A 115,343-nucleotide genomic window follows, 5' to 3' on the forward strand; every position below is an offset into this window, starting at 1 on the left:
AGGTAGCTGGTAATAGAAAAGCTAATGCTAATGGTTTAATGAATTTCATAGAAAAAATTTCTTTTTTTTCAGTTATTTTTATCAATTGTTTGCTATTAGGGTAAAACGGAACTGGAGATCAATGTTCCGATAAATCATAAAATATAGATTACTACGATTATTCTCCAACACCTTATTGAACAGTATGCCGCTGCCGCTTTTACTGGATGTGGTTCACGCTGTAGAAACCGTTTTAAAAATACTGAATATCTTTCAAAAAGAACGACAGTTAATTGTAATTTTGCTGCAAATGGATTTTAGAAACTGGAACGTCATCAAAAAACAATTCGAACAATTCTTAAAGTTTGAAAGAGGCTTAAGTGCAAATTCTATTGATGCTTACTTAAATGATGTATCCAAATTTCAGATTTATTGCGAAGACAATCAATTGGTTTTAAACACCATAGCGAGAAAAAATATTCAGGAATTTTTGGTTTGGCTGCAGCAATTCAATGTTTCACCTTTCACGCAGTCGAGATTGATATCTGGACTCAAAACCTTTTTTAGCTTTTTGATGATTGAGCATGAATTCAGCAACAATCCGACAGACCTCATTCAGGCACCGCGATTGGCACGCAAGCTGCCCAGCGTTTTAAGTATACAGGAGGTCGATCAATTGATTTCTGCAATCGATCTCTCTTCATCTGAGGGCCAACGAAATAAAACAATCATCGAAATCTTATACGGATGTGGCCTTCGTGTTTCTGAACTTATCACACTCAAACTATCCAATCTATTTTTAGATGTAGAATTTATCAAAGTCGAAGGGAAGGGAAGCAAAGAGCGTCTCATACCAATTGGTCAACATGCCATTAAACACCTTCGCATCTACCTGGAAACCATCAGGCCTCACATCAAGATTAAACCGGGAAATGAAGATATCTTATTCCTCAACAGACGAGGAGCTGCATTATCCCGGGTCATGATCTTTTTGATCATCAAGGAACTTGCCCTAAAAACAGGGTTACAGAAAAATATTAGCCCACATACCTTCCGCCATAGTTTTGCCTCTCATTTAGTGGAGGGCGGGGCCGATCTGCGGGCTGTACAGGACATGCTCGGGCACGAAAGTATTACCACTACCGAAATATATACGCATATAGACAGGGATTACCTGCATTCCGTAATCACGCAATACCACCCACGGTCATAACCAACCTGCTGTCAACTGTCACCTTTTTCCGATCCGAAGTATGCATAAACAAATCATTAGCACCGACTTAAAAAAATGAGGAACTGCTGAAATCAAGAAGCAAAAAAACGGCGCTAATTATCGCTAAAAATTGCCTGCTAAAAGTTTCAATTTTATCGTAAAGATATTTGTTAGATCTAGAAAATAGTATATCTTTGCGGGACGTTCCCGTAGTTCAATGGATAGAATTTCAGATTCCGGTTCTGACGATGTGGGTTCGACCCCCGCCGGGAACACAAAAGGAGACATTTCAAAGAAATTGCCTCCTTTTTTTATATACCTAATCCAGCGCCATGTTGACTTCGCCATTTTAATATTCCTCAGGATTCCTTAACGGCAAAAATTCCGCCATGCGTGCGAATCAGTTGGCTATGTCATGGCAAAAAATAGCTAAGATACCAATTAGAAAGAAGATATCCTAACACTAATTTACCCCTAAGCACAGCCTTAGAACAATTGTTAACCAGTAGTGATTCAGTGCTTGTTCACTCGTCACTGAATCACCACTGAGTAAGCACTGAACGAGCACTGAGCAAGCACTGCAAAAAGGGTCAAGTTGGTTACCAATTGGTTTTCTTTTGGCACATCAAAAATTAGCAGCGGAAAATCTGTAGATAACCCAGCATTTGTAACAAAAAATTCTTTAAAAAAGCTTTTCTTTATATACTTTTTTGCAACAACTTATGCTGTGAAGCAGTAAAAATATTTCGGAAGATGATATTGATCTCTTGGTCAACGGCCGCCCCCAAAATCCCTGCCTGAGGATAGAGTTTAACGGTATTCGTTAAAATGGAAGACACAAGATCACGGCTTTGCGTGGCTATTTGCGTATAAATTGTGGTATTATCGATTCCATTACCGAGGTTATCCCAAGAATGATGAGCCAAATTCAAGATAGCATCCTTTCGTATTATGTAATCCTGTTGAAGTTCATCGAGCATGCCGAAAGCAGCTTTACTAGCCGCCTGTTCCCATTTGGAGGCTTTACTTTTTAACACAAACAGTTTTTCAATCAAATCCAGAAATCGCTTATACATCCCGATAAAATTGGCCAGCAAGGTCAACTCAGCAAAAGGCATAAAGGGATATTGATAGCGTAGATCACTGCGTGTGCTTTTTGCCGCATTGATTTCGAAACACTGTTTACCATCAACCAGAACGTCCTGCAGCGAAAAAGAGTGCGAGGCAGTCACCTCTAATCCGAAGGTATCCCAATCATAATGAACCAGCGCATGTTCCCTATCGACAAAAAATGATTTTATAATTGGATCTCCCTTATCATCCAATACGGGTTTGCCCGCTTCCTGAATCGTTGCATTCAACGTAAAATGGGTTAAATGGGGAGCTCCAGTGGCGTATTTCCAAAATCCTGTGAGTCGATAATGTTCACCATCGCGCGTTGCTGTGCCAGATGCCTGACCGCTACCACCGAAACAAACGCGTTCCGCTTTAAAAATTTGATCACCTAAAACGGGGTCAATAAAACCCACAAAAAGATTTGCTCCCGAACATAATGTAACTGTCCAGGCCAGCCCGCCGTCCCAATACGCTAAATCAGCCAATACATTGAGACCTTCGGGCACCGTTAAACCTAATCCCCCCAATTCAACGGGAATCCAGATTTTGAACCATTTTCTGCGATAGATTAGCTCCAACTGTTCATCCGACAAGGATTTCTGCTGAATACCTTTTGCCTGACTGTCTTTCAGAATGGCAATATCCGCGCTATTGAGTTGCATATCTCTCTTCACGTATGATTTTCCTCCAATTTAAATATCCACTAAATGCCATCACAAATAAAAACAAAGTCAGTCCGGAATAAAGAAACAATCCTTTATGGATCAATAACGGAATAGCCATTAGATTGCTAATATTCAACAGTATCCAATTTTCTATTTTACGTTTTGCCAACAACCACATTCCTGCCCAAGCGGTACAAGAAACGGCAGAATCCCATAGTGGAACATCCGAGTCGGTTAAGTGCACCAATCCAAAATAGAACAACAGAAAACCAGCGGTGCAGATAAAGCTTACTATCCACCAATCTTTCTTTTCACAATGCGTTATCGGCGTAGCGGCATCACTGCTATATTTCCAATAGATCCAGCCATAAATGCTCATGACTAAATAATACAGGTGCAGCAATATTTCAGCATACAGTTTTGCGTGAAATAATACATATACGGATATCAGTATGCCTATAATTCCAAAAATATAATGGATTGATTTATTTTGCCGCGAAAACCAGACTTGCAGAATGCCGAAAGAAGCTCCTAGCCATTCTGCCAGTGTAGCTTGTTGCATCTGTTTTATAAAAGCTTCGATAATAGATTCGGGATTCATTCGAATTGTTTATTAGTGCGTATGAGCTTATAATAAACCTTCGGGGAAAAAAGCTGTTTTTATTGAAATTAAATCCCTACGCCAGCATTACCTGGATCAGGTATATAAAAGCGATTGTACAAAGAGGAACAATCGCTTTTATTGGGTATAATCTCAGCCCAGAACGGCCAAAGCCGTTCGAAGCACCCCTCAAGTATATTGGCGGTCGAACTGATTAATCGATATCGATTAATTTCAACGCCTTATGTGTGCGTATACGTGTTTCTTTACAAAGCTGTGCATCATCGTTCAATGATTTACCGTGTGATGGTATCATCTCACGTAACTTCTTGCGGTATTCATCTGATTTAGCACGCTCAGGGAAACATTTCTTCAGCAAACTAATCATAATAGCAACAGAGGTAGAAGCGCCAGGAGAAGCGCCCAATAACGCGGCAATAGAGCCATCTGAACTAGAAACGACCTCGGTTCCAAATTCCAAAATTCCACCTCTCTTCTCATCTTTCTTGATCACCTGAACCCGTTGTCCCGCCTTCTCGATAACCCAGTCCTCCAATTTTGCTGTGGGCATAAATTGTTTCAATGATTCCAGTTTATCTTTCGGAGATTTCATGACTTCTGTGATCAAATACTTGGTCAAGGGCAAATTATCAAGTCCGGCAGATAGCATCGGTCGGATATTCGACAACTTGATCGAAGCCGGTAGATCGAAATAAGACCCCTGTTTGAGGAATTTTGTTGAAAAGCCCGCATAAGGCCCAAATAACAAAGCTTGTTTGCCATCGATATAACGCGTATCTAAATGCGGCACAGACATCGGTGGAGCACCTACAGAGGCTTTGCCGTACACTTTGGCGTGGTGGGCATTAATAATCTCCTCATTCACGCAACGAAGCCATTGGCCTCCTACCGGAAAGCCACCATACCCTTTTGCTTCTGGTATTCCAGATTTTTCCAACAACAGCAAGGAGTGTCCACCAGCACCAATAAATACAAATTTCGCTTTGATTTCTCTCTTTACTCCTGTTTTTAAATCTTTAACCTCCACTTCCCAACGGCCATCATCTTCACGTTCGATGTCAATGACTTCATGGTTTAGCGAAATGGATATATTTTCTTTATTTGCAAGATTAGCGATCAAATCACGTGTCAATGAGCCAAAATTGACATCTGTACCAAGATCCATTTTCGTTGCAGCAATCTTTTCGTTTTTAGCACGCCCCTCCATCATCAATGGAATCCATGATTTCAGCAATTCAGCATCTTCGGTATACTCCATCCCCTTAAACAAGTTTTGGGTCGTTAACGTTTCCCATCTTGTTTTTAGAAATTTAGCATCTTTTTCACCAAAAACCGCACTCAGGTGTGGAATACTACGGATAAAATTTTCAGGCTGGGTAATGATGCCTTTATCAACAAGGTAGGACCAAAACTGCTTAGATACCTCAAATTGCTCAGCAATTTTCACTGCTTTATCAATCTTTACAGAACCATCTTTCTGTTCGGGCGTATAATTTAACTCGCATAAGGCAGAGTGACCCGTGCCAGCATTATTCCAAGCGTCTGAACTTTCAGCAGCCACAACATCCAAACGCTCAAGAATTTCAATATTAACGTCTGGGCTTAATTCATTGATTAGAGTACCCAAAGTAGCACTCATAATACCGGCGCCGATTAGAACAACGTCAACTTCTTTATTTGATTTTTTGCTCATGTTTTTGTGATTGATGCAAATTTAATATAGTTTTTGATAAACGTCCAAGTCTTTTGTCAAAAAACTGTACTTTTTAGAAGCACTTATTCAAAAATACCATGGATTTATTAAAATTATATAAAGTGAGTAAACGCTTACTGTTAAACACTAAATCCGTTCGCTAAAAAAATAGCAAGCAACGCTTTTGTAAACATCAGCTGAAGGCATAATGTTCTGCTAATTTAGACCGTTATTTATCGAAAGATTTTGTGTTATAATATAGTTTTAACATTTTTGCAAAATGTCTATAAGCGACAGGGATAAAAAATAAAAAAAAGAATCGCTGTGGCATAGCTAGATAGCGACCGAAGGAAAGCGCCCGTGTCGTATTGATCTCCATAATGTGTAGGAAGCGCAACGCGGGAGGAAGTCGGAACGATGGATCTATGTCGTATCGTAAATAATTAAAGATAAATAACTTATACAGATGAAAATACTCGAAGGAAAAATTGCTTTAATAACAGGAGCATCGAAAGGAATCGGAAGGAAAATTGCAGAAGTTTTTGCACAACATGGTGCTAACGTCGCTTTCACCTATCTGTCTTCTGTCGAAAAAGGACAGGCGTTAGAACAGGAGCTTCAGGCTTTCGGTACGAAAGTAATCGGCTATCGTTCTGATGCTTCAAAATTTGAAGAAGCGGAACAATTAATCAATTCCATTGTTACCGATTTCGGTGGACTGGATATTGTTGTAAACAATGCGGGTATCACAAAAGACGGCTTATTGATGCGTATGACTGAAGAAAATTGGGACGATGTCTTAAATGTCAACCTCAAGTCGGTGTTTAACGTCACCAAGGCAGCTTCAAAAATTATGATGAAAAACCGCAAAGGTTCATTTATTAATATGTCTTCGGTAGTGGGTGTTCAGGGAAATGCTGGTCAGGCGAATTACGCTGCCTCAAAAGCAGGTATTATCGGGTTCACAAAATCTGTGGCAAAAGAATTAGGTTCGCGTAATATCCGTGCTAACGTTGTTGCTCCAGGTTTTATACGGACGGAAATGACGGATGTATTGGATCCGAAAGTTGTTGCCGGATGGGAAGCAGGAATTCCGTTGAAACGCGCGGGACAGCCGGAAGATGTTGCTCATGCCTGTCTTTATTTAGCATCCGACTTATCGGCGTACGTAACCGGCCAGGTTCTTCCTGTTGACGGCGGTATGCTATAAACATAAACAAGCTCAGATGCTTTTTTATATTGGATCTGAGCTTGTTACACGATATGTATGGCATGCGCTTTCCTAGCAGCTTCAATACATACCTATCGTACACAATTGAGCACGCGCGCTGCAGCTCAGCCGCAAGAATTCTTGCCTGCACCTGCTTATCGGCTATGCTATCGTTCAACTTCACTACGCATCCGATAAAACTGAAACAATAAGACCTGTTAATGTTTCCAAATTTTAGTTAATTTTGTCTATCAAATTTTTAAATGCTATGACGAATTGGAAGGACTTTTTTGAGATTAAAACCGAGTATGATTTTAATCAGCAGTGTTTAGAGACCTACCAATTCCAAAGCCAGCATTGCAAAATTTATCGGGACTATATCCGCATCTTGGGAAAGGATAAAGCCGTTATTGAACACTATACCGAGATTCCTTTCCTACCTATTGAATTTTTCAAAACCCAACAGGTTATCACCGAAGGAATGGAGGCTGAAATGGTCTTTTCCAGCTCCGGAACGACGGGAATGCTGACCTCGAAACATTTTGTGGCCGACCTGAATATTTATGAACATACCTTTCGTCGGATCTTCGAAGATTTCTATGGCCCTTTGAGCAATATTGCCGTACTCGCACTTCTCCCTTCTTACCTCGAGAGAAGTGGATCTTCTTTGATATATATGGTTGACGATCTTATGAAACAAAGTGATCAGCCTGAAAACAATTACTTTCTGTATAACCATCAAGAGCTATACGAAACACTTGTCCGGCTCAAAAATAAAGGAACGAAGACGATACTCTTCGGAGTGACGTATGCCCTTCTCGATTTTATTGAACAATATGCCTTCGATTTTCCAGAATTAATCATTATGGAAACAGGAGGAATGAAAGGAAAGCGCAAGGAAATGGTCAAACAAGAAATCCATCAGCTTCTTGAAAAAGCGTTCGGTGTGGTCGGAATTCATTCTGAATATGGGATGACGGAACTACTATCTCAGGGCTATTCCTCTGGTCAAGGAATTTTTCAGCTACCCAAATGGATGAAAATACTGATCCGGGATACCAATGATCCATTGAGTTTGATTCCTTCGAATAAATCTGGAGGAATTAATGTTATCGATCTAGCGAATCGCTATTCCTGTTCGTTTATCGCAACACAGGATCTAGGAAAAGTACACGCGGATGGATCGTTTGAAATATTGGGTCGGTTTGACCAAAGTGATATACGGGGTTGCAACTTGCTGGTTCAATAGGGATTTGAAAAAGCGTATATGGCAGCATTGTTGCGCTTTACCGGTACTGAACTAAAAAAACACTTGACCATGGTGTGATCAAGTGTTCTCATTGAAATCGACGCTTATTTCAGGCTTGGATCCTCAAAGGTATTACCCGATCGCATATCCCCAGAATCATATCCTTTTTTAAACCAGGCCATACGCTGTGCAGATGTCCCATGGGTGAATGATTCTGGTACAGCATAACCCTGTGCTTCTGTTTGCAGCTTATCATCGCCGACCGCTTCAGCCGCTTTCATGCCATCCATAATATCGTTATAATCAATTTTTATATCGGTATACTCGTTGAGATAATGTGCCCATACGCCCGCATAAAAATCCGCCTGTAGTTCGGTCATGACAGAGATTTTATTATTTTCCCGCTCACTGAGCTTACCGCGTGCTGCATTGGTTTGGGGTAATAGTCCAACCAGTTGCTGAATATGATGTCCAACCTCATGTGCTATCACATAAGCCATCGCAAATTCTCCTTTTGCTCCAAATTTATCTGACAACTCTTTACTGAAGCTTAAATCGAGATAAATTTTTTGATCACCAGGACAATAGAAAGGGCCATAAGACGCCTGCCCCATACCACAACCGTCTGTTTGCGTGCCACCATCGTAAAACACAAGTGTTGTTGGTGTATAGTTTTTCTGCATTTGCTCTTTAAATAGCTTTGTCCAAACGTCTTCGGTACTTTGGAGCACAGTCAATGAAAACTCTGTTAGTCTTTTCTCTTCAGGATTTAGCTCACGTGGCTGCCCCGACTGTTCGGTCTGCGCCCCCATATTCTGGGCTTGTTGTAAAAGTTGCGTCGGATCTCCTCCCATCAGAAATCCTATGACTAAAACAATAATCCCCCCTATTCCACCTAATGCTATTTTTCCACCACCCGACATCCCCCTGCGGTCTTCAAAATTACCACTTTGTTTTCCTCCTTGCCATTTCATAGTATCGCTAAATTATAGTTAATAATCGTTTCCAAAGCTGGACTAATACAAATTCAATACCAATGTTTTACATACAAAGGTTTTATTTTAAGAAAAAAATTGTAATGCTTTTTGCATGCCAACATTTTTTTGGCCCGTCAATTCTACGGTATCGAAAGATTTTCATCATCCAAAACAATGCACTAAAATAGGAACAGAAGCGCCAAAATTAGTAAAGTTGTGATATTGGTCATTGTTCATCAGAACAAATTTGGCTAAGTTTGGACTTTCAAAAATAAGATATGAAGTTAGAAGAACAATTACAGGGGAGAGCTGGTGGAAAATGTGAATTAACGGGCAATGAATCGACATTAGTTGCCTATACACTACCTCCAGAAATAACGGCAAATTTTGACAATACCTTACTGATTTCAGAAAAATTAGTCAACCAGCTTAATAAGACAGAACAATTAAATCCCGAAGACTGGAAATTTCTTCCAAATGCGATGTGGTCTGAAAATCCGGCTGTACAAATTGTATGCTGGCGGATGTTAAGCCGGTTAAAAAATGAAGGCTGGGCATCGGAAGCATTGGATATTTTATATTTGGACGATGAAACGTTGGCTGAAGCCAAAAAAACCGGCGACCACGAAAATGATGGCTATGTTTCTTTTCATGAAGATAGCATTGGTCAAAGACTCTTTGAAGGTGACACGGTTGTATTAACAAAAACACTCGACGTCAAGGGCTCTTCTCTTAAAGCCACGTTAGGTACAATTGTGAAGAATATCAGATTGGTAGCTAACAACATTGAGCAGATTGAAGGAAAGATTGAAGGTCAGACGATCGTTATTTTAACCAAATACCTGCGTAAGCAAAACTAAGTATCGCCTCTTTCAAAAGTGAAAGGCTTAAAAAGAGACGGTCACTCCACTCTTTTTAAGCCTTTCGCTTTTATACCTTTTTATTTGTTTTAACTATTCTCACTATCTGGGATAATTTCGCACAAACTCAAAGTGATAGTTTGGATGTTGTTTTAGGCTATCGATTAAATCTGATAAAAGTCGCTGTCCTTTTTTAGTCTGGTACATATTATCATGTGTCAACAGTACCACATTGTTTTTCGTATACGACGTTCCTTTACGAAGTAGATTCTTCATTTGGGTATATAACTGATTTACCGACAAGTCTGGTTTTCCCGTCACACCATTAATTTTCCATTCACAATCCCAACCAATGACCTTATAACCATTTTGATGCAGTAACTCGGCCGTTGTTCCCCCTGTTTTCAAATCAACTTTCTTACGGTCTCCGATATACCAAATATTTCTTCCCGGCAATCGCACGATTTTATGCTCGAGCCCCAAGGATTGCTCAGCATGTTCAAAATCCTCAAAAGCAGCCTGCGGATTGGAATAAAATACAGTATACTTGTCGTGCGCATGCCAAAAACTATGGTTATAACAATCAACTAAAGGATTATTCTTGTAACGTTCGGTATAGCTGTGCAGCTTTTTACTCATTTTATCATGATGTCCAATCAGAAAAGTATTGATTTTAATACCCTTGGCAGTTGCAATGGAATCAAGATACTGACTTCCATTCAGAGGGCCATCGTCAAAAGTAAGATATATATAGCGCGGAGAAACAGTATCGGTCAATAATACGGTTGTATCTTTAGCGCTTTTAAAGGGCTTATCTTCTTCCGTTTTAGCAATGGTATCTTTTTGTAAGGAATCCACGTTAGTGATCGAGTCCTGCACCGTAACTAAACTATCTTTTATGGCTGGGATGGAATCATCCGTAGTATCACTATTTTGAACCTTGCTCTTCCCACCTTGATCACAGGCATATAATCCTAAACTAACTATCCCCAAACCTATCCATACAGCACCTAAACGAATCCCTTTTCTCATTACAAAAATTAACTTACGCATTACTATTGTTTCAAAAACCTATCGTGAAGACTACATGTAGCTCCTATAGGTTTATTGTAGCGCAAAATTAAGATAATTTTTATGAATCAAGGTATTATGTTTCTTAATTTATTTGGGCGTAAAAAAAGAAGAATCTATGGCCTTATAGATTCTTCTTTTTACTTCAATTGAACTTGTATTTCAATTGAACGATTGTATTTCAATGTAACAAATTAGTGCCTGTGCTTTCCAGGTCCATGCCCCTTACCGCGTCCATGATGACCAGGTCCTCTATCGTGTCGACGGCCTTCATTCCATGAATGTCCGCGGCTCACTTTGCGGCGCTCGCTCGCAAAGGAATACCCACCGCCATGATGGCTGTCGCGAATTGCTACCTGTCTTCCGCGGTAGCCCCCGTAACGACTTCTATATCGGTCGTGATGATGCCATGGTGTACGGTCGTTGATAACCACCTTGTGTACTCGGTAAAAATCATAGTGTCTATATCTTCTAGGAAGGTTAGCTCTCCTTACCCAGCCGCCATTGTCGTAATAAATATAACATCTCGTGGGCACATCGTAATACATATTATACTCTGGAATATAATAATAGCGGGCATAATCATAGCCTACTGGGCCCCAATTAGGCTGACTTCCGATGTTGACGCGAATACTGACTTGCGCCTGGGCAGCATCTGCCGTAAAAAGGCCTGCAATGATAGCAGCTGCATAAAGCAATTTTTTCATAAGTAACTCCTCCCTTAGTTTGTAATTTCTTCTTTACAATACGACAACAAACTGTATGCAAAAGATTAAAATCGAAATGTTAATTTTTGTTAACCAATCAATAAAAAACTCATTATTAACAGGTTGAACACCTGCATTATTTGCAATAAAGTAAAAACATTATTGGATACTATGTTGTTCAAATAAATAGATAACAGAAACTTTAATAATAAATACGATGAGCATATATAACGTAGGTATATTGGTTGGTAGCTTAAGAAAAAACTCGTTTAACAAAAAGATTGCAGAGTATATCGTTGATCAGGAGGAATCTAAATTTCGCTATAGCCTGATCGATATTGGCGATCTCCCTTTGTATAATCAGGATTTCGATGATGAAGGCACTCCGCCGGCTAGCTATACAAGATTTCGTCAGGAGATTAATGCATTGGACGCAGTGCTCTTTATCACGGCAGAATATAACCGTTCAGTTCCTGCTGTGTTGAAAAATGCAATTGATGTAGGATCAAGACCTTATGGTAAGAACAGTTGGGATGGCAAACCTGCTGCAGTAATATCTTCTTCAATTGGGGCGTTGGGCGGTTTTGGTGCCAATCATCATCTCCGGCAATCCCTTGTATTCGTTAATCTCTTGACAATGCAACAACCCGAAGCATATATTGGTGATATTGAGTCAAGTATCGGATCTGACGGCAAAATTGAATCCGGAGAAACCAAGGATTTTCTACACAGCTTTAAACAAGCATTTGAGCAATGGGCTGAGCAGTTTATAACTAACAAAGGGCAGGATTAATTCCCGCCCTTTCTTAATTCTCGCCTCTTTTGGCACTACTACTCTACCGTGTTAGTCTTGCTCATCACTGATATCATAGTTCCAGGCAAGCAGTTTTTCCTGTAGAATACGGGATATTTTATTGAAGTAGCGCTTTTGCTTATACCCCATCACCCATTGCACACCCTGTACAGCATTGGTACAGAAAATCTCATCGGCCCGTTTCATAATCTCGGGGCTTATTTGGGCTTCAACGACCTCGATACCTTCATCTTGTGCCATGTCCATTACTACCCTACGCATAACTCCCTCGATACATCCTTCGGACAGCGCAGGGGTATAAAGTACTTTCTCATAAAAGACAAAAATATTGGATGTCAGTGATTCACATAAGTAGCCCTCCTGATTTAGGATCAATACATCGTCAAAGGCCATTTTCTTTTTATAAATACCGGCCAGCACATAAATCTGCGCATTTAAAGACTTAATTTTTGACAGATCGCTATACGGTTTTTTAAATTCATTGTACAAGCCTACGATCAGTCCCACCTTCTTATCACGCAGATTGGGTTCTAGCCGTTGTACCTGCAAAACAAAACCGGGCTTATTACTTGTCGGACTATACAGCCCGCCCCCTGATCTAAATACGATCAATCGGATACGGACCTGTTGCCCCAACATATTATTTTTACGGATTAATTCTTCGGACCGCGAACGAATAAAAAATTCGTCGAAAAGATTTGCATCGTCCAGATGAATCAATTCCATGCCTTTCTGTAAGCGTTCAACATGAAAATTTAGAAAACGGATATCACCATCCTTATAGAGCATGGTTTCGAACAATCCATCCCCGTAACGAAAACCTCTATTCTCAATGCTAAATATTTCCTGATTTTCCGGCACTACATTGCCATTGAAATTAATATAGTTTGTTGGCATCTTAATTCTGTTCTAAATTTTAACCATTTTCTACAGCCATTGAATTTGCTGCGTATCCACGCCATTTTTCTAAAGCTAAACGAAAATCTTCTGGGTATGGTACTTCAAAGTACATATTTTCTTTTGTAGCAGGATGAATAAATCCCAATACTTGCGCATGCAGTGCTTGACGAGGAAGCAAAGAAAAACAATTATCGACAAACTGCTTATACTTTGAAAACACGGTACCTTTTAAAATCTTGTCTCCGCCATACATAGCATCGTTAAATAGCGGATGCCCGATAGACTGCATATGCGTACGGATCTGATGTGTTCTTCCCGTTTCTAGCTGGCATTCGATTAAAGTGACATAACCTAAGCGTTCCAAAACTTTATAGTGTGTTACCGACCAACGCCCCTTCTCTTCACTATCATACATCGCCATGATGCGTCTGTCTTTTAGGTGACGTCCAATATAACCTGTTATCGTTCCATCTTCTTTTAAATCACCCCATACCATGGCGATATACTTGCGTGTGATACTGTGGTCGAAAAACTGTTTCGCCAAAAAGGCCATGGACTTTTCATTTTTGGCGATAACCAATAGCCCAGAAGTATCTTTATCAATTCGGTGTACTAATCCCGGACGATCAGAATTTCCTGGTAGCTGTGGCAGCTGCTGAATATGATAAGTGAGCGCATTCACCAAAGTTCCTGTATAATTATTATATCCTGGGTGTACAACCATTCCAGCTTCTTTGTTCACAATCAGCACGTCATCATCTTCATATTTGATATCCAAAGGAATATTTTCTGGATAGACTTCGTTATCACGCGGGGGATCAGGCAACACCAATGTAATTACATCATCGGGTCTAACTTTATAGCTCGCCTTGATTTCCTTACCGTTGACCATGACAGAACCTGCTTCTATCGCATGCTGAATTTTACTCCGTGTAGCATTTTCGACTCTGTTCATCAGATATTTATCAATGCGGAGTAAGGCCTGCCCCTTGTCCACCTCTATCCGTAGATGTTCAAATAATTCGTGTTCTTCCTGATCTTGCAATCCAATTTGTTCTGTCATGCTACAAAAATAAACCAAATGAAACAATTTTCGTTAAATTTGTTTTCATTTAATGTTATGTTGCCGTTCAAAATCCACAGTCCCGAAACTGAATTGTATCTCCCCGCTTGGGAGAAAAAGCATGTAAAAGTAACGCTCAAGCGGGATGACCTCATACATCCTTTTATTTCAGGCAATAAATGGCGTAAATTAAAATACAATCTAGCGGAAGCAATACGGCTTCAGAAGAATCATCTTGTTACATTTGGTGGTGCCTGGAGCAATCATCTTTTAGCTACAGCCTGCGCCGGAGCGACCTTTAAGTTTAGAACAACCGCTTTTGTCAGAGGGGAAGAAGGAGTCAACAACCCTGTTTTAGCCATGTGTCGACTCTTTGGTATGCAGCTTATTTATGTCGAACGCGAATCTTACCGAAATAAAGAGAATCTGTACAAAACATATTTCGGTCAGGATCCAACCACTTTCTATATTCATGAAGGGGGCTATGGTATTTTAGGCGCTAAGGGATGCGCAGAACTGGTTGATGAACTCCAACAAGAATACCAGCATATCTTTACTGCTTGTGGCACCGGAACAACATTGGCCGGAATAGCCAACGCCATAGATAAACGAGATGCTCTTACACGTGTGCATGGTATACCCGTTTTAAAGAATGGTGGCTTTATTCAAGAGGAAGTCGATCAACTTTACCCCAACATAGCTCCCCCTATTTTACATCTCAATTATCATTTTGGAGGATATGCAAAAACAACTGCCGACTTACTATCTTTTGTTCAAAATTTTGTAACAAATACCGGGATAATGATCGAACCTACATATACCGGCAAATTGCTCTATGCCCTAGATGATCTGATTAAAAATGATTACTTCACTCCAGCAGACAAAATACTTGTGGTTCATACCGGCGGATTAACAGGCATTCTTGGGATGTATGAACGGTTCAATTTTATTGATGTACATCAATAAATACACTTGCATACCGCACAACGACATTTGATTGACTTTTTTTTAGCGATTATATTGTAAGTTTGACCATCTTTTAAACTAAGAGAGATCGAAAATAAAAGCAATAAAGATTAAATTAATGATATAACGATGAAAATATTAGCATTTGCAGGCACAAGCAATAAAAATTCTATTAACAAAATGTTCGTTACAAGTACGTCCAAATACTACAAAGAAGCAGAAGACACCATCGAGTTGCTGGACCTAAACCATTTTGAAATGCCTATCTATTCTTACGATAAAGAAGCCGAGCTAGGCATTCCGCAATTGGCCTATGACTTTGCTGCTAAAATGGATGCGGCAGATTTTCTTTTGATTTCTTTGGCAGAACACAATGGGTCGTATACGTCAGCCTACAAAAATATCGTTGACTGGGTTTCGCGTATTCCTAATCGTAAATTATTCAACGGCAAACCTGTTTTCTTGTTGGCTACGGCTCCTGGTCCAATGGGTGGTGCAACGGTATTGAACACTGCTGTCAACCGAATTACCTGGGATGGTGCGGATATCTTAGATTCTTTCTCTCTTCCTGAATTTCACAAAAATTTTGAAGAAGGTAAAGGGATTATAGATCCAACCTTAAGAAGTCAATTGGAGGCTAAAGTAAGAAAGACAAAACGTATTCTTGCGGAAAAATTAACGATACAAGGTTGACAAAAGATTAACAAATAATCATTGTGAAAACCTCTTTTAATATGTAAATTGAAAACCTATTAAAAGAGGTTTTTGATATGGCAAAAAAAATATTATTACTGGTAGGAGACTTTGTAGAAGATTACGAAGCGATGGTTCCATTTCAGGCAATGGGTTCCATAGGAATAACTGTAGATGCAATTGCACCAGACCGAAAAAGCGGTGATGTGGTGCCAACAGCGGTCCATGATTTTACGGGTGACCAGACCTACAAAGAATTGCGCGGACATAATTTCGCTATCAATAAGGATTTTGATGAGGTAAATGTTGAAGATTATGATGGTCTATATATTGCTGGTGGCCGATCGGCAGAATATATCCGACTCAACAAACGTGTTTTGGAGATTACAAGACACTTCTTTGAGCACAATAAACCTGTCGCGGCAATATGTCATGGCATTCAAGTGTTAACGGCAGCAAAGGTTCTTGAAGGACGTACGCTCACCGCCTATGTTGCTGTAGGTCCGGATATCGAATTGGCTGGCGGCACATGGAAAAATATTCCTGCGGATCAGGCAGTCGTGGATGGAAATTTGGTCACTTCTCCCGCCTGGCCAGGACATCAGGCAATTTTGAAAGAGTTTTACAAATTATTAGGCATAACAATTACAATTTAAGGGTATTTTAATGAAGAAGAATAAAAGGTTATGGCTTTTGGTCATACCAATTTTGATGTTGTTGGGATTTATTTTAAAAGATAGCTTCAATCAAAAAAGTATTGAAGACTTACCGGGAGGTTTTAAGGAAGTTGCGTTTGTCAGAAATGAACAAAATAAAGGTGGTATTATCCGTATCTATGCCGTGACCGTGGGTGACGTTTTAAATGCAGACTATACAGGTTGTCTTGAGCTCATGCCTGTTAATGATTACGGAAGTATCACAACCGTGTACTTCTTCGATCGAACGGCTCCTTATCCAACAAGTCTATCGATCGATACACCGCATTTCGACACCACAAAATTCAAAGCAATTCAAATCTCAAAGAAATACGGAAAAAAGGACTAGACCTTGCCAAACGGAAAGACACATCCCCAAAGTTTGTATAAAACTTTGGGGATTTTTTTTGGAATAACTTAATAATTCGTTAACACAAAAAAGTTCGATTATCCCCGCTAGAGCTATAGTTTTGCTTTTTAAATTTACGTATATTTAGTTATGGCGAAGAAATTTATTCCTAGAGATGTTAGTTGGTTGAGCTTTAATGGAAGAGTGCTCCAAGAAGCTGCGGATGAGACGGTTCCTTTACCCTTAAGAATCAAATTTTTAGGTATTTTTTCAAATAACCTTGATGAATTTTTCCGTGTACGTGTCGCTGGACTAAAGCGAGCTATCGACCTGAAAGACAAAAGTGCCAACCAGTCATTTTATGAAGACCCACAGCTCATCCTCGAAGAACTCAACATCAGGGTAATCAAACAGCAAAAGAAATTTGACAGTACCTGGAATCGTATTCAAAAAGATATGGCCAAACAGCATGTCTATATTAAAACCAGCGAAGAACTGAATGTCGAACAGCAAAAATTTGTCAGTGACTATTACCAGGATGACGTCGAATCGAACGTTATCCCCTTAATATTAGATGACGTACGACCAATGCCCTATATTCGCGACAAGAGTCTTTATCTGGGTATTGCGATGGGCAAAAAGGAATGGCAATATGAAACGAAATTTGCTCTCATTGAGATTCCTACAAGTTCAAATGGGCGCTTCGTACAGTTACCGTCGCCAAAGGATGAAAAGCACATAATACTTTTAGAGGATGTTATCAAGTTTAATCTCCCATTAATATTTTCCTATTTTGGTTTCGATGTATTCCATGCTCATGTCTTTAAAGTGACGAAAGACGCCGAATTTGACATTGACAACGACATCAATACAAGCCTTGTTGAGAAAATTAGCAAAGGGGTAAAAAATAGGCGAAAAGGTAAACCCACACGCTTTATATTTGACCAGGAAATGAACACCAAGTTGGTGGAATTCTTGATCAAAAAACTTAACCTATCCAAAAAAGACAGCATCATTCCAGGGCAGAAAATACACAACTTTAAACACTTTATGGACTTTCCAAACGTATTTAAATCCTACAATCAACCACTGGAAAGAACGTCGTTTCCGCATCCTAATTTTCAAAATTACGAGCGGGTAACGGATACTGTATTAAAAAAGGATGTGCTTCTCTCCTTTCCATATCATGAGTTTAGACCGATTATTGACCTTCTTCGTGAGGCAGCAATGGATCCGGATGTAAAGACCATCCAGATTACAGCATACCGCTTAGCTTCAAATTCAAAAATTGCAAATGCCTTGATCAATGCAGCCCGCAATGGAAAAGAAGTCACCGTGATGCTCGAACTCCGTGCAAGATTTGATGAGGAAAATAACTTGGACTGGAAGGAAAAACTCGAATTGGAGGGCATTAAAGTATTAACTGGTATCCCAAATAAAAAAGTACATGCAAAACTATGTGTGATAAAAAAACGTGCTGGCATGAAAACCATCCAATATGGGTTTGTCAGTACAGGAAATATCAATGAAAAAACAGCAAAATTATATGGAGACTATTGCCTCTTAACAAGTAACAGAGATGTGATTGCCGATATCAATAAGATTTTCAATTACCTTCGACGTCCTAAATCAAACCCCGCTGAAATTATCAAAAATTGTAAAAGCCTTTTGGTATGCCCAACGGATATGCGCAAAGAGCTGCTCCATTACATCGACCAAGAAATTACAGAAGCCAAAGCTGGCCGAAAAGCATACCTCATTGTGAAGGTAAATTCATTGAGCGACAAGGAAATGATTAAAAAGCTCTACGATGCGGCAACGGCTGGTGTTAAAATAGACCTTATTATCAGGGGAATCTACTGCGCAACAAACCAGAAGAATTTTAAACTGCAGATGAATGCCATTTCAATAGTAGACGAATATCTAGAACATGCACGTGTGATGTATTTTTACAACGCTGGCCGGGAGCAGCTATTTATTTCGTCAGCAGACTGGATGACAAGAAATCTGGATCATCGTATTGAAGCGGCCGTAAAAATAACAAGCAAAAAAATAAAGGAGGATTTAAAAGAAATGCTTCAAATTCAGCTTAATGATAATGTCAAAGCACGGATACTAAACAATTCGCTGAGTAATCATTATGTCGAGAATAACAAGGCGCCATGCCGGTCACAAATTGAAATATACAATTACCTAAAAAAAAAAATAGCTGATCATTAAGCGGGTTTTCTATCTAACAGCAAACGGATCAATACACTGAAATTGGCGGATGCTTTCGCTACGGACGAGAATCAACGTTTTATTATATTAATTCAGGCACAAGTTGTATCTTCATTCCATGAAAATCAACTTGTGTCTTGCCCTTGGTTTAAGCTTTTTCAGTTCATTCATCTGTGCACAGGAAAAAAGCATACCATCAGATTTTGTATACGTCAAGGACATTATTCCTAATGTTAGCTTGGAAATGCGTTATTTAGGCAGTCACAACTTTACAGGAAGGCCAATACGGGGTTATGAGAAGCCTGTTGCGATTTTAACTAAGCGGGCAGCCTTCGCACTGCAGCAGGTCGAAAACCATTTAAATAAAAAAGGTTTGGGATTGAAAATATTTGATGCCTACCGTCCACAGCGCGCTGTTGACAACTTCAAGTCATGGTCATTAAAAACTGGCGACACCATTGCAAAAAGAGAGTTTTATCCACATCTGGATAAGAAGAATTTGTTCAAGCTAGGGTTTATTGCCTCCAAATCAGGCCATAGCCGTGGCAGTACAGTAGATCTTACGATTATTCGGCTGAAAGATAAAAAAGAGATTGATATGGGCGGGCCGTTCGATTTTTTCGGAGCTGTGTCACACCATCAATATGCAAATCTAACGGCACAACAGAAAGAAAACAGAAAAATTCTAAAAGAAGCTATGGCTAAATTTGGGTTTAAAGCTTACGATAAAGAATGGTGGCATTATACGTTGCAAAATGAACCTTATCGTAAAACTTATTTTGATTTTATCGTGAAGTAAAGATGTCTGTGAAGGAAATACCATTTGAAAATAAGGGCTTTTATGTTTTTCATTTTAAAGGCAACAAATCAAAACCTGTGTTCAGCTCCGAGCAGCAGCACATCCTAAAAAAGGGTGAACTCTATTCGCTCTGTTTAATAAAAAAGGGTGAAACGTCTTTTATAATTAATAATGAACGCATACAGGTGGCACAAAATCACCTATTGTTAACCAGTCCATCATCGAGAGTCAATAGCTCTTCTGTCGCCAAATCTTGGGATTGTGAAGTGTATTTGCTTTTCTTTACATTGGATTTCACCTTCAAATTGGACTTTCAGCAGGATTTTTTTGATGTAACGAAAAAATCGCTGGCCATCAACGATAGTTACATCTGGTCGCTATCCAATCAAGATGCGATCAACCTGTCTAACTTATTCAAGCAGTTTATTCACTACGATCGGCAAGCATCTACCTACCTATTCAAAAATCAAATTGTGAAGTCTTTAACAGAAATACTATTTTGTGAAATTGCTCGATTAGGAAGCCAAAATCTCCGAAATACTCCTGCTATTCCTTCGCGGAAACGAGAAATACTGGCAAATTTTTACTTGCTACTCAAAAAGTCATTTCATAAAGAACACATGGTACAGTTTTATGCCGTGCAACTCGGTATCACGGCGAAGCATCTTTCGGTAATTACCAAGGAGCTTACTGGAAAATCAGCAATAGAACTTATTCAGAATGTCTTAGTGGAAGAAGCAAAGTCTTTACTTTGCCAGGGGCTTCCGATGCGCGAAATTGCAATGAAATTACACTTCTCGGATCAGTCTTTTTTCGGTAAATTCTTTAAGCGAAATGTTGGTATCTCGCCTAAAGAATTTCGTCAGAACCTCTATTTAAACAAAGTCGATTAAATCGAAGATACTTGTAAACTGCTGATCTGCGGCAGAAGTATCCTGCAGTTTATCTTCGCCCCAAGTCTGTCCTTTCAACCATAAGGTTTGACATCCAACGGCTTTAGCCGGGACCATATCTTTACTATACGAATCACCTACGACAACGATTTCTTGGGCAGGAAGTCCTAATTTGTCGACACCTAATGCATAGATTGCAGGATCAGGTTTGCGTACACCGACAACGGCAGATTCCACAACGGACTGAAAATAAGGTAAAATACCAAAATCGGCGAGGACAGATTTCAGATTGCCATAAAAGTTGGAAACCATGACAATTGGATATTTTTCACGCAGTGAAATTAGAAGCGGCTTCACCTGATTAACTGTATTCTTCGCGAGGGAGTAGCCATCAAATGCAATTTTATCAGCTAATGTTTTATCCAGTTCGTACCCCGCAGCAATAAGGTATTCAAATTGTACATTAAGCTTTGCCTTCAGTACCGCTAAAAAATCAAAATCCGGCTTAATAATCGGCTGTAAAGCCATTTGACGTTCTGCGTAACTATAGGCTTCCTGAAAAGCGTTCAAATTTACAGGAACCTCGTACTTCTCATAACCCGACCAGATAACAGCTCCCCAATGACCACCATTCGTATCCAAGGTTCCACCATAATCAAAAATAATTCCCTTAACGTTAAACTTATTCATTTTATTTCTTTTTTACTAAACTCATCCAGCCCAAGCCGATCATAATCCATACAATTTCTCTAATTCGCGTGACAACGCCCATAAAAATACCGACTTTAGCGGGCAATCCTATACTCATCACAGCCATGGCTAATCCGCCCTCGCGAGTCCCCAATTGCATGGGGAAGAAAAACACCAGATTGGCAAATAATGAAGAACCTGAGCTAATGATCATGGCATCAACAAAATCAATATTGATATCTAGTGCTAAACCAATGAAATAAATCTCAAAACACCCCACTACCCGTGCTACAAACTCCCAAAAAAGAGCTTTGTAGAAACGGTCGCGGCGATTTTGAAAAAGGTTTTTCACCTGCTGATCCACATCATTTAAGGTTTCATACTTGGTTTCCAACAAATGATTGACTTTTTTACCGACCAAAGGTAATTTAGACAATGCTTTCAAAAGAGAAACTGTAATTCCCTTCTTATAAAATTTTGTAAATAGCCAAGTACAAATAATAGCCATTACAAAAATCGCAGCACAGGCCACATTCACCATCGTACTGGCCGGTACAAACCAAAGGATGAGGAAAACAGAAGCTACCCAAAATAAAATATGGGACAAGATGTGCATGACGCCATACAACAGTACCGAAGAACCAGCCTTCGAGCCTCCCACATATTTTTTGAGTTCAATAATACGATATGGCTCTCCCCCTAAGGCGACAAATGGCGTGATATAATTGATTGCATAACCAGATATCGTCAGTTGTAACACCTTCCAAAAAGGCACGTCCGTCTGAGGTAATTCGGGCTCTTCAATAATGGCCTTAAATGCCATTGCATTCATCCAGTAGAGTACAGCCCAACTGCCCAGTACAGGCAAAAACCACCATCCTATATTTTCGAGGTTGTTCCAAATCTCATCAATGCCCATTGCCTGAATCATATAGGCAAGTGTACCTATACCAATCAGCATAAAGAGTACTTTATAGATCTTACTCCCCATAGGTTGGATCATTTGTTAATTTATCCACAAAATAACCACTTACTTTCTCCTGCCGGTTACACATATAGATTAATATTGGATTTAAGACAAACATATCAAAGAAAAAATAAATCCAAGGCTGACCGATAAACAACCAAACAAATAGGAAGATCACCCGGGTATTGAACTGTACAATATTGGTATATTTCATCAATGGCTTGTTACGCGCTCTAAAATCTACCATCAATTGTTGTGGCAGCTCATCTTTATAGCGACTCTTCACAATATGCAATAGTTTCTGCAATTTGGGAGAAAGCTTTTCTTGGTTTCGCGTATAGCCTATATAGCCATTCAACACAAATTTGCTAAAGAAATTCTTACGCCAAGACAAGGCTTCATAGTCCGCTTTTAAATCACGGGTATTGTCCAGCTCACTTTCCGGCTTTACCTTTTATAAAATACAAGTGAACATTGCGGTAATAATCGGCCATTGCTGACTGAATCATATGCGATACACCTGCAAGCACACAAAAAACCCATAACCATTGTGACCACCCCTCATTGATACTGCGCAGACAGATTGCTATATGAATGGAAGCAAACCAAAAATCACCGGCAAAACCATCCAAGATACGGCCAAAACGACTTTTGTTGTCTGTCATTCTTGCAAGCTGCCCATCGGCACTGTCTAAAGAGTTGGCAAAAACCAATAAAAGCATACCAATCACATTAATCCACAGCGCTGGGTAATAGAATAAAATACCCGCAGCAACACCAAAAAAGATACTAATAATCGTCACTGCATTAGGCGTAATACCTATTTTAGCACAGACTTTTGCGATGCGATAACCAATAGGTCGATAAAACCAGATGTCAATTTGCTCTTCGGTATCATTAGATTTTAAAGATTGTTCGAATGCACTCAAATTTGCTTCTTCGATTACATTAACTTGTTCTTTCTGCATTGTGGTTCTTTTCAGTAAATTTATGGTAAACCATTTGAGCAATAGCCTCTGCGGCCTCGGCCCGGCATGGCGCAAAACTTGGCCAGTCATTTAAATCTATAATATGGAAGTCTCCATTGGCATCAATAATCACATCGCCGCCGTAGATATGTACATCAAGGACTTCAGCAGCACGATTAGCGACTTCTTTTAAATTTTCTAGGTCAAAAGGAAAATGTACCACCTCATCATTAATTTGCTCGTACAAATCATATTTATGATGATTGTGTTCATACGGGTAGAAATAATAAAAGAACGCTGTTCCGCGTACAGCATAAAACTTCAATAAGTCTCCGGCAAGATGTTCAGAAATTACAGCTTCTTTAATTCCACGGAGCGCATATTCATTCAATATGTGTTGCGCTTCCTTCAGGCTACCGGCAAACGTAACATCTTCTTTATGAATAGCATGAAAATCGCCACGCTTAATCCATACCCCTTTCCCTTTCAATTTCTCAAAAATAGATTGAATGTCTGCTACAGTAGATATCACAATGCTCTTGGGATAAGGAACTCCGCCTTCCAAAAGTTTAAGTGTCATATTCTTACGATAGCAATTTTCAATTCCAAAACCCGAATTCAAAACATAGGTACCGGTGCTTTGAAGCGATTGCAACTTTTTGACTAAAGTCTTTGTTCTCCCCATCGTTAAGATATTGTCTTGCTTTATGGTTGACAAAGACAAAAATTCATCTTCATTACAAATTTCGACCGAAGCACCTTTTTCGTTCAGTTTTAAAATTACTTCATTGAATATAGCGGCGTCATTTCCCACATGATTGGGTGAAAAGCGATTTTTTCGAGTTACGCCTAAAATAGAAATCATATCGCTCATTTTTCTAACTAACTTCCTCACTCAAAAATTGTTCTGCGACTTCTCGATCTTTTAGGTGATCAATATCGACGACTTTTTCAAACACAAATGCTTCAACTTTCAAACTATTTTCCAGTAAAGCACGCTGAAAATTACGCATTCTGGAATTTCCAGCAGCAACGGAACTTAATGCACAATCCATGGCGGCTTTACGAAAACAATATATTCCGCCGGAAACATATCTCGTTTCTGGTGTCGCCCTATCTAAGAAAGCTTCCACCTCAAGTTGTTGGTTGGTATTGACATACAAAGGGCTCTCGTCATCAATAAAAGGGGTAACAGCCATAAAAGCATCTGCAGTTTTATGGTGATGAAAATCATCTAAATAGGCATGAAATTCATGTGGCTTAAAAACCGTATCGGTTGTCGTAAGACAACAGGAAGACCAATCAGGATTGTTTTTAACAAGCAAAGCAAAACTGTGCAAGGAACTTTCAGTATCTTCCTCTAGCAGCACAATAGGTAACTCAAAAGTCGTTTTTTCCAAAAACAATTTCAATTCCGGAGATTGTTTATTGATGATGACATGAACTTTTTGTGCTCCTTCTTTGGCAAATATGCGAATCAATCGTTCAATTAATGGAACTCCATGTAATGGTAGCAAGGGTTTCGGTAAATTGAATCCCTCCTTTCGCAATCGAGAACCTTCTCCCGCTGCTATAATAGCAAATTCCATCTCTTCTAATTGCAAAATAAAATCATTTATTAAAAAAAGCAAAACCCCCGTCACTCGCTCAGCGTTGATAAACACAAAAGCCTACAGAGGGTTATATCAAATCTTCAACCGCAACAATGGTGTTGAAGAAAAAGGGGAAAAACTGTCTTTAACAATTGTTTCCCCCAATCTTATTAAGGTCGCTTATTGAATGCTATCTACGAGCTCTTGGTAATAATCCAATCCCAAGTGCGTGATTAAATCTTCACCCATAATGTGACGCAATGTATTTTGCAATTTCATCAATTGTTTGAAGATATCATGTTCTGGCGGTAAACCTGGAGCCGTTTGAGGCGATTTCAAGTAAAATGACAACCACTCTTGAATACCTGACATACCTGCACGTTGAGCCAAATCGATAAAAAGTGCTAAATCCAACGCAACTGGAGCTGCTAAAATTGAATCACGGCACAAGAAATTGATCTTAATCTGCATCTTGTAGCCCAACCAACCGAAGATATCAATGTTGTCCCAAGACTCTTTATTATCACCATGAGGAGGATAATAATTGATGCGCACTTTGTGATAAAGGTCACCGTACAACTCCGGATTCTTTTTCGCATCTAATATCTCTTCCAATACCGATAATTTAGAGACTTCTTTTGTTTTGAAATTTTCAGGATCATCTAATACCAATCCATCGCGGTTGCCCAAGATGTTGGTTGAGAACCAACCTTCAACACCTAAAGCTCTTGCCTGAAGACCTGGTGCTACGATTGTTTTCATTAATGTCTGACCTGTTTTAAAGTCTTTACCTGCAATAGCTACCCCGTTTTCGTGCGCGAGCTCGACGATTGCCGGAACATCACACGTTAAATTTGGTGCACCATTGACATAAGGAGCACCTTCCTTTAAAGCCGCATAACAGTAAATCATGCTTGGCGGAATGCGCTGATCGTCATTATCCAAAGCCTCTTCCAATTTAGCTAAAGTTGAAAAAGCTTCGTTCGTTTCAATATAACGTTCTGTAGAGCCACACCATACCAATACGACGCGGTCTAATCCATTTTTCTCTTTAAATTCACGAATATCTCGTTGTACGGCATCTGCCAATTCACGACGAGTTTTTTCAGATTTGATGTGTGTTCCATCTAAATTTTTAACAAAATTACGATCAAACACAGCCTTCATTGGTTGGATAGCCTCCAATTCCGCTTTAACAGCATCCAATTGACCTTGCTCCAATACCTGTGCTTTTGACGCAGCCTCGTATACGTTATCTTCATATACGTCCCATCCGCCAAAAACTACATCTTCCAATTTTGCTAAAGGGACGAAATCTTTAATTAATGGATTTCTGTTCTCAGTGCGTTTACCCAGACGAATTCTGCTCAATTGAGAAACAGATCCGATTGGTTTTGAAAAACCTTTGTTTATAGATGCCACACCAGCGATCAATGTTGTAGCCACAGCACCTAATCCCGGAATAAGAATACCCAATTTCCCATTGGCATCTTTCACTTGTTGTCCCATATTAATTCTATATACTTAAATTGTTATTTAATTAATGTATTATGATAAAATAATTCTTAAAATTAGCTTAAAAAAACATAATTCATACCACTTGGCATTATATTTATAAAAATCGTAAAAAGTATCGATAATAATGCGATTTGAAACCGAAATAAATAACCTGAAAAACAATTATTACTCGTATTAAATCACACCATCTCGCTGAGATTTAATGATTTTGGCTATACGTGTCAATCGAAAAATAACCTCCTACTAATCCTACTCAATATATCAACATTCGAAATCTAATCCAAATTCAAAACAAAAAAAGCTTTTATTTCTAAAAAACTGGTCAATTTTTCCTTTTCTATTTCTCACAAATATGACAATAAAATTGGAAAATGCCGTTACTAGCACTACCTTTAGTTTTAAAATCTAATACCCGCAATAATTCCACAACATTATTAGTAACAAATGGAGTGTGAAATACGGTTACACCGTGTAAGCACCGAACAAATAATTATCTGAATGAAAAATACGATTTCGTACCTCACTTTAACGTTTTTATGTGCCAGCCATTTACATGCTCAAACAGCTGCCGACTCTGCTTACGTTAGAGATTTTTATGAAAAAACTGAAGTAACAATACCAATGAGAGATGGAAAAAAATTGTTTACTGCGATCTATAGTCCAAAAGATAAATCCAAGAAGTATCCAGTTTTGCTCAACAGAACGCCTTATACTGTTGCTCCCTATGGGCAAAATGAATATAAGAAAAGTCTCGGAAACTTTCCGGCAATGATGCGTGACGGTTATATTTTCGTCTATCAGGATGTGCGCGGTAAGTGGATGAGTGAAGGCGATTTTGAGGATATACGTCCAACGACATACAGCAAAGATAAAAAAGCAATTGATGAAAGTACAGACACCTACGATGCACTGGAATGGTTGCGGAAGAATCTTAAAAACTACAATGGTAACGCGGGGCTTTACGGAATCTCCTACCCGGGCTTCTATTCTACTGTAGGGCTTGTCAAAACACATCCAAGCTTAAAAGCAGTCTCGCCCCAGGCTCCGGTAACAGATTGGTATATCGGCGATGACTTCCATCATAACGGCGTCTTGTTTCTGCAGGATGCGTTTACCTTTATGTCAACCTTTGGCGTCCCGCGTCCCAAGCCCATCACGCCAGATCAATTTAAAAGCAAAATTCAGATCAAAGAAGCGGATAAATACAACTTCTTTTTAGAAGCTGGAACAGCACGAGAACTTAAAGAAAAATATTTTGGCGATTCTGTTCAATTCTGGAATAACCTGTTTAAACATCCCGATTATGACGATTTTTGGAAATCGCGTGTAATTACCAACGCTTTACAGGAGGTGAAACCAGCAGTGATGGTCGTAGGGGGCTTCTTCGATGCTGAAGATGCCTATGGAACATTTAAGACCTATCAATCGATTGAAGACAAAAGTAAAAAAAACAATTCGATTTTAGTGGCTGGGCCTTGGTATCATGGCGGCTGGGTACGATCAGAGGGAAACTTTCTGGGGGATATTCAATTTGATAAAAAAACCAGCATTACGTATCAGGAACAATTTGAGCAACCATTTTTCAAATATTACCTGAAAGATGAAGGGAGTTTCACTCCTTCCGAAGCTACTATTTTTGTATCGGGCGCCAACGAATGGAAATATTTTGAGCAATGGCCTCCGAAAAATGTAGAGACAAAAAAACTCTACTTCCATCCTCAGGGAAAACTGGCATTTGACAAAGTGCAACGTACAGATTCCTGGGATGAATATGTAACTGACCCCAATAAACCCGTCCCACATCAAGGTGGCTTAATTCAAAACCGAACACGGGAATATATGGTTGATGACCAGCGATTTGCAGCCAGCCGTCCTGACGTAATGGTATATCAAACAGAGCCTTTGACCGAGGATATTACGATTGTAGGTCCCATCAAAAACCATCTTAAAGTGTCCTCAACGGGTACAGATGCAGACTATGTCGTTAAACTGATTGATGTTTATCCGAATGATGCACCGAGCTATCAAGGAAAAACAATGGCCGGATACCAAATGATGGTTCGCGGAGAAATTATGGCCGGAAAATATCGAAATGGTTTTGAAAAAGCAGAGGCACTAACGCCAGGAATGGTCGAAAAGGTGAATTTTGAAATGCCAGATGTGGCACATACGTTCAAAAAAGGGCATCGGATAATGGTTCAGGTACAAAACTCCTGGTTTCCCCTAGCAGAACGAAATCCACAGGTATTCTTGGCACCATATACCGCTACCAAAGCTGATTTTCAGAAAGCTACCCAACGGATCTTTCATGATGTGAATAATGCGACATATATTGAATTTTACATGCTTAAGGATTGATAACTCAAAATTAGACGGCCTATCCGTAGCTTTTTAGCCACAAATATCAAGCGCAATTAAAAAAAATGAAATAAGATTTGCAGAGGTGTAACATTTACACTATCTTTGTATCATCATAATTTAGGTTTATAATTGGTTATTTAAGGTTTTCATTCTCCCCGTTTGAAAACCTTTTTTTTATTACTTTTAAGTTCTATCAACCGTTTTTCAACAACGCTCATTACAAAACAAAAATTTGCTGATCGCCTCTTCTTAAAGAATGGTGCTTAAATTAATTCTCAAAAAATGAGAGAAGTTCTTCAACAATACTGTATTTTTAACGGATATATTGGGCGAAAGTACGCAGATGTATAAAGAAGAAATTTAAATAGTGAAAATATAATCGAAATATATGGCAGAACATGGGGATTTGCAAATCGCAATACTAATCGATGCGGACAATGTATCTTATCGAAAGATCGAAGAGATTTTGAATGAAGTCAAAAGATATGGAATTCCAACCATCAAACGCATCTACGGAGACTGGACCAATCCTTACGTTGAAAAATGGAAGGACAAACTTCTTACCCATGCCATTACTCCAATCCAACAATACAGTTATACACAAGGCAAAAATTCGACCGATTCGGCATTAATTATTGACGCCATGGATATTCTGCATTCGGACAGAGTGGATGGATTTTGTATCGTTTCAAGCGATAGTGACTTCACCCGTTTAGCCACACGTTTACGGGAGTCGGGTAAACTTGTTATTGGTATTGGTGAAAAAAAGACTCCCAAGCCTTTTATCGCCTCCTGTGATAAATTCATTTACGTCGAAATATTTGAAAAAAATCAAAAGAAAGAAACGGTAGTAAAGAAAAAGCAACAAACGCAGCCTAAACCAAATCCTGTTGAAAATGTAACGAGCATAGCAGTACTGGATGAGGAAACCCTAGAACTTTTGAAAGACACTGTGGATGATACAGCGGATGAAAATGGCTGGGCATTCCTGGGAGAGATTGGAAGTCTTTTTAATAAAAGGAAGCCTGACTTTGATGCGCGCAATTATGGATACGATAAGATGTCCCACCTTTTCAAAGCGTATAGAGAAGATTTTGAAATTGAGGAAAGGAACACAGACAAATCGCGTATTAAACACTATTACATCCGCAACATCATTAAGCGTCCTTTGTCCGCTGTAATACCTACAGCGACGCTTGATAGTGAACCAAAAATAGTTTCAAACAGTACAACTACAACGGAACATACAGACAAACCAGCAAATCAAAACGGTAGAAAAAAAGGAAGGCCCGGGAAAGGGCAAGATAAAGTACTTGCTGAAATAACGCAAAAAGAGATGGTGCAAAGCTCTGCGGCGCCGGAACAGAAAATAGAAGTCACTACTCCAACATCAGGCGATTTGCCCAGCAGTATGTTATTCCCTTCGGAAGGCAATAAGATCACTGCGGATGATGTTAAAAAGACACAGATCCGGATCACAAAGGAATTTAAACCTTTGTTTCCAACCAAATCCCAAAAATTGAGGATTATGATCAACGCTGGTGAGTATGAATGTAATTTCACCTATCGGGGCAGAGGCTTTCACGTCCTTAAATTAGGAAAGGAAGCGGCAACGCAACTTGCTCTCACTGAGGGAATCCAAATACAAATTGTTAGACTGAACGAAGTAAGCTTTAGCCTTCAAAATAAATCGGTATAGATCGGTGGTACTCAATCTGATTTTTTTTAGTCGATAAAACAATACGGTTTGTTTTATCGACTAATTAAAGTGTTGCGGTATTCTGCCAATGGAATATGATCTTCGACTGCTTTCGAATTGATAGTGCAATGGCATTAAACGGCTTAATTCCTGCTATTCACAACATAACGGATTAACGTCCGCCTGCAAATTCCATGGTAAAGTGGTAGTTCTCGTCAATAGCCACAGGCTTACGGTCCACTTTTCGAAAGTCCCGCGCTTCATCCGTCCATAGAAACGGGTAAAACGAAAATACCTGATTACCATTTAGGGATTTCACATCGTCATTCCAGCCTTTCCATTTGAACGTTTCATAAAACTGTGCAACATCCCCTTTTAATGCCCAAAAGATAAAGTCCGAATAGCCACATTCCAAACTCTCCCATTCTAAAGTATCTTGCGCAAAATAGTAAACCTGTCCAATAGCATCACCTAGAGCCCCTGCATTGATGGCAAAGTAGCCACCCAAAACGTCATCAGCTATGAGTAGAAAACCACCTTTTTCACCTTCCTTAACAAAGCTTTTTCCTTTATTCCATTCCATAATTCCGCGGTTGAGCTTTGGCGAACCTGAACCTAAAATTCGTAGCCAGCCTCCATCGATTAAAATGCCACCAGTCTGGTGGATAATGGCTCCCATTGGAGATTTCGTGGTGATCTGTGCACGTAGAAGTTCTTCATCAGCTCTCTTTGGATCGCGGGTAAGCACTTCATATGAATTTGTCGCTTCTTTCATCCAACTCTGCACGAGCTTCCATCCAGAATTACCTGTATCTATCAATTCTTTTAGACTTTTCATTTTTTGCATCTTATTGCATGGTCAGTCGCATACCAACCGAATGGAATTTCCATGACCTGATCAATTTGCCGAAATTACCACAATTCTTTATCGCATCCAAATTACACGAGCATAAGTGCAAATACCAGAAAATATTTACTAAACCATCGCTATAAATATTAGGAATCTAGCTTTTATTTTAATTAATTTTAGACTATGCAACATGAATTAGAAAAACTCAGATATCCTATCGGTCGCTTCGCCATACCAGATGCTATTGACCACACACTATTGAATGACTGGATTAAAACAATTACAGATTTTCCGGCTAGATTAAAGTCCGAAGTCGGGGATCTAACGGACGATATGTTGGAGAAACGCTACCGCCCCGAAGGGTGGACCATTCGTCAGGTTGTTCATCACTGTGCCGACAGCCATATGAACAGCTTCATCCGATTCAAATTGGCCTTGACAGAAGAAGACCCTACCATCAAATTATATGAAGAAAAATTGTGGGCCGAACTTCCAGACGCCAAGATAATTCCCATCGAAAGTTCGGTAAAATTGCTTGAAGGCCTACATGAACGTTGGGGGATTCTGCTCAAAAGCCTAACCACTGAACAGCTAGAAAGAGGATTTATTCATCCGGCTACCAAAAGGTTAATTTCTTTAAAGGTAAACATTGGCTTATATGCCTGGCATTGCAACCATCACCTCATGCACATTGCCAATGCCAAAAACTATTAATAGCGTTGGCTTTGTCGCAATGATCATTTCACTGATAAAAGATTATTGCAATAAAGCCAATGACACCATCACGCTTTATTAGAGTGACAATACCCATAGTAAGGCCATTAATCCTGCAATAGCCACCCCAATAAGGCCCGAAAGTAGAAACGACAGCAAATAATACCCTATGGTTCGTGTTTTCTTCTTCACAATATGAATCATACCCACCGCTAGCGTGTAAACTGTTCCTAATCCAAAAAAAACAATCGTGATCAAATCGATTAGAATGCCGCTGAAATCTATATTTGCTGATGACAACATGATGTTACTTATTATGTTTAACTAATTTATTAAAAATGTTTTTTCTTATCCGTATCATAGCGATATTTGTCATTATTCCTCATCGATATACTGTTCATATCCATCCCCCTTACGTTTCATCCAAGCTTGATAAAACTGTACAAAATAGCTTTGATCGCGTCCCTGTAGCTGATGGCGCTCAGTATATAAATATCCGAATGCCGTCTCAGGTATTTCTATCACATTTCGGTTTAAGTCGACATAAAACAGCCTCTCTCCCTTAAAAAGCAACAGGAGTTCGCCTGAGATAGCCTTGGGCGCTGGATAGTGAAAAGGCGAACAGATATAATCGTAAAGCTCACTACAAAACTTAAGCTTCGTATCGAAATAGCACATTCCCTGAGGGCAGTGTATGCGCATAAAATCCAAAAAGCAATGTTCGATTTTCTGATAGACATCGGCAGGTTCAAGTAACCACTCTCCGCGATGCGCATCATAAATCCCCTGGGTGTGGGAGCAGCCTACGACAAAAATATCTTTACGGTACTGCTGTATACTATCTACTGCGACTTTTTCTATCAGACTATCCTCCAGTCGGAATATCTCTTGTTCAAGCGAATAAATCTGCCATTTCTTCTTCTTGAGATAGGCGATACTCCGGTAGCCTTCTAACACAATAATCCGGTCGATTCCTTCATCCAAGATATTACCATTGGGTTGAATGACAGTGATTTTTTGCTGTAGCTTATTAGGTTTAATCCAAAAATATCGATTGGCCAACGGCTGGAGGCTACCTTCCAAAAAACTCCCCAAGTACTGACCGTCCATGAGATAATATTTCCGTTTTATCGTTCCTTTTTGCCGGCTATAGAACAGCTTGTTATAGTCATACATAAACGGCTCAGCCGCAGGATCTGAAATAATCACTTCTCTTTCAACCGAAAGGAGAATGTTGCCCTCCCCTTGTTTCGCATTTAAAAAGCCATACGCAATCCAGTCAAGCTCATCGTATAAGGCAGGTACACTCAGCTGGTTGGTATCAATATGTAGTACTCCGCGTTTTCCCGCCACTTCCACTTCTGCGTAGTTGTTTCCGTTGATATACCGCGCATCAAAAGCATCGCTATATTGACAGGCTATCAATTCGGCGCCGCTCGAATCGATATAGCCAAATCGTCCATTTGCTTCAACTACAGCGATACCCTCTTTATTGAATTCGAATATTTCATCGTATATTGTCGGAATCAGGAGATCACCCTTCGCATTTTTTAACCCTTTCTTTCCCTCTGCTTCAAAAACCTCAGCTCCTTTGTCCCGCAAAAGCTCTTCCGACCATAATCCCAATCCGTAATCAATCCAATCGGTTTGAAGAGCATCCAAAAAAGAAGAATAACCAGAAGTTTCCACCAGCGTACCCAACGGATCTAAGGATTGTTCATCGACAGCTTGTTGATACAATAAGGCTTGCATGCTGATTTCTTCGGCCCATGCTTTGGCCTGCAGGGTATCTTTCTCCGCGTTCATGCTAAATACATCCCGTCCATCGATCTGAAATGTATCGAAAGGCAAGGCTTCCAAAAATTCAAACATCCGGTTCACCGGCTCATAATATTTTTTTTTATAATGCAATCGATACCTATCGGCCAACAACGCATAAAAATAGCGAAGCCTCGCGATCCCATCTTTCTTATTTGCAAAAAGCTGGCTACCTTTGGACCGGATATTGGCCGATAATAAAGGCCGCATGAGGATGGGAATTTCGTAATTCCATTCGGCCAGATAAAAAGAGTATGTTTCTTTGGTCTTGAGATTTACATTATAAATATAAATGCGATGTGCCATGTGTTAATTTTTCTATTTTTCGTCTCTGTCGCATTGATCTAAATCATTCTATGACTCGTACGACTGTGGTAAAAATACCGTATTTATCAATTTTTTCGATTAGCGGAAAACAGGGATTTTTTTTCGGCCTCTATTTTAAAAATATTGTATCGAGATTGAATAATGAAACCTATATGTCAATCTATATGTTTATCAGCAAAAACAATCATTACTAAAAGAAACGACAATGAGATTAATACTGAAATTTATCTTTCTGCCTGGCATGGCATTGCTTTTTAAAGACCAAACCTCCCTATCCAATGATGACCTTACACTTTTCAGGCAGCTCTATCCCATTACCATTCTTCAGCCGGAAAGCAAAAATAGTTTTAAAAAATATGGGATCGAATTCTCCGGAATATGTTATGCCTGTGATCTTGCAGAAATCAAAATCAGTAAAGAACAGTTTCATTTGGTCAACGTATGTGATTCGAATGAAATCTACCGGATCAAGAACTTCACCTTTACCAGCACCGACACCAGCCTAATCCTAAAAACTCAGCACAATGAATTTATCTTCAAGCGAGTAGAGAAAGAACCTATTTTCGAATTGAAAATAAAGGGGGATCCTCTTTTGCTAAAGAACAAACGTATCGCAAAATACTACACACAGAAAGCTTTGATCGATCAGTTCGAAGTCCATGATTGTGGCGATTTTCAGGGTTAGCCTAACCCGACTTCACCTGACAATTGTGCGATGATATGAAATCTGCACTGAGCCTTTACTAAAGATATCAAAAGATTCAGTCTGGGTTAAAACAGACAGGCAGTCGTTCATTGACGACCGCCTGTCTAGCTCCAATGGTTAAACTTATATTTCAAAATAAAAACCCGATTCAGTAAGTTCTTTATATTTTACCCTGTCAAAACTATAGATCTTTGCGGCCCTTGCACGCCGATCTTTTTGCTTATCGCTGTGGTCGATTAATAACCCCATACTGAGGATTTTTTTTCGAAAATTACCGCGGTCGATTGAGCGCTGCAGAACGGTTTCATACAAATTGTGCAAATCGGGCAACGTAAACTGCTCGGGCAAAAGTTCAAAACCGATCGGCTGATAACGTATTTTCCCCTTGAGTCTTTCGATTGCGGTATGCAAGATCTGCATATGATCAAAAGCGAGATCTTTATTTTCATCAATACCAAACCACCTAACTGCTTCAATATCTACACCCGCTTCCAACATATACGCTTCAGGCTTGACAAGCGCATAATAAGCAATGCTGATCACTCTTCCACGCGGATCACGAGCTAAGTCTGAAAACGTGTATAGCTGTTCAAGGAAAATATTCTGGAGACCGGCCTCCTCGCGCAGCTTACGAAGGGCACAGTCTTCGGCTGTTTCTTCTTCCTGGATAAAACCGCCAGGAAATGCCCATTTTCCTAAGAAAGGTTGTATTGCCCGTTTGGTCAATAATACCTTGAGCTGGTTTTTATCAAAGCCAAAGATGACACAATCCACTGTAACAGCCGGTCTAGGATATGCATAGGTGTATTTTTCTGTTGAACTTGCCATGAGCTACAAATTTACTTCGGTTGACAGTTTGAGCTGTATCCCATATTTTTCTTTAAGTCCGTCAAACTGCAGTATTGTTTGCTCTTCGAATCCGGCAATCGGCGACATGCAGTCGATCAATAAAGTAATACGGGAGGTAATTGACCGATCATGTTCGAAATATTCCAAAATCTGCAGCGCCGAAGCCAATACGCAGTGGCTTGATGCCTCCCCCGCAATATAAATGGCATCGTATGCCCGTATTGCTTCAAGAACAGCATGGTTTACGAATTTATTATCATCATACTCGGCTTTGATAATACCATACATCTCCGTATACGGATCCTGTCCTTTGTAAACCAAGATCGGTTTTACCTTGCGCACCGCACTATGGAAATAGAGCATATTTGTAAATTGACTCTCGAGCTGTGCACCCCAGGTTCCCTCCAAACAATGGTATGGCCAGATGCACAATTGTTTTTTACCTGCAGATTCCAGCTGCTGGAGATAATCGAGCGCTAAAGCTGTATGGCCATTGGCAACGTGCCAGAGACCATCGCGTACATCCGCATAGCGAATGATGGTAAATGGCTCTGGATGATTTCCTGCCGCATCCACCCACCAGTCGGCATGGAAAATCTGCATCATCGAATGACAATCAAGACTGCACATCACTTGCGTCAGGGAACCCAAATTGCGGTACATCCACTGTGTTAGGCGCTGAACATCTCCTTTGGAACCCTTGACGGCAAGGCTCCCAATAGATTCCATAAAGTCGTTCTGAACATCTATTGCCAAAAGCAGCGTTCGTTTCGCATCCAAAGCTGCAGGCTCGACCTTTTCCTCTCGTGCCAAGGCCAGCATTGCCGGTATTTTATCACTTTTGCCGCTGGCAATATCCTGCACATCGACAATCTGATCAAATGATGTTTTCATGCTATTCATTTTCTTTAAGTCCGTATTTATTGTGTTAAAACACTATTCGTCTTTGCGGTCCGCTCCAGTTGAGCACATGCGCTAGTTTATTTAAGCAGTTAAAACTACCCCTTAAAAGTAGGTATGGCAGCAAATTTATGTGCAGATTGCGCAATACGCTTACGAATAACTTCGTCTATTACAAGGTCACCCGATGTACCTTTCAAAATAAACCCATCGATTTGCGCATAAGTCATTCCCAGTTCATCTTCATCGGTCTGTCCTTCCCAAAGGCCGGCAGAAGGACTTTTATACTGAATAGATTCGGGTACGCCCAGGTATTTTGCCAAGGTATATACTTCCTGTTTGGTCACCATTGCCAACGGATTCAGATCGTAGGCACCGTCGCCCCATTTCGTAAAATAACCTACCGTAGCTTCGGCCATATTCCCCGTACCAATAACAAATCTGCTGCCCAGTTGCGCAAATTGATACAAATACGTCATGCGCACACGTGGGCGAATATTTGCTAGGCTCAAGGCGCGGTTAGCCGCTGTGGCTTCTGCGACAAATTGTTCTTGATGAATTGCCAAGGCATCCACAGCAGGCTGAATGTCAAACACATGAAACGGAAAATCAAATTTCTGAATAAGCTCCATCGCATGGTGATAGCTTTTACTAGTATTCATATCGCTGCCATAGGGCATCATGACCAAGTGTACATTCACTTGAGCAAGGCGGCATAAACAAGCCACAACACTGCAGTCGATACCACCGCTCATTCCCAATACAAGCCCTTTACGGCCGGCCGATTTCACTTGCTGAGCAATCCAGGATGCCATTGATTGTGCATACTGTGCTACGTTTTCATCCTGGATGAAAAACGGTTTGTTTACGCTATTTTCCATATACTCTATTTGTTTCCGTTTTTAATCTATTTCTTATTTCCTCAAAGCTAGACGTGTGAATAAATTCACCATTTAAATAGAAGTCTTGCAGCAAGTTTCTATTTTCTAATTCAGCTACAGTTTGTGGATTCAGGTCGTCTATTAAACGATATTCATCATTTTCGAACACGACAGCCACCATACCTTTTTGCGATTTTTTAAAGTTTCCAGTATCTGTAGCGGGGCGCTTCTGGATTGCTTTAAATTCTCCATTGACAATTTCGGCAGTTCCTTTTAACGCAAAACCTAAGGTATCGCGTGTGACATATTGATAGGTGTAAGAGCCTATTCCCAATATGGCATTAGTGGAAGCAAACCCCTTATCAAACAGACCTTGACAGATTTTATTGGCCCTATCCACCGTAATGGAATCGCCATACACCACGCCAATATGGGGATCCAGCTCCTTAAATCCCTTGCTGTTGGTCGTGCCGCCAAAAAGCTCGTATAGACGTTCGACAATACCTTTCCGAACAGTACCGCGATCAGATTCTGCATCACCACAGATAATTTTTACCGGATCGCCACTATCGGGACGAATGACGACTTTACCTTCTCTTGCCATAATAAGATCTTTCAACTGCGGCAATACATGATCGACTACACGCCAGAGGTCATAGGTGTCCGATACAATGGAGATATTTCCACTGGGGTATACCTTGGTGATCAGATGCCGGAAGGCTTCCACTTCATTCGCGCCATAAGAACACATTACGCTGTGCTCCGTTGATGGGGTATACATCATCACATCACTTTTTGCATGGTAGTAGGATTTCAGATACTCCCTCACAGAGAGTGTTGCCGAAACACCAAAGCTTAACAGATGCCCACCTGCTGTACGATAAGCTGTTTCGGGAGAACCCATGCCACGCATGGAAAAATCTCCGGCTTGCGTGAAAACTTTATTGACGTCGCCCGTTTTCTCCGCAAAGCCCATTAATACTCTTTTATATTGATCCGCTATGGTCGCCGCAGTCATCGGTGACCAGATATAAGCAGATAGCTGTGTCTCCAGATATCCTGGCAACCAGAAAAAATCCGGATGCGTATTTTCAATCGTAAACATCGGCACACCGATAGGCACTAGACTGCCCTCGGGCAACGCATTTACCTTGATTGGAAGATACCCCAGCCGATGTAAGTAGCGAATATGTTTCGAATCATGCGTCGCCGCAAACTTCGCGTTTGTATTTTCAAAAACAGTTGCAATTGCCTCTTCGTAAGCCGCCACGACCTCTTCTTCCGGTTGAGCAAAAAAGTTTGCATCAAATGAATTGGTGATTTCGGCCAAGGCTCCCTGTAATCCAAAAAATACAACATGACTAATACCTTCTATGCGAGACATGCGTGGCGTCCAAGTCTCATAAACCCATTCCGTATGTGTTGGATATTGATCCTTATGACACAATTTATAACCATCTGTCCAAAGTATTGGATTCTTGCTCATTGATTTAAACATAACTTTCAGTCGTTAAGTTGATATAATTTATTTTTGGGTGCTCGGTATCCATCATGGAATTGGTGGTAAAGACATTGGTTATTGGTGAATCATCATCCAACAGGGTCCCTTTAAAAATTCGGGCTTCACAATGTGTGACCAAAAGATAAACTGCACTGGCTCCCATTTCTTTCAATATTTTCCCGGCCCAAAGAAATGTGCCACCTGCAGAACAGAGGTCATCGACAATAATACATTTTGCGCCGAGCGGAATATCTCCAGCCTTAAGTTCCATCCCTTCGATCCGGCCTGTTTGTGGATTTCGCTTTTTCTCAAAAACACAGCTATTTTCATAGCCGCTGTTGATGTAACGTGCCGCCGCTCCTTTATCCGGGAAAACAATCCGATCATTGTCCGAAAAATCAAGCTTTTCCATCAACTGTGGCAACCAGTCCAATGCCGGATAAACCCCAGCACTGTTCACTAAAAGTTCTAGGGTAACGTGGGAATGCGGTTCGACCACAAACACCTGATCAAATTGCAAACTGTTGATAAACTCCGCCACATAGTTCAATGTGAATAAATCACCTTCTATTTTGCGATCCATACGGCTATAGGGCATATAACGGATCAATAACCGACAAGTTTCAGCTTCGGTTTCATCCAACCGCTTCTTGACAAAAAGCAAGCGGATTAAGTCTCCATCTTCTTGATATGTAAATTCGACAAGGTTGTCTTTTAAGATCAACTGATCAAAATCTTTCACTTTTGTTTCCCCGTTTGGAAATTGTTCTGTGACTACCTGTTGCTTATTTAATACGATCATAGCTTTTAATTTTACTTTGTACTATTGAGTATTTTTTACTCAACAAATATGAGGATTAAATTTAAGCGCGCAAAATATATTGAGTACTTTTTACTCATAAAATCACAAAAACACCATAAAATACTATCAATCAATCAAATAATTTAGAGAAAGTTAGTTTACTTAAAATTCATCCCCCATTTCTAACTATTGGTCCTAAAGCTGATCTCCTGATTCACCTATATTAAACCAAGCATACCTATACCAAGTCGCATCTCATAACAATTTTTAGTCACTATTTAGACAGTGATCATTCATTAATTATACAGTCCACACTGAGTCATCACTGAACGAGCACTGAACAATCACTGAACAAGCACTGAACAAACAATGTTAAAAGGTAGAATTTGATAGCTCGCTCATCCCCGTTTGGCTACACGGTATCCCGCTCTCCGTTTGATTGACGGGCAGAAAGAAAAATACGTGCGACAAGACAGAAAAATGCGATGGAAATATGGACTGCACAGGTCCTATAGGAGATGCTCAGGTGATAAAAAACTGCTGAGCGACAGCCTCCATAAAAATTAGCTGATTATAGGGATTGAAATTTTGCGATAAAACAAGATCTTTGTCTATACCAAAGTCAAAAAATTCTTTGTCAGCAAATTTGTGAGCCGGCGGGGGACTTTAGATTACTTTAAGCATAAAGCATGGAAATAGCCAATCTTATCAAACAGGATATTGAGTCAATCTTACAGATTGAATCTCAAGACATCAAACAGTTGGTCGAGGACTATCGCGAAGACTTAATGGATTCGGAAACCTATGACGCCATTGATGCGTACAATATGCTCTATTCGAATATTTATGAAATGTCCGAGGAAGAATACCTCGATGCTTTTCGCACGTTGGGAGAGGCCTATCCGAACTTTGGCAAGGCCGATGAAAATGACGTCCAAAAATCAATCGCTGAATTGGAACGATTAAAACATGCCTTTAATGAACTACAACTCCATACTACAGAAGGCAAACAGCTGCTCGCACTACAATTAGCCGTTTTGGAACTAGATATTCAGGTCTATCGAAAGCTTACCTTGTCGCCGACTACAATGGAGATACAAGCTGAAATCAATTTATTGGAATCCGAATCGTTTGGGTTAACCAATCAGATCAATCAGTTTTTAGAGCTATACCACGATTAGTCATGCGATCATTTTATACCATGAATCGCTTAGGGTTAAAAATAGGTCTTTGCATGCTTTGCTTACTAGTCGGTCTGGCAACATCGTTATTTGCCTACCAAAACAAGATCGTTTTTCAGTCACAGCAGCAGCCGGGGAGCAGAATACCCTTTTACATCACAGAGCAAGGAACACTTTGTTATAATTTGCATGCAGACAAGTTGGGCGTATACGCCATACAGATCAATCTCAACAGGCTCTTTCCCACCGCAACGACAGCGCATCTTCGTTCAAAACATTATGAATTATCAGACAGTACAATAACAATAATCAACTATGCTGAACCAGCTATCTCTATCAACTATAGGATTGCTAACAACACCTTTGTAATAGCCAAATCCTCCAATTGGCTCGCGGACTATCAACCCGAATTTCAATTTATCGCTTTGAACAGCCTCAGACACATGGAGAATTTATTCGACACGAACGATCTGAGCGGCCTCATGCAACTGGAGGTAGCCAAGCTCCCTTTTGAAAATATACTTTTATTTTTTAGTCAGCTGCATGGATTTTCCACAGTAGAGGAATTTAGCAGCAATGCCATTCATCGGATTTTAGAAAAGGGACAGTACGCTATCGCCAAACAGTTTCACCATTTATTTCTAGCTAAAAACAGACAATTCAATGATTTCGAAATCCTGAAGATAGCAATAGAAAAAAACGACATGGATTTTATCCGTAAAACTTGTTTAAATAGCCTGAACCGACTGGGTATTGATGAAATTAAAGCTGATTATAGCTTTACACAATGCACATTACTTGGAAAAGCTATCTTAATAAAAAACAAAATAATCGTAGATTATCTTTTGCAGAACGGTGCAAACACGGAGAAAGTATACCAATATGAATCCGACGTATTATCTGCTTTTCAACTTGCCGAAAGGACCAAGTCAAAGAAAATCATGAAACTATTTCAATAAGTCATCAATAAAACAATGAAAAAGACATTTATATACCTGCTATCGCTGATTAGCTTGATGTTAGTCACACTGATCTTTGCTGAGCCAATACATGCTCAACCAAAAAAAGTGGCCCCCAAACACGCAAAAGATAATGCGAAATTGCCCCCACTCAAAGATGGTGATATGATCTTTCAGTCTTCCATTTCACTGCAATGTAAAGCGATCCAATTAGCGACGCGTTCTCCGTATTCCCATTGTGGGATTATTTTTTATGAGAACGGTAATCCTTATGTACTGGAAGCCGTACAGCCCGTAACTGTAACTAAGTTAGAACACTGGATTGCGCGAGGGGAAAAGCAGCATTACGCGGTCAAGCGCCTCAAAAATGCAGATCAGGTACTGACCAATTCGACGCTGGCCAAAATGAAATCAATCGGCAAAAATTTTCTCGGAAAAAATTACGATGCTACATTCGAATGGTCGGACGATAAAATATATTGTTCGGAATTGATCTGGAAAATATACCAACGTGGAGCAGGCATCGAAGTTGGGAAGCTGGAAAAGCTGAAAGATTTTGACCTAAGCAGCCCCGAAGTAAAAACCAAATTGAAAGAGCGTTACGGCAACAGCGTCCCGCTGAATGAAACGGTCATATCACCAGCTTCGATTTTTAATAGTGCGTTATTGATCACGATTGCGAATACGTATTAAGCATACCTACACAGTTTTTTATTTTTGAAGCAGAACCGTCTTGCCGCCGTTTAATTTACTTTCTTCGGCGGCGTCTATAAAAGCGCATATTGCGAGGGTTTCCTTTTCGTCAACCGGACTTACACCCGTTTCGAAAAATGGAAGGATCTTATCCAACAAGGGACCGTATCCCATAAATTGCCCCAAATGGACAATCTGATCTTTCAAAAAAACCGTTCCACCAAAATCATCCTTCCCCTCACGAATGCCCCGAAGTGAGGCAATTCTTCCATCCGCCCAGTTCCCAACATAAAACGAGGTACCCTGTTCCTGAACAGTCTTTACCGAAAGACACCCCGATCCCATCAACGCAAATAACATTTCAACGCCATGAATGCCGTACCAATATAAATCCTTATGTGAAGGTTCCGTTACTGCCGGACAATAGACATCTGCTCCGATAACCTTAGTCCTATCCAATTCCTGAAGACCGGTAATATAACGCAAGGAGCTTGACGAAAAAATAGGGCAACCATACTTTCTTGCAGCTTCAAAAATTTTGAAAGCGTCCGCATAGGAATTCGCTATTGGTTTGTCAATAAATAAAGGTTTCTTTGCTTTAATCACTTGAAGTGCCTGTTCCAAATGGAGATTTCCATCATTTGTCTCCAAAAGTACATAATCTACTTTCTTCAATAGTTCGGCAATACTTGATACGATCGAAACCCCGAGCTGTTGCACTTCCGCTGTAATTTTCGGAATACGCTCGATACTTAAAGGGATCGTTTTGCTTCCATAGGGGTAAGCCGCAGTAACCCTGAATTTTCCATAGGGATGATTGCTGGCAGCCGTATTAATCGCTCTTGTAAAAGCAGCAGCGTGCGTAATATCCAGTCCAATGATCCCTATTTTTTTCACCTTCTCTTGCCTCGAGGACAGCTTGTTATTCGCATTAACGGCATAGGATAGTCCAAATGCAAAAGAGGACATCAAGAATTTCTTTCTATTCATTTGATTCATTCAAAAGAGAAATAGCTGCATTGACCAAAACAGCCATGGATGTTTCGAAAGCCTTTTCATCCAGATTGAACTGTGGATTATGAAGGCCATATTGCGTGGTGGAATCGTCGTTATTTGTCCCAATCAACATGAACAACGCCGGATAACGATAAGAATAATAAGCAAAATCCTCGGCCGCCATCCAGATTTCGAGATCTTGTGGCACACTATTCCCCATCGTTTCCGCAATAATTGTTTTGACTTTTTGCGTTAATGCGGGATCGTTATAAAGTGCGGGGTAACCATGCCGTACTTCAACTTCCACCTTTGCACCCAGCGATACGGGAAGCGTTGCCGCTATTTCAGCAACCATTTCCAGCGCCTCCTTGCGCCATACCTCATCCATGGTACGAAATGTTCCGGCTAATTTGACTTCCTCGGGAATAACATTGGCAGCACCATCCCCAATGAAACGACCAAAGGTCAATACAGACGGCACATCGGGGTTGGCTTTCCGGCTGACAACTTGCTGTAAGGTGGTGAGTAACTGCGCGCCGATCATAATGGGATCAACAGCCCGATGTGGCTCTGCAGCGTGGCCACCACGTCCCTTAATGGTGAAATAGAACTCGTCGCTCGAGGCCATAAATCGTCCCGAACGTAAACCGACTTTTCCTACAGAAACACGGGGACTTACATGTAACCCCAGCACAGCTTTAATCGTTCCACCAAAAGATTCCAGCATACCGGATTCCAAAACCTGAATCGCTCCGCCCGGAATCTTTTCCTCAGCAGGCTGAAATAGTAGTATAATTTTACCAGAAAACTCCGTTTTATAATCATTTAATATGGACGCCGCCCCCAAGAGATTAGCCGTATGAAAATCATGGCCACAAGCATGCATGACACCGCTATTCCTCGATTTATAGTCCACATCATTTTGCTCATGTATCGGCAAAGCATCAATATCAGCCCGTAATACCACAATATCATCGCTCGCCGATTTTTGTCCGGTCAGTACAGCCACAACACCTGTCTGAGCGACAAGCTCGAATGGTATACCCAGTTCGCGAAGTTGTTGCTGAATATAGGCACTTGTCTCGTATTCTTGAAAAGACAATTCAGGATGCTGATGGATATGTCGGCGCATTGCAACGATTTTTGGAAAAACAGTCGCTATCTTGGCATTTAATTCTTTCAATATTGGGTCGATCATCTGGATAAGTTTTAAGAGTATAACAGGTCAACAAGTTAAGCTAAAAATAACGTACATAAAAATAAAGCACCAACACCGTTATAATAATCCACCATAAGGTCGGATTTCGAAAACCACGGTAAGCGGCTTTATCCTGATCCGGTACCTGAAAAGAATCGCCCGTCAACACCAGATTTTTTAATCTTGCTTCGGCGACCGCTGGTGTCAACAAACTGACCACAGCACAAACAAGCATACAAGTCCAGAATACAATGCCTGTTCTATTAAAAAACGGCATTTCAGGTAAGGTGTATTCCAAAAGTAAAGAAAGGGGAATTGTCAGTAAACCTGCTGTTAAAGCACCCTGCGATGTGGTTCTTTTCCAAAATACCCCCATTAAAAACATTGTTGCGATGCCTGGCGTGAAAAGACCATACAGATTCATCAAATAAAGGAAAACCGGCTTATCCGAATAACTGATCAGTACAACCGCACTCATGATCCCGAGTACGATAATAGCAACGCCGGCGCGCTTACCAAAACGGACCGCTTCGTAGTCGCTTGCATTTTTATTAATATACTGGCTATAGATATCCACGGTCAGAATTGTTGTACAGGAATTGATCGCTCCTGAAATGTGGGACATGATCGCCGAAATTAATCCGGCCATCACCAACCCTACCAGACCTTTGGGCAGTAAGGTTTCCACGAGTGTTGCAAACAGCAAATCGGGCTGATCGAGATGAGGTAGGAATTTTGGAGCCACCAATGCCGGAATAGTAATAATCAATGGGACCAAAAATTTAAGATAGTCACCAAAGATAACTCCCATACGCCCATGCCATTCATTTTTTGCCGCTAATACGCGCTGCACAATAAACTGGTTTGTCGCACAATAAAACACACTGATACACAACAATCCGCCTAAGTACATGGTCCAGGGAAAATCAGGATCAGAAGCAGGATAAAACATTTTCCAATCTTTCGATGAGTCTATGACCGACTGAAATCCCCCTGCTGCATCAATGGTGGCAAAAGTTAGTACAATTCCCCCCAACACCAAAATGACAAGCTGCACCATCTCTGTCCATATCACCGCTTTTAGCCCACCTAATACGGTATATAAACCGGTCAGAATTGCCATTCCAAAAATGCTGTATAAAATAGGAATGCCGAATAACGCGTGCAGCGACAGACCGCCCAAATAAAGAACTGCCCCAATCTCCACAAACACATAAGTAAACAAGATCAAAATTGCATAAAGTACACGGGTAGCGTTGCCATATCTCTTTTCGAGGTATTCAGGTATCGTATAGAAACCGTTGCGGATATAAAAGGGAAGAAATATCCACAATAATGCATTAAAACCGATTAGAATCGCGCCCCACTCCAGGGTAATGGCTACAAAACCACGACTATAAGCGGCGCCCATAGCGCCAACGAGATGATGACTGCTGATATTTGCTGCGATGATACTACCCCCGATCATCCACCAGGGCAGCTTATCGCCCGCAAGAAAATAGTCCCGCTTCGAGGCGGAGTTTTTTTTCGAAGCGTATAAGCCCAATACCACTATACCAATAATATACACGGCAAAAATAATGACGTCAATCCAATCGAGTTTCATCGGTCAATAATGTTTGAATTCCTAATTTAGTTTGTTCAATAAGTATTTCAAGACCGCCGCTGGCATAGGGGCTTTGCCACACGGCATAAATATCCTTATCATAAAGCTCTTTCGGTGCAAGGTACCCCACATACCCATTCGCGATATTGATAAAAACGATCGTATGATCTGGAAATTCGGCTCTTACTTCGATTTGATAACAGGAATAAGCTTCGTTGGCCTGCGCCACCAACACAGCATCTCCCATTTTCCAGATCCACACCGGAATAACAGCATCCTCTTGATCGCCGATGGATTTGCGGGTATTATATTTTCGCCAAAGGCGATCTTTCATAACACGGTCCGTACAGCCTTCGTATTCACTCAAAATTGCTTCGGGACTCGGTAGCTTTTTGTAAGGTACTTTGATCGATAATACCCTTTGCTTAAAATCGGTTGAAGCGCGCTGTTCCCGAAATCCCCAACAGGCCAGTGGCGCCCCCGAGATCAAAGATTCCTTAAAAATCCAATTTTTATGACTACGCTGTTCCTGGGCCAGCGTCGCGAGCACCGCATAGCCCAACTGCTTCCCGTTGGCTTCAACCAGTGCCGGATCTTTTACATACTGTCTCCGCGGAGCCAAATCACCGGATGCACCCTGTAAAAAAAGACAAGGCACGGATAAAGAGCGCTCTACTGTATTCCGCATCTCGCCAACAAAATCGGGCGAGAGCAAATCATTCTCGTGGGCAAAGCTGGTTGGGTGGCAGGCATAATTACAAATAACTGCTTTTAAGCTTTCAGTTTCATCATACAACCGCCCGACCAACAAGGTTGTATCCGCTTCTTTCAATGGATTGTAGCCAATCAGATAATGATCATCGACTTTCAGATCGCGGTTGCTGGCCAAATCGCATACACCATAATTCCAGGTTAGGCTGCCGTTAAACAGCCCACTTAGTGCCGTTTCGATGCAATATATCGCCTGTTGTTTGAGGAATTCAAGGTAGGGCGAAATCAGTTCACCTCCAGGTTGTGCTGCATCTGTCGAACAGATGCTTGGCCCGGCATGGGTATGCGACAGCGCAAAAATCAGCTGCGATTCAGCCAGATTAAAATGACTGAGCAGTGCTAATCGCAAATTTTGTTCATCAGCTGCATTTTTCCACCAGCCCAAATCGGCGGTTAGCAGAATTGCGGGCAAGCCATCGCAGGATTGCATAGCTAAACAATGCATCAACAGAGGTTGGTGAACAGCGGTTGCCTGGTCAAATGCAGCTGCACCCCAATTACGGGAATAGATGCCGACCGGTGGAGTAATATCACACTGGCTAAGTCCAAATCGTGCGTACAAGCTACCGGTCGTTTCTTTCAAGAGGTCTTTCTGTTTCATACATTAGGGTCTAATCAAGGACAGTCCACCATCCATCACAATTGCGGTACCAGTCATATGTTTACAATTGTCCGAACAGATCCAAAGTACCTGTTTTGCAACCTCTTCAGCTTCTATAATCTGACCAAGTGGCACCACAGCCTTTGCTTTCATTTGAAGTTCGGCATTTGATGACCAGACCACTTTGCTCAAGCCCGCATTGACATAGCCTGGTGCAATCTCGTTGACACGAATTCCGTATGCTGCATATTCAAGAGCCATGGCCTGGCAAAGCATACGCAGGCCAGCCTTAGAGACACTATATGCCGGTAAATTTTGATGTACGGCGTGTGCCGCCCAGCTGCCCATAAAAACGATCGAACCTGCGATCTCATTCTCCACAAATGACTTTGCACAGGCATTCGCCAAGAAGAATGAACCGTCGAGATTAACGGCCATTTCATTCTTCCATTCCGCATTGCTTAACGTGCTGAAATCTTTAATCGTAACGCATGCTGCATTCGCGATACAGATGGAAATTGCCCCCAGCTCCTGTCTTATCCGTGTCACCCAGGCGTCCACCTGCCCGGCATCCGCTACATCGACCTGATCATAAAATAGACGCGCTCCAGGGGCATCCAACAAGGGCCATCGCTCGCTAGCCACCTGTGGTTCAAACCGATCCGAGATGCATACAATGGCCTGCTGGGTCAAAAATGCTTCAGCCATAGCCCTTCCGATATCGCCAAGTCCCCCACTGATCAAGACGACCTTATTCTTATATTCCTCCATTATCGCTATTTTTAGACTACCAATCCCCTACACTACCGTCTTTATAAAAGGTTCGCTGCAATATTTCCTGTTGAAAAGGGTGTTTCTTTACCTCTTCTTCATTGATTTCAATACCCAAACCGGCGCGCTTATTCGGAAGGACAATCCGCCCTTTCTCTTGAACCGTAAACCCTTCGGTAACGACGTCCTGACGCCATTCGACGTCCTTATGCACACTTTCACAAATAATATAAGATGGTGTTGCAAATCCCAGCTCAATGGAAGCAGCCGTACTCACGGGGCCCTGTGGATTATGTGGTGCCATAGATACACGGTAAGCATCGGCCAAAGCTCCAATTTTACGCGCTTCAGTCAGACCGCCACAATGTGTAATATCAGGCTGTATAACACTTACGGCGCGCTTTTCGAGCATATCCCGAAAGGCATGCACTCCGATCAAACGTTCGCCTGAAGCAATAGGTGTCGTCACCGCCCGTTGAATCAAAGCAATATCTTCCATGGTCTCTGGCCAGCATGGCTCTTCAAAGAAATACAGGCCATAGGGCTCCAAGGCTTTCGCAAATTGCATCCCCATACGTGGGCTTGGCCGCGCGTGGCAATCCACCATAATATCAATATCGTCGCCGACAGCATCACGCATGGCCTTCACACAAGCTTCAGCATATTTAACGGGACGAAGACCTTCCAACGACATCGTCTCTGGAACAGCCATCGATTTAAAAGCAGTAAAACCCTCATCAACAGCTTTTAGCGCCAGATCCCCAAATCGCTTGGCATCGTCCGGAGCAGTCTCATAAAAATCCTCCATGCGACCTCCACCTAAATGACAATACAAACGGATATAGTCACGTACACGACCTCCCCACAGCTCATGACAAGGGACATTGTGAATTTTACCTAAGATATCCCATAAGGCGATATCGATACCACTGATGGCCGTACCGCGAACGATACCGTTTCCATGCCAGAAATGTTGTCTATACATCATCTGCCATAGGTATTCAATACGACGCGGATCTTCGCCGATCAACAATTGAGAAATATCCTTGATAGCTCCGACCACACTTTGCGTATGCCATTCCAATGTGGCTTCGCCCCATCCCCAAAGCCCGGGCTGGTCGGTCATAATTTTGACAAAAATCCAATTTCGCATGCGCGCATGGCATACAAAGGTTTCAATAGCGGTTATTTTCATAGTTAGGGTTTACAAACTTTTTATTACGCGTTCAGTTGCCTCCAACGTTCTGTCGATATCATCCTCCGTATGCGCAAAGGAGATACTTCCTTGTTTAATTGGTGCCGGGAAATTGAAAATCCCCTCTTTTATGAGCTTTTTTCGATATTGGGTATCCAGCTCAAAATTGTGGTTATCCAAAATATCATGAAAATTGACTGGCGCATGGTCCATAAAATATGTACAGAAGGCAGATCCTTGGCGTGCGACATAAAACGGTACGCCTAATTTAGGAAATATTTCCTTATATCCTTGCTCCAAACGCGCACCAAGCGCCTCTACGTGCTCATAAACGCGGTGCTCAGCGCTTCCTAATTTTTTCAAAGTCGCAATCGCCGCCGCCGTCGTTAGCGGAAAAGCATTAAAGGTACCGGCAATCATAACGCGCTTCGACTTATCAGGATCCACAAAGTAATCCATATATTTTTTCTTCCCTGCAATAACCCCCAATGGGTAGCCGTTTGCAACCGCCTTTCCGAAGGTTGAAAGATCGGGCTGAATACCACAGATGGACTGATAGCCACCCAGCGCATGTCTGAATCCGGTTTTCACTTCATCAAAGATCAACAGAAATCCATGCGCGTCGGCCATGTTGCGTAAGCCTTCCAAATAACCTTCCTTTGGCTTCACAATCCCGATATTCTGAAGAATCGGTTCCAACAGAATACAGGCAACATCATATTTTTGAACCACATACAGCACACTTTCCAAATCGTTGTAGTTGACAATGTGTACTAAATCGCTGTGATTTTTGGGAACGCCAGCACTCAATGAATCGAATGGATATTCCCCCGGACTTTGATATGAACCCACATCTGCACGTTGACTGATCACATTGCAGGCCACATCGTTATGCCAGCCATTGTAGCCCCCCTGCATAACAATCACATGATCACGGCCTGTTACCGCACGAGCAATACGGATGGCATGGTAAGTCGCTTCCGATCCTGTCGTTGTAATCTGAACACTCTCCACCGAAGGAACAGACTGACAAAAAAGCTCCGCAAACTCTCCTTCGAGTAAGGTTGGCCCAGCCCCCATCAATACCTGCTGTTCCTGCAAGGTCTGTAACACTGCAGCGTTCACGTCAGGATCATTATGCCCCAGAAAGGATGCTGCAAATCCAGCCTGATAATCTATGTAGCTGTTCCCGTCAATATCTTCGACCAAACTACCATTCCCTTTGACGAAGCAGATATTCGGATCTGACTTCCGATTTAAGGACACCACTCCACCCGGTATCCATCTTGCATTCTCCCGCAGTATCGCGGCTGATTTTTCATTTTCTTGCATGCCTATTAAAAGTTTTGCTATTTGTTATTGTTATAATTGGACGATCACCGCCACACATGTTGCAGTCATCAATAATTTGTATTTAAATACACCTTATTTTATGTATACCAAATTACAATATTTTTGTATACATTTAAAATAAATTTTAAAATTTTTAAAAATGAATATTCTCATTGAAGGACTTCTTTTTCCAGAAGGCCCCGCTTTCGACCGGGAGGGTGGTATATGGCTTGTGGAGAAAGAAGCAGGAAACTTGATCTATTACAAAGACAATCAGTATAGCAGAATAGCTGTGAATGGACATCCCAACGGCATTGCAATCGATAAGAAAGGAGTGATTTGGTTTTGCGACGCACAACAAAACAGCATCCGTTGCTATGATCCCTTCGACAAAACCTGTACGACAATAGTCACGGAAATCGCAGGAAAGCCATTAAAAATGCCCAACGACTTATGTTTTGATACCGAAGGAAACCTATTATTCTCCTGCCCGGGAAATGACCTGGAAGATGGTACAGGCTACATCTGCTGTCTACATAAACATGGTGCGCTTACGAAGATCCACACAGGCCTTTTTTACCCAAACGGATTAGCCTTTGCAGCAGACAACTGCACACTTTTTGTCGCTGAAACGGGTACAAAATGGATCTGGAAAATGCACTGGAACAGCTTGACACAACAGGTGGAGAACATCGAAAAATTCATCGAAACAGGTGGTCTTATTGGCCCAGATGGAATTGCCTTCGATCAGGATAACCAGCTTTATGCCGCTATCTATGGATCGCAACATATCCTATCCATTGATACCAAAAACAAGACGACCGAGAAAATACCTACGCCGGGAAAGAATCCGACAAATTGTGCTTTAGACCCAAAAGGCATTCAGGGACTTATGATTACAGAAGCTGAAAAAGGGCAATTGTTGCAGTGGGACAGCACAAAAAAGGGTCTATTGTAAACAATAGACCCCCTATAAAAATCCAAAAAATATTAAACCAATTCCAAGGCTTCTTGCTCGCCCCGATCCAAATGATGGACCAAAGTGGTATAAGCTTTATTCCAGTCATCCGCTTTCAACGCATCAACAATAGCGCGATGCTCCTTCTCCGTATCCAGGTAATCTTCCATCTGCCCCATAATAGCCCCGAGCTTCATATGAAATAAGGGAATGTTACTGTTCTTGTAAATAGAAATCAACCTTGAATTGCAAGTTCCCTCAATAATCCGCTCATGAAAACGAACATCCGCCTCGCAAGCACCACCATAATATCCCTTGCTGACCATCTCAGAAAAATCGTTACAGATCAGTTCCAAATCTTCGATAAGCTCTTTACTTTTCTTTGAAAACAGAATCTTTAATGCACCTATTTCCAACAACTCACGCAGCTCACGAATATCCTTCACATCTTCGACTGTCATTTTTTTCACAAAGCAGCCGCCTTTTTCACCAAACTCTACCAGACTCTCGCCTGCTAACCGCATAAAAGCCTCACGAACAGCCACTCGACTCACCGTCAACTTATCCGCCCAAGCACTCTCCACCAATCTTGCCCCTCCAGCAAGCTGACTGGACAAAATTTTCTTACGTACTTCTAAATAAACTTTATAGGCAAGCGAATCCTCTTTCATATTGTATACAATTTTATGCAAAAATAAGAATACAAAATCATTAAAAAAATTTAAACAACGTATTCTTTAATTAATCTTCCCCTCTTGGGCACCATACTGTCTACCCGGCGACAAATAAATAGTTTCGGCTTTAGATTTCCAACTGGTTGTATGATTCCCTTTCAGGACATTTATATTAAAGCTACTATTTTTTAATGAACTTTTCATATTCCAGAAACCATCTTTCAAACCAACCACAACAACCTCATACTGCTGATCTCCCGGTACCGCAAATTCAATGGCTTCATTAAGATATTGATTTGGTTTGGCCACCACCAGTAAACGATCAGCCACCCTTATTAAATAATAATTCGCTTTTTCCTCAGCATACACCGGTAATTTTGATGAGCCACTCTCCGTCATCTGAAAAACCGAAGCATAACTCGCCTGATCACTTTCCTGTTTGGGCGAGACCATAATCCGTGTTCCTCTAGCCTCTGGCCAAGGAGACTTGACCTGATAAAGATCACCAAAAACAAAAGCAGTCGAATCGCCCGAATACAATTTCACCGCACAGTCTCTTAATTGCGGCTTCAGCAAATCAACATAGGTAGCACCAGCGACATTTTTAAATTGACTATGCAATACAAAACCTGTTTCACTTTGTAACGGCTTTTCAAGCGTATTGATCTGCCAGTAGGGCTCAAATTTCTGATCATTGGTCTTAAGCTCGTCCAATAGGACAATGACCGCAGGCACATCCTTCCGCTTCAAATTCAAAAACAGGAAACTTTTAGTATAGGATTTCACTTTAGCGGTATATGCAGCCGTTAGATCCGCATTGAAATAGCTATAGCTCGGCTGAATGGGATCCTTACCAAATGCCGATGCCCTGATCTCTCCGGTATGGTACCAGGAGTCACTTAATACCTCCTCAACCGTACGTGGAAAACGCTGGCTAAACCGAGTACCACCATCGTTTGTTTTGGTCCTGAACAACAGCGGCTCAGCAGGATCACGCACCAAAAGCATACTATGCGCAACCGACCGCTTATTAAAGTTAAAATCATAAGGGGAGCCATAGGAAAGATACAGGCCAAGATCACCAACCTGAATACCATGATGATAGATCTGCAGCGCACCTGCATCGGCATGCTGATGATTGCCGAAATGATAACCACCACCCTTAATTTCTGCAACCACATCGGAACTTCCGTTCTCTTCGCTCCAGCCTGTCCGGGCAACCATAGACCCTAAGATGGGTCCAAAATCCTTTGTCAACGGCATTTTCTCACGGTCAAAATCCGGCTTCAATTTTGGATCATCCAAGAGGAGAAACAAGATTGGATTGTCGGGCAAACCGCCCTGCTTGACAAACTCGGCCTTGATTACCGGATTACCTGAATAGGCATAGCAAAGCAACATGGTCTGCGGATTTTTCCAATAAAAATCGGCACTGCTGTTGTACTTTACATTAAACATATCCCCGTCGCGTAACATTTTTCCGTCAGGCGTGCGCATATACAGCCAGTAATACGGCATATTCTTGATGTTATCGTCAAAAACCGGATAGCCAAGCATGCGATAATACAACCAGGCTCCGTGCATTTCCCACCCAAAACGATAGCCACCGTAATCAACACCTTGATTATGGCGCGGAGACTGATACTCAAACTTGCGCATAGGCACCAACTCTTCCAATATCGAATATGAAGTATATTTGTAAGGTACAGGATCCTCATCATATAAAGCAATACTCATTGCCAGCAGATCGCGCGACACCTGCGCCTCATTCCCATGCCCATTGATAATACTTTCGATACCAAAAAAGGGAGGCCAGCCAATTTCCATATCTTGCGCCAGACGCATCATATTTTTATGCAGGTTGGCCTTAACGCGTACATCCAATAAGGAGTAGCACCAGTCGTACACCAGTGCACCCGTATAAATTGCACGTCCCAGCTCGCGTGTAATATCACCATAGGATACATTCCCGAACTCCAACATCGTCAAGTACTGATCCGCCAGTCTGACCGCCTCTTGACCTATTTTTTCGTCACCGGACATGAGGTAATAAAACGCTTTTGATTCAATAGCACGCTCGAGCTTTTCATCGTAAAACATTTCCTTATTCGGATCAAAAATAAATTGAACAGGTTGCTGAGCAAGTGTTTTCACTTTTCCCCAAGCTTCCAGATGCTCCGCCTCTTCCAGCCGCCCTTTAACAAGCGGCAAAGATTCTTTATTAACCCATAATCTTGGATGACCTGCAGGTGGAACAATCTTTGGTTTATAATTTTCCGCTGCAGCTGGTGCAACTGGAGGCACAAAGGCATTGATCGAAACAGCTTTAATTTTAAAATTAGCTGGCAATTGCATGCCGACCGTCTGCTTCCCTTTCCCAAAATAAAATTTACCAAGATCTTGCTTCGCACCTTTAAAGCTGTCGAATACGATCCGTTTGGTCGATCGGGCGGCGCGAACATCAATCATCGCGTACAGCGTCATCATACCTGTTTTATCCGCAGCCTTAATTTTATCCAAATCGGTAACCTCACCTTCTGAAACCAAGGTATAGACACCAGCGGTCGGAACGTCTACCTGCACCTGCAACCTCTGCCCATTTCCCTTTATCGAAGTAATCTTTGCCTGCTGCCCATAGGACACTCCAAGGATCGCCATAAAAGCGACCCCTAGCATAGTACATTTAACTTTAAGCCATATCCTTGCACCCATATCCTTATTTTACTTGCAACCTTTTTACACTGATCTTCATTTCTTTCGTGGTATTATTTACGCTATTGACAAATACATAAGCATTGTATTTACCATCTGCCGTTTGCAGCCATAGTCCTGATTCAGCTTTTAAATTAATGGCAAAATCCGGCGCATCGATAAACGATTTGTCTTTCAAATCCACATCGTCCACAAATACGCTGTATTGCAATCGTGCCAATTGTTGATCGCGCACGGTCCAAGCCTTCACGATCTTCGTTTTATTTGTCAGCCCGACAGGTAAGGTGAAGCTCGGCAAATAACTGGCATCCGTCGTGGGAGCAACCAATGAATGTGCATAAGTCACCGTTGGCAATGGCCGGTACAAATAGATCAAATCAATTTTATCCGGGTTTGCTGCAGCTTCCGTTGCTGTATACCATTTTAGATCTGCTACAGAAAAAAAGCAGGCAGCCCCATCTTTCCCGATCAAGTCTAAGGCCATATCCATATTACGAATCGCATACGTTTCGGTCTTCAACGCAATTTCCTGCCCATTACTGGACCTCGCCCTGAATGTAAACGTAACCGATTTGCCTTTTGCTGCTGCCGGTATTTTGTAGCTATAACGCAGCGTTGAAGCCGAGGTGTCTTTTGTAAATTTCACCTCCGTGCTATTCCCATTTACTGTCGCGGGGTCGCCAACGACCACACCGACATCTGCCCCCGTACTACTGGTGTAGTACGATTTGTTTTCAAGCACAGTACCCTCATCACCCGCAATGCTAGCTTCCACAGCGATCGATGTGAGCTTCCCCTGATCTGGTAATATCGCCGCCGCATAAGCAAAGTCTATGGTAGCACCAACCACATTTGGCCCTAAAGAGCGCTTAATGATATCGTTTTGCAAGCCATCTTTTGCTTTTGGAATTTCATAAACTTCTTCTTTACAAGAACCTAACAGCAAGAGCCCAAATCCAATGGACAGTAGCCCTATTTTTAAATAATTTGTTTTCATCAGCTTACTTATTTTTGTACTGTCAAATAAACTTTATACGTCTTACGAACCTTTCTATTTCCAGACACAACAGTCCATTCACGTGGCGTATCCAAATTGGAAAAATCTTGTTTTCCTAAAATCTTAGGATCTAATACCGCATCGGTGACCAATGAAAACTGTGGGTATAGATTTTTCAAATCCGTACCAAAGAGCACCTCCACTTTTATGGTTTGCTCAACGGTATCTACCAAGGCAGCTTTGGTCCGTACCGTCTGAAAATCGGCGCCCAACAGTTCAAAACTACTGACATAACATTCCGACCTGGTCGTGATCAACAAACCATCCTCATCCATTGGATAATCATCCTTACAACCGGACAAGCTAACGAACAGCATGCCGATTAAAAATAATGTATATTTCATCTTATTACAGTCAAGTGTTACCATCTTATTTCCAAGGTATATTTTGTGTTAAATTCGGATTCCGCGAACGTTCTGTTTCCGGGATTTGATAGATATAACACTTTTGATAAGTCAACTCAGACTCATTGAAGAAAAAGCGCTCCCAATTATTCCCAAAACTATCCTGGAACCATTTCCCATCACCATAAGGCTTACCAAATACGGTTTCCAGTTTACGCCATCTCCGCAGGTCAAAGGCACGCTGTCCTTCACCAAACAACTCTACAATCCTTTCCTGTTCTATAGCATCAAAAAAAGCATCACGAGAAGCGGTTTTAGCACCAGCAAGCGCGGGCAAGTTACCACGGCGCCTGACCTTATTAACCAAATCAATCGCATCCGCCTGTGGACCACCAATCTCATTGGTCGCTTCAGCATACATCAGATACACGTCTGCAATGCGCATCAAAGGCCAATTGTAATTTCCGTCACTACGTGCCACACCACCATAATTGCGCACAAATTTACGCGATTGTAATCCCGAGAGATTTGTGGTATTATCGGTGAAGGAAGTTTTGTAAGAGACACCGTTAACCGTCACCGCAGCACCCCAAGTTTTGTAGACAAAAGGAATATAACCTGTCGTCTCCGTAGGGCTCATACCCATAATCAGTTCATAATCCCACAACAAAGTCGCTTTCATGCGATAATCGCGATTACGGTACGACTCAGGGTTCACCGCTGAATTTGCTGTTGTACGTGCTGCCGGATTTTTCACTGGATCTAGCTGAACCATCTTGGGCAAGAAATCTCCCGTAATGGTAGATTGATAACGGTCGGCCAATTCATAACGCGGAATAGCTTGGTTCTGCCCTAAAGACACCAATGGCCCAGTCCACACACGTTGATATTCCTCACTCTGTTTTGTACCCACACCGCCATGGGTAAGCACCATGACCATTTCCTCATCTTGACTCAAGTTGCCCGTAGAAGGTATAAACATGTAGTAATAATTTGGGAGCACATCTGCCTTCCCCAATTCACCCCATGAACCTGGGTCACCATTTCTAAACATTTTGATACCAAAATCATTGATCACACGCTTAAAATCCGCAGCTGCCGCCGTATAGGCCGACTTAGCGTCGGCAGCAGATTGCACAAATCCATCCAATTCGGGCCATCCATTTTTCTTCCACGAACCCCAGTACAATTGAAACTTACCACGGAAGGCCAACGCGGCAGGCTTACCGGCACGACCAATTGCAGCCCCCTTATTCGGCAATTTGTCCACAGCGTAATTTAAATCAGCCATAATGGAATCTTTCAGCTGCGCAATAGGCATTCTACGCACCGTATCAGCCTCTGCAGGCGCCGGTGCCGATTTATAAAAATAAGGTACATCGCCCCATAAGGAAATCAGTCTAAAGTAGGCAATGGCACGCAGCAATTTGGCTTCCGCCACGATTGTTTCCAAGGTCTGTTTTACAGCATCAGTTTTTGCTACGGGCAGCAAGCGCGCATTGGTATTTTCGATCACAAAGTTAGAACTGAATATAGATCCATACAATGCTCTATACATTGCCGACGCACCGGAACCATAATTCATCGGACTATTCACCGTTAATGAAATAGGCGCCGCACCGGTATTGTACACCTTCAGGTAATCACCATGACCATCAAAATGATAGTCACGATCAAAACAAGGTTTAAATATCGAATAGTTCGCCATTAAGGCAGCAAGCGCGTCATTTTCGTCCACCCAGAACGTTTCAGAGCTTGGCGTTGTTGTTGGATTTTGATTTAACAAATCTTTGCGGCACGCGGATAAACCAAGAAGCAACAAAGAAGAAATAAACACGATGTTATATATCGATTTCATAAGTTCAAATATTATAAGTCTACATTCAGTCCAACCACAAAACTCTTCGTCATCGGATAGGCATCATTGGTATAGGTACTTTTCTCCGGATCTAAACCTTTAAAACTCGTCAAAACCGCCAAATTATCTACAGAACCGAATACACGTAACTTCTGGATCCCCAGCTTCATCAGTAATTCTTTCTTAAAAGTATAGCCAAGCTGCAGATTTTTAACCCTTAAATAAGACATGTTTTGCAACCAAAATGTACTCAAGTATGCATTTGGACTCGTTGATCCCAATGTACTTGGAAGCAATTTAGGATAATCGGCATCGCGATTGTCCAGGCTCCACATATTATTCCACTGATCTTCCGTAATCGCCTGATTTGCCGTCCCTAAAAAATTTGAATTCGCTTTGTTCATCCAAAATTCTTTTCGTCCGGTAGCAGCCTGCAACAGGAAAGAGAAATCAAAACCTTTGTAGTCAACAGAACCTCTAAATCCGTAATTTACCTTTGGCCTACCCAATTGGTAAGCGGGATATGCCACGCGGTCATTCGCATCCAATTTGCCGTCACCATTGACATCTTTCAACAAAATATCTCCCGGAGAAGCCCCCTGAGGAACTGCATTATAGACATCCTGCCACGACTGCGCAATGCCCAACGATTCGAAAGCATAGATAAAATTATAAGGCATATCAATAAATACCGAACCTCTTTGCAACTGCTCATTCCAAGACAGTAGCTTGTTCTTGTTGTAGCCCACATTAAAGTTCAGCATGTAACCCACATCACCTTTTCTATCATTCCAGGTCACATTTGCTTCCAGCCCTTTATTCATCATATCGCCGATATTCCGTCGCGGAGCAGCAAATAAACCCGTCAGATGCATCGATACATCCGAAGGTCTGTTCATACCGATCGTCTTTCTTTCGTAGTAATCCAACTCGGCCGTCAGTTTATTTTTAAAGAACCCAAGGTCCAAGCCCAAATTAAACACACGTGTCTTTTCCCAGGTAAGGTCATAGTTGATCAGTTTTTTATTGATCAACCCCTTGACAACAGACCCTGTTCCTGTACTATTGTCAATCAGATAGTAGGGACTGGACACCAAAGATTGTTTCTGCTCATACAAGCCTACACCACTATTATTACCCAATGAACCATAAGAAGCTCTAAATTTGGCCGAACTCAGGCTAATCTTCTCCTTAAATGCCGACATAAACGCCTCATCTGAGATCCGCCACCCCACTGCCGCGGAGGGAAAAAAACCATATTGATCGCCCGGCAAGAAACGCGAAGAACCATCTACCCGGAAGTTCCCTTCAAACATATACTTTCCAAAGGCTGTATAATTTAATCGTCCGATATAAGAACGTAAACCTTCCGCCGATGATGATCCCGACACATTTTGTACATCTTCAGACGCACCATCGATTTCATGTAAACTAGGATGCAAACGATCTAAGCGACTACCCGCCAAAACACGATTGTTCCAATATTCTTCGGAATACACGGCCAAAGCAGAGAAATCATGATTAGCGCCGAACTTATGATCATAACTCAACTTGAAGTTCAGCTGCGTTTTGTAATTGTTCCGGTCTGTATTATAGATCCCATCATTTGTTGGCACAAGATCCCGGATAGACAATCCTGTTCGGATGTTATACAATTTTGTCGGCATATCTGCCTTCCATTGAAAACGCGTGTCATAATTTAGGGCATAATCCACTTTAGCCTCAAACCCTTTGAACGGCTTCCAGTTTAAATAACCATTCACCAGAGCCTGCCTTTGATTCATGTGGTTCTGGTTGCGCGTCATGTAATCCGCATAAATATTATTGGCCTGCGGGCTTTCATTGTAAGACATTGCACCGCCATAAAAACCAGTAATAGGATCATAAGGCAATATACCTGCTGGTGAGGTAAAAAGATCCATCCCACTTGTCGAGTTTGCAGTCATACCGTCTTCGTAGTTATAACGGTAATCGGACCAGTTTCCGGAGAACCGCACTCCGGCACCGATGGTATTGGTTACTTTTGTTTCGAAGTTAAATGCGGCATTATAACGTTTAAAATCATTATTGATCTGTATCCCCTTCTCATCCAGCATACCCACAGACAAATAGTAATTGTTATTTTCAGTCCCCCCATTAATGGAAACATTATAATTCCCGCTTTGACCATTGCGAAGAATAACATCCCACCAATCGGTACTTGGATATAATCTCGGGTCGATCATACTTAAAGCCAACCATTCGTCGATCGTTCCATTTTTAAAATTGAATGCAGATGCAGCGGTATTATAAGCCTGGGCCCTTTGCGTAGCCGTCATTGCTTTTGCATAATTATTAACAAAATCAAAAGAGCGGGTAGGTTTCACCAGCGATTTGTTGGCACTAAAGGAAATAGCCGTCCTACTGTTTCTTTTACCAGACTTTGTCGTAATCAATACAACCCCGTTGGCCGCTCTGGAACCGTATACAGCAGCGGAAGAAGCATCTTTTAGCACGGTCACACTTTCAATATCATTCACATTCACACGGTTCATATTGACATCGGGCATCCCGTCGACCACGATCAGCGGTCCAGCACTATTGACCGTCCCCAGCCCCCGGATCAAAAGATCCGCTGCATTATTTCCGGCCATCCCTGAGTTTTGACTTACAGCCAAACCGGGAATAACACCCTGTAAGGCCTGCGAGGCATTGGAAAGCCCCCGGCTTGAAGTAGATTGGTCAAAATTGACACTGGCCACAGCACCAGTCAAGTTGCCTTTTTTCTGCTTACCATACCCCACCACAACCACTTCATCCAGCGCATTTTCGCTCGCATCAAGCACCAAAGCCTGCACGTCTTTCCCCGACACCACTTTTGTATTAAAACCGATTAACCGAAATTGAATCTGATCTGAAACCGAACCCGTTAATTTAAAACGGCCTTCTTGATCCGTAACGGTAACAGTTGCATTTTTAAGGTTACGCACTTCCACACCGGACAGTGGCTGCCCTTTGGCGTCCAGCACCTGCCCGACAAGCTGCTGCTGAAATTTAGCTAAACCCGGCGAAGGATTTAGAACATCCGAGATCGGAATCTTTCCATTATTAGGGGAAGAAGGTACATTTGCCAATGCAGCCATCGAAATAAAAGGTAGCCCTACCAACAGGCAACTCCTGTTTATTACATCCCGGATTTTAATCTGCTTTAGTATCATGAATACTCAGGTTAAAGTGGTTAAATAAATGATTTATAAGCTCTTTAGTTTATTGGTATTTTTTAAGAAAAATAATTTTCGACCCCTATGCGATCGCAATTCCTCTTCTTTACTTTATCATAGTGAATACAATAATATATATTTTTTGTATACAATTCAATATTTTTTTCACTTTTTTACAAAAATAGCCCTGCTAACAAGTTCGTGACAAATCTATAATACCACATTTTTGCCCACCAGATTATAAACTAAATCGTATTTACCTTAGGCCGATAAAATATTTTTGTATACAATTTAACTTATTTTTTGTATATTTATTTTTATTCAACTACATTTGACTAACCACATAAATCAAAGGAATAACCGTAGATCCTATATGAAAAAACAAACCTATATTTGGCTTGTATCGCTGATCCCGCTGCTTTCTTCCTGTTCTTCCGAGACAGAAAGAGAACGTAAACCCATAAATAACATCCAACTGGAGCACAGTATACTATCGCTAACCAAAGAAGCTACAAAACTCCATGTGCCCTGGGATTTACAATATGACCGGGTCAATAACGCCATTCTGTTTTCTGAAATCGGAGGAAGTATACGAAGACTGGATACAAAAACAAAAGTTGTTACTTTGGTGGACAGCCTGACCGACGTATACCATCAGCGCACCCTGGGACTCTTGGGAATGGCGCTCTATCAGCCGGAACAGCAGCAAGCTTATCTTTACCTTTCTTACACCAGCAAAAAAGATAGCCTTATTTTTTCCAACCTATATCGCTACGATTATAATAAGGCAGGCAAGTTGTCAAACCCAAAATTGCTTTTACAGATCCCCGGAAACACGGGACATAACGGCTCCCGAGTTATTGTTTCGACAGACAAAAAAGTATATTGGGCTACAGGAGATGCCGCAAGTGATACCTTCGCACAAGACAGCACCTCATTAAACGGTAAAATCTTACGCCTCAATCTCGACGGGAGCATTCCCAAAGACAATCCAATTAAAAACAGCTATGTATATGCCTGGGGATTTCGAAACATGCAAGGACTTACCCATGATGCAAAAGGCTTAATTTACACCTCCGAACATGGCGATGCCATCGAAGATGAAATCAACCTGATCCAACCGCTAAAAAATTATGGCTGGCCACAGATCGAAGGCATGATTGACACGGAAAAGGAAAAAGCTATCGCCAAAAAGTCCCCAAGACAGGAACCTATTAAATCGTGGACTCCAGTCGTTGCACCATCTGGTATGGCCTATTACGGTTCCAACGTTATCCCTGAATGGCAACATAGCTTATTGCTTGCGACGTTAAAAAATCAGTCTCTACGTATCCTAAAATTATCTGCCGATGGGCAGCAGATCGTCGATGAGAAGATCCTATTCAAAGATCAACTTGGCCGGCTAAGATCCGTATTGACCTTACCCAATGGGGACATTTATTTCTGTTCAAGCAACCGGGACTGGAATCCACAAAAGGGGTTTCCAAAACCCGACGACGACGTGATCTACCGACTCCGCATTACCGATAAAGCCGTTGCGCCAAGGATTAAGCCCGTTGCAGCCAACGCCGTCAGCTCCCCGACCAAAAGTGGTCAAGCCTTATACGAAGCGTATTGTGCATCTTGTCATAAAGCAGATGGAAAGGGACTTACAAATACCTTCCCCCCATTAGCCAATTCATCTCTTGTCAAAGGCGACCCAGCACCTTTATTGCGGGTTATCCTCCACGGACTGAAAGACAAAACAATAGCCAAGGTCAAATACGAGAGCGCAATGCCATCTTTTTCATTCCTGAAAAATGAAGAGGTCATTGAAATTACCAATTATATCCGTACACACTTTGGAAATTCTGCACCTAAAATCAACCAACAGCATTTAACCTCATTACGATAAATCTCATGGAAAACAACCTCGAGCCAAAACCCTCTTTGTTTAAAAATTGGCTATCCATCTTAGGTCCCGGCATCATTACCGCCGCCCTGGTTTTCGGGCCCAGCAAAATGACCATCACATCAAAAATGGGTGCAGATTATGGCTTCGCCCTATTATGGGTTGTCGTCGTCGCGATCTTTTTTATGATGGTTTTCACCAATATGGCGGCACGTATCGGCATTGCGAGAGACGAATCTTTACTTACCTTGATTCGCCAGAAATTTGGTAAAACAACCGCCATCATCATTGGCCTCGGAATCTTCCTTGTCGCAACCTGTTTTCAATCCGGAAATGCCACAGGGGTCTCCATTTCTGTTTCGGAAGCAACGGGGACAAACCCCAAAATATGGATCATCGTTTTTAATGTCATCGGCATTTTACTGTTGTTCTTCAAGTCTTTCTATGCGCTACTGGAAAAACTGATGCTAGCACTTATTATCCTTATGCTATTTGCTTTTTTATCCACAGCCATAATGACAAAGACGTCTGCACAGGACTTTTTCTTAGGTTTTATTCCAAGCCTCCCGCCTTTATCAATGGGTTTAATTATTGCTTTCACAGCGTCTTGCTTTTCGATCGTGGGTGCGTTTTATCAAAGTTATCTTGTGCAGTCAAGAAGAAAACTGTCGTCCAACAAGCAGACTTCGGAACGGCAAATAGTCGGGAGCAGAATCGGCATCATTATACTCGGGATCATGAGTGCTGCCGTGATGGTCTGCGCTGCAAATACCCTTCATCCGCAAGGCATCAAATTGAGTTCTGCCGCTGAGATGGGCCGTGCATTGGAACCGCTTTTGGGAAGCTACGCCTCACACCTCTTTTTTATCGGTCTTTTCGGCGCCTCCTTTTCTTCCTTGATCGGCAATGCTGTATTAGGCGGTTCATTACTGGGCGATACCTTTGGCTTCGGCAACAATCTCAATCACCCCAAAGTGAAACTCTTTATTTCTTTGGTCATGATTTTTGGGTCTGCCATCGCACTGATCTTCGGAAATCTCCCCTTGGAGCTTATTGTTTTTGCGCAAAGCATCACCATTTTTCTTGTTCCCTTTATTGGCATTATCCTCTTTCTGATCGCAAACGACAAAGAAATTATGGGTGCGCTCAGAAACAGCCCACGAACAAGGTTATGGGCAATCCTCGGACTTCTCTTACTCGTTTTTCTTGCTTTTAGTAATTTCTATAATTTAATCAAATAATTCAGACATGGACCATAACAATTTAGCGGAATTGGAACAGCAAATACTTGCACCATCATTAGATCTAATTGAAGATATAAAAAAGATACAAGGTGATATCCTTTTCCTAGGTATTGGCGGAAAAATGGGGCCAAGCATGGCAAAACTAGCCATGAGGGCTATTCAAGCTGCAGGAATAGACAAAAAGGTCATTGGTGTTTCGCGTTTTTCAACCAAGGAACTCCAACAGGAACTGGAAGATTTAGGCATAGAGACCATCGCCTGCGACCTGCTGAATGAGGAAGAACTCAAAAAGATTCCGCAGGTTCCGAATGTCATTTACCTCGCAGGACATAAGTTCGGTACCACAGGAAATGAAGATTTCACCTGGGCAATGAACACCTATCTTCCCGGAATGGTAGCTTCTCATTTTCGAGACTCCAACATTGTTGCTTTTTCTTCGGGTAACGTACTGCCCTTTGTGCCGATAAGCAATGGCGGCGTTTCCGAGGAAAGAACGCCCGAGCCTGTCGGTGAATACGCACAATCCTGCTTGGGACGCGAGCGCATATTCGAGTATTTTTCGAAGAAAAATGGTACACCTACCCTGATCTACCGATTGAATTATGCGGTGGATTTTCGCTATGGTGTCCTCGTAGAAATTGCAAAATCGGTCAAAGGGCAGCTCCCAATAGATTTGACAACCGAAAACGTCAATGTCATCTGGCAGGGAGATGCCAACGAAATTGCCTTAAGATCATTATTGCACTGTCAGTCTCCGGCCAAAATACTGAATGTCACGGGGCCCGAAATCCTTTCTACACGATGGATCGCAGAGCGCTTTGCTGAGCATTTCAACACTAGGCCCATCTTTGTGAATGAGCCCGCCGGAACTGCTTTACTAAACAACGCTTCCGAATGCCATCGTTTATTTGGCTACCCGAAGACAACCATACGGGAAGCGATAGACATTACAGCCAAATGGTTGATCCAAGGTGGCGAACTATGGAACAAAGACACGCACTTTCAAGAACGAAAAGGAAAATTCTAATGAAAACTTTAGACAACAAATTACAACAATTGCTTTGGGAAGGGACGGTCATTCCGGCGCACCCCCTCGCCCTCAATGAGGACCGCAGCATTGACGAAGCACATCAACGACTCCTGACCCAGTATTACATAGCCAGTGGAGCGGGCGGAATCGCTGTCGCTGTACATTCAACCCAGTTTGAAATCCGGGAACCTGAGATCAATCTTTTTGAAACCGTGTTGAGATGGGCTAGCGAAGAAGTCGATAAAGCTGAGCTCCAACGACCATTTATCAAAATTGCGGGCATCTGCGGCGCCACAGAACAAGCGGTACAGGAGGCAAACACGGCACTTCAATACGGTTATGATATCGGACTTTTGAGTATGGGCGGACTCCAAAGCTGGACTGAAAATGCAATATTAGATCGAGTCAGAACAATAGCAGCTATTATTCCTGTTTTTGGATTCTATCTTCAACCTGCCGTTGGTGGCCGTATTTTCTCTTATTCCTTTTGGCAGCAGTTTGCCGAAATCGACAACGTCGTCGCCATCAAGTGCGCCTCCTTCAACCGCTACCAGACATTGGACGTTATGCGTGCTATAGCCAACTCCAGCCGGCGAGATCAAATTGCCATGTACACGGGCAATGATGACAATATTGTCAACGATCTGATGAGCGTGTATAATTTCCCCGTAGCTGGAGAAAATGTCTCCATAGAATTTAAAGGTGGCTTACTAGGTCATTGGGCCGTTTGGACGGCAAAGGCCGTTGAGCTCCTTCGGGAAATAAAATCATACAAACAGAACCCCAATAACCTCCATGCTAGCCATCTCCTAAGCAAAGCAATTGCTGTCACAGACAGTAATGCCGCATTTTTTGACCCAGCAAATGCATTCCACGGCTGTATACCAGGCTTACATGAGGTGCTCCGTAGACAAGGTTTGATGAAAGGTATCTGGTGTCTGAATCCCGACGAAAATCTATCCGTCGGACAGCGAGAGGAAATTGATCGTGTATATAAAGACTACCCTGAGTTAAACGACGATGAATTTGTCAAGGAGTTTCTTAAATCTAGATCCCAATAGTCGCTTCCTTTTATAACAATCGGTTCCCTCTCAAAGGTCTCATCACCCGGGCTAGTCATAGCTAACGAGGTGATGGGACCTTCCTTTTAGCTCCAGTTCATATTTTACCAATCAATGACTGACCGGGAGGAATCTCGCGCACAACAAAAGGTTTGCTTTTTATAACTTTGCGTCATGAAATTTCTGAAAATAGCATTAACCTCCAGCCTTCCGTGACAAGCCTGCTATTTAATGCAGCGTGAACGTCCACAGCGACGGAAAATAAATAAAATTTTTATAAAGGATGGAAAAAAACACTACCCCACAACAGTCACTTATACCGACGATACTTGCATTTGCACTTGTTCCGATTACCGGGCTTGCCACAGATATTTATCTTCCTTCAATGCCACAAATGGCGCAGGAACTTGGCTTAAATGAAAGCAAAATTCAATTGACGCTTTCGCTTTTTCTAATCAGCTATGGTGTTGCTCAGTTCTTCACAGGAGCATTGGTGGATGCCTGGGGAAGGTATCGCATCAACCTCATTTCACTTTTTCTTTTTATTATCAGTTTTTGGGTAACAGCACACACGCAGGATATCTGGGTTATCTACCTAATGCGGATTTTACAGGGAATTTTATCGGCATTTGTTGTCATCTCCAAAAGAGCCTATTTTGTCGATGTCTACGACGGTGAACAGCGTAAGCACTACCTCAGCATTATGACCATCGTCTGGTCGATCGGACCGATTGTGGCTCCCTTTATCGGTGGTTACCTACAAACACAATTTGGCTGGCGTTCCAACTTTATTGTTCTGGCCGCCTATAGTGCTGTGCTCTTTGTACTTGAACTGATCTTTTCCAGCGAAACAATCAGACAGAAAAAGCCCCTTCACATCGATTATTTGATTAGCGAGTTTAAAATGATGCTAAAAAGCACCGATTTTACCTTCGGCATATTCATGTGCGGCATATCCTATGGCCTGGTCATGTTCTACAATCTCAGTGGCCCCTTCTTTATTGAGCATCAACTGGGATATAGCGCAATTACCACTGGCTATACCTCCCTTATTATGGGTTTAGCCTGGATGTGTGGTGGATTTATTGGAAAAGCATTGATCAAAAAGGCATTGATACCCAAACTGAGAATCGCCAACTTCATTCAGATCAGCCTGATTGTATGTATGCTCTTGGTTTCACCTTACCTGTCAAATCTCTATGTATTGACATTTTTCGCATTTGCAGTACACTGTACTGCCGGATTCGTTTTTAACAATTATTTCAGCTATTGTTTGGGAAGATTTCCATTGTCGGCCGGTATCGCCGGCGGATTGGTTGGCGGAATTACCTACCTGCTGACCTCTTCACTCAGTTACATCACGGTAAGCTTGGTAAACCCTTCTTCGCAGTTTCAGATTGGATTAGGTTATGGCATATTTTCCATATTGGGTTTGATCACTTTATATGTGATTAGTAAGCTCGTCAAGAGCAGCTAGTTGTTGATTGAGTCTTGCACACAAAAAACACAGCTCACCTGTAGTTGTTTGTCCACAAAAATGCACATACAAGATAAATTGTTTTTAACTTAGTATCAAAAACAACTATATTTGTATCATCATAATTTAGGTTTATAATTGGTTATTTAAGGTTTTCATTCTCCCCGTTTGAAAACCTTTTTTTTATCCTATTTTTTTAGTCTACCGGATAGCACTTGTTCTGGTCTTTTGTGCCGCACCCTAGCTATCAAAAATCAAACTATCGGATGAAATACGTAGAATCAACCAAATGATGTTTTTGCTCCAATAAAATGGATGCCGTACGGACCTTTCAACGTGCTATACAAGCTCGGAGATTACCAATTTTCCAATAAAATCGATATATTGTACCCCAAATCAATTTTAAGTGAGGGAGTCGATGAGAATAAAAAAATATAGGAGCGTCTATATCTTTTGGTTTTGCACCATTTTATTTATTTTTCCAAACTGCAGCTATTGCCAGACCATCATACCTACAGGTACACCTTTTGTAAAACAATTCAAAAAAGACCAATACAAGGCTGGAAATCAAAACTGGTCCTTGGCAGTAGATAAAGATGGTCGTATCTATAGTGCAAATACTGAAGGTCTATTACAATTTGACGGACAGTATTGGCGTATCTTTCCGCTTCCAAATCATTCCACCGTCCGAAGTGTTTCGATCGGTAAAGATGGGAAGATTTATACCGGTGGCAGAGGAGAATTTGGTTATTGGACTGCTAAGCCTTTTGGAAACTTGACTTATCATAGTCTTTCGAGGCTGGTACGCGACAAGACCTATTTTCCAAACGAAGAAATCTGGAAAATCATTGTGGAAGACCAGCGCGTATTTTTCCATACCTTTTCCAAATCCTATATTTGGGAAAACAATACGATAAGGCAGTTAACGGCAAAAGGAGAGCCTTTTTTATTCCCACATCAGCTTAATGAAAAGTTGTTTTTCGAACAACTACCAAGTGGTCTGCATGAATTTAGACAGGGTAAATTGATTCCAATCAAAGGCAAAGACGTCTTAAAAGATAAAAACGTTCTTGCCCTATTGCCTTTCGACACAAATACTTCGCTCATTGCCACCGCACGAAACGGCCTTTATCTGATGAAAGCCGACGGAACTATCGAACCTTGGTCCGTTCCTGCAAATCAGCTATTGAGCCAATCACAGGTAAATAATGGCATCTACCTCTATGATGGACAATACGCCTTTGGCACCATTCAGAACGGCGTTATCATCATCAACAAGGATGGCCAAGTCATTCAACACATCAATAAAAACAATGGGCTGCAAAACAATACGGTGCTCAGTATCGTCAAAGACAACCAAAAGAATATCTGGGTAGGGCTGGATAATGGTATCGATCGTATTGAAATCAACTCCCCTATTTCATTTTATACAGATTTTATTGGAAAAATTGGCACGGTCTATACATCTATTATCTATCAGGGAAAAATCTACCTGGGCACCAATAAAGGATTATTTTCCAGTGAATGGAAGGGATTGAACAATTACAATGCATTAAACTTCACTCAGGTCCCAAATTCAAATGGCCAGGTTTGGACTTTAGCACTATTCGGTGATGAACTCATCTGTGGCCACAACGATGGAACGTTTAAGCTAATTAACGGCCGTCTGGAAAAGATTTCACAGATCACTGGCGGGTGGATTTTCAAACCTATATTTGGCACGAGAAATATTCTCCAAGGAAATTATACTGGTCTCTCAAAATTTACCTTCGATGGTATGCACTTACAATTTGTGCAGCAGTTTGAGGGTATTAAGGAGCCCATTCGATTTTTAGCCCAAAAAGATACTCATTCCTTTTGGATTGGAGACTGGGGACAACTACAACTTATCGGATTTGACCCAAGTTTTCAACAGGCAAATATATTATTCTCAGCCAAACAAGACAGTGTTGCCTCGAAGAGACAATTTAAAGGCGTTTATACGTTAGAAAATAATCTTGTATTCGCCACCGACAGCGGATTCCTCCAATTCGACAATATCGTAAAGCGATTCAGTTATGCAAATGAATTGAACGCCGCATTAGGTACCTATAGAAACTCCAATAAGATCATACCGATCAACACAAACAGTTATTGGTTGATTCAGAAGACTAAAATTGCTAAAGTAGATTTTGATAGCAAGGGTAAGTTACGCATTGACTCCAACCTATTAAGTCCACTACAGGACCGAATGATGAATAATTATGAAAACATCCTTCCTATTGAAAATCAATATTACCTCATCGGTCTAGATGATGGGTTTGCGATCTATCGACATACAGATAAATCACAAAAACATAGGTTGCCACTTCCGCAAATAGCGCAGCTCTTCAACTTGACCACCGGACAAGCTATCTTTCCAGATTCAACATTTAAATTATCGTCTTCAGACAATAACCTGAGAATTAGCTTTTCGAGCCCCTATTACTCATCTTCACCACTTCAATATCAATATTATCTGGAGGGATACTCAGACAATTGGTCTGAATGGAGTGAGACGGCCTACCAGGATTTCACAAACCTGCCCTATGGAAAATTCCAAATTAAAATAAGAGCAAAAAATAATATGGGGATGGTTTCTGAAATCCAATCATACTCCTTTACCATTCAGCACCCTTGGTATCTATCCTGGTGGGCAAAGGCTTTGTACACGCTTGCCATTTTAATACTGCTATATTTTGCCTATATCTTTAATGTTCAACGTGAGCGTAGGCGTCAGTTTCAAATACGGCGAAAATGGCTCGAAGAAAAAAAGATTGCTTTGGAACGCGAAGCTGAAAAAAAGGAAAAGGACTGGATCAAACTGAAAAACCAGCAATTGGAAGACCAGCTTCAATTAAAAAACAAAGAATTGGCGAATGCAGCCCTCAATATCGTCTATAAAAATGAGATGTTGAACAACTTGCATGACGAACTTAAACAGCTTAAAGATGCGGATGGAAACAAATTGAGTTCGGATGAGCTGAAAAAAATCAATAAACTCATAGACGATGCCCATAATGACGACCGTGACTGGCATATATTTGAAAGAAGTTTTAATGAATCGCATGAAAACTTCTTCAAGAAATTGAAGCAAGAATTTCCTGATCTAGTCCCCAACGATCTTAAGCTATGCGCCTATTTACGGCTGAATATGTCCAGTAAGGAAATCGCTTCGTTGCTCAACATTAGTACGCGCGGCGTCGAGATCAGACGCTATAGATTACGCAAAAAACTAGGACTTCCAACAGACAAGAACCTATCTGAATTTCTGTTAGAACGTTAAATTCCCCTTGTAAACACTACATCATTACCACACACGCTCTTTAGTGTACAAAACACACTAAAGAGCGCGTTATCTCATCAAAAAAAATTATTTAAAAAACTGATTACCAAAACAATAAGACACACATGAAATACATTTGAGCAGGCGGAATTTTCGTGTAGTAGTGATGTGCAAATGTTAAATTTTGGGAAAGTTGTACTACATCAACATATTTGCCTCAGGGAAATAACCAACTGTATTTTAAACAAACACCAAAAATTTACGATATGAGGAATCTATCCGCATTATTTTTGACTTCCATGGTCGTCTCTGTTGCCTATGGACAAACTTCTATACAAGGAGTGGTCAAAGATGGCTCAAGCATGATATCCATGCCTGGCGTAACCATTAGTATTAAAGGGAAAGCTGTATCTACGAAAACCGACGCAACGGGGAAATTTCAGATTAATGCCGCTCCTACCGATTCGTTAGTCTTTAACTTTATTGGTTATCGCAAACAATCTGTATACATTGGCAATCAAACGCAACTCAATGTATTTTTAGAAAATGAGAATCAAGCATTGGAAGAGGTTGTGGTTATTGGTTACGGTACACAAAAGAAAGCCGATCTAACCGGATCGATCAGTTCATTGAAATCGTCCGATATCACCAAGCAACCTGCCATGTCTGCTATGCAATCCATACAGGGTAAAGCCGCAGGTATTAATATCATTGCCAACGAAGCTCCGGGATCGTCACCGAACGTCATCATCAGAGGTCTGGGTACAGCGCTTGGAGGCAGAAATCCACTCTATATTGTTGACGGTATTGCGCAAACCGATATCAACAATATCAATCCTTCTGACATTGAGTCGATGGATGTATTGAAGGATGCTTCATCAGCTTCAATTTACGGTCTTCGCGCTGCAAATGGGGTTATTATCGTGACCACGAAGAAAGGTAAAACTGGAACTCTTAGTATTAATTATGAAAGTTATGCTGGATTAAAGACCGTCCTGAATAAAGTAAAAATGGCGAATGCTTCTCAATTTTCGCAGTATGCAAATGAATACTGGGCATCCACTGGCGAAAAATTTAGTTTAGATCCCCAACAAACCTACGATACGGATTGGTACGACGAACTATTAAAAACGGGTTCGGTCTTTAACAATGCTGTAAATATTTCCGGCGGTACCGAAAAAATTGACTATTTCGTATCGGCCAACAATTTTACGGAAAACGGTATTTTAGATGGCTCGAAATATGTTCGAAATACCATACGAAACAATAATGTATATAAATTTCTAAATAACCGTCTGAAATTTAGCCAAAATGTAAACTTAACATTAACAAACTCTACACCAAAACCTTACAGTGCATTTAATACGGCATACCGACAAGCCCCTATTATGCCTATTCGTTATGACAATGGTAGATATGCAACGGGCTACTATAATCAAACTACGGGACTAGGCGGTTTAACTGGCGCTCCTAACGATATTATGGCCAAATTAAATGATGAAGGCAATCCGTTATACGAGGTTCTTCGCCAAAACGAGAAAATAAATACACTTCGTCTTCAAGGTAGCTTCGAAGGAGAATTTAAAATCACTGATTATCTAAAAGTGAATTCACGTATCGGTGGAAATAAATTTTATTCTAAACAACGTGTCTTTACAAATATAAAAGACCGTTGGTTAAATGCTAATCCACAGAAAACTGACCAAGACTTCGCGGCAAATAAGGCAGCATCTTCCGATGACATTCAGTTTGCCAACAACAGTTTGAATTACGTTGATCTAGAACAGTTCCGTTGGTCATGGGAAAACTTTTTAACATTTAACAAGAGTTTTGACAAACATCATATCGAAGCGGTATTAGGTATGTCCCGCGAAAAGTATGACATCAATAGTATGAGCAGTATGACGGGTTACGATGTTCCGGAAAAAGAGCAATATTGGAATATTAATCTCGCGAATAGTACCCGAGGTGCAGATTACGACCGTATTGCCCTTCAGACTTATTATACCCCGCGTGCATTGGCATCTTATTTTGGGCGAGTTCAATATAATTACGATAGTAAATACTATTTGACAGCAACATTACGCCGTGATGGTTCTAGTGTATTTCGTAATACAGGCAAATACTGGGGCACATTCCCTTCCGTAGGATTAGGCTGGACAGTAACCAACGAAGATTTTATGAAGGACGCCACTTGGATCAATCTCTTGAAAGTACGCGGAAACTGGGGAAAACTTGGTAACCAAGATATTCCACTCAATGTTTCCACAATTTTACAAAGCCCAGAAAGTTCCAACTACAATTATGTGTTTGGCCCAGAACAAAACATGGTGTTTGGTAGTGCCTATGGGACCCCTGCTAAAAATTTAAGCTGGGAGGTTACAGAGGAAACTGGCGCCGGACTGGATTTCGCCTTTCTTAACAACCAACTGTCAGGTTCCATAGACTATTATCATAAGATGAATACCAATGCGATCTTGTTGGTTACACCGACATATACTTCTGCTTATGAAGAAAAATTTTATGACCATGGAGCAAAAATCCTGAATCAGGGGGTTGAGCTTGCTTTAAACTGGAATAAATCAATCTCCCCAGATTTCAGCTATAATGTAGGTGTAAATTATGCCTACAACAAAAACACCGTTAAGGAAGTAAAAGCTGCTTATGATGGCGATCAAGGTGGTAGTTTGAACAATGGCGAATTAACAAAACAGCTCCGGGTAGGTCAGCCTATTTATGGCTGGTGGATGTATGAAACAAACGGCGTATTCCAGGATGACAACGATGTCAAAAATTATCCATCAAACGGTCCCGCCAGGCCAGGATATTTGAAATTTAAAGATCAGAATGAGGACGGTATCATCGACACGCGTGATCGTGTTTTCTTTGGTTCATTCTTACCTTCTTCCACTTATGGAATTAATTTAGGGATAAACTATAAAGCGATAGATTTTAATTTATCTGGATATGGGGTTTCTGGCAACAAAGTATACAATGGATTAAGAAGTGCGCGCATGAACGCAGGTCAAAATGTTGACCTAGAGACTTTTGAAAACCGCTGGACACCAGAGAACCATACGAATGCACATCCCGGAGCAGATAGGTCATATCTACCTTCCAACTATTACTTAGAGTCAGGTAGTTATTTCCGTATCAATAATATAACGCTAGGTTATACATTTAATAATTTATATAGTTCAAAATCTAAATTGAGGTTGTATGTAACAGCTCAAAATCCTTTTATGTTTACGAAGTATAGTGGCTTCTCTCCTGAACTGGCCGGAGATGGAAGCCCAAATCTAACATCCGGGATAGAGCTCTCAGCTTATCCAACCACACGTAATTTCCTTTTTGGACTTAACATGCAATTTTAATCACCTTAGTTTTGAAGACAATGAAAATTAACAAACTTTATATAGCAATTCTTCTAAGTGGGGGCATTGCGCTGCAGTCTTGTAAAGACAATAGTTTTCTTGATGTTCCGTCAAAAGAACGTGTAGAAGCCGAAGATAGCGAAACTGTAAATACACCCGAACAATTCGTTAACGGCGTCTACGGCATGTTTACCGATTGGGATTACGCTTTTTCTTTTTTAGGCATAACAGAAATGATTTCTGACAACGCAGATAAAGGTAGTTCAGCAACCGACGCAGGAGGAGACAAATTATTATTAGACAATCTGACCTACACATCTACTGCAGGTTCGTTCAAATCGATGTGGATCCGCTGGTACAAATCAATAGGTAGAGCAACACAGGCAATTGAATACACCGAAAAATTTGGATTAACGGACGAAACCTATAAAAACAGATTGATTGCTGAAGCCCGTTTTTTGCGTGCCCTGAATTATTTTTATCTTGTGCGCGGATGGGGTGATATTCCTATACAGGAGCGCGATTTGATCAAAAGGGAACCTGTTGCGGAGGTCTATGCCTATATTGAAGCTGATATACAGTTTGCTATAGACAACTTACCTGTTAAATCTGCCTATGCGGCAAAAGATTTGGGTAGGGCAACGAAAGGTGCCGCACAAGGGTTGCTATCTAAAGTATATTTATACCAAAATAAATGGCAACAAGCTGCTGATATGGCAAAAGCTGTTATTAATTCTGGGGGCTATAGCCTAGAAACTGATTATGCAAAAATCTGGCGATTAGAAGGGGAAAATGGTCCTGAATCGCTCTTTGAATGGCAGGCCCGAGGTAGTTCAATTGCCCATGGTATTCAGCAATATAGTCAAGTGCAAGCGCCTCGTGGAGGAGCAGTCAATTTAGGCTGGGGTTTTAATATCCCAAGTCAAAATCTATTGGATGCTTTCAATGCCGAAAAAGATAATATCCGCCGTGATGCAACAATTATTTTCAGAGGTGAAACTCTGTACGATGGCCGTCTGATAGACAATGGTGTTGAAAATCCGATGTATAATGAAAAAGCGTATTCTTCTGCGAACGGCGGAGCCGGTGACACAGATAAAAACGTACGCTATCTCCGTCTAGGTGAAATTTATCTTATCCTTGCCGAATCGGCAAATGAGTTGGGCAATAACAGTGAAGCACTAACAGCGTTAAACACTGTTCGTACTCGAGTGAAACTGCCTAATGTAACAACAACAGACCAAGCACAGCTCCGTCAATTGATCTGGAAAGAAAGACGCCTTGAATTGGCATTTGAGCACGACCGCTGGTTTGATCTCATTCGTACAAAACAGGCTAAAGCGGCGATGGCAGCCAATGGAAAATCGTTTCAGGAGAAAATGATGCTTTTCCCTATTCCGGAAGATCAACGTATCCAAACTCCAGAAATGTCGCAGAATACCGGTTGGTAATCATATAAGTAAAAGTAACTCCGTTCAAACGGCCTTTGGCCGTTTGAACATTTTTTCAAGAATTAAACAACATATCCATGAGAAAACGAATAGCATATCCCGTATTCACCGGTATAGCTTTGGCCCTTATTCTCAGCAGTTCGTGCCAAAATGCTATCAATAGCAGTCCAGACAATCCCTCAAAAATTGATTCAACAAATGCAGGCCGCGTCAATGAAGATTCGCTATTGACCAATATTCAGCAACACACATTTCAATATTTTTGGGAAGGTGCCGAGCCTACTTCTGGCCTCGCCAGGGAACGCATCCATATGGACGGTGTTTACCCTCAAAATGACCGGAACGTCATCACCATAGGTGGTAGTGGTTTCGGTCTTATGGGGATGATTGTCGCCATGGAACGCGGGTTTATCAGCAAAGAACAAGGTGTCCAAAAATTGGATCACATCATGGATTACTTAGGAAAAATCGAACGGTTCAAAGGTGCATGGGCTCACTGGTATGATGGCGAACTAGGCACAGCTAAACCATTCAGTGAAAAAGATAATGGTGGCGATATTGTTGAAACCGCATTCTTAGCACAGGGTCTGATTGCCATTCGGGAGTATCTAAAGGATAAAGATGATTCTGCTCAAAAGGTTGCCCAAAAGGCTGACAAGCTATGGAAAGAAATCAATTGGAATCATTATACAAATGGGCAAAATGTCATGTATTGGCATTGGAGCCCCAAATTTAACTTTCAACAAAATCACCCCGTAAGAGGTTATGATGAATGTCTTATCTCCTATATTTTAGCAGCCTCCTCGCCTACTTACCCTATTGCTCCATCGGTATATCATGAGGGCTGGGCAAGATCAGGTGCGATTAAAACAGCAGCTAAAAAATATGACATTCCACTCGTCCTTAAACATAATGCCAAGGAAGGCGAAGTGGGCCCACTTTTCTGGGAGCATTATTCCTATTTAGGATTGAGCCCCAAGGGATTAAAAGATCAATATGCAGATTATTGGGAAGCAACGAGCAACCATGCCAAGATAAATTTGGCCTACGCGGATCTAAACCCAAAAGGCTACACGGGTTATGGTTCCTCTAAAGGATGGGGCTGGACAGCCAGTTATTCCATCAACGGTTATGATGCCCATCACCCAGACAACGATCCTGGCGTGATCGCGCCTACAGCGGCATTATCATCCATTCCCTATACACCGCGTGAAAGCATGCAATTTGCACAATACCTCGACAAACAACTTGGCGACAAAATTTGGGGTAAATATGGCTATTACGACGCGTATAGCGAAACAGCAAATTGGTATCCTCAGCGGTATCTGGCGATTGATCAGGGACCTATTATAGTGATGATTGAAAACTATAGAACTGGTAAAATCTGGGATCTTTTTATGCAAGCCCCAGAAATTCAACAGGGACTAAAAAAACTTGGTTTTACAAGTCCCTATTTAAAATAGTGGTCTGTGGAATCATTTTCGATCCATCACACGTTGAAAATGGTTCCTACCACGAAAATGACATTGCATAGTAATAAGAAAGTTCAACAATCAAATTGAACATCTACCATAAATATTAAGTTGCGCAGGGTAGAAAGTTCATGCGCACATTAACAAAAGATAATAAGATGAAAAAAGTAGTAGGTACTTTCCTTCTTGCATTTCTAGCTTGGCATACAAGTTCGGCTCAAACCAATCAGAAAATGGACAAGTTTATTGATCAGCTGATGGCTAAGATGACTGTCGAAGAAAAGATTGGACAACTTAATCTAGTAACAGGTGGTGAGGCGACTACAGGAACCACTGTCTCCACCGATGTGGAATCAAAAATTAGAAATGGTCAAATCGGTGGTATTTTTAGCATGAGTACCCCCGCTAAGATCCGCAAAACACAGGAGATAGCCATTAAGCAGTCCCGTTTGAAAATACCCATTATCTTTGGTATGGATGTGATTCATGGGTACCGTACGGTGTTCCCAATTCCTTTAGGTCTTGCCGCTACCTGGGACATGAACTTAATTCAACAATCTGCGCGTATCGCGGCAGAGGAAGCTACTGCAGATGGAATCAATTGGGCATTTTCGCCAATGGTTGATATTTCTCGCGATCCGCGATGGGGTCGTATTTCTGAAGGTGCGGGTGAAGATACCTATCTTAGCTCAAGGGTTGCTGAGGCTATTGTCCATGGTTTCCAAGGTGATAATCTCGCGGCATACAACACCATGATGGCCTGCGTCAAACATTTTGCCTTATATGGTGCCGCTGAAGGTGGCCGTGACTACAACAGCACAGATATGAGCCTCCACCGCATGTACAATGAATATTTACCACCTTACAAAGCGGCTTTAGATGCTGGAGCGGGAAGTATTATGACTTCCTTTAATGATATCAATGGAGTCCCTGCCTCGGCAAACAAATGGTTAATGACTGATGTCTTACGGAAGCAATGGGGCTTTAAAGGATTGGTCGTAACCGATTATACTGCTGTAAACGAATTAACAGCACACGGTCTTGGTGATCTCCAGCAGGTCTCTGCTTTAAGCCTGAATGCTGGCGTTGATATGGATATGGTCGGTGAAGGATTTCTGACGACACTAAAAAAATCTTTGGATGCTGGAAAAGTCAAGATTGCAGATATTGACAGGGCTTGCCGTTTTGTTTTGGAGGCCAAGTATAAATTAGGCTTATTTGACGATCCTTATCGCTATTGTGACGAAAAACGTGCAAAAACTGTGATCGGATCGGCTGCCAATCATGCCAAAGCCAGAGAAATTGCAGCAAAATCATTTGTTTTGTTGAAAAACGAAAACCAAGTGCTTCCATTAAAAAAAACAGGAACAGTTGCTGTCATTGGCCCACTTGCCAATTCAGGTCCAAATATGCCCGGAACCTGGAGTGTCAGTGCTGAATTGGACAAAACGGCCTCTTTAGTTGATGGAATGAAGGCCGTTTTAGGCAATAAAGTAAATATCCTCACCCATCTCGGAAGTAATTTATTGGAGGATCCGATTTACCCAAAACCACGCAACCATGTTCGGCCGTACCATAGCACGCGATTCCCGAAAAGAAGAAGAGATCATTGCAGATGCCCTGAAAGTTGCCCAACAATCCGACGTCGTTGTGGCCGCACTTGGTGAAGCGTCTGAAATGTCAGGTGAAAGCTCCAGTCGCTCAGAGCTGGATATTCCGAAAAATCAACAAAAGCTGTTAAAAGCCCTATTAGCAACAGGAAAACCAGTTGTACTGGTATTATTTACAGGTAGGCCGCTAACGCTCACCTGGGAAGATGCTCACGTGCCCGCGATATTAAACGTTTGGTTTGGTGGAACGGAAACAGGAAAAGCAGTAGCCGATGTTTTATTTGGGGACGTCGTTCCTTCAGGAAAGATTACGGCCACTTTCCCACGCAATGTTGGTCAGATTCCGATCTATTATGCACACAAAAATACCGGCAGACCTTATGGAAACTCGGGTGATTTTGAAAAATTCAAATCAAATTACCTGGATGTAAGCAATTCCCCGCTCTACCCTTTTGGTTATGGATTAAGTTATACAACTTTTACCTATAGTGACATCCGTCTTGACCGCAACACAATCGACGATAAAGGTACTCTTCAAGCAAGTATCGACATCAGTAATACCGGAAATTATGATGCGGAAGAAACGGTGCAACTCTATATCCAGGACTTAGTTGGCTCTGTCACTCGTCCCGTAAAAGAATTAAAAGGGTTTCAAAAAATATTCCTCAAAAAAGGAGAACAAAAAACCGTAAACTTTAACATCAAAGTAGACGATCTTAAATTCTTCGACAACAACCTCAATTATGTTGCCGAACCAGGGAATTTCAAAGTCTATATTGGTCCGAACAGTCGCGATGTAAAAGAAAAAGAATTTGAATTGCTTTAAATCTATTGCAACTGTATAAAAAACAAGGCGGACCTTAGGAAATAAGGTCCGCCTTGTTTATGTTAGGCTGTCGTTACGCCTACCTATTTCATATTCCCATTAAAGCTTTCAAACAATACGCGCAATTCCGCCGCTTTTTCTGGATAATCCTTTAAAATATTTGTTCTTTCGCTCGGATCCCAGGCAATGTTATGTAATTCTTCAATAGCATCATAGGGTTTGCCCGAAATCTGATTGACTCCGCCTGCTACCCGCCGATACTTCCAGTCACCTGACCGAACAGCCTCAACATGTCCATAATTCACTAAAAATATCGGTCTGTGTGCTGTTTTTAAATCTTCCGATTTCCCATTCAACAAAGAATCGATAGCTTGGCCATCAATGGATTTCTTCGGCAAGGATGCACCAGTCCATTTGGCTATCGTAGGCAATACATCCAAGTTGCTAATTGCCTGCCGAATAACTTTTCCTTCTTGTGCATAGCCTTTGCCATAAACAATGAAAGGCACACGAACACCACCTTCTGTTGTTTCGGCTTTCGAACCTTTGAAGACTCCAGCAGTACCCACATGCCAATTTTTTGTGGCATGATCATCAGACATCCGCGATGGATAGGATATCCAGGGACCATTGTCACTTGAAAAAATCAAAATGGTATTATCGGCAAGGCCTTTTCGTTCAACCGTTTTCCAGAGCTCCGAAAAATTATGATCTAACTCCTGCATCACCGCACCAAGTGGGCCTGCATTTTGCTGATCTGCAAATCGGTTCTTTTTGTTGGCAAATGCCAAAGGAAGATGCGGGAAATTATGCGCATAGTATAAAAAGAATGGATGATCTTTATCTTGGTCTTCTATGAACTTCACTGTTTCTTTGTGATAAAGTGAGCTCAGGTCCGAATCATCAGGCGCAACGACTTCAGGTTTCCGATTCCTAAAGATCTTAATGACAGAGTCTGTTTTTACATAAGGATCGCGATAATCATGGCTATACAGCATGCCATAAAAAGAATCGAAGCCTTGTTGATTAGGATGATGGTAAGTCTGTTTATCCCCTAAATGCCATTTCCCTATTAACGCAGTTCTATAGCCTACCTTTTTTAATAATTCGGCAATCGTTTCCTCATCGTCAGGCAAGCCTAAATTTGACCCTGGACCGATCGGTGCAGGAAGATTATAACGGGAAGCATATCTTCCGGTTAATAAAGAAGCTCTTGACGGTGTACACGAGGGCGTAGAAACCATAAAGTTTGTTGCTCTCACGCCCTTACTGGCGATCGAGTCCAAAAAAGGGGTTGAGATATTCGGACTTCCATAACAACCAATGTCGCTATAACCAAGATCATCGGTCAGAATCAAGATAATATTAGGCTTTTTTTGCTGGGCATTGGCAAAAGCCACCAGTAAAAATAAAGCCATAGCGGTCATAAGTTTAGTGTATCGCATCATATTTGTATGAGTTAATTGGAATCGTGTCACAAGATAACAATTTTTACCAATTTGGATTCTGTTTTAGATTCGGATTGAGGTTAATTTCCCGTTGTGGGATGGGCCAGAGATAATGCTTTTTCGCATCAAAAACACGGCTTTCGGAGGCTGCTTCAACGACAACTGCCTCTCCGTTATTATTTTGATAGGTGATGCCATACACTTTACCAGGAACTACCTTTTCAGCAGTTTTCCATCGTCTTATATCCGCGAGATGCAATCCCTCAAATGCCAGTTCCACCGTACGCTCGCGACGAACCAACTGGCGAAGTTGTTCCTGATTTACTTGATTACTTATTATTGGAAGTTTTACATCAGTGCGCGAATTTCTAATTTGGTTAATGGCATCGTAAACACTGCCATCAATTTCGCCGAGCTCAATCTTTGCTTCCGCATAGGTCAATAATATTTCGGCATAACGCAGTAGCATGATATTCAACCCACTTTTTGAGGGGTTTGCCAAATCTTTTTTATCGATATATTTCTTTATATTGAAACCTGTTGTGGAAGCAATATAAGTACTCCCCACAGCATCAGCAGTACCACTATTGGGTGCAGGACGAAAAATAGCTCCATTTGGAAGCGGATCGCCATCCAAAAAAATTGACAAAGCAAGCCTCGGGTCGCGATTTTTAGAGGGATTTTTGGGATCATAACCACTATTGGCATCCGTAATTACCAACCCACTGGAAGTCTCGTAACTATCTGTCAAGGCTTTGGTAGGCACATAGGTACTTTGCCCATTTTGCTGGCTATAGGGGGCTAAGAGGTTAAAAACACTTTGTGTGTATATATTTTCCAAAAATTGCTTATCCAACAGCACCTCTTTATTATTTTCAGCCGCATACGTAAACAGATTTGCATACAGGGGGTAAAGCTCAAATCGTTTGCTATCGATAATCGTTTTTGCGGCTTTTGCTGCTGCTGCAAATCTCCCTGCATATAAATCTGACCGTGCTTTCAGGCCCAATGCGGCCCAACGGGTTATGCGCCCGATATCGTTACTGGAATAGCTTTCAGGCAAACTTGCCGCAGCCAGTTCTAATTCAGTGTCAATAAAATCGTAAATTTCTTTGAGGTCAGCGCGTTGTACCGCCCTTCCCTCTTCCAAGGTCAGCGGCGCTTTTACCAAAGGTACCCCGCCAAATAAATAGGCCAATTTGATATATTGATAGGCTCTTAACACACGAGCCTCGCCGATAAATCTGGCGATTAGTGCTTCATCCCGGCTGCCCTCGATTTTACCAACATTCGCCAAAAAGTAATTGGCCGCACCGATTCCTTTATAGGCACTACTCCAGGTATTGTACAATCGGGAGCTTGAAGCGTCGTAGGTACCAAGCTCGATATACGCATCCACAGCGAAAGGCTGATTAACATGCGCTATGTCCGTCAATGCATCTGAATAGAAGATTTCCGCTCCGTCAAGATCATTGTAGAGCGCATTTGCAGCAAGCTCCGCATCGGCTTGACTCTTCCAAAATATATTCTCCGACAGACGATCAGTTGGTACGGCATCCAACAGATTCTTATCACAGCCCATCAGCATAAGCGAAAACAGTCCGAAACTGAAAATCCAGTTTCCTCTTTGATATAGATATTTGTAAAAATTCATGAGTTTTTAATTAAATATTATAGTAACAATCACACTACAGGGTCAAATTCACACCCAGTGTATAAAGTCCAGTTTGCGGATAATATACTGCCCGTCCAGATTCCGCTTCGGGATCCAAATTCCATTCGTTCAATTTTGAAATTGTCCATAAATTTGTCGCGGATAGGTATACCCGTAATTTGTTGATTGCTGTCTTTCCGATTGCATTTAGGGGTATTGCATACCCAACCTGTATATTTTTCAAACGCAGATAAGAACCATTGACCACTAAACGGTCCGACGTTGCGACATTACGCAAATCATATTTGACCACACGCGGAAAGCGTGCATCGGTATGTGTCGGTGTCCAATAATTGCCTGTAAATATTTCATGTGTAAACCCTTCCTGATTTCCCATCTCCGCCAAAGCACCTGACAATCGCGTATCGACTTTCGCTGCTCCTTGAAAAAGGAGATCAAGATCAAAATTTTTAAAACTGAAACTCCCATTAATTCCGAAGGTATATTTGGGAAAGGAATTCCCGATGGCTGCCATGTCATTTGCATTGATTATACCGTCGCCATTCAAATCCACATATTTCACATCTCCAGGCTTCGTATTGGTGGCATACGTAGCACCATAAGCTTTAATTTCCTCCGCAGACTGAAAGATACCGTCGGTCTTATATCCCCAAAGGGTATTGATCGGGAGTCCTTTGGCAATAATATACCTTGGGTCAATATCCGACCCTGCGATATAGGGTCCTGTACCTTTTAAATCTGTTACTTCATTATGGTTGATACTAAAATTTGCATTTAATTGATAAGCAAAAGCCCCAGGAGCGCTTGGTCTTTTCTGATAATTTGCACTAAATTCCCAGCCACGATTCAGTACCGTTCCAGCATTTTGGGGCGAAGGTTTTAATCCCAAAACGGCGGGAATATCCAGATTCAGTAAAATATCGTCAGTTACCTTGTTATAATAATCCAAGGTAAACGTCAAGCGATTGTTTAGGAAAGCGGCATCCAAACCCAAGTCATACTGTGTCGTAGACTCCCAACCCAATTGCTGATTGGCATAACTATCCAGCCGATACCCCTGTACAGATTTACCTCCAAAATCATATCCTGCAGCGATCAAGGCCGAATAATAACTATACAAGTCGACAGATTGGTTTCCCGTCTTTCCCCAGGAAGCACGCAACTTGAATTCGTTCAACCAATTCCCTATGGGTTTCCAAAACTCTTCCTTGGATAGTAGCCATCCTGCTGATGCCGAAGGGAAAAAACCGTATTGTTTGTCTCCCGTAAAACGGGATGAACCATCATAGCGGCCATTCACTTCAAGCAGGTACTTGCCCTTCCAATCGTAGTTTACCCGACCAAAAAAAGAACGCAAGCCATACTGCACATCATAGCCGCTATTATTTTTTGTAGCGTCGTCAGCCCCCTGTCCAATAGAGGTAATGTCATTGTTGTAGAATCGTTCGCGATAGGCCGTAAGATAATTTTGGTAATTGTGAATCTGTGAATACCCAGCTAATGCCTTGATATGATTTGGCCCAGTCGTCAACTGATAGGTCAACAGGTTGTTCCATGTATACTCGCTGCTATTATCACGAATTTCGGTTAACGAATTGATCGGAAAACTCTTTACTATCCCGGTATTTCGGTCTTTATTTTCAAAAGCGTTCAAAAAGGTTTTGCTGTTGTTGAAGTTTACCCTAACACCAAATTGAGAAGTAAACAACAAATTTTTCACTAATTGAATGTCCGTTTTAACGATGGAGCTTAGGTAGTTTTCATTTACCTTTTTAAAACCACTTTTTTCAATCAACATTAAAGGATTATTTCCTTGCGTACTTAATCCGTAGGTACCATCATCATATTTAGGCACCACCCACATCGAGCCATGGAGAAAGTTATTGATCGGATCACGTCCGGGCTCGGCGGCTTTGCTATATCGATAGTTTATACTTCCCGTAAAATTAAGCCAAGAGGTTGCTTTGTAATCGTTGTTTAGCCGGATATCCGCCAATTCAGCACCATAATGCTCAATAATACCATCCTGCTTGTTATAACGAATGGCCAATCTAGAGCGCAGGATCTCATTTCCACCAGCGAATGACAAGGCATGATCTTGTTGAGGAGCTGTTTTCAACAGCGTGTCAAACCAGGTATTCGGTAAAGGATATCTTTCACGATCAGTTGCCGTTTGGTAAGCCGTAATGGATTCATCGCTAAATCGCGCTGGTACCGTCAGTCCCGCATTACGGTAGGCGTCCTGTTGCAATTGGAGGTAGGATACGGCATCCATCTGCTTGGGCTTATTAATTGATTTCTGTAAAGCGTAATAGCCATTATAATCAATCACAACATGTCCAGATTTTGCACTTTTGGTGGTTACAATAATTACGCCGTTGGTCGCGCGTGATCCATATATCGCCGTGGAAGCAGCATCCTTTAGGAGTGAAATTGAGGCAATATCATTGGGGTTTAACTTGGACCAGGGTTGTTCAATTCCATCCACGATGACCAAAGCATTATTCTTGCTGAGATCATATCCACTGGTGCTGCTCGAATTGGTATTAAATGTAGTCAATCCTCTGATTCGAATATTGGCAGCTGACTGTCCTGGTTTTCCACCAAGGTCTTGCACAGTTACCCCCGGCAATAGGCCCTGTAAAGATTGCTGCGTATTAGAAACCGGTCTTTTCGTCAGTTTATCACCATCAATACTGGCGATTGAATTGGTCAACGAGATTTTTTTCTGCGTTCCATAGCCAACAACGACCACTTCATCGAGGTCCTGTGTAACTGGATCCAATTCAATTTTCGTGGGAGATTCGGAAACTAACACGGTCTTTTTTTTGTAACCAATGCGCGAGAGTGTAATCGAAAAGGGTAATTTCTGTCCCGTTACAATTTGAAAAAAACCTTTTTGATCTGTTGTAACAACGTGAGTTACGGCTTCGAGTTGAATGGTTACGCCTTCAAGAGGCTGTTTAAGCTGGCTATCATATACATATCCCGATAAGGATGCATTGATAATTGGTCTAACATCTGTTTGCGCATATACCTGATGCCCAACGCCAGATAATAGTAAACATAGCGACAAGGTAGAATACCGGAGTACCCTAAGATTTTTCATAGATAAAGTGTTAATGGTGAATACGAACAAGTGCCAACGCCAATCGAAAACTTGTTTTTATTTTGAAGACATGGGGGGAAGCGAGCGCCTCCCCTGCTGTCAGTTTGAGAAAAGATAAGGGAAATTATCCTATATGGCACATTCGCATCTTTCTTACATCAGGGGATTTAGCCTTCAAAGACTTTGCAGTAATACCTACGAAAAATGTGCTTTTACTAATATTGATATGTTCCATAATAATGTGTTAATTCGCCGCGCTGAAAAGTAATACATGTTTTCTTTCGCGACCTGTTATCTTCTCACAAATATAGAAGTAATTTTAATATAATCTACTAATTCTATAGATTTTATTAAAAGAAATAAATAGGATATGCAGCGGGGTTATAAAAGCGAGCTGGCAGGCTTAAAAGATTGTCGATTAGGGATAAGCAAGAAAATTCTATTGTAGTGTTTTTAAATAGGTTTTAATTAGCAATATTCCTTCATCATGAAGTACAGTAGTCCCCTTTTGAGGCATATGCATCTCTCCCAATGTAGACATCCGTCCAATAATCTTAGCTTGTTTTAACCAAATCCCAGTTTCATTCAACGGACTTTCATACCTCAGATCCAGCATGGTCATATAAGCCGTTCCTTTAGGATTGTGACAATGGGCGCAATTGATCTCGAGATAAGCTCGGGCACGATTTGCAGTCGATTGACCAATATCCTCATAACCAAGCAAACTATTGGAAACTTTGAACGATTTCAGATCGATAGCCTCCATTTGGGTCAACCGGACCAATTGCTGGATACTGTCATCATCGTGAACGATTGTCCGGTTTAGATTTCTGATCTTCGGACCTATCGGGAGCAGCTGATTTCCTTGTCGATGGCATGCCATACAATCCTTTCGGGAAGGAATAATATAATTTGTTTGTCGCTCGACGCCTTTGTTGTCCAAAAAGGAGACATGCACGGAAGCATTGTCCATCAACAGAAAAGCTTCATCTTGGGCCGCATTCCACCGATAGGTAGCTGCGTTCCACTGTCCGTCTTTATGAATCAAAAGCCGCGTTTCAAGTAGCCGCTGTCTCGAGCTCCCTACCGCATCTCTCGAGGGATAAAAAAAAGTTTTGGCAATGATGGTACCATCGGGGAAGCTGGGCAAACCATCGTCTGTGGCGATCATTTTTCCTCCCTTAGGAAGAAAGATGACACGCCTTTTATCGGTATAGTCTGTAAATAGGGCCGAAGCTAATTCATAAGAGACCCCCTGATCGTTTGGAACAAGGTCAGCAATTTTGCCCTTGAATAAATTGTAATCAGATAATTTATCCCGAAACACAATATTATCTTTAGCGACTGTTCCCCGGCCCGTATTATTCAGTATAATAAAAAGTATGGGGATCAATAAAACACCCATCAAAATTAGCACTTTCTTCATTTCCCTAATGCTCTTCTACCCTTCCACCGTTATCTTAAACTCGGACGAAGATAAGATAAAAAAGAGATTACAGCGGTGGATGCCTTGTGTTGATTTTCAGATTTTACACTTAGGACATAAAACAATAAAAAAACAGTTACTTTATCAAAAAATAAAACAGTTTCATGGATATATACGCAAATAAAATGGCTATATTTAGCTGTCTTTTAACCAAAACTTCGGATCCATGGAAGATATGATTCTCTACAATCGGCTTCAGTTTGCATTTACTATTACATTTCATTATCTTTTCCCCCAATTGACCATGGGTTTATCGCTGATGATCGTGTACTTCAAATGGAAGTTTCTTCAGACTCAAAACGAAGATTACAACCATGCTTCAAAATTTTGGATGAAAATCTTTGCCCTTAATTTTACCATGGGCGTTGTCACCGGCATCCCCATGGAGTTTCAGTTTGGCACAAACTGGGCGAAGTTTTCGGAACTTACCGGTGGAATTATTGGACAGACCCTCGCTATGGAGGGCATGTTTTCCTTTTTCCTAGAATCTTCGTTTCTAGGAATGTTCCTTTTTGGAGAAAAGTTGCTCGGCCATAAGCTGCATTTTTTAGCTGGACTTATGGTCTTTATTGGATCTTGGGCAAGCGGTTTCCTGATTATAGCCACGCATTCTTGGATGCAACATCCAGTGGGCTATGAGATTCTTAAAAACGGAAAATTTGTACTGAATAATTTTAGCGCATTATTTAGTAACCCATGGCTCTGGCCCTCCTATCTCCACAACCAAGCCGCATCTTTGGTTACCAGTTCCTTTTTCGTTGCTTCTATTGGCGCATTTTATCTGCTCAGTGACAGGCATAGCAAATTTGGTAAGATATTCGTTAAAAGTGGTGTCATCTTTGGTGCAATCTCGTCGGTGATGCTTGCCTTTCCTACAGGAGATCTTGCCGCAAAAAATGTGGTAAAATACCAACCCGCTGCCTTTGCTGGAATGGAAGGGATTTTCAAAACAGAAAAAGGCGGTTCAGAGATTGTTCTGATCGGTCAACCGGACATGGAAAATAAAAAATTGGATAATAAAATAGCCGTACCGAATGTACTCAGTTTTCTTACCTATCAACGCTGGGATGCAGAAATTAAGGGATTAAATGAATTTGACCAATCGTTACACCCAACGAACGTGCCTGGGCTTTATTATAGTTATCACATCATGGTAGGTCTTGGTACCATATTCATTGGAGTCATGTTGCTCGCAGTGCTATTGCTGTGGCGAAACAGATTATACCAAACAAAATGGTTATTATGGATTATCATGTTTATGATCCCTTTTCCCTATATCGCCAATACGGCAGGATGGTACACAGCCGAGCTCGGAAGACAACCTTGGCTTGTGTATAATCTCATGAGAATGGTAGACGGTGTATCCCCTACAGTATCTTCCGGTAACACCTTATTCACCTTTTTGGGATTCGTTGGTCTGTACATTCTTTTGGGTTTACTATTTCTGATGTTAGTCCTCAAAATCATTAAAAAAGGTCCAGAAACTTACCCTGCATTAACCTAATTAGCTATGGAAATATTTTGGTTTATCGTATTAACTTTTATGTTGGGAATCTATATTGTACTCGATGGGTACGATTTTGGAGCAGGAATTGTCCATCTATTTTTCGCTAAGACGGAACTGGAAAAAAAAGCTATCACGAATTCCATTGGACCATTTTGGGATGCCAATGAAGTGTGGCTTATTGCTTCTGGAGGTGTCTTATTTTTTGCTTTTCCGACGCTTTACGCTTCCTCTTTCAGTGGATTTTACCTACCGCTAATGCTTGTGTTATGGCTACTTATTTTTAGGGCAATAAGCCTCGAATTGAGAGGTCAGATACACCATCGCCTTTGGGAAGCTTTGTGGGACAAAGCCTTTGGACTAGCAAGTTTATTGCTTGCGCTTTTCTTTGGCGCGGCTCTGGGAAACGTTGTTCGTGGAGTCAATCTTGGTATGGTCGAAAATGGTGTATCAACACAAGAGGCACATTATTTTTTCCTTGCACTTTGGAACCCGACATTTGACCCATTAGCTCAACATCAGGGCATCATAGACTGGTTCACTATCATATTAGGTTTAGTTGCCGTCGTTACATTAACCATCCACGGTGCAGGCTGGATCATTCTGAAAACATCCAGCACACTAAATACGAGACTAAAGAATATTGTTTTTAGGCTCAACTTTGTCTTGCTTATTCTCGTCATACTATCGGCCTATGTATGGCATTATGTGAAACCCATCTCCCTAAACAATCTTCAAAATCATTATTGGCTGTGGATATTCCCCGTGATTGCTGCCGTTGGATTACTTGGACAATTTTGGATCAAAACCTTTAAAAAAGACGGTATTGGATTCCTATTTTCATCGCTGTTCATCCTAGGGAGCTTTGCGACGACCGTTGCTTCCATGTTCCCGATAGTATTACCTTCGACGAATGACGTAAACCCTTCCTTGACGATTCAAAATGCGGCGGCGCATGAATATGGTCTTTCCGTAGGTTTAGGCTGGTTTATGTTTGCCGCAATTCTGGTAGTTTCTTATTTTATCATCCAATTTAGGGTCTTCAGAGGTAAGCTAGATAATGTAGGTTACGGCGAACATTAGGATGCGGGTTCGATTAAAGGTCTAATAACTTATGCTTCATTGCAAATTGTACAAGTTTAATCATATTTTTGACTTTAAATTTAGTCAGAAGATTACGCCGATGCGTTTCTACAGTTACTGGGCTTAAAAATAACTTTTCTGCGATCTGATTCGTTGTAAGTCCATTTGAAATCAAAATCAGAATCTCCTTTTCACGCCGTGTAAGCCTGGGAAGGCTTTTCATTGTGGAAACTGCGCCGGTGTATAGTTCTTTTGCGCGATCGCAAATTGATTCTTTACCATCTATCCCAAGTTGTACGCAATACAAAAATTCCTCGTTCGACACGTCCTTTAATATATAGCCATTTCCGCCAGCACGCATAAACTGAAAAATAAGATTGCCATCGGCTAAATTGCTCAAGGCGACTATAGGAACCAAAGGGAACTGCTTCCGGACCTGCCTACATACATCAACGCCGCTAGTGTTGGAAAGCTGCATATCCATCAAAACCAAGTCAACTTTCGTTGTATCCAAAAATTCAATCATCGCCACCTCTTCCAAAAATGGATATACCCGATACCCGTCCTGATTATTGAGAAAAGAAACGACCCCTTCCAGCAGTAAGGGATGATCGTCTAACACTGCAATTATCTTCATGACTCAGCAAATTTAAACAGTTATAGCAATTTCGATTTGGGTTCCGGATCCAAGCGTGCTCTGAATGTCAATTGATCCATTAATCCATTTAATCCTATTGACCATATTATTTAATCCCAATCCATAATTTAATACAGAAGAATCAAAGCCTTTACCATCATCCTCCACAAGTATATGTAATATTTCTTCCGATTTACTTACCTGAACAATAATGGTATCTGCATTTGCATACTTTAGTGCATTTGAAATCGCTTCTTGAACAATCCGATAGAGGGCCAATCCTTTTTGAAAATCTACATTCAATTCAGGTTCGTAATTCTCAAACTGAATGGAAACATGACTATTTTTCATTGCCAGACATAATTGCTCCAATGCTGCTATCAATCCAAACTGGCGCAACGATTCAGGCATTAGATTATGTGAGATCCGCCTTACTTCGCCCAAAATATCATTCAACTTCTGCGGCACTTCATCCGTTAAGATTGTACGCTTCGCTACGTCGCCGGCAATCTTAAATTTTAACCCTGTCAACATACCGCCTATGCTATCGTGCAGATCCTGAGCAATTCGCTGCCGCTCCTGCTGCTCTCCCTTAAGCATAGATTCTGAAATTTGCAGCTGCTTTTCCTTTTCTAATGTATCCAATACTATTTCATGGTTGAGCCGTATTTGTGTATTGAGCTTCCGCTGTTTTCTGTAAAAAAAAGCAACAAATAGCACAATAAAGAAAAGCAAAATGGCAATACCCAAAACTAGAAAAATTCGAAATTGGCTCCGGTCCTTTTCTGCGCGCAGATTCAGAATCTCCTTTTCCTTTTCAACGGTCTTATACTTCGTCTCCATCTCATTCATTTTTTCTAGCAGTTGGACCTGCTGAATGCTATCGGATAGCTTGTTTGCCGTATTGGACATCTTCAGCGCATCCTGATAATTACCCATAAGCTCATTTACGGAAGCCAGTTGACTATATACAATTTTGCTATTATAAAGGTCTCTGATCAGTAAGCCATTTTTTAAAATTTCCTCCAGCTGAAGTTTGGCATCGGCATACTTTTTCTGCAGGAGATACACATTGAACTTTCTGAACCGCATCATCTGAAATAATTTCCAATTGTTCATCTTTACCGACCAGTCCAAGCCGATATCCAATAACCGTAACGCCTCATCCGTTTGCTGCTTTGTGGTAGCGTAAAGAGCCTCGTTGTAGTAGTAATTGGGCAGCTGAGTGGAATTTGGATACTTGTTTAATAGCTGCTTGACTTTGTCCAATAAGATTCTTGCTTCTTTAGATTTAACCTGATAGCAATAATTACTGACTGTATTGAGATAAGCCACCACAAGTGCAGCACTCGGCGGTTGCTGCTCGAGCTGTTTTATGGCGAATTGATGGTATTCATCGGCTTTTGCAAGCTGATTGGACGACATAAACGTCATGCCGATCATCGTATTTATACTACCTTCCATGATGGGATCATGTGCTTTCGCATAAGGCAGACACTTCCCGTTAAGGATATCCAGAAAATCAGCAAATCCTTTTTTAGGAAATCGAATTAAGCCCAGATTATACCAAGCTTTGGCCAAAAGCCCCTGCTGAAAAGGCTTTTGTGCATTTCCAAGGAGGTCTACACATCGTTGGGCTTCAACTCCTGCATTTTTACTATCCAGAAATTGCCCATAATAAAAGCTTTTGTAAAGTGCCCCCATCGCCTGTAAGCTCCGGAACGGTTTGGCTAACCGCTCCCCCTGTTGCATATGATCCCAAAATTTGGTCGTATCCCTAAATCGATAGTAATCTGCCAAATAAAAATACTGCATTGCCTTCACACTGTCATCCGAACTCGACAGCAATAACCTTTCCGCATCAGATCGATATTTATTTTCATCCAATGGCAAAAAACTCTGTGCAGCTACAGCATGTACAGTAAAGTATACTATAAAAAAGCCAATTATCTTCGTTAACTCTTTCAACTGAAACATCATTAATCCAATATCTTAATCATTTAAACAATTAAACTAAATGGGGCCTTTTCAGCCAATGGTTTCATAATATGTAATAAGAAAGTCTTATGGTGGTTAAAGACTTCTCTCTACCTCTAAATTTGCCGTCGATGAGGCTTCTTCAAAGTCGACAATAGAAAATATAGATCGGAAAACCGCGTAATCAAATGGCGGGTCCAAAAAACAAAGATATATCTCCGCGATGAATTGCTAAAGACATTCTTTTACTTTTTTGAAATTAATTGTCCAGATAGGGCTTGGCGAATCTATTTAAATAAAGGCTAAAATACTTCCCATTAAAAAAACGCCTCCCGATAGCTCGAAAGGCGTTTTTCAACGATATTAGCTGCTCTTTTTCGTCGCAATATCGATCAGCAAATCCAGCTTACACTGGTACGCCGAAGACAGCACATTTGGATTATCGGACTCAAAAAGCGCCGATTTCATTATACTTTACTCTTTTTAAAAATAACTTTAGGCATACCCACCTCGCCATACATCAACGTTTGTACAATCGGAATCAAACGTTCTGCTGCTAACATAAAAAGTGATGCCGGAATTTCTGGACGGGCTCGTACGACAACTTTTTGGTTCTGAAAATGCGATAAATCCGTCGATCGCAAAGTCTGCCTCCATAGGTCTATGGCCAGTGCTTCCACATCCTTAAAATCGTAATAAGCTGCAACAGGATGAAGTTTTTCCGCCAGGGTCATATAGACCCAAGGCGGGATAATTGCGTCCACAGAACAGCTAATGGCAACCGCCTTGTTTCGAAAAGCAGACCAGTCCACCGCAGCCAAAGCTTCTCTGAATTCTTTTTCTTTAACGATTGCTTCCTGATACAACAATGTTTTGATATCAAAACTTAGGATAGCAAGATTGGTCTTAAAATCAATTAGATCTAAAGCCAATATACCCGTGTTTTCAACTTTATTGATAAACATATCAAACCAAGCCTGCAATCACAGCATCGTATTTTTGTTCAACAACAGACCAATCCAAAAGCGACCAAAATGCATCCAAATAATCGGCTCTTTTATTTTGATATTTCAAATAATACGCATGCTCCCAAACATCGACCCCCAAAATAGGGAAACCTCTGCCGATCGATTGTGTATCCATCAGCGGATTATCCTGATTGGGAGTAGCTACGATAGCTAAGGCGCCGGAATGTTTTACATACAGCCAAGACCAGCCCGAACCAAACTGCCCAAGTCCAGCATTTTTGATCTGGGCTTTGAGCTCTTCCAAAGAACCAAAGGCAGCGTTTATCTCATCGGCTAACTTCCCTGTGGGTACCGTTTTTGGATTGGGCGATAAAATTTCCCAAAATAGCGTATGGTTAAAGTGACCGCCGCCGTTATTGCGTATTGCTGGGCTATATTTACTTACGCTTGTTAATATATCCAATAGATCGTCAGCTTCGCCTGCTGTTCCTTCCAATGCCTTATTTAGATTGTTAACATAAGCTTGATGATGCTTTTGATGATGAATCGTCATGGTCTCGCGATCAAAATATGGTTCAAGCGCCGCATAGGCATATCCTAACTGGGGTAATTGAAATTTGTGCATAGTTTTATTGTTTTATGATAAGTCAAAACTAGAGAATCAAACTTAATAAAACAACTATATAGTTGTTTTATTAAAGTCATAAAAATAAATCAAAAAGGATAAACCTATGTTTTAAACACATTTTAAGACAAAAAATAAAAACACTATCTTTGCTGATGTTATATAAAACAACTTTTTTATTGTCAAATGCAGAAGAATCCAGCTGATCGAATATTAATGTTATTAAAAATGCGCCGAGAAGCCACTGCAGCTTTGATTGCAACAGAGTTGGCTATAACAAAAGAAGGGGCCCGTAAACATTTATTGAACCTCGCGAATCAAAACCTGATTGTCTCCAATGCCCGGAGCGAAGGTATAGGCCGCCCTTCGACTTATTACAGTCTGTCACCACAGGGCATGGCAAGATTTCCAGATAGTCACGCCGACATTACAGTACAACTGTTGCAGTCGATTAAACAAGTACTTGGCGAGAATGCTTTGGATCTACTTATTAGTGATCGGGAGTCCAAAGTATATCAAAAATATACTGAAGCGCTATCGGATATTGAATCCATCGAAAAAAAACTTGAAGTTATTGCCGCAAAAAGAACGGCGGAAGGTTATATGGCAGAATGGAAAAAAGAGGCTGACGATTATCTTCTCATTGAAAATCATTGTCCCATATGTGCAGCAGCAACCGAATGTCAGGGATTCTGCCGCTCAGAACTGAATAATTTTCAGCAACTCATCGGTCCGGCTTATCGTATCTGTAGAACAGAATACATCATCGAAAACGCCCCCCGCTGTACCTATCGTATTTCAAAGGCGAAATAAATCCAATTTCAAAGGCATTCCAGCACAAATTATTAATATACCAAAAAGTATTTTTTATATTTGCATTAAAAGAACAGGAATTACATGTCAAAAGCAGAACAGACACGGCAATTTATCATTGAGAAAACCGCGCCCATCTTTAATAAAAAAGGTTACTTTGCAACTTCTCTCTCGGACATTACGACAGCGACAGGTTTAACAAAAGGAAGTATTTATGGTAATTTTAAGGACAAGGAAGATCTGTCCATACATGTTTATACTTATCAGAGCAGAAAAATTTCAGAAGCTGTCAATCAACAGATTACTCAGCAAAAAACATCCCTAAAGAAGTTATTGTCTTTTCTAGATTTCTACAAAGATAATTTCAAAAATATCGCAGCTTCAGGAGGTTGTCCCATGATGAATGCGGCCGTGGAGGCCGATGATTCGCTATCTTTTTTAACCCCCAAAGTCAGACGTTCCTTTGACCTTTGGAGACAGCGCCTAATTCTAATTCTTGAAGAAGGAGTTGCTAACGGCGAATTTAAGCAGCATATTTCTGCTGAAAATTATGCCATCACCTTTATGGCGATGGTCGAAGGCGGAATCTTGCTTTCCAAGATTTCCGGCCGAATAAAAGATCTTGCCATTGTATTGGATAAAATGAAGGAAATGGTGGATCGGGAGATCAAGGCTTAATTTTTTTACAAAAACAAATACCAATTGGTATATTTATAAGTTTATATTTAAATAAAAAAGATGAAAAGAGTTGTAATAACTGGCATGGGAACAATTAACCCGCTGGGAGAAAACATAGACATATTTTGGGATAACATTTTGCGAGGCGAAAACCACACAACACTTATTAGCCGTTTTGATGCTTCGTTGTTTCGAACGCAGATTGCAAGTGAAATTAAACACTTTCAACCTGAAAAATACTTAGATAGAAATGAGATTAAACGGAGTGATCTCTTTACGCAATATGCTTTATACAGTGCAGCGCAGGCAATGGAAGATTCGGGACTAGATCTCGATGCCATAGATCCATTTGATATCGGTGTCATCTGGGGTGTTGGTCAGGGCGGCATGGAAACTTTCGAAAAAGAAGTAGAAGGCTACGTGACAGGAGATTACAAACCACGATTCAGCCCTTTCTTTGTTCCTAGACTTATCGTCAATATGGCTTCAGGCATGATTTCAATGAAGTATGGCTTAAAAGGAATCAATTACACTACCGTATCGGCTTGCGCCACATCCAATACGGCCTTTATGGATGCTTTTAATTACATTAGGCTCGGCAAAGCCAAAGTCTTTATCAGTGGCGGTTCCGAAGCCCCCATTACCCCGGCTTCCGTTGGCGGTTTTTCTGCCATGAAAGCCATGTCGAGCCGGCATGATAGCCCACAGACTGCAAGCAGACCCTTTGATCGGGATCGTGATGGTTTTGTCATGGGTGAGGGAGCTGGAGCACTCATCTTGGAAGAATACGAACATGCCAAGCAAAGAGGTGCAAAAATTTACGCAGAGCTTGTCGGAGCTTCAATGACCGCAGATGCTTACCATATGACCTCGCCTCATCCCGAAGGGATAGCCGCAGCAAAAGCCATGACTCTGGCTTTGGAGGAGGCTAAAATTAATACCAGTGAGCTCGACTATTTAAATCTCCACGCGACTTCAACCCCAGTAGGAGATATCGCCGAACTTAAAGCCGTACAACGAGCTTTTGGAAACCAATATAATCTATGGGTCAGTTCTACCAAATCAATGACAGGACATTTACTTGGGGCAGCCGGCGCTATCGAAGCAATCATTGCCATAAAATCCATCAACAATAATGTAATTCCGGCAACAATTAATATCGAAAATATCGATCCCGAGATTCCCGAGGGAATTCAAATTGTGATCAATCAGCCCTTAGAAAAACCTGTTCAGACTACGATGAGCAATGCTTTTGGTTTCGGTGGGCACAATTCGAGTATCGTTTTCAAAAAGATTTAATTTTTTTTGAAATAACTCTTGACAAAGTGTAATAAACACACTATCTTTGTTGTATCATAATTTAGGTTTATAATTGGTTATTTAAGGTTTTCATTCTCCCCGTTTGAAAACCTTTTTTTATGCCTATTTTCTTCCATCTATCGCAAGTTTAGATCTGCTTTTTTGAATTGCCATTCCTGTTGATGTCCGAAGGTCATTAAGTTTATTTCCAGAAGTCGAATGGGTAGACAATTAGCGTCACATCCACATACCAACTTATAACTAATCACAATTTTCAATCAATGTTTAGACAGTAATTAGTCACTAATTATTCAGTCCCTACTGAGTCATCACTGAGCAAGCACTGAACGAGCACTGAACAAGCAGTGTCAAAAGGTATAATTTGGTCAGCTTTTAGTCCCAATTTGTTGCCGCTCCAAATCAAAGGGAAATTTAATTGAAGAGTTCAAATAAAACCGTTTATACAAGACCGAAAATGCAAATGGAAATATGAAATTGCACGACCTTATCGGACTAAAATCTACGAAAGGGTATTCTCCAATATATTCCCAGACAACCGGATGGTAGAAATACGGTTAGTTGGCCATTACGATCACTTGGTTTTGTAGATGCATTCGCTTTAAAAGAACCTATAGAAGCAATGATTGATTTTTTCACAAAGCATAAAAATTTATGAAAAAAATAGCGAGACAACCGAAGTCGCCTCGCTAAGTAATAATAAACATATGAAATTATTCTTTACCGTTCTCTTTAGCCCACCATAATCGCTTACCCCAATTGTAATCGACTGTTCCAGCCGCTGCAGCTTTAACATTTTCTGCATTATACAAATATTCATTATTTGGATATGGTAAACGGAAAGGTTGATCGGTGTGAGGTTCTTTAAATTTTTGAATTTTCGAAGGATAGTTTGTATTTGGAATACCCGTACGGCGATACAAGCTCCAAGCTTCATAATTTTCTTTAAATAAAGCCACCCACATATCCCAATAAACACGTTCTTTCGTATTGTTAAACTTACCCTCACCAGACAAGTAATTCGCTACATCACTTGCTGCTACGTTATTATCTTCCATCGAAAGTGTAACGGCTTTTTCATAAGCATCTTTCGCTGTGAGCGACCCCACATTATATCCTGATAAAGCTGCTTCCGCTAAAATATAGTAGGTTTCACAGGCTTTAAAGAAGGGTACTGCACCCGCAGGATCATTAATATAATGCAGACCAATCCAAGAAATTGAGGTTGCTGGCGATGGATTGTCTTTTGAACCATTTATAAATCCTATATACTTACCTGCATTATTCTTTTGCGCAATGGCTGCTATACGTGGATCTTTGGTCTCTAATAAATGATTGATAAAAATATCAAACATTCCCCAGTTGTTAATACGACTACCGTAAATGCCCGATTCATACCAAGGTTCCATATAAGGTAAGGTGCCAGGGAAAAACATTTGGCAACTTTCCGCATTTGTTTCGATAACAGGATACTTATTTTTATCACTCGCAATTTCTTCAATAGTCGATTTAGCCAATGCTGGCGCAACAGAAGAAATACGCATGGCCATCCGTAAGCGCAACGAATTACAGAATTTTTGCCATCTTAACATTTGCTCCTTTATATCCGCACTTCCACTATTGGTTTTTCCATATATCACATCATAATCCCCCATTTCATCCGTTCCTATCCCTCCCGCCATTTCATCCGCAATTGATTTAAGGTCGGCCAATACTGCAGGGAAGATATCTTCCTGTTTATCATATTTGGCTTTCAAGATCGAGCCATCCTCGGGACGTCCTTGAAATGCTTCTGAATATGGAACATCACCCCAGCCATCCAATAAATACGACCACATATAATTATTCCATATTCTGGCAATGAGGCGGGTATTTTTATATCCCTCAGCATTTTTTTCCGTTTTTTTCAACAGATCAAGCATTTGGGTAATATTATAATAACAGGCAGCCCAACGATTTCCATATGTATTATTCGAAGGTGTTAACCCGCTTAAATCCTCCGGATATTGAATTTTAACAATATAGCCTGCAAAGGTACCATAGCCATCTACATCGCCACCAAATTGATCTCCGGCATACCGCATTACATTCACCAACATATTTTGAGGAGGAACATCGTGTAAAGCGTCCGGATCTGTATTAATTTTTTCAAAATTCTTGGTACATCCAGATACCAAAAGAGCGACTAGGATAGGTGTATATTTTAGTTTTTTTATTAAAGCATTCATATTCATATTTTTTTTGGTTTTCGATTTTCAAGTTTCAAAATATCTTTAAAAATTAAAATGTAAAACCCAGTTTAAGGCCTATACTTCTTGAATTTGGCACGCCTGCTTGTTCAAAACCAACCCCTCTTGAGTCACTTGATACACCACCTCCTTCCGGATCCAAGCGCATCGTATTGCTTTTGTGCACCCATAAAAGCGCTAAATTTGTCCCAGTAACTGAAACACTTGCGCGTTTTATCCCTTTTATTCTGCTGTATAAAGTTTTTGGCAAATTATAGGATATATAAGCTTCTCTCAACTTTAAGAATGAACCATCAAAAACAAATGTTTCTGCAATGCTATTATTTTCATACCAGTCTTGTGCATTAGTTTCAATGGTGTTTTCTATCCATCCATTATTTCCGTCAGACATAGCAAAGCGTTCATTTTTCATTACATCTCTACCTGCCAAGATAGCACGTTCACGAATTCCATCTGCTGCGGTAATTGATGCTATCCCTGTATTATACCCATGTGCCATTGTTTGGGACCAAATATCGCCACCTTTTCGAAAATCAAGCATAAAGCCAAATCTAAAATCCTTGATGGTAAAATCATTTCGCATCGAAGCCAAGAAATCAGGTACCACGTTACCGATATCTTGAGCATCTAAAGAATTAGCAATTGTTCCTTCCTTTCCAATTTTAATTGCTCCTTTCATTGGTCCGTCTTCGACACGATCAAAACCAGATCCGACTAAAGTGCCCCATGGTTTTCCAACAGATGCCATATTGGAGATCCCCCAAGTCCAGCCAAGTCTATAATCTTTTAAATCCAATTGTGGATATAGTTCAACAACTAAATTATTGTCTTTAGAAAAATTAACTGTTGTTGTCCAATTCAAACCATCACCACCTTTTAGGATATCGCCTCTTAATTGCAATTCAACACCTTTGCTTTTAATTTCACCAGCGTTTAGGAATATCGAACTAAAACCCACCACATTGGATGTCGATACTTGAAGTAGTTGGTTTTTATTTGTTTTATTATAATAAGTAAAATCAAGATGTAAGCGATCTTTGAATAAGCCCAGCTCCGTTCCGATTTCGTATGAAGTAATTGCTTCGGGTTCTAAGCCCTCAATAGCATACGTCATGCTCTTATACATCTGCGCTAAGTTATTATAGGAATCTGTCTGCGCATAGTAGTAATTTCCGTTTTGATACGGACGCGTTGCATTACCAACCTTAACTACATTTAGGCGCAATTTCCAGAAATTTAAATAGTCACTTTTTAACCCTTCAAAACTAGCTGTTGGCAGCCAGCTTAAACTCGCCGAAGGGTAAAAGAATGATTTCGTCAAGGTTGAAGACCAATCATTCCGCGCTGTCAAATCCAGATATAATTCGTCACGCCAGCCTAAACTAGCCTGTGCATAAACAGAATTTGACCGGCCTTTGGAATGGTCCATAACCGTATAAGCATCTCCAATTTTATTGGTAATAGTATAAACCCCTAATACATTTAGCCCCTTAGCACCCAAGGTGTTGGTTTCATATTGATAATCCCGATAGTTGGCGCCTAAAATTCCCGTCAAACTTAAATCGCCAAATTGTTTATTAAAGTTTGCAATAAAATCGGCATTAAATTCAGAATTACTATTTTTTATTTGATTGAATTTACCGTTTTTATTGTCATAGTTAAAATAGGTAGTTTCAAATATATTCGTATTATAATAATCTAAGCCGACTCGACCTTCAAATTTTAAGAAATCAAAGGGTTGATAGTACAAAGATGTCTTCCCAAATATACGATTCATCTTCAAAGCATTTTGCGATTTATTCATCGTGAAGTAAGGATTCATGTGGTACACGGAATTCCAATTGTAATAGGTATAGTTGCCCTGCTCATCTACCTGATCCCAATTATTTTTCAGGTCTTGCATATCTACCTGGCGGCCGAACCAAATCAAGCCATTCATTGGATTGGCACCGTCATAACCTTGGGTGACTAAGTTATTACTTTCAGTACGTGTGAAATTACTCATAATATCATATGAAACTTTATCACTGATTTTATAATTATTATTTATTTGTGCCGTATATTTCTTTTGATCGGTATTGGGTACTGTTCCGCGTTGATCACGAAAAGAAATGGAAGCTCTCGTGGATGAACGATCTGTTTTTGAAAGTAAAGAAACGTTATGATTTTGGGAAAAACCTGTCTGGAAAAAATCCTTAACGTTATTTTTATGGGAAATCCAATCGGTAGCTTCGCGCACCCCATTATTGACAGGACTATTAAATTGAGGAACCTTTAATCCGATATCCAATCTTGCCCCCCAGGATTCATCTATATTGTCATTTGTACCAAAACTTCCTGTCCCATCAACATAACTAAATGATTTCTTCAATACATAATCCTGATACGACATGCCAGCGCCATTAATTTTATAACTGTATTCATCCCCTCTTGAACCTTGGCCATATAAATTTTGATATTTGGGTAAATTAGCTGCTCGATCAATGGAAAAATTTCCATCATAGGATATTTGTACTCCATTCTCCGCCCGCTTTCCCGATTTCGTTGTAATCATAATAACGCCTGTACCGGCACGCATACCATAAAGTGCAGCAGCTCCACCTTTCAGAATATTGATACTTTCGATATCATCCGGATTAATATCATTTAATCCCGAACCATAATCCACCCCAGAGTAGGTATTATCACCCGAACGTTGCGTATTATTGGTAATTGGTACTCCATCGACAACAATTAACGGCTGCTGATCTGCCTGCAGAGAAGAGTTTCCCCGAATAGAAATACGAGCTGAGGATCCTATTGCTCCACCAAATTGGTTTACTTGTACACCAGCAGCCTTACCCGCCAAAGCTCCCGTTAAACTGTTTGCTCCCGCGTCAGTCAAAACTTCAGCTTTCAATTCCTGAGTGGCATATCCCAAAGATTTTTTTTCCCGGGTAATTCCCATCGCAGTGACCACAACTTCGTCCAAATTGCGCTCATCGGTCGTTAATGTAACCTGAATTGTACTCTGATTGGTTAAATTCACTTCCTTACGACCATAACCGATAGCCGAAACGCTTAAAGTCCCTGCCTGCTTGTAGTTGATCGTAAACTCGCCGTTTTGTCCTGTTTGTGTCGCTGTTCCATCCTTGAGTTTCAGTGTAACTCCGGGTATAGGCTTTCCGTCTTGGTCGACCACCTTCCCTTTTAAAACTGTTTGCGCATATACTGCCGAGCTTACCAGAACGGTAGCGGCTAGCATAGCAATGCTTTTTCTGTTCATAAGTTTAGTTTCAGATGTTAGTTTTTAGTGTTTTTATAACAACTAAGTTAGGGGTACTTAGCTTGCATAGATAACCGAATTTTGATCTTTAATACCCGATTTTTAACCCAAACTGTTAAATACACCAACATAATAGCAGCAGAAAAACTTCACACCACCTATATTCTCCAAGAAAAACACACCAAAAACACACTAAACACCTTTTTTTGATTTAAAAACAACTAACAAAAAAAGCAAATAACCAATCAACCCATTGACATAATATCGATTTAACACCTTATTTTTCAAAAAAAACCAATAAAATAAATGATTGATGTGTTTTTTTAAGATAGTGAGAAAAAAAAATGATTTTTTTTCCTCAAAAAAACAGGGATGATATGGGGTTCTACCATCGGATTTGGTAAGCTATATCCGTTTCTTTATGGAAAAAGACAGATAAATATAAAAGCAAAAATCTCATTAAAAAGAATTTTAACATTACAATTTAACGAGATTCTATTACCGCTGGATTTTAATAGCTATCTAATCAAAGCGAGCAAATAAAAGAATATTTAATGGCTTAAAGTATCCTTCATACTGTATTCCCGATTAACATTAGATTACAGAATAGAGCGTTTGTTTATACTGCTGCACATACTCTTTTGGATTGCAGCCGACGATTTGTTTAAATACGCGATTAAAGTTGGTAATGCTATTGAAGCCACAGTTGTAGGCAATAAAAGAAACACTGTCCAAGTGATCTTCATTTAACTGATTACACACTTCTTTGACTCTTATGCGATTAAGATAAGTCACAAAAGTAACCCCACAATGCTTTTTAAAATAGCGACAAAAGGCTTGCGGCGTAAGATTGGCGCGATCAGCAACTTCTTCCAACGTCAGTTCGTCTCTATAGTGCTCCCTGATATAGTTGCAGATAAAATGAATACGATTTGATCCATGTATTGTTTCCAAACCTGCTTCCACGCGCTCGTTACAAAGCGCATCGGCACCCCTGGAAATATTTGCTAACGTTCTCAATAGATAAAAAAAATGCATCAACTTGTCCATCTGATCCGCAGATTTCAACTGACAAACCCGTTGTGATATCTGGTCAAAATAAGTCTCGGGAACTTTAAATCCTCTGGAGTTACTATAGATAAATTGATTCAGCGATTCAAATTCGTCCAGGGAAAACAGAGATTTAAGTTTTCCGTTTGGATCGAAAAAAATGGAAACAGAGCGAGATTCATTTGAAAAACCGTCCTGAGAGGCCGATTTAAACACATGTGATTGGTTTGCACCCAAAAAGAAAATATCATTTTCCTTAAAGGGGTGTAAGGTATCTTCAACAATCAAAACTCCTTTGCCTTTTTTTATCCACATTAATTGAGCTTCTTGATGTCGATGAAAATGGGGGTAGAAATTTTCCAAAACATCTTCTTGAATAGTAAGGCTCTGGCCTCGCATGGTCGGAACATTAAATTGGAGCGTTTTCATAGGTATGTTTAGTTTATGTTACTGTTTAGTTAACATAAATATAACAACTCTAAAGCAACTACAATATATTTAGTTTGTTCATAAAATTACAATACTAAAATATGTTTAGAATCCGACAATATTTAATAATCCTCAACAAATCTGCTAAAGAAAAGTATAATTGTTATTAAAAACGTTTTAATATTGAAAAAATGGGTTAAAATACAATTAGACTTTGATAAATTGTGATAATTATAATTCAACAGAAAGATAGAACTTTATTAAATTTCGTTTTTGACTCTTTATAGTGTATAAAAATGAATCTTATTTGTTTGTAACAACAGCAAAAATTGCACTATCAAAGATAAACCTCTTAAATAAATCGTTTTGAAGCGCTTAAATTTTACGATATTCGTGTTAGACAATGTACATCTAAGGGGGCAAGCCAATTGCAAATCAAAGTATATCAAAAATCTATGGCTTCAACAGAATAAAAAGCATTACGTTCTAAAAATTTCCAAAATTTATGTTCAAAAAAGAAATATATCTTCATCGCCGAAATAAAATGTTATCATCGGTCAGTTCTGGCAAAATTCTTTTGTTAGGCAACATTGAAAACCCGATTAATTTTGAGCACAACACCTATCCTTTTCGTCAGGACAGCAGCTTTTTGTATTACATTGGAATAAAAAGTCCAGGTTTGGCTGCTGTATTGGATATCGAAAAAAATGAGACTATCCTATTTGGGGACGAAATGACGATCGACGATATTGTGTGGATGGGCCAGCAGCAAACTCTAGCGGAAAAGGCAGAACTTTCGGGTATTGGTACGGTCCTCCCATTCAATCAGCTCTTCGACTACCTCGGTAAGAATCCAAAAGAACCGGTTCACTACCTTCCTCCTTATCAGTCGCACAACAAATTATTACTTCAACAAATAACTGGCCGATCTGTCAGTCAGTTAGAACCTTCGGTCGCTTTAATTAAAGCCGTGGTTGCTCAACGTAGCATCAAATCGGAAGAAGAGATTGCTGAACTAGAGAAGGCGGTAGATATCGCTGTCGATATGCATCGCATAGCTATGCGAATGACAAAACCTGGTTGTTATGAATATCAGATCAGCAATGCTATGCAACATTTTGCACAAGATCAAGGAGCCCCATTTTCCTATCCTCCGATAGTTACAAAACGGGGCGAAATCCTGCATAACCATATGCAATTTCACCAACTTGATGAAGGTAATATTCTCCTTAATGATTCGGGCGTCGAAACCGATATGGGATATGCTTCAGATCTAACCAGAACCTTTCCTGTAGGAAAACGATTTACAGCATTACAAGAAGAAATTTATCAGATTGTTTTACATGCTTTTAAATCTGCTGAACAGCTGCTGACTTCCGGAATACGTTTTAAAGAAATACATTTAAAAGCCTGTGAAGCGCTTGTAGATGGACTGATACAAACCGGATTCATGAAAGGCAATGCGCAAGATGCGGTCATGAACCACGCGCATGCACTTTTCTTTCAATGTGGACTCGGCCATATGCTTGGTCTTGATGTGCATGATATGGAGGATCTTGGTGAACAATATGTCGGATACACAGAAGCCGAACCAAAGGATACGAAGACTTTCGGTATCAAATCACTCCGACTAGGCAAAGAGCTAGAAGCTGGCAATGTGCTAACCGTTGAGCCTGGAATCTATATTATCCCTGAGTTAACGCAGCTTTGGGAACAGCAAAATTTAAACAAAGACTTTATCAATTATGATTTCTTAAAAAAGCACCTCGATTTCGGAGGGGTTCGTATCGAAGACAATTATCTTATTGAAAAAGATGGATATCGCCGTCTAGGGAAATATCTTGAACGTGAAATACACGAAATATATCAGCTTAAAGACAATCCAATTAATTAAAAAACAGATAACGAACATAGCAATGAATCCGAAGAGTGAACTTAGATCACTTTGGGGACAACGCTCAAATAGATAAACAAATGAACAGCATTAAACAGTCGATTTTTATTATTTTAATACTGATTTTTCAGGTTCCAGCTTCCATTTTTGCGCAGCGACTCTGGACAGATCAGGGTGATCAGTATTATGAATTTTCTGAGAAGGGAATAGAAATGGTCAACCCTAAAAATGGGATGAGATCCATCTTTCTTTCACAGCAATCGCTTATTCCAAAAGGAATAACGACAGCGCTAAAAGTTGAGAATTTTTCGATTTCCAAAAACAAGGAACTTATTTTACTGTATACCAATAGCAAGAGAGTCTGGCGCGAGAATACAAGAGGTGATTATTGGGTCTATAATAAAAAGTCCAGTCAATTACAGCAGCTAGGCAAACAATTCCCGGCTTCGCAACTGATGTTTGCGAAATTTAACCCACAAGCAGATAAAGTAGCTTACGTCAATAAAGCCGATCATAACGTTTACGTGGAAGATCTTGCCAATGGCCGCATCGTTGCTGTTACGAAAGATGGAACGGACCGTCTCATCAACGGTACTTTCGACTGGGTATACGAGGAAGAATTTGGCTGCAAAGATGGTTTCCGCTGGTCTCCCGACGGTACTTCTATTGCTTATTGGAAGCTTGATGCCCGCAACATCCGTAATTTTCTGATGATCAACAATACGGACAGCCTCTATTCGTACACCATTCCCGTGGAATATCCTAAAGTCGGACAGTCACCGAGCGCCTGTTCGATATGGACCTATGAAATCGCCACTGGAAAAAATACCATGCTGAATATCCCGGGAGATCCCAACCAGCATTATATCCCTCGCATGGAATGGTGTTTTGATGGCAAACAGGTCATCCTAGAGCAGCTCAACAGAAAACAAAATGAGAGTAAAATCTATATCGTCGCTCTCTCCGACAATAAAGCGCAAAATATACATCAGGAGCAAAGTGACTCGTGGATTGATATCAAAGCTCGGTGGAACAACAACGATCCTTCCGGATGGGACTGGGTTCAAGGTGGCAAGGCCTTCATCTGGGTATCTGAAAAAGACGGCTGGCGCAAAATCTATCAGATTGATTTATCGGGGAACGAGAAGCTGGTGATGAAAGCGGATTATGATATGATCAATCTTGACTTTTTCGATCCTAAAAATGAAATGATTTATTTTACGGCCTCTCCAAGCAATGCGACACAAAAATACCTATATAGTGTGTCTACTAAGGGCGGCGTTCCAAAAAGACTGACACCGGCCTCATTCGAAGGGACCTGCGATTATGATATATCAAAAAACGGTAAAATTGCCATCTTCAACTTTAGCAACCGGGCAACATTACAGCACAATGCCGTTATTGAATTGCCGACTCACAAAATACTCGTAGATTTTGATTTTAAACGTCAAAAGAAAGTCAGTGATGGTATTGCCGAGTTTTTTAAAGTTAAAACAACCGACGGTATTGAGTTAGACGGATGGATGGTAAAACCCTTGGATTTCGATCCGAACAAAAAGTATCCCGTCGTCTTTATGGTCTACGGCGAACCAGCATCACAAACTGTATTGGACAATTTTGGTGCAGGTTATAACAGTCTTTATAAAGGAAATATGGCACAGGATGGCTACATTTATATTTCTTTGGATAATCGCGGAACGCCTGCTCCTAAAGGCAGCTTGTGGCGAAAAAGCATCTACCGCAATATCGGGCAGCTCAATATTCGCGACCAGGCTCTAGCAACGCAAGAAATACTAAAATGGCCGTTTGTCGACAATTCACGCGTGGCCGTTTGGGGCTGGAGCGGTGGCGGATCAAGCACGCTTAATCTGCTTGGGCAATATCCTCAGATCTATAAAACCGGTATTGCCATTGCCGCGGTAGCCAATCAGTTACTTTACGACAATGTATATCAGGAACGCTACATGGGGCTCCCACAAGAAAACCTGGCAGATTTTGAAAACGGCTCGCCACTGAAATATGCAAAAAATATCAAAGGCAACCTACTCTACATCCATGGAACTGGAGACGACAATGTGCACTATCAAAATGCAGAAGTGCTGATCAATGAACTGATCAAAAATAACGTGCAGTTCCAGTTGATGTCTTACCCGAACCGCAGCCATTCGATCAGCGAGGGACAAGGTACACATGAGCATTTAAAAACATTATTTACAAACTATCTAAAATTGCATTGCCCTCCAGGGGGAAGATAGACTGAATAGCTATTATTTACAGATGAAAAGAATACTAGTATATGCATTGGGAACCTGCGGTCTATTGACCGCAGGTATACAGCAATCAGCGGCGCAGCTGATGAAAGAAAAAAATGAATTCACCAGAGCGGATTCACTGCGCGGATACCTGTCACCGCTGCGAACCTGCTACGATATCCAATATTATCATTTGGATGTGAAGGTAGATATAGACAATAAGTTTATTTCGGGATCAAATCTTTTCCGCTTCAAGGCCACGACTGATTTTAATCGCCTGCAATTTGATCTTTTTGCAAATCTCAAAGTAGACAAAGTCGTATATAAGGGAAAAGAAATTTCCTTTACCCGAGAACACAATGCTGTCTTTGTCGAATTTCCAACAGCTATCAAGAAAGGAATGCAGGAAGAATTTACGGTCTATTACGAGGGTCATCCTACAGAAGCGGTTAAGGCTCCCTGGGACGGCGGCTTTGACTGGAAGAAAGACAGTAACGGCAAACCTTGGGTAGCCACAGCCTGTCAGGGGATGGGTGCGAGCGTTTGGTGGCCAAACAAAGACCATCAATCCGATGAAGTGGATAGTATGCTGATTTCCATCGCTGTCCCCAAAGAGGTAATGAATGTATCCAATGGACGTTTGGTCAAAGTCGAAAAGATGAAGGACGGTTACACCAAATACCACTGGAAAGTTGCCAATCCAATCAACAACTATAATGTCGCCATCAACATCGGCGACTACGTTCATTTTAAGGAAAAATACAAAGGTGAAAAAGGGCCATTGGATATAGACTACTATATTTTGCGCGAAAACGATACTGAAGAAAAGAAATCCCATCTTCAAAAAAATGCCAACCAGACCCTGGAGGCTTTTGAACATTGGTTTGGTCCGTATCCATTCTATGAAGATGGCTATAAACTTGTTGAAACCTACCATACTGGCATGGAACATCAAAGTGCCGTCGCCTACGGAAACCATTATCAGAATGGCTATCGTGGCAGAGATGCTTCAGAAACCGGCTGGGGAAATAAATGGGACTTTATTGTCGTCCACGAATCTGGTCACGAATGGTTTGGCAACAATATTACCTCAGCTGATCTAGCCGACATGTGGATTCACGAAAGCTTCACCAATTATTCCGAAGGCTTATTTATCGACTATTTCTATGGCAAAGAAGCCAGTCAGGCTTATGCCCATGGTATCCGAAGTGGAATCCAAAATGATAACCCTATCCAGGGTCCCTACCATGTCAATAAAGAAGGTTCTGGGGATATGTATCCCAAAGGTGGCGTCATGCTCAACATGATCCGTACGATGATTGACAATGATGAAAAGTGGCGGAATATCCTAAGGGGATTAAACAGTAAGTTTTATCATCAGCAAGTCGATTATCATGATATTGTCAACTATGTAAGCCAGCAGTCTGGATTAGACCTGTTAAAAGTATTTGAACAGTATGTACAGCATACCGCCATTCCTACACTGGAAATCAAACAAGATCCTTCAGGGAGAGTCTTGGGTCGCTGGATCAGCGAAGTCAAAGGCTTCCATATGCCCATACATATTGGCGTAAAAGGTCAAAAAAGAGAACTTATCCAGTTGGACCAACGTTTTAGACCGATTAAAGTGGCCGGTTTAACGAAAGAGAATATCGATATTGATACGTTTAACTATTATGTCGGCGTATTGGTCGAATAGAGACGGCGACAATGTTACCAACATGAAATAAACACAGCGCCCCAAAAGCAATTTACTTTCCGGGGCGCTATATTTCTGAGCCACTCTTATCGCTTCATAAGTATTCCCAATTGGCCCCTTCATGACTTCGCAAACACCAAAAGCAATGAAAGCAAACTGAAGGTTCCTTCTGCCCAATAAGATCAGGTACTTTCAGAAAAAATAGGCAATAAACCCACATTACAGGATCATTTATTATAGGATCATTAGCCTACTAACGATCAATACTGACTCCATACAGGCGGATCTACGCCAAGAAGATGTTTTACAAAATAGTCCCTTCTTTTTCGTTCACCATAATCTCCCCCAGAAGAATGCCCCATCCCAGGAACCATAATAAAATCATGATTCTTACGCGCTTTGATCAAGGCATCAACCAATTGGAAAGTCGATGAAGGATCCACATTATCATCCAATTCACCTACAATCAATAAAAGATTTCCTTCCAGTTTAGCGGCATTTTCAATATTGGAGCTCGCTGCATATTCAGGTCCTACAGGCCAGCCCATCCATTGCTCGTTCCACCATATTTTATCCATTCGGTTATCGTGACAACCGCAGGAAGAAACACCAACTTTGTAAAACTCCGGATGGAATAACAGCGCGCCCGTCGAGCTTTGACCGCCAGCCGACGTTCCATAGATCCCTACTCTACCTATATCCATGTATTTGTATTGTTTCGAAGCGGCCCGCATCCAGGCGATCCGATCGGGAAAGCCCGCATCTTTCAGATTTTTCCAACAGATATCATGAAAAGCCTTTGAACGATTTGACGTCCCCATTCCATCGATCTGCACCACGATAAAGCCCAATTCCGCCAATTCATACATCCCACTCGGGTTGCTGTAGAATGATTTGGGCACAAAAGAACTATGGGGTCCCGCATAAATGTATTCGATGACAGGGTAGCTTTTAGCGGGATCAAAATTCGTCGGCCGAATAATAATCCCCCAGATATCCGTTTCGCCATCACGTCCCTTGGCTTTAAAAACTTCCGGTGCACGCCACCCTGTAGTTTCGAGCAGACTACTGTTTGTTTTCTCCAACTCCATGATAATACCGCCATTTTTGTCACGCAATACTGAAATTGGCGGCTGATCGACCCGGGAATACGTATCCACAAACTGCGAATAGTCTTTATTGAAAAAAGCTTGATGATTTGCATTTTCTTCGGTCAGCAGTTTTAAGCCCTTTCCATCCAAACCGATGGTATAATAGTGGATCAAATAAGGATCTTCTCCGGCATTCATACCGCTGCCTTCAAAAATAACTGTTCGTTTATCAGCGTCAACATGCACAACTTTCCGAACCACCCAATTTCCCTTTGTGATTTGATTTTTCACTTTTCCAGTAGATCCATCATAAAGATACAGGTGGTTCCATCCGTCACGCTCAGAAGCCCACACAATTTCCTTGCCGTCGGATATATCTTCTCTAAATTTCTTGCCGCTATAATCAATAAATGTCTTATTCTGTTCACGGATCAAATAACTGGATGTACCGCTGTTTGCATCCATCTGCATAAGGCCATAAACTTGATGCCCCCGTTTGTTATACTCGAAGGTAAATGCTCTGCTATCATCGCGCCAAGCTAGATCCGAAAGGTAAAATTGATTCGGTATGAGCGCTGCATCAAACACGGACAGCCGGTCTTTTTCAAGATCATATAAGATGGGTAGTTTCTGTGCGAGCTCATCTCCGGGCTTAACGTAATCGCGTGTCTGAATCTTTGGCTGCAGTTGATCTTTTGGGGATGATTCGATTAGCGTCAGTTGTCTGATCTCTATTTTTTGAGTTTTTACTGTAGCGAGCTTACGGCTATCTGGCGCCCATTGAATATCATTGCTATAATAATTTGCCGGATTGCCATCAAACGTAATTTGTCGCGCCTCGTTTACACTTCCCTTTTTTGCCAGGAATACATTGTTATTGCGAATAAATGCGACATGCACTTTGTCTGGAGATTCGACTTCCCTGTAGGCATTTCCCTGTTCACGCTGCCCCCAATACCGCGTATTTCGATCTCTACTTCCACTTGCCGCCCCTTGGCTCAATTGCGACGAACGACGGTTCCAGATCCATAAATAGCCCGCGATATCGAGCGACACTTGATCCTGATCCATCAGTTTTATCTGGTCATTGGAAATAAAACGGCTTTCGACTTTTCGTCCTAGTTTTTCTTCCACGAACGAAAATACCTTCGTCAGATCAAACAGCTGTTCTTTTGTTTTTGCCTGGGGATTGACCAGCATATACTCTTTCCCCTGCACCGTATTTCGATCATACCAAAACAGGTCACCCTTTTCACTCCAATAAAACTGGCCCGGCAGATTGTCAATTTTGTTGGTCAATTGCTTTTTTAAGTTTTGTGCACGTGTATAGTCTGCCAAAGTTCCTTGACCAAACAGAAACTGTGCAGACAACAACAAAACCGCTGTACTAAGAAATTTCATGCTTTCTTCGTTTAGGATTGATTAAATAATAGATAGGAATACCCAATAATGCGATTATAATACCCGGCCAGGTATAATTTGGCTTGAAAATTACCATTAGGCCGATAAAGGCTAGCCCCATCAGAATATAAAGAATGGGAAGAAAAGGATAGCCAAATGCTTTATAGGGTCTGTTCAAATCTGGACGCGTGATACGGAGGCGAATAATACCTGCAATTGCAAGGACATAAAAGATCACGACCACACAGGTAATCATATCCAACAGATCACCATATTTACCACTTAAACACCATATTGATGCAGCAAGACATTGTATCCAGAGGGCCCAGGCGGGTACCGCATGTGCATTCAGCTTGCCTGCCCTTTTAAAAAACAAACCATCTTTAGCCATGGAATAATACACCCTCGCACCGGCCAGAATAATTCCATTATTGCAACCGAAGGTACTAATCATGATCATAATGGCTATAATCGTGATCCCAAAAGGACCAAAAACCTGTTGGGCTACACTCATGGCTACACGATCTTTTGGCGCATTGACCATTTCTTCTAAGGGCAATATGCCGATGTACATCAGATTAGTCAGGAGATAAATTACGGTAACGAGTAATGTACCTAATGCTAAACTCAAACCAATATTACGCTGTGGATTCTTAATTTCACCAGCTACTGCGGAAGAGGAGTGCCACGAATCGCTACTGAAAAGGGCACCGACCATAGCCGCAGAAAAAGCCCCCATTGCTGAAAATCCATCATAAGATGTGTACGTTCCATCCGTATTTAAGCGGCGCATCGACCAAAGTGATATATTGTCCCAGTTCCAAGACCAAACTTCATGTTTCAATGCGAGGAAGCCAAAGAGCAGTAAGAGCAACAGACTCCCGATCTTGATTAATGTGATGGAGGTTTGTACACGCTTTCCGCTATTCACGCCCCTTGAATTAATATAGGTCAGCACAACGATGATGGCAATCGCCAATAGCTGCGCTGCTGATACCCGATAATCAGACCATTCAAGCAAATAAACATCTTCATCCATAAAAGGGAAGAGATAGGCTGTAAATTTTGCAAAAGCAACGCCCACAGCGGCGATTGTCGCTGTTTGTATAACGGCAAAAAATGTCCATCCAAATACAAAGCTCAATACGGGTCCATAGGCCTCCCGAAGATAGATGTACTGCCCTCCTGCCTTTGGAAACATCGCACTTAATTCGCCATAACTCAAGGCTGCAGTCAATGTCATAAAACCGCATATCAACCATACCACCATCATCCAGCCCGCGGAACCTGTGTTACGTGCAATATCGGCAGATACAATAAAAATCCCCGAACCGATCATACTCCCAACGACCAGCATAGTGGCATCCAGTAACCCGAGCGACTTTTGAAAAGTTTGTTTAGACTCACTCATAAAAACCTAGTTATTAAAATGATAAAACTTCCAATTTGTCTCATGGTCTGGTTTTAATTGCTCGCCTCTGATAATCGCTCTTAGCATTTCCATGGGCAGGTAATTTTCTTTGATCACACGATCATGAAAATCAGCAAATGACATTTTACCCTGATCAACCACTTCCTCTTTGATCCGCATCAGTTGTAATCCGCCGACCAGATAAGCCAACTGGTATAAGGGATCGTACGAACCTTCAAAAGATCTCTTCACTTCACCGTGCGCATTAGCCGACTCAAATCCCACGCGGTTTACCAGATAATCGATGCATTGTTTCGGCGTCCACTCCCCTAAATGAAATTTGATACTAAAGGTTATTCGCGCACAGCGGTGCATACGCCAAAATAACATTCCGATTCGCTCCTCTGGCGTTTTTGCAAACCCCTTGCTATACAGCAGCAACTCCCAGTACAATGTCCATCCCTCCGTCCAGAATGGCGTGTTAAATGCCTCTTCGCGATAAGGTTTGTAGCGCCTATTCATAAAATATTGCAGATGAT

At 41.1% G+C, this 115,343-nt stretch carries 90 protein-coding genes and 1 tRNA gene (2 of these 91 cut by a window edge); 40 read left to right on the forward strand and 51 right to left on the reverse strand.

Translation table 11 applies throughout. From position 1 onward, the window contains the following. Positions 1-49, reverse strand: partial view of a M16 family metallopeptidase gene (locus tag QE382_RS16510; protein WP_307186876.1) — the beginning only. 2,807 nt of this gene lie to the left of the window's left edge; only the first 49 of its 2,856 coding nucleotides appear in the window; the start codon lies at positions 47-49; the stop codon falls past the left edge of the window. Positions 50-289: 240 nt separating this feature from the next. On the opposite strand from QE382_RS16510, the gene xerD reads away from it, so the two are divergent. Then, complete coding sequence (gene xerD, locus QE382_RS16515) at positions 290-1,192, forward strand: site-specific tyrosine recombinase XerD (RefSeq protein WP_307188036.1); 903 nt, start codon at positions 290-292, stop codon at positions 1,190-1,192. A 203-nt stretch (positions 1,193-1,395) separates the two neighbouring features. Then, positions 1,396-1,467, forward strand: a tRNA-Arg gene (locus QE382_RS16520). 423 nt (positions 1,468-1,890) lie between these two features. Here QE382_RS16520 and QE382_RS16525 read toward each other — a convergent pair. The 3 genes from QE382_RS16525 to QE382_RS16535 form a co-directional block, all read right to left on the reverse strand. Then, the gene (locus QE382_RS16525; protein WP_307186877.1) at positions 1,891-2,982 is read right to left on the reverse strand and encodes an acyl-CoA dehydrogenase family protein; all 1,092 of its coding nucleotides are present in this window, start codon (positions 2,980-2,982) and stop codon (positions 1,891-1,893) included. After that, positions 2,957-3,574, reverse strand: a complete 618-nt coding sequence (pnuC, locus tag QE382_RS16530; protein WP_307186878.1) for a nicotinamide riboside transporter PnuC — start codon at positions 3,572-3,574, stop codon at positions 2,957-2,959. Before pnuC ends, QE382_RS16525 begins: the two co-directional genes overlap by 26 nt. A 214-nt stretch (positions 3,575-3,788) precedes the next feature. Then, complete coding sequence (locus QE382_RS16535) at positions 3,789-5,288, reverse strand: malate:quinone oxidoreductase (RefSeq protein ID WP_293880981.1); 1,500 nt, start codon at positions 5,286-5,288, stop codon at positions 3,789-3,791. Positions 5,289-5,754: 466 nt separating this feature from the next. On the opposite strand from QE382_RS16535, the gene fabG reads away from it, so the two are divergent. Together fabG and QE382_RS16545 are read left to right on the forward strand one after the other, a co-directional pair. Further along, positions 5,755-6,498, forward strand: a complete 744-nt coding sequence (gene fabG, locus QE382_RS16540; protein WP_307186879.1) for a 3-oxoacyl-[acyl-carrier-protein] reductase — start codon at positions 5,755-5,757, stop codon at positions 6,496-6,498. 268 nt (positions 6,499-6,766) lie between these two features. Beyond that, the gene (locus tag QE382_RS16545; RefSeq protein WP_307186880.1) at positions 6,767-7,747 is read left to right on the forward strand and encodes a long-chain-fatty-acid--protein ligase; all 981 of its coding nucleotides are present in this window, start codon (positions 6,767-6,769) and stop codon (positions 7,745-7,747) included. A gap of 104 nt (positions 7,748-7,851) precedes the next feature. Here QE382_RS16545 and ypfJ read toward each other — a convergent pair whose 3' ends face one another. After that, the gene (gene ypfJ / locus QE382_RS16550; RefSeq protein WP_307186881.1) at positions 7,852-8,721 is read right to left on the reverse strand and encodes a KPN_02809 family neutral zinc metallopeptidase; all 870 of its coding nucleotides are present in this window, start codon (positions 8,719-8,721) and stop codon (positions 7,852-7,854) included. 281 nt (positions 8,722-9,002) lie between these two features. Here ypfJ and QE382_RS16555 point away from each other — a divergent pair, with 281 nt between their 5' ends. After that, the gene (locus QE382_RS16555; RefSeq protein WP_307186882.1) at positions 9,003-9,584 is read left to right on the forward strand and encodes a PhnA domain-containing protein; all 582 of its coding nucleotides are present in this window, start codon (positions 9,003-9,005) and stop codon (positions 9,582-9,584) included. A 102-nt stretch (positions 9,585-9,686) separates the two neighbouring features. On the opposite strand, the gene QE382_RS16560 is transcribed toward QE382_RS16555, so the two are convergent. Then, positions 9,687-10,637 (reverse strand): polysaccharide deacetylase family protein, encoded by a 951-nt coding sequence (locus QE382_RS16560; RefSeq protein ID WP_307186883.1) that lies wholly within the window; start codon positions 10,635-10,637, stop codon positions 9,687-9,689. A 212-nt stretch (positions 10,638-10,849) separates the two neighbouring features. Continuing rightward, on the reverse strand, positions 10,850-11,362 hold the full coding sequence (locus QE382_RS16565; protein WP_307186884.1) for a hypothetical protein: 513 nt from the start codon (positions 11,360-11,362) through the stop codon (positions 10,850-10,852). 217 nt (positions 11,363-11,579) lie between these two features. Here QE382_RS16565 and QE382_RS16570 point away from each other — a divergent pair, with 217 nt between their 5' ends. Continuing rightward, positions 11,580-12,155, forward strand: coding sequence for an NADPH-dependent FMN reductase (locus tag QE382_RS16570; RefSeq protein ID WP_307186885.1), 576 nt, complete (start codon positions 11,580-11,582; stop codon positions 12,153-12,155). Positions 12,156-12,206: 51 nt separating this feature from the next. Here QE382_RS16570 and QE382_RS16575 read toward each other — a convergent pair whose 3' ends face one another. Next, positions 12,207-13,073, reverse strand: a complete 867-nt coding sequence (locus QE382_RS16575; RefSeq protein ID WP_307186886.1) for an aminotransferase class IV — start codon at positions 13,071-13,073, stop codon at positions 12,207-12,209. Positions 13,074-13,092: 19 nt separating this feature from the next. Further along, complete coding sequence (locus QE382_RS16580; RefSeq protein WP_307186887.1) at positions 13,093-14,139, reverse strand: RluA family pseudouridine synthase; 1,047 nt, start codon at positions 14,137-14,139, stop codon at positions 13,093-13,095. Between the two features lie 18 nt (positions 14,140-14,157). Between QE382_RS16580 and QE382_RS16585 the strand changes: the two genes are divergently transcribed. The 7 genes from QE382_RS16585 (at position 14,158) to QE382_RS16615 (ending at position 20,754) form a co-directional block, all read left to right on the forward strand. Beyond that, positions 14,158-15,105 carry a 1-aminocyclopropane-1-carboxylate deaminase/D-cysteine desulfhydrase gene (locus QE382_RS16585; protein WP_307186888.1) on the forward strand — a complete coding sequence of 316 codons (948 nt, stop codon included), beginning with the start codon at positions 14,158-14,160 and terminating at the stop codon, positions 15,103-15,105. 129 nt (positions 15,106-15,234) lie between these two features. Further along, positions 15,235-15,798: an NADPH-dependent FMN reductase gene (locus QE382_RS16590; RefSeq protein ID WP_307186889.1), complete on the forward strand. Its 564-nt coding sequence runs from the start codon at positions 15,235-15,237 to the stop codon at positions 15,796-15,798. Positions 15,799-15,875: 77 nt separating this feature from the next. Then, positions 15,876-16,454, forward strand: a complete 579-nt coding sequence (locus tag QE382_RS16595; RefSeq protein ID WP_293881002.1) for a DJ-1/PfpI family protein — start codon at positions 15,876-15,878, stop codon at positions 16,452-16,454. Between the two features lie 10 nt (positions 16,455-16,464). Next, positions 16,465-16,842 (forward strand): hypothetical protein, encoded by a 378-nt coding sequence (locus tag QE382_RS16600; RefSeq protein ID WP_307186890.1) that lies wholly within the window; start codon positions 16,465-16,467, stop codon positions 16,840-16,842. Between the two features lie 150 nt (positions 16,843-16,992). Beyond that, complete coding sequence (gene ppk1 / locus QE382_RS16605; RefSeq protein WP_307186891.1) at positions 16,993-19,062, forward strand: polyphosphate kinase 1; 2,070 nt, start codon at positions 16,993-16,995, stop codon at positions 19,060-19,062. A gap of 118 nt (positions 19,063-19,180) precedes the next feature. Further along, positions 19,181-19,861 (forward strand): M15 family metallopeptidase, encoded by a 681-nt coding sequence (locus tag QE382_RS16610; protein ID WP_307186892.1) that lies wholly within the window; start codon positions 19,181-19,183, stop codon positions 19,859-19,861. A 2-nt stretch (positions 19,862-19,863) separates the two neighbouring features. Next, positions 19,864-20,754: a helix-turn-helix domain-containing protein gene (locus QE382_RS16615; protein WP_307186893.1), complete on the forward strand. Its 891-nt coding sequence runs from the start codon at positions 19,864-19,866 to the stop codon at positions 20,752-20,754. On the opposite strand, the gene QE382_RS16620 is transcribed toward QE382_RS16615, so the two are convergent. From QE382_RS16620 to QE382_RS16650, 7 genes are all read right to left on the reverse strand, one after another. Then, positions 20,737-21,444 (reverse strand): HAD family hydrolase, encoded by a 708-nt coding sequence (locus QE382_RS16620; protein ID WP_307186894.1) that lies wholly within the window; start codon positions 21,442-21,444, stop codon positions 20,737-20,739. The two genes, QE382_RS16615 and QE382_RS16620, sit on opposite strands and share 18 nt — an antisense overlap. Position 21,445: 1 nt before the next feature. After that, a complete protein-coding gene (locus QE382_RS16625; RefSeq protein WP_209575729.1) occupies positions 21,446-22,435 on the reverse strand; it encodes a lysylphosphatidylglycerol synthase transmembrane domain-containing protein in 990 nt (329 codons plus the stop codon). Then, entirely contained in the window at positions 22,425-22,769 is a 345-nt protein-coding gene (locus QE382_RS16630) for a hypothetical protein (RefSeq protein ID WP_307186895.1), read from the reverse strand. The genes QE382_RS16625 and QE382_RS16630 overlap by 11 nt, the downstream gene beginning before the upstream one ends. A 76-nt stretch (positions 22,770-22,845) precedes the next feature. Next, positions 22,846-23,379, reverse strand: a complete 534-nt coding sequence (locus QE382_RS16635; RefSeq protein ID WP_307186896.1) for a CDP-alcohol phosphatidyltransferase family protein — start codon at positions 23,377-23,379, stop codon at positions 22,846-22,848. Beyond that, positions 23,360-24,244 (reverse strand): ATP-grasp domain-containing protein, encoded by an 885-nt coding sequence (locus QE382_RS16640; protein WP_307186897.1) that lies wholly within the window; start codon positions 24,242-24,244, stop codon positions 23,360-23,362. The genes QE382_RS16635 and QE382_RS16640 overlap by 20 nt, the downstream gene beginning before the upstream one ends. A gap of 13 nt (positions 24,245-24,257) precedes the next feature. Continuing rightward, positions 24,258-24,983, reverse strand: a complete 726-nt coding sequence (locus QE382_RS16645) for a nucleotidyltransferase family protein (RefSeq protein WP_307186898.1) — start codon at positions 24,981-24,983, stop codon at positions 24,258-24,260. A gap of 168 nt (positions 24,984-25,151) precedes the next feature. Next, positions 25,152-26,480 carry an inositol-3-phosphate synthase gene (locus QE382_RS16650; protein WP_046675789.1) on the reverse strand — a complete coding sequence of 443 codons (1,329 nt, stop codon included), beginning with the start codon at positions 26,478-26,480 and terminating at the stop codon, positions 25,152-25,154. A gap of 507 nt (positions 26,481-26,987) precedes the next feature. Between QE382_RS16650 and QE382_RS16655 the strand changes: the two genes are divergently transcribed. Then, complete coding sequence (locus QE382_RS16655) at positions 26,988-28,847, forward strand: CocE/NonD family hydrolase (protein WP_307186899.1); 1,860 nt, start codon at positions 26,988-26,990, stop codon at positions 28,845-28,847. Between the two features lie 391 nt (positions 28,848-29,238). After that, positions 29,239-30,549, forward strand: a complete 1,311-nt coding sequence (locus QE382_RS16660; RefSeq protein ID WP_307186900.1) for an NYN domain-containing protein — start codon at positions 29,239-29,241, stop codon at positions 30,547-30,549. A gap of 172 nt (positions 30,550-30,721) precedes the next feature. Here QE382_RS16660 and QE382_RS16665 read toward each other — a convergent pair whose 3' ends face one another. Continuing rightward, complete coding sequence (locus tag QE382_RS16665) at positions 30,722-31,387, reverse strand: DUF2625 domain-containing protein (RefSeq protein WP_307186901.1); 666 nt, start codon at positions 31,385-31,387, stop codon at positions 30,722-30,724. Between the two features lie 195 nt (positions 31,388-31,582). On the opposite strand from QE382_RS16665, the gene QE382_RS16670 reads away from it, so the two are divergent. Continuing rightward, positions 31,583-32,113, forward strand: coding sequence for a YfiT family bacillithiol transferase (locus QE382_RS16670; RefSeq protein WP_307186902.1), 531 nt, complete (start codon positions 31,583-31,585; stop codon positions 32,111-32,113). A gap of 78 nt (positions 32,114-32,191) precedes the next feature. Here QE382_RS16670 and QE382_RS16675 read toward each other — a convergent pair whose 3' ends face one another. Next, positions 32,192-32,416, reverse strand: a complete 225-nt coding sequence (locus QE382_RS16675; RefSeq protein WP_307186903.1) for a hypothetical protein — start codon at positions 32,414-32,416, stop codon at positions 32,192-32,194. A 72-nt stretch (positions 32,417-32,488) separates the two neighbouring features. Beyond that, on the reverse strand, positions 32,489-34,237 hold the full coding sequence (locus QE382_RS16680; protein WP_307186904.1) for a WG repeat-containing protein: 1,749 nt from the start codon (positions 34,235-34,237) through the stop codon (positions 32,489-32,491). A gap of 226 nt (positions 34,238-34,463) precedes the next feature. On the opposite strand from QE382_RS16680, the gene QE382_RS16685 reads away from it, so the two are divergent. After that, positions 34,464-34,943, forward strand: a complete 480-nt coding sequence (locus QE382_RS16685; RefSeq protein WP_307186905.1) for a hypothetical protein — start codon at positions 34,464-34,466, stop codon at positions 34,941-34,943. A gap of 144 nt (positions 34,944-35,087) precedes the next feature. Here the strand turns inward: QE382_RS16685 and QE382_RS16690 are convergent, their stop codons facing one another. The 5 genes from QE382_RS16690 to QE382_RS16710 form a co-directional block, all read right to left on the reverse strand. After that, positions 35,088-35,792: an NUDIX hydrolase gene (locus QE382_RS16690; protein WP_307186906.1), complete on the reverse strand. Its 705-nt coding sequence runs from the start codon at positions 35,790-35,792 to the stop codon at positions 35,088-35,090. A gap of 3 nt (positions 35,793-35,795) precedes the next feature. Next, positions 35,796-36,707 carry a cysteine hydrolase family protein gene (locus QE382_RS16695; protein ID WP_307186907.1) on the reverse strand — a complete coding sequence of 304 codons (912 nt, stop codon included), beginning with the start codon at positions 36,705-36,707 and terminating at the stop codon, positions 35,796-35,798. A gap of 104 nt (positions 36,708-36,811) precedes the next feature. Then, positions 36,812-37,594: an NAD(+) synthase gene (gene nadE, locus QE382_RS16700; protein ID WP_307186908.1), complete on the reverse strand. Its 783-nt coding sequence runs from the start codon at positions 37,592-37,594 to the stop codon at positions 36,812-36,814. Beyond that, complete coding sequence (locus tag QE382_RS16705) at positions 37,584-39,080, reverse strand: nicotinate phosphoribosyltransferase (RefSeq protein ID WP_307186909.1); 1,497 nt, start codon at positions 39,078-39,080, stop codon at positions 37,584-37,586. Before QE382_RS16705 ends, nadE begins: the two co-directional genes overlap by 11 nt. 4 nt (positions 39,081-39,084) lie before the next feature. Next, complete coding sequence (locus QE382_RS16710) at positions 39,085-39,897, reverse strand: phosphoribosyltransferase family protein (RefSeq protein ID WP_307186910.1); 813 nt, start codon at positions 39,895-39,897, stop codon at positions 39,085-39,087. A 689-nt stretch (positions 39,898-40,586) separates the two neighbouring features. Between QE382_RS16710 and QE382_RS16715 the strand changes: the two genes are divergently transcribed. The 3 genes from QE382_RS16715 to QE382_RS16725 are packed head-to-tail and all read left to right on the forward strand — an operon-like array spanning position 40,587 to position 42,730. Further along, positions 40,587-41,078 carry a hypothetical protein gene (locus QE382_RS16715; RefSeq protein WP_112374175.1) on the forward strand — a complete coding sequence of 164 codons (492 nt, stop codon included), beginning with the start codon at positions 40,587-40,589 and terminating at the stop codon, positions 41,076-41,078. Between the two features lie 53 nt (positions 41,079-41,131). Then, positions 41,132-42,037 (forward strand): hypothetical protein, encoded by a 906-nt coding sequence (locus tag QE382_RS16720; protein WP_307186911.1) that lies wholly within the window; start codon positions 41,132-41,134, stop codon positions 42,035-42,037. Positions 42,038-42,052: 15 nt separating this feature from the next. After that, on the forward strand, positions 42,053-42,730 hold the full coding sequence (locus QE382_RS16725) for a YiiX family permuted papain-like enzyme (RefSeq protein WP_307186912.1): 678 nt from the start codon (positions 42,053-42,055) through the stop codon (positions 42,728-42,730). Between the two features lie 18 nt (positions 42,731-42,748). Here the strand turns inward: QE382_RS16725 and QE382_RS16730 are convergent, their stop codons facing one another. The 7 genes from QE382_RS16730 to QE382_RS16760 are packed head-to-tail and all read right to left on the reverse strand — an operon-like array spanning position 42,749 to position 51,200. Further along, complete coding sequence (locus QE382_RS16730) at positions 42,749-43,720, reverse strand: Gfo/Idh/MocA family protein (RefSeq protein ID WP_307186913.1); 972 nt, start codon at positions 43,718-43,720, stop codon at positions 42,749-42,751. Continuing rightward, entirely contained in the window at positions 43,713-44,924 is a 1,212-nt protein-coding gene (locus QE382_RS16735; RefSeq protein WP_307186914.1) for a M20 metallopeptidase family protein, read from the reverse strand. The genes QE382_RS16730 and QE382_RS16735 overlap by 8 nt, the downstream gene beginning before the upstream one ends. A 40-nt stretch (positions 44,925-44,964) precedes the next feature. Beyond that, a complete protein-coding gene (locus QE382_RS16740) occupies positions 44,965-46,530 on the reverse strand; it encodes an SLC5 family protein (protein WP_307186915.1) in 1,566 nt (521 codons plus the stop codon). Next, entirely contained in the window at positions 46,511-47,902 is a 1,392-nt protein-coding gene (locus tag QE382_RS16745; RefSeq protein WP_286769757.1) for a hypothetical protein, read from the reverse strand. The genes QE382_RS16740 and QE382_RS16745 overlap by 20 nt, the downstream gene beginning before the upstream one ends. Before the next feature lie 3 nt (positions 47,903-47,905). Further along, entirely contained in the window at positions 47,906-48,673 is a 768-nt protein-coding gene (locus tag QE382_RS16750; RefSeq protein ID WP_286754378.1) for an SDR family NAD(P)-dependent oxidoreductase, read from the reverse strand. A gap of 16 nt (positions 48,674-48,689) precedes the next feature. Then, complete coding sequence (dgoD, locus tag QE382_RS16755) at positions 48,690-49,868, reverse strand: galactonate dehydratase (RefSeq protein WP_307186916.1); 1,179 nt, start codon at positions 49,866-49,868, stop codon at positions 48,690-48,692. Positions 49,869-49,877: 9 nt separating this feature from the next. Next, positions 49,878-51,200, reverse strand: a complete 1,323-nt coding sequence (locus QE382_RS16760; RefSeq protein ID WP_046675766.1) for an aspartate aminotransferase family protein — start codon at positions 51,198-51,200, stop codon at positions 49,878-49,880. Between the two features lie 160 nt (positions 51,201-51,360). Between QE382_RS16760 and QE382_RS16765 the strand changes: the two genes are divergently transcribed. Further along, complete coding sequence (locus QE382_RS16765; RefSeq protein WP_307186918.1) at positions 51,361-52,158, forward strand: SMP-30/gluconolactonase/LRE family protein; 798 nt, start codon at positions 51,361-51,363, stop codon at positions 52,156-52,158. A gap of 32 nt (positions 52,159-52,190) precedes the next feature. On the opposite strand, the gene QE382_RS16770 is transcribed toward QE382_RS16765, so the two are convergent. From QE382_RS16770 to QE382_RS16795, 6 genes are all read right to left on the reverse strand, one after another. Continuing rightward, the gene (locus QE382_RS16770) at positions 52,191-52,829 is read right to left on the reverse strand and encodes a GntR family transcriptional regulator (RefSeq protein ID WP_046675764.1); all 639 of its coding nucleotides are present in this window, start codon (positions 52,827-52,829) and stop codon (positions 52,191-52,193) included. A 66-nt stretch (positions 52,830-52,895) separates the two neighbouring features. Continuing rightward, complete coding sequence (locus tag QE382_RS16775; protein ID WP_307186919.1) at positions 52,896-55,544, reverse strand: hypothetical protein; 2,649 nt, start codon at positions 55,542-55,544, stop codon at positions 52,896-52,898. A gap of 4 nt (positions 55,545-55,548) precedes the next feature. Continuing rightward, on the reverse strand, positions 55,549-56,541 hold the full coding sequence (locus tag QE382_RS16780) for a DUF4466 family protein (protein WP_307186920.1): 993 nt from the start codon (positions 56,539-56,541) through the stop codon (positions 55,549-55,551). An 8-nt stretch (positions 56,542-56,549) separates the two neighbouring features. Then, positions 56,550-56,945, reverse strand: a complete 396-nt coding sequence (locus QE382_RS16785; protein WP_046676362.1) for an SGBP N-terminal domain-containing protein — start codon at positions 56,943-56,945, stop codon at positions 56,550-56,552. 25 nt (positions 56,946-56,970) lie between these two features. Beyond that, positions 56,971-58,803, reverse strand: a complete 1,833-nt coding sequence (locus tag QE382_RS16790; RefSeq protein WP_307186921.1) for a RagB/SusD family nutrient uptake outer membrane protein — start codon at positions 58,801-58,803, stop codon at positions 56,971-56,973. 11 nt (positions 58,804-58,814) lie between these two features. Further along, positions 58,815-62,000, reverse strand: a complete 3,186-nt coding sequence (locus QE382_RS16795; protein WP_307186922.1) for a SusC/RagA family TonB-linked outer membrane protein — start codon at positions 61,998-62,000, stop codon at positions 58,815-58,817. A gap of 376 nt (positions 62,001-62,376) precedes the next feature. On the opposite strand from QE382_RS16795, the gene QE382_RS16800 reads away from it, so the two are divergent. The 11 genes from QE382_RS16800 (at position 62,377) to QE382_RS16850 (ending at position 80,743) form a co-directional block, all read left to right on the forward strand. After that, on the forward strand, positions 62,377-63,897 hold the full coding sequence (locus QE382_RS16800; RefSeq protein ID WP_307186923.1) for a PQQ-dependent sugar dehydrogenase: 1,521 nt from the start codon (positions 62,377-62,379) through the stop codon (positions 63,895-63,897). 5 nt (positions 63,898-63,902) lie between these two features. After that, the gene (locus QE382_RS16805) at positions 63,903-65,135 is read left to right on the forward strand and encodes an Nramp family divalent metal transporter (RefSeq protein WP_307186924.1); all 1,233 of its coding nucleotides are present in this window, start codon (positions 63,903-63,905) and stop codon (positions 65,133-65,135) included. Positions 65,136-65,142: 7 nt separating this feature from the next. Continuing rightward, on the forward strand, positions 65,143-66,165 hold the full coding sequence (locus QE382_RS16810; protein ID WP_115048011.1) for an NAD-dependent epimerase/dehydratase family protein: 1,023 nt from the start codon (positions 65,143-65,145) through the stop codon (positions 66,163-66,165). Then, entirely contained in the window at positions 66,165-67,229 is a 1,065-nt protein-coding gene (locus QE382_RS16815) for a dihydrodipicolinate synthase family protein (RefSeq protein WP_307186925.1), read from the forward strand. Before QE382_RS16810 ends, QE382_RS16815 begins: the two co-directional genes overlap by 1 nt. Before the next feature lie 283 nt (positions 67,230-67,512). Continuing rightward, the gene (locus QE382_RS16820) at positions 67,513-68,706 is read left to right on the forward strand and encodes an MFS transporter (protein ID WP_307186926.1); all 1,194 of its coding nucleotides are present in this window, start codon (positions 67,513-67,515) and stop codon (positions 68,704-68,706) included. 418 nt (positions 68,707-69,124) lie between these two features. Then, on the forward strand, positions 69,125-72,010 hold the full coding sequence (locus QE382_RS16825; protein ID WP_307186927.1) for a helix-turn-helix and ligand-binding sensor domain-containing protein: 2,886 nt from the start codon (positions 69,125-69,127) through the stop codon (positions 72,008-72,010). A 266-nt stretch (positions 72,011-72,276) separates the two neighbouring features. Further along, positions 72,277-75,384, forward strand: a complete 3,108-nt coding sequence (locus QE382_RS16830; protein WP_307186928.1) for a SusC/RagA family TonB-linked outer membrane protein — start codon at positions 72,277-72,279, stop codon at positions 75,382-75,384. A 20-nt stretch (positions 75,385-75,404) separates the two neighbouring features. Beyond that, the gene (locus QE382_RS16835; RefSeq protein WP_307186929.1) at positions 75,405-76,835 is read left to right on the forward strand and encodes a RagB/SusD family nutrient uptake outer membrane protein; all 1,431 of its coding nucleotides are present in this window, start codon (positions 75,405-75,407) and stop codon (positions 76,833-76,835) included. A 77-nt stretch (positions 76,836-76,912) separates the two neighbouring features. Beyond that, positions 76,913-78,298 (forward strand): glucoamylase family protein, encoded by a 1,386-nt coding sequence (locus tag QE382_RS16840; RefSeq protein WP_307186930.1) that lies wholly within the window; start codon positions 76,913-76,915, stop codon positions 78,296-78,298. A 167-nt stretch (positions 78,299-78,465) separates the two neighbouring features. Continuing rightward, a complete protein-coding gene (locus tag QE382_RS16845; RefSeq protein WP_307186931.1) occupies positions 78,466-79,974 on the forward strand; it encodes a glycoside hydrolase family 3 N-terminal domain-containing protein in 1,509 nt (502 codons plus the stop codon). Continuing rightward, positions 79,868-80,743 carry a glycoside hydrolase family 3 C-terminal domain-containing protein gene (locus QE382_RS16850; protein ID WP_307186932.1) on the forward strand — a complete coding sequence of 292 codons (876 nt, stop codon included), beginning with the start codon at positions 79,868-79,870 and terminating at the stop codon, positions 80,741-80,743. Before QE382_RS16845 ends, QE382_RS16850 begins: the two co-directional genes overlap by 107 nt. Positions 80,744-80,826: 83 nt before the next feature. On the opposite strand, the gene QE382_RS16855 is transcribed toward QE382_RS16850, so the two are convergent. The 4 genes from QE382_RS16855 to QE382_RS16870 form a co-directional block, all read right to left on the reverse strand. Next, complete coding sequence (locus QE382_RS16855; RefSeq protein ID WP_307186933.1) at positions 80,827-82,161, reverse strand: sulfatase-like hydrolase/transferase; 1,335 nt, start codon at positions 82,159-82,161, stop codon at positions 80,827-80,829. 73 nt (positions 82,162-82,234) lie between these two features. Next, positions 82,235-83,845, reverse strand: coding sequence for a RagB/SusD family nutrient uptake outer membrane protein (locus tag QE382_RS16860; protein ID WP_307186934.1), 1,611 nt, complete (start codon positions 83,843-83,845; stop codon positions 82,235-82,237). 34 nt (positions 83,846-83,879) lie between these two features. Next, positions 83,880-86,975: a SusC/RagA family TonB-linked outer membrane protein gene (locus tag QE382_RS16865; protein ID WP_307186935.1), complete on the reverse strand. Its 3,096-nt coding sequence runs from the start codon at positions 86,973-86,975 to the stop codon at positions 83,880-83,882. 439 nt (positions 86,976-87,414) lie between these two features. Then, positions 87,415-88,401, reverse strand: a complete 987-nt coding sequence (locus QE382_RS16870) for a hypothetical protein (RefSeq protein WP_307186936.1) — start codon at positions 88,399-88,401, stop codon at positions 87,415-87,417. 226 nt (positions 88,402-88,627) lie between these two features. On the opposite strand from QE382_RS16870, the gene QE382_RS16875 reads away from it, so the two are divergent. Continuing rightward, entirely contained in the window at positions 88,628-89,965 is a 1,338-nt protein-coding gene (locus QE382_RS16875; protein ID WP_307186937.1) for a cytochrome ubiquinol oxidase subunit I, read from the forward strand. Positions 89,966-89,971: 6 nt separating this feature from the next. Further along, positions 89,972-91,048 (forward strand): cytochrome d ubiquinol oxidase subunit II, encoded by a 1,077-nt coding sequence (gene cydB, locus QE382_RS16880; RefSeq protein ID WP_307186938.1) that lies wholly within the window; start codon positions 89,972-89,974, stop codon positions 91,046-91,048. A 13-nt stretch (positions 91,049-91,061) separates the two neighbouring features. On the opposite strand, the gene QE382_RS16885 is transcribed toward cydB, so the two are convergent. From QE382_RS16885 to QE382_RS16900, 4 genes are all read right to left on the reverse strand, one after another. Then, on the reverse strand, positions 91,062-91,685 hold the full coding sequence (locus QE382_RS16885; RefSeq protein WP_307186939.1) for a response regulator: 624 nt from the start codon (positions 91,683-91,685) through the stop codon (positions 91,062-91,064). Between the two features lie 12 nt (positions 91,686-91,697). Next, the gene (locus tag QE382_RS16890) at positions 91,698-93,665 is read right to left on the reverse strand and encodes a sensor histidine kinase (protein WP_307186940.1); all 1,968 of its coding nucleotides are present in this window, start codon (positions 93,663-93,665) and stop codon (positions 91,698-91,700) included. A gap of 464 nt (positions 93,666-94,129) precedes the next feature. Next, complete coding sequence (locus tag QE382_RS16895; protein ID WP_307186941.1) at positions 94,130-94,627, reverse strand: DUF2480 family protein; 498 nt, start codon at positions 94,625-94,627, stop codon at positions 94,130-94,132. A gap of 1 nt (position 94,628) precedes the next feature. Further along, entirely contained in the window at positions 94,629-95,255 is a 627-nt protein-coding gene (locus QE382_RS16900; RefSeq protein ID WP_307186942.1) for a superoxide dismutase, read from the reverse strand. 186 nt (positions 95,256-95,441) lie between these two features. On the opposite strand from QE382_RS16900, the gene QE382_RS16905 reads away from it, so the two are divergent. From QE382_RS16905 to fabF, 3 genes are all read left to right on the forward strand, one after another. Next, a complete protein-coding gene (locus tag QE382_RS16905; RefSeq protein ID WP_307186943.1) occupies positions 95,442-96,068 on the forward strand; it encodes a helix-turn-helix transcriptional regulator in 627 nt (208 codons plus the stop codon). Positions 96,069-96,152: 84 nt separating this feature from the next. After that, on the forward strand, positions 96,153-96,746 hold the full coding sequence (locus QE382_RS16910; protein WP_307186944.1) for a TetR/AcrR family transcriptional regulator: 594 nt from the start codon (positions 96,153-96,155) through the stop codon (positions 96,744-96,746). Between the two features lie 60 nt (positions 96,747-96,806). Next, a complete protein-coding gene (gene fabF, locus QE382_RS16915; protein ID WP_307186945.1) occupies positions 96,807-98,045 on the forward strand; it encodes a beta-ketoacyl-ACP synthase II in 1,239 nt (412 codons plus the stop codon). Positions 98,046-98,776: 731 nt separating this feature from the next. Here the strand turns inward: fabF and QE382_RS16920 are convergent. The 3 genes from QE382_RS16920 to QE382_RS16930 all read right to left on the reverse strand — a co-directional run bounded on the left by QE382_RS16920 (position 98,777) and on the right by QE382_RS16930 (position 105,056). Continuing rightward, a complete protein-coding gene (locus tag QE382_RS16920; RefSeq protein ID WP_307186946.1) occupies positions 98,777-100,291 on the reverse strand; it encodes a SusD/RagB family nutrient-binding outer membrane lipoprotein in 1,515 nt (504 codons plus the stop codon). A 52-nt stretch (positions 100,292-100,343) separates the two neighbouring features. Further along, complete coding sequence (locus QE382_RS16925) at positions 100,344-103,577, reverse strand: SusC/RagA family TonB-linked outer membrane protein (RefSeq protein ID WP_307186947.1); 3,234 nt, start codon at positions 103,575-103,577, stop codon at positions 100,344-100,346. A 594-nt stretch (positions 103,578-104,171) separates the two neighbouring features. Then, complete coding sequence (locus tag QE382_RS16930; RefSeq protein WP_307186948.1) at positions 104,172-105,056, reverse strand: AraC family transcriptional regulator; 885 nt, start codon at positions 105,054-105,056, stop codon at positions 104,172-104,174. 505 nt (positions 105,057-105,561) lie between these two features. Here QE382_RS16930 and QE382_RS16935 point away from each other — a divergent pair. From QE382_RS16935 to QE382_RS16945, 3 genes are all read left to right on the forward strand, one after another. Continuing rightward, complete coding sequence (locus QE382_RS16935; RefSeq protein WP_307186949.1) at positions 105,562-106,950, forward strand: aminopeptidase P family protein; 1,389 nt, start codon at positions 105,562-105,564, stop codon at positions 106,948-106,950. Positions 106,951-107,030: 80 nt separating this feature from the next. Further along, positions 107,031-109,205 carry a S9 family peptidase gene (locus QE382_RS16940; protein WP_307186950.1) on the forward strand — a complete coding sequence of 725 codons (2,175 nt, stop codon included), beginning with the start codon at positions 107,031-107,033 and terminating at the stop codon, positions 109,203-109,205. A gap of 22 nt (positions 109,206-109,227) precedes the next feature. Continuing rightward, complete coding sequence (locus QE382_RS16945; RefSeq protein ID WP_307186951.1) at positions 109,228-110,901, forward strand: M1 family metallopeptidase; 1,674 nt, start codon at positions 109,228-109,230, stop codon at positions 110,899-110,901. Between the two features lie 260 nt (positions 110,902-111,161). Here the strand turns inward: QE382_RS16945 and QE382_RS16950 are convergent, their stop codons facing one another. The 3 genes in view from QE382_RS16950 to QE382_RS16960 are tightly spaced (at most 6 nt apart) and all read right to left on the reverse strand, a layout consistent with a single transcriptional unit that may run on beyond the window. Further along, on the reverse strand, positions 111,162-113,393 hold the full coding sequence (locus QE382_RS16950) for a S9 family peptidase (protein ID WP_307186952.1): 2,232 nt from the start codon (positions 113,391-113,393) through the stop codon (positions 111,162-111,164). Beyond that, positions 113,380-114,804 carry an APC family permease gene (locus QE382_RS16955; protein WP_307186953.1) on the reverse strand — a complete coding sequence of 475 codons (1,425 nt, stop codon included), beginning with the start codon at positions 114,802-114,804 and terminating at the stop codon, positions 113,380-113,382. Before QE382_RS16955 ends, QE382_RS16950 begins: the two co-directional genes overlap by 14 nt. A 6-nt stretch (positions 114,805-114,810) precedes the next feature. Continuing rightward, positions 114,811-115,343, reverse strand: the end of a protein-coding gene (locus QE382_RS16960; protein WP_307186954.1) for a DUF885 family protein. Its footprint extends 1,240 nt past the window's final position; the window shows 533 of its 1,773 coding nt (coding positions 1,241-1,773); the start codon falls outside the window, past its right edge; it ends in the stop codon at positions 114,811-114,813.

It is taken from the genome of Sphingobacterium zeae (assembly GCF_030818895.1).
Lineage (GTDB): Bacteria > Bacteroidota > Bacteroidia > Sphingobacteriales > Sphingobacteriaceae > Sphingobacterium > Sphingobacterium zeae.

Excerpts from the sequence above, each read along its gene's own strand:
- xerD (WP_307188036.1), top strand. The coding sequence starts at position 290 with ATGGATTTTAGAAACTGGAACGTCATCAAAAAACAATTCGAACAATTC.
- pnuC (WP_307186878.1), bottom strand. The coding sequence starts at position 3,574 with ATGAATCCCGAATCTATTATCGAAGCTTTTATAAAACAGATGCAACAA.
- QE382_RS16535 (WP_293880981.1), bottom strand. The coding sequence starts at position 5,288 with ATGAGCAAAAAATCAAATAAAGAAGTTGACGTTGTTCTAATCGGCGCC.
- fabG (WP_307186879.1), top strand. The coding sequence starts at position 5,755 with ATGAAAATACTCGAAGGAAAAATTGCTTTAATAACAGGAGCATCGAAA.
- QE382_RS16545 (WP_307186880.1), top strand. The coding sequence starts at position 6,767 with ATGACGAATTGGAAGGACTTTTTTGAGATTAAAACCGAGTATGATTTT.
- ypfJ (WP_307186881.1), bottom strand. The coding sequence starts at position 8,721 with ATGAAATGGCAAGGAGGAAAACAAAGTGGTAATTTTGAAGACCGCAGG.
- QE382_RS16555 (WP_307186882.1), top strand. The coding sequence starts at position 9,003 with ATGAAGTTAGAAGAACAATTACAGGGGAGAGCTGGTGGAAAATGTGAA.
- QE382_RS16560 (WP_307186883.1), bottom strand. The coding sequence starts at position 10,637 with ATGCGTAAGTTAATTTTTGTAATGAGAAAAGGGATTCGTTTAGGTGCT.
- QE382_RS16565 (WP_307186884.1), bottom strand. The coding sequence starts at position 11,362 with ATGAAAAAATTGCTTTATGCAGCTGCTATCATTGCAGGCCTTTTTACG.
- QE382_RS16570 (WP_307186885.1), top strand. The coding sequence starts at position 11,580 with ATGAGCATATATAACGTAGGTATATTGGTTGGTAGCTTAAGAAAAAAC.
- QE382_RS16575 (WP_307186886.1), bottom strand. The coding sequence starts at position 13,073 with ATGCCAACAAACTATATTAATTTCAATGGCAATGTAGTGCCGGAAAAT.
- QE382_RS16580 (WP_307186887.1), bottom strand. The coding sequence starts at position 14,139 with ATGACAGAACAAATTGGATTGCAAGATCAGGAAGAACACGAATTATTT.
- QE382_RS16585 (WP_307186888.1), top strand. The coding sequence starts at position 14,158 with ATGAAACAATTTTCGTTAAATTTGTTTTCATTTAATGTTATGTTGCCG.
- QE382_RS16590 (WP_307186889.1), top strand. The coding sequence starts at position 15,235 with ATGAAAATATTAGCATTTGCAGGCACAAGCAATAAAAATTCTATTAAC.
- QE382_RS16595 (WP_293881002.1), top strand. The coding sequence starts at position 15,876 with ATGGCAAAAAAAATATTATTACTGGTAGGAGACTTTGTAGAAGATTAC.
- QE382_RS16600 (WP_307186890.1), top strand. The coding sequence starts at position 16,465 with ATGAAGAAGAATAAAAGGTTATGGCTTTTGGTCATACCAATTTTGATG.
- ppk1 (WP_307186891.1), top strand. The coding sequence starts at position 16,993 with ATGGCGAAGAAATTTATTCCTAGAGATGTTAGTTGGTTGAGCTTTAAT.
- QE382_RS16610 (WP_307186892.1), top strand. The coding sequence starts at position 19,181 with ATGAAAATCAACTTGTGTCTTGCCCTTGGTTTAAGCTTTTTCAGTTCA.
- QE382_RS16615 (WP_307186893.1), top strand. The coding sequence starts at position 19,864 with ATGTCTGTGAAGGAAATACCATTTGAAAATAAGGGCTTTTATGTTTTT.
- QE382_RS16620 (WP_307186894.1), bottom strand. The coding sequence starts at position 21,444 with ATGAATAAGTTTAACGTTAAGGGAATTATTTTTGATTATGGTGGAACC.
- QE382_RS16625 (WP_209575729.1), bottom strand. The coding sequence starts at position 22,435 with ATGGGGAGTAAGATCTATAAAGTACTCTTTATGCTGATTGGTATAGGT.
- QE382_RS16635 (WP_307186896.1), bottom strand. The coding sequence starts at position 23,379 with ATGCAGAAAGAACAAGTTAATGTAATCGAAGAAGCAAATTTGAGTGCA.
- QE382_RS16640 (WP_307186897.1), bottom strand. The coding sequence starts at position 24,244 with ATGATTTCTATTTTAGGCGTAACTCGAAAAAATCGCTTTTCACCCAAT.
- QE382_RS16650 (WP_046675789.1), bottom strand. The coding sequence starts at position 26,480 with ATGGGACAACAAGTGAAAGATGCCAATGGGAAATTGGGTATTCTTATT.
- QE382_RS16655 (WP_307186899.1), top strand. The coding sequence starts at position 26,988 with ATGAAAAATACGATTTCGTACCTCACTTTAACGTTTTTATGTGCCAGC.
- QE382_RS16660 (WP_307186900.1), top strand. The coding sequence starts at position 29,239 with ATGGCAGAACATGGGGATTTGCAAATCGCAATACTAATCGATGCGGAC.
- QE382_RS16665 (WP_307186901.1), bottom strand. The coding sequence starts at position 31,387 with ATGAAAAGTCTAAAAGAATTGATAGATACAGGTAATTCTGGATGGAAG.
- QE382_RS16670 (WP_307186902.1), top strand. The coding sequence starts at position 31,583 with ATGCAACATGAATTAGAAAAACTCAGATATCCTATCGGTCGCTTCGCC.
- QE382_RS16675 (WP_307186903.1), bottom strand. The coding sequence starts at position 32,416 with ATGTTGTCATCAGCAAATATAGATTTCAGCGGCATTCTAATCGATTTG.
- QE382_RS16680 (WP_307186904.1), bottom strand. The coding sequence starts at position 34,237 with ATGGCACATCGCATTTATATTTATAATGTAAATCTCAAGACCAAAGAA.
- QE382_RS16685 (WP_307186905.1), top strand. The coding sequence starts at position 34,464 with ATGAGATTAATACTGAAATTTATCTTTCTGCCTGGCATGGCATTGCTT.
- QE382_RS16690 (WP_307186906.1), bottom strand. The coding sequence starts at position 35,792 with ATGGCAAGTTCAACAGAAAAATACACCTATGCATATCCTAGACCGGCT.
- QE382_RS16695 (WP_307186907.1), bottom strand. The coding sequence starts at position 36,707 with ATGAAAACATCATTTGATCAGATTGTCGATGTGCAGGATATTGCCAGC.
- nadE (WP_307186908.1), bottom strand. The coding sequence starts at position 37,594 with ATGGAAAATAGCGTAAACAAACCGTTTTTCATCCAGGATGAAAACGTA.
- QE382_RS16705 (WP_307186909.1), bottom strand. The coding sequence starts at position 39,080 with ATGAGCAAGAATCCAATACTTTGGACAGATGGTTATAAATTGTGTCAT.
- QE382_RS16710 (WP_307186910.1), bottom strand. The coding sequence starts at position 39,897 with ATGATCGTATTAAATAAGCAACAGGTAGTCACAGAACAATTTCCAAAC.
- QE382_RS16715 (WP_112374175.1), top strand. The coding sequence starts at position 40,587 with ATGGAAATAGCCAATCTTATCAAACAGGATATTGAGTCAATCTTACAG.
- QE382_RS16720 (WP_307186911.1), top strand. The coding sequence starts at position 41,132 with ATGCTTTGCTTACTAGTCGGTCTGGCAACATCGTTATTTGCCTACCAA.
- QE382_RS16725 (WP_307186912.1), top strand. The coding sequence starts at position 42,053 with ATGAAAAAGACATTTATATACCTGCTATCGCTGATTAGCTTGATGTTA.
- QE382_RS16730 (WP_307186913.1), bottom strand. The coding sequence starts at position 43,720 with ATGAATAGAAAGAAATTCTTGATGTCCTCTTTTGCATTTGGACTATCC.
- QE382_RS16735 (WP_307186914.1), bottom strand. The coding sequence starts at position 44,924 with ATGATCGACCCAATATTGAAAGAATTAAATGCCAAGATAGCGACTGTT.
- QE382_RS16740 (WP_307186915.1), bottom strand. The coding sequence starts at position 46,530 with ATGAAACTCGATTGGATTGACGTCATTATTTTTGCCGTGTATATTATT.
- QE382_RS16745 (WP_286769757.1), bottom strand. The coding sequence starts at position 47,902 with ATGAAACAGAAAGACCTCTTGAAAGAAACGACCGGTAGCTTGTACGCA.
- QE382_RS16750 (WP_286754378.1), bottom strand. The coding sequence starts at position 48,673 with ATGGAGGAATATAAGAATAAGGTCGTCTTGATCAGTGGGGGACTTGGC.
- dgoD (WP_307186916.1), bottom strand. The coding sequence starts at position 49,868 with ATGAAAATAACCGCTATTGAAACCTTTGTATGCCATGCGCGCATGCGA.
- QE382_RS16760 (WP_046675766.1), bottom strand. The coding sequence starts at position 51,200 with ATGCAAGAAAATGAAAAATCAGCCGCGATACTGCGGGAGAATGCAAGA.
- QE382_RS16765 (WP_307186918.1), top strand. The coding sequence starts at position 51,361 with ATGAATATTCTCATTGAAGGACTTCTTTTTCCAGAAGGCCCCGCTTTC.
- QE382_RS16770 (WP_046675764.1), bottom strand. The coding sequence starts at position 52,829 with ATGAAAGAGGATTCGCTTGCCTATAAAGTTTATTTAGAAGTACGTAAG.
- QE382_RS16775 (WP_307186919.1), bottom strand. The coding sequence starts at position 55,544 with ATGGGTGCAAGGATATGGCTTAAAGTTAAATGTACTATGCTAGGGGTC.
- QE382_RS16780 (WP_307186920.1), bottom strand. The coding sequence starts at position 56,541 with ATGAAAACAAATTATTTAAAAATAGGGCTACTGTCCATTGGATTTGGG.
- QE382_RS16785 (WP_046676362.1), bottom strand. The coding sequence starts at position 56,945 with ATGAAATATACATTATTTTTAATCGGCATGCTGTTCGTTAGCTTGTCC.
- QE382_RS16790 (WP_307186921.1), bottom strand. The coding sequence starts at position 58,803 with ATGAAATCGATATATAACATCGTGTTTATTTCTTCTTTGTTGCTTCTT.
- QE382_RS16795 (WP_307186922.1), bottom strand. The coding sequence starts at position 62,000 with ATGATACTAAAGCAGATTAAAATCCGGGATGTAATAAACAGGAGTTGC.
- QE382_RS16800 (WP_307186923.1), top strand. The coding sequence starts at position 62,377 with ATGAAAAAACAAACCTATATTTGGCTTGTATCGCTGATCCCGCTGCTT.
- QE382_RS16805 (WP_307186924.1), top strand. The coding sequence starts at position 63,903 with ATGGAAAACAACCTCGAGCCAAAACCCTCTTTGTTTAAAAATTGGCTA.
- QE382_RS16810 (WP_115048011.1), top strand. The coding sequence starts at position 65,143 with ATGGACCATAACAATTTAGCGGAATTGGAACAGCAAATACTTGCACCA.
- QE382_RS16815 (WP_307186925.1), top strand. The coding sequence starts at position 66,165 with ATGAAAACTTTAGACAACAAATTACAACAATTGCTTTGGGAAGGGACG.
- QE382_RS16820 (WP_307186926.1), top strand. The coding sequence starts at position 67,513 with ATGGAAAAAAACACTACCCCACAACAGTCACTTATACCGACGATACTT.
- QE382_RS16825 (WP_307186927.1), top strand. The coding sequence starts at position 69,125 with ATGAGAATAAAAAAATATAGGAGCGTCTATATCTTTTGGTTTTGCACC.
- QE382_RS16830 (WP_307186928.1), top strand. The coding sequence starts at position 72,277 with ATGAGGAATCTATCCGCATTATTTTTGACTTCCATGGTCGTCTCTGTT.
- QE382_RS16835 (WP_307186929.1), top strand. The coding sequence starts at position 75,405 with ATGAAAATTAACAAACTTTATATAGCAATTCTTCTAAGTGGGGGCATT.
- QE382_RS16840 (WP_307186930.1), top strand. The coding sequence starts at position 76,913 with ATGAGAAAACGAATAGCATATCCCGTATTCACCGGTATAGCTTTGGCC.
- QE382_RS16845 (WP_307186931.1), top strand. The coding sequence starts at position 78,466 with ATGAAAAAAGTAGTAGGTACTTTCCTTCTTGCATTTCTAGCTTGGCAT.
- QE382_RS16850 (WP_307186932.1), top strand. The coding sequence starts at position 79,868 with ATGTTCGGCCGTACCATAGCACGCGATTCCCGAAAAGAAGAAGAGATC.
- QE382_RS16855 (WP_307186933.1), bottom strand. The coding sequence starts at position 82,161 with ATGGCTTTATTTTTACTGGTGGCTTTTGCCAATGCCCAGCAAAAAAAG.
- QE382_RS16860 (WP_307186934.1), bottom strand. The coding sequence starts at position 83,845 with ATGAATTTTTACAAATATCTATATCAAAGAGGAAACTGGATTTTCAGT.
- QE382_RS16865 (WP_307186935.1), bottom strand. The coding sequence starts at position 86,975 with ATGAAAAATCTTAGGGTACTCCGGTATTCTACCTTGTCGCTATGTTTA.
- QE382_RS16870 (WP_307186936.1), bottom strand. The coding sequence starts at position 88,401 with ATGAAGAAAGTGCTAATTTTGATGGGTGTTTTATTGATCCCCATACTT.
- QE382_RS16875 (WP_307186937.1), top strand. The coding sequence starts at position 88,628 with ATGGAAGATATGATTCTCTACAATCGGCTTCAGTTTGCATTTACTATT.
- cydB (WP_307186938.1), top strand. The coding sequence starts at position 89,972 with ATGGAAATATTTTGGTTTATCGTATTAACTTTTATGTTGGGAATCTAT.
- QE382_RS16885 (WP_307186939.1), bottom strand. The coding sequence starts at position 91,685 with ATGAAGATAATTGCAGTGTTAGACGATCATCCCTTACTGCTGGAAGGG.
- QE382_RS16890 (WP_307186940.1), bottom strand. The coding sequence starts at position 93,665 with ATGATGTTTCAGTTGAAAGAGTTAACGAAGATAATTGGCTTTTTTATA.
- QE382_RS16895 (WP_307186941.1), bottom strand. The coding sequence starts at position 94,627 with ATGTTTATCAATAAAGTTGAAAACACGGGTATATTGGCTTTAGATCTA.
- QE382_RS16900 (WP_307186942.1), bottom strand. The coding sequence starts at position 95,255 with ATGCACAAATTTCAATTACCCCAGTTAGGATATGCCTATGCGGCGCTT.
- QE382_RS16905 (WP_307186943.1), top strand. The coding sequence starts at position 95,442 with ATGCAGAAGAATCCAGCTGATCGAATATTAATGTTATTAAAAATGCGC.
- QE382_RS16910 (WP_307186944.1), top strand. The coding sequence starts at position 96,153 with ATGTCAAAAGCAGAACAGACACGGCAATTTATCATTGAGAAAACCGCG.
- fabF (WP_307186945.1), top strand. The coding sequence starts at position 96,807 with ATGAAAAGAGTTGTAATAACTGGCATGGGAACAATTAACCCGCTGGGA.
- QE382_RS16920 (WP_307186946.1), bottom strand. The coding sequence starts at position 100,291 with ATGAATGCTTTAATAAAAAAACTAAAATATACACCTATCCTAGTCGCT.
- QE382_RS16925 (WP_307186947.1), bottom strand. The coding sequence starts at position 103,577 with ATGAACAGAAAAAGCATTGCTATGCTAGCCGCTACCGTTCTGGTAAGC.
- QE382_RS16930 (WP_307186948.1), bottom strand. The coding sequence starts at position 105,056 with ATGAAAACGCTCCAATTTAATGTTCCGACCATGCGAGGCCAGAGCCTT.
- QE382_RS16935 (WP_307186949.1), top strand. The coding sequence starts at position 105,562 with ATGTTCAAAAAAGAAATATATCTTCATCGCCGAAATAAAATGTTATCA.
- QE382_RS16940 (WP_307186950.1), top strand. The coding sequence starts at position 107,031 with ATGAACAGCATTAAACAGTCGATTTTTATTATTTTAATACTGATTTTT.
- QE382_RS16945 (WP_307186951.1), top strand. The coding sequence starts at position 109,228 with ATGAAAAGAATACTAGTATATGCATTGGGAACCTGCGGTCTATTGACC.
- QE382_RS16950 (WP_307186952.1), bottom strand. The coding sequence starts at position 113,393 with ATGAAATTTCTTAGTACAGCGGTTTTGTTGTTGTCTGCACAGTTTCTG.
- QE382_RS16955 (WP_307186953.1), bottom strand. The coding sequence starts at position 114,804 with ATGAGTGAGTCTAAACAAACTTTTCAAAAGTCGCTCGGGTTACTGGAT.